This window comes from Bacillus sp. FSL M8-0077 (genome assembly GCF_038050255.1).
Taxonomy (GTDB): domain Bacteria; phylum Bacillota; class Bacilli; order Bacillales; family Bacillaceae; genus Bacillus; species Bacillus altitudinis.
Window position 1 is genome coordinate 2782386 of sequence record NZ_JBBPAF010000001.1, and the last position, 115343, is coordinate 2897728.

Consider the following 115343-nt stretch of genomic DNA (forward strand, 5'->3'; position numbering starts at 1 on the left):
GAAATTGGTGCACTACCCTTTTTAGCTGGTGTACCAGCTTGGCTCTCACTTCTTTTATTTACACTGGCCTTTTTTGGTATTACGTATTATCTTGCGCTAAATCCAACGAAAATTGTGGATCGTGTAGGGAAAGTGTTAACACCGATTAAATTTACGATTATTTTTATTATTATTGTTAAAGCCATTTTAACGCCGATGGGCGTCATTGGCACACCTGATGTATCCTATAGCAATGGATCATTTTTCAAAGGGTTTTTAGAAGGCTATAAAACCATGGACGCTCTTGCATCTATTGTGTTTGGGGTTGTTGTCATCAACGCCATTAAAGGACGCGGTGTGACAAGTAAAAAGGCACTGACATCTGCTTGTATCAAAGCAGGTCTGATTGCAGCATGTGGATTAACATTTGTTTATTTATCACTTGCTTATTTAGGCGCTTCAAGTACACACGCCATTGGTTTTGTTGGAGATGGCAGTAAAATCTTGGCTCAGTCCTCGCAATTCCTTTTTGGCAGTTTAGGAAATATTGTGCTAGGTGCTGCGATTACGGTTGCCTGTTTAACGACAAGTATCGGTCTCGTGACATCGTGCGGAGAGTATTTCTCAAATTTATTACCTAAACTTTCTTATAAAATGGTCGTTACACTCGTCACATTATTCAGTTTTATCATTTCAAATTTTGGACTTGCTCATATTATCGCTTTTTCAGTACCTGTGTTAACTGCGATTTATCCGTTAGCGATTGTGATTATTGTTTTATCACTTGCTGACAAATGGCTTGGTCATAGAAGACCTGTGTATGTCCTTACTTTGATTTTAACTGGCTGCGTCAGTCTGTTTGACGGTTTAGCAGCGGCGAAACTGCCGATTGGTCCTGTGAAAGATCTCTTTCAAACGATCTTGCCGCTATATGACCTTGGCATTGGCTGGATTATGCCTGCCATACTCGGAGTCGTGATTGGATTTGTGATCTCTCTTTTCACTTCTTCTGCTTCAGAAGAACGTCAAAAGCAAGCTTCATAACATGGAAAAAGCTGAAGTCCTAAAATGGACTTCAGCTTTTTTTATTGATGCTGATATTCTTTTTCTTGCTGAGTTAAAAGCTTCTGAACGGCTCCAGGTGATGCTTTTTCGACAGCTGCTGCTGCCACATCAAATGAATCGTTATAATCATAGGCATAAAATCTTCGTTCTGCCTCTTTTAATTGCTCTGAAAGAATGTGGTTTTGACTTCTAAACCGGTTGCCGTATTGTATAATCCGTTCAATTTGATCCACTTTACGAAGCATGTCATGTGTTTCATCAACCACATGTCTGACTGTTTCAGAGGCTTCTTTTAATTGCTGGTTCACTGCTGGCATATTCAGCGGCAAATTCTCTAGCTGCTCCTGCACTTGCTGAATCATCTCCTGCGCTTTTTCAGCACGGTCTTTGATGTCAGCAGGTACACCTGGAATGTTGCTTTTGTGCAACTGGCGCACTGTATCTGTCAGCATGGTTTTAAGTTCAGCCAATGTTTCTCTTGCCTGTAATTCTTCTTTTCGTAACGATTGAAGGTGTTCTTTAAACGCTTCATGAAGCGTTTTTGCATCCTCGATAAAGGTCTCAAGCTGGTTGATTTCATCCATTAATAATGTGTATGCGACATGGTCACGATCAAGCTTCTCTCGTATTTGCTTCATGAGCTTTTCAATTTCTTCTAATCGTTTTTCGAAGGCTTTCTGCTGATCCAGCTCTCCGGCTGTCAGCTTGTAGCTTTGTTTCACAAGAGCCGTTTCTGCCTTTGTCTGCGTGTGATCTTGTTCAAGTTTTTCAAATGCCTCGGTCAGCTCAGGCATTTTGCTCTTGATTTCTTGACCTGCTTCTACTTCTGCTTCCAGCTGATCATACAGCGTCTGAATCGCATCATCAATCATTTGCAGAATGCTTGATGCTTCATCTAAATTGAGTTCATCAATCAGCAGCTTCTCCGCCCGGCTCAGCTGTTTATTCAAGTTCTCCAGCTCTTTTGTGATCTGGATATGCTCTAGCTTGTAGCCTTTGTCTGTCATTTCTTTATAACCGTCTTTCAGCTTCGTCAGCTGACCTGGCACAGTTTGCTTGCAGTCAGCGATGAGCTTTGGTACATCATTGATATATAGTTGAAGCTGGTCGAGTCTGCGGTCTTGCTCAAGCAAAATTTTCCTTGCTGTCATGTAGTTTCCGTTTTCTGTCTCTTCTTCATACTGCTTGATCCCTTCCCAGGCCTCATCCAAGTCCTGCTCCATTTTGTCATAAAGGGTGCCGTATAAATGGCTGTACGCAAGCAGATTTTTTCGAACCGTTTGATATTGCTCTTTGACCTTCTCGATGTCTTTTCGGTTTTGCTCCTCACTTGTGACAAGGTCTGCAATCTCTTTTAAAATGTCTTCGATGTTTGAATCAGCAGCGGTAAGGAGATCTCCTATATGTGCAAGAACTTGCTTCGCTTTGGAGAATCGATATTTATCAGAATACTCCTCTGCATCATATAGTAGCTCCTCTACCTTTGGAAGATGGGCTGTGACGATATCGTCCCACTCTGCACGCCATCTTTCAAAAAACTGCTCTGTTTCTCCGGTCATTTTTAAATGTTTGATTTTTGAAATTTCTTCTACAATTGATCTGTTTAAAATTTCAATTTTCCATGCTTCCAATCGGTCAATCTCTTTATATATATTTTTTCTGAGGAAATAACCGACTGAAAACAAAGCAAGCAAAATGACAATTAAACCGATGATAAACTCCATAATGAGCCCCCTTGTTGTGATCTAAGTGATGTCAGGGTAGTGTCCCGAGTAGACCTGAGAACCCTTTCGTGTCCGCTTTGCATTTGTTTTTTTATAAGCAGGATTGTATATTTTCCCAATACGATCCATTCACGGTTTTATGTATGTTTTTTCAAGAAAGTCATTTAGGCTTTCTATCATTTGATCACATGCATTGATGTGACCTGCTTTTATGTATGCGGAAGCTGTCGTTTTCATTGTTATTATGATACCATGTAACCAACATTTTTGGTCATGATTTTTCATTATTTTCGCTGATAAACATGACGTTTTTCAAAATATCGACAAGAGGTGACGACATGTTGAAACAAGATGCACATTTACATACGCCATTTTGCCCGCACGGTACGCTTGATCCTTTTCAATCTTATATTGAAAAAGCGATGAAAAAGGGATTTGATTCCATCACCTTTACCGAGCATGCCCCGCTGCCTCCTTCGTTTCGAGATCCAACGCCTGAGCAGGATAGTGCCATGAAGCTTCAAGACCTTGAAGCCTATTTGACGAAGCTGGCACAGCTGAAACAGGAATATAAAGGACAGTTAATAGTAAAAACTGGGCTTGAGGTCGACTATATCAAAGAGTATGAAGAGGAAACAAGTGCCTTTTTAGACTACTACGGTCCTGAACTAGACGATAGCATTTTATCTGTTCACTTTCTTCCTGCTGGCGATGATTATATTTGTCTTGATTTTGATGAGCACGCCTTTAAGCAGCTGATCAGCATCTATGGCAGCACCGAACACGTCTATCAAAGCTACTATGACCAAATTCATTCTTCTATTCTATCATCTTTAGGTCCATATAAGCCAAAGAGAATCGGTCATATCACCCTTGTCCAGAAATTCAAACAGCTTTTTCCATATGAAATGTCGTCAAAACTATGTCAAAGGGTGACCCTTTGTCTTGAAGAAACGGCAAAAAAAGGCATGTCCTTAGATTTTAATACATCAGGTCTTCGTAAAACATATGCCAGAAGTATCTATTTAGATCAATGGATGATTGATCTTGCAAAACAGAAAAAAATTCCGCTCATATTCGGGTCTGATGCCCATCAAGCGGAAGATCTCGGGTATGCCTATGATCAATTTGAAGACATCATGAGTTTCAGGTGAGGATCAAGTGCGGGTTCATTTGGTTCTAACAAATGATGAAGTGACCGGCTCAGTTCCTTATAATACGTTTGATAAAAGTAAGTCTCGTTTGGGTTGATATAAAGCACCTCAGTTAAATATTGCGGCTGCAAATATGGCATCATTAGAAGTGATTTTAGCTGGATCATAAATGATGAGAGTGACAGCTGCTTACAAATCACATGGGTGCTTTTTCCTTTTTCAATGATGAGCTGAAACAAGTATTTTTCCTTTGTTAAATAGGTGGACATGATTTCCCTGATCAGCGTTGAATCAATGGTCACCTCTCGATAAACGAAACGGGTTAATTGACGATTTTCATGCTGATAAGATAAAATATCAAAAACCACATGAAGTAAACATTCTTTTGCATGACGGGTTTCCATGTGCTGGATGTGCGATTCAATCATCTGAATATAGCCTTCATAAAAATCGGATACAAGCTGCTCGAGCAGCCCTCCTTTTCCTTGAAAGTAATACGATATATGGGCAACGTTGACGTTTGCTTCCTTCGCAATCTCACGGACAGAGGTTCCAGAAAATCCTTTTTGGTTAAAAAGTCTGATGGCAGCTTCAATAATACGGTCTTTTGTTTGCACGGTTGTTGATGTTTTCATCCGCTCCCCCCTCTTCATGTGTACATACTTCAAGGTGAAGGCGGCAGTTCCTTTAATCATTGCTCGACAAATCCCACATGTGAAACGCAAGTTATGTATTTTTAAGATAGAAAGTAGGAGATTTTCATGTTTCATGTCGAAAAACAGTCTGGCGATCCATCGAAAGACTATCAATTACTCATCAAGCAAGTAGAAGCGATTACGGATGGTGAACCTGATCTCATTGCCAACCTAGCCAATGCTGCGGCGCTGCTTTATCACTCGCTTCCTGAAGTCAATTGGGCAGGATTTTATTTAGCAAAAGGCGGAGAGCTTGTGCTTGGTCCATTCAACGGACTGCCCGCATGTGTACGCATACCTTCTGGAAAAGGGGTTTGTGGTACAGCATTTGCGACAGGTGATGTACAGCGTATCGCTGATGTGCATGCATTCCCTGGTCATATTGCATGTGATGCCGCATCGCAATCTGAAATTGTGATCCCACTTAAAGTAAATGGACAAATCATTGGGGTACTCGATATTGATAGTCCAGTGAAAGATCGTTTCAATGAAATAGATGAAATGTACTTAGTTCAATTTACAGAGGTTGTCCAAAATGCGTTATCAGCATCTACTGATGCGTCATGATGCTTGAAAAGCAGACAATGTGTCTGCTTTTTTGTTTTGCTTTCTTCCCGGATGAATGCAGACCACGTTTGACATTCTCCTCTTTAAATAGGTTGACTTCTCCTACCTGGCGTCATATAATAGAGTTTGTGTGAAATATGGCAGCCTTTTTGTTCGGCTTTTTTGTATCATTTTGTTCCTTCTATATGGAGGTGCATCTTGTAACTCCCTGCTGCTGGAGCGAGGATGCATGAAAACATAATGACGGAAAAGACAAAGAACAGACGGTTTTTATTTTTCACAAATAAAAACAATAAGGAGGAGTCACATTATGGCTCGCTATACAGGTCCAAGTTGGAAGATTTCCCGCCGTTTAGGCATTTCATTAAGCGGAACAGGTAAGGAACTTGAAAAACGCCCTTACGCTCCAGGCCCACATGGTCCAGGACAACGCAAAAAACTATCTGAATACGGTTTACAATTACAAGAGAAGCAAAAGCTTCGTCACATGTACGGTGTCAACGAACGTCAATTCCGTACACTATTTGACAGAGCTGCTAAACTTCCTGGTAAACAAGGTGAAAACTTCATGATCCTTCTTGAAACTCGCCTTGACAACCTAGTATACCGTCTTGGCCTTGCTCGTACACGCCGCCAAGCTCGTCAGCTAGTAAACCATGGTCACATCCTTGTTGATGGAAGCCGTGTAGACATCCCATCTTTCTCTGTGAAGCCAGGTCAAACGATTGCTCTTCGTGAGAAATCTCAAAACCTTACAGTTGTGAAAGAATCAGTTGAAGTAAACAACTTCGTACCTGAATACCTTACTTTCGATGCTGAAAAGCTTGAAGGAACTTTCACTCGTCTTCCAGAGCGTTCTGAATTAGCGCCTGAAATCAGCGAACAATTAATCGTTGAGTTCTACTCTCGTTAATTTCATGACTCTCTCAGAGAGTGATCAAACAAACCCTAGAGACCTTGATTGTTCAAGGATTTCTAGGGTTTTTTGTTTGTGTTCCATCTTGTTCTAACACCTAACATGATAAGAGTGTATGTATGACAGTGTTTAATAAAATCCTTTTTATGTTATAATACAAATAGATGTAGCGTAAAATTAAAAGAAGCCAGGATGCTGTCACATCCTAGCAATGCACAAATGCTTGGCTCAAAGTGAGCTGGCTAGAAGGTACACAATAAATGGACCTACCCTACAAGTTGTCTAGGCTCAAAGGGTGGTCTATTTCTTTTTGTCTATATACGTCAACAAAGCAAGAATAAACATCCCAAACAAAAACATAAGGGACAATGCTTGAAAAGTTGACATAGGCGGCACCCCCTTTCAAGGGGATTTAGCCAAGACCACCTTTGAGTACGCCGTACATTTGTACGCTCTCTATTATACATGAAAACATTGGAAGTTACCTTCCATATTCAAAAACCTTTCTTCGCATCATAACCACCTTCACGCTTCATTACGTGATTGTCATTCCCACATGCAACTATAGGAAAAAAATATCATTTAGCTGCCGTTTGTCTATTGGTACAATGATGATAGAGATTTTTTTCTAACGCACTAAGCTGGAGGAATTCCATGTTTTTTACCATAGTCATGATTTTCGTTCTCTTTTTCTTGTCTATTTTCGCCTATTCTCTTTTAAGAAAAAAGCAGGTCATAGATGCACCACCAAACCTATTGGCTACGATATCGTTCATATTACTGCTTTATTTTTCTCTCTGCCTCGTGATCGCTGTTCCAAGTGCCATGCTGTGCATCGTTGCTTTAGGGATAAACTATCTTTTTGGAGATTACATCACATATGATTCATTTTTCTCTTTCATCTCGTTCTCTTTATTGGTGAGTGGAATCGTGGTTTTTTGGTCGCCTTTTCTTCTTTTCATAGGCAAAGGGCTGGCTTATTTACTCAAATTCCCTTCATGGCTGACTTTTGCTTTGGAGTGGATCAGTTCTTGGATCGTTTTACACCTCTCGATTAAGTATGTCCTTCACATGAAATTAGTAAATATCTCCATTTAGGAGCACGGTACACTCATTTTCTCTTTCTTCGTCAGCTTCTTATTTATTGGAATTGATCTCATATACTCAAGTATTGAACAACGAAAACAGCCGCTGGATGAACAGGCAAAAAGCTCCTAGAGATGATTCTAGGAGCTTTTGCTTGCCCAATTTGTGATCAGCTGCTCTGTTGTCAGGACAGTCGCAAATTCGTCATGCAGTGTTGCAAGTGAAAGGCGATGGATCGTTTCTGGGTCATAATATGTACCGGTTTGATCTGTGAGTCCAAAGGCGGCTGTTGCATCTGACATGAGGTATGTCTCAAAGCCTAGGTTTCCACTCATTCTTGTTGTGGTAGATACGCAGTGCGGTGTTGTTAATCCTGCGATCACAACAGTGTCGATCTTGTATGATCTTAGTTGTTCCTCTAAGTTTGTACCTATAAAGCTGCTGTTAACTTTCTTTTGTAACACCATTTCTTCATCTAGCGGTTTGGCGATCTCTTTGAAGGAGTGTCCTTCATTTGCTGGATGAAATAAGGAGTGCGGCTGATCCGATGTATGCTGAATATGAATGACTGTCCATCCTTTTTTTCTCCAAAACGTCAATAGACGACTGATGTTCTTCTCTGCATCTAGGTTATTCCGTTCTCCCCATTTTTCGTGCTCGAATGCTTTCTGTACATCAACCATAATCAAAGCCTTTTGATGATGTTGCACAAATACCCACCTCCAAAGATTCTCGTTCATTATATGTAGTGTAAGGAATGGTGGTTGATTTGTACATGTTTTTATTTGGCTATGTACGATGTTTTGTCTGTTTTTGCAGGAAAAAGACAAACCACACACTGGCTATTAAGTAATAGATACCAATGATGGATGTACAATTAGATATGACTTCTGCCCATTGCACTGATTTGACGATTGCCATCCAGATCATATAGATGATCAGAAATGAACATGGGAAATAGAGAAAGTAGCCCAAGAAAGCATATTTGAGTTTTTGCGTCATCTTTTATCCTCCTAAAAATCTTCTCCATCACCTAGCAGCACCCATATAACCATGACATCAAAAAAGACAGCACAAACCGCTGTCTTTTTGATTTTTTAATTCGTATTCTGTCCTCCGCCATTCAATCCTTCTTTCACATAGCCTTTGACTTGGCTTGAGGTTAATAGACCGATATGTCCAACGCCGTGGATGAGGACGTTTCTTGCGCCAATTAAGCGAGAGAGGCTGTTGACGACGATGAGATCGGCTGAGCTATAGACAGAAGTGTAAAGAATTTTTTGATTTGGATCGGTGCCTGGTAATGCTCTGAGTGAAACGAGTCCATTCGCTCCACCAAGTGTGACGACGTTTTCAATTTTGTCTCCGCCGTCTAGGTTTTTAATATAGTATAATGTGTTCGCACCGCCCATACTATGAGCCACAATATCTACTTTTTTGGCGCGCGTTTTGGCTAGTACATCTTTCACGAATCTAGAGAGCCTCGGGCCATTGTTCAGATTATTGCCTGTTTTGTCTATGAAATCGATTGCAAAAAGTTGGTTTTGATCCCATCCCTTTGATACTAAGTATCGTTTGATCGAAGCAAAGTTATAAGACGCACCACCCATGCCGTGTACCATTACAACCGGATTATGCTCAGCCGCTTTGGCCTCTTTCGGCTGGATGAAGGCTATTGATCCAACCACTAATGCAAGCGCAATCAGAATTTGCAAACTCCTTTTCTTTAAAACGATCATGTTCATTCCCCCTTATTTTTCTGATACGTCTCTATTTTAAACAAGAAAAATATGACAGAAAAGTGAACAAGGTAATATTTATCAGATGATTTTACAGCACAATTCATAATGAAAAAGCACCATGGCCTTTTTTCAATTAAAACAAAAAAGACTACGGGCCTCTCTATCTTTCATATATAATGTGAATAGACAAAAGGAGGCTCTACTAGATGCTATTTACTCAAACACCTGCACCACCTTACTATGCAGTCATTTTCACATCAAAACGAACGAATGTTGAGCAGAAAGAATACGCTGCTGCTGCTCAAAGAATGGAACAATTAGCGAAAGACCTAGACGGGTTTCTTGGAATAGAAAGTGTACGAGATGAGCATGGTGTTGGGATCACTGTATCTTATTGGGATTCATTAGCAGCAATCAAAGAATGGAAAGAACATACAGCGCATCAGCGTGTTCAAAAAAAGGGTCAAACAGATTGGTACGAATCCTATACAACCCGAATTTGTAAGGTGGAACATGATTACACAAACAAACATTCACTCCTTTAAAAAGAAGCAAATGAATGAGGCCATGCAAAATAGTGGGCCTCTTTTTTAACAGGCGCTTGAACTTGAAGCAGCATTCATCGTCATTCCTGCTTCTAAAAAAAGAAAAGCACCCCACATACGAACATTTGAGGTGCACTTCAATGATACTTGCTATTTATTTATACGTCACAAGGAAGTATTTCTTTTTCCCTCTTCGTAAGACCGTAAATTGGTTTTCAATTCGGTCATCTGCTGAAAGGACATAGTCTTTGTCGGTTTGTCTCTCTCCGTTGATGTAGACGGCACCGTTTGTGATATCTTCACGTGCTTGACGTTTTGATGGAGACAGTTTTGATTCGACAAGAACATCAACAAGTGTTAATTCTTCTGCACTGTCTTTCTCCATTGATGGCACATCTTTAAAGCCTACTTTCACTTCTTCTGCTGTAAGAGATTTGATCTCACCTTTAAATAGCGCATTTGAGATGTTGACAGCCTGTTCTAGTGATTCACGGCCATGCACAAGTGTTGTGACTTCTTCTGCCAAACGGCGCTGTGCTTCACGCTTTTCAGGGGCTGTTTGCACTTTTTCTTCGTACGATGCGATCTCTTCTTTTGATAGGAACGTAAAGTATTTTAAGTATTTCACGACATCACGGTCATCTGTGTTGATCCAGAATTGGTAGAATTCATATGGTGATGTTTTTTCTTTATCTAACCAGATGGCGCCGCCTTCTGTTTTCCCAAACTTTGTGCCGTCTGCTTTTGTGACAAGCGGCATTGTGAGACCAAATGCTTTTGCGCCTTCTGCTTCAGACTTACGGATCAACTCAAGTCCAGATGTGATATTTCCCCACTGGTCGCTTCCGCCGATTTGCAGTTTACAGTTTTCATTTCTGTAAAGGTTCAAGAAGTCTAACGATTGCAGAATCACATAGCTGAATTCTGTGTATGAAATCCCTGTTTCAATACGTGAACTGACGATATCTTTTGCCAGCATGAAGTTCACACCGAAGTTCTTTCCAATATCACGAAGGAACGTGATCACATTCATTTGGCTGATCCAGTCAAAGTTATTCACGATGACAGCTGGGTTGTCACCTGCTTCAAAATCAAGAAATTGAGAGAGTTGGCCTTTGATTTTATCAGACCACTGTTCGACGATTTCCGCTGGGTTTAGTGAACGTTCTGCTTTTTTGAAACTTGGGTCACCAATCAGTCCAGTTGCGCCGCCAACAAGTGCAATCGGGTGATGGCCTGCTTCTTGGAATCTGCGCAATGTTAAAATTGGCAGTAAGTGACCAATGTGCAAGCTGTCAGCTGTTGGATCAAAGCCGGAGTATAGCTTGATTTTTTCTTCTGCTAATAATTTTGTTAAACCTTCTTCATCTGTTTGTTGCTGAATTAATCCTCTGAACGATAATTCTTCCATCAATTGACTCATATCCAAATCTCCTTTTTTTACAATTCAACATAAAAAACGCCCCTTCGAATGAACGAAGGGACGATATATATCGCGGTACCACCCTGCTTAAAAGACAAAACAAACGTCTTTTCACTTACACTGATAACGGACAGATCCGTTCTTTCACTAATCAGGCAACATGCATGCTCCTTTTCGTAAAAGCGGTTCGTGAGGGTAATTCGAATATCTCTTTGTACTGACTCGCACCAGCCGTCAGCTCTCTTGGACAGGGAAAGATGATTCTACTGAATCTCAGTCAAAACCTTTTCATATTCAACTAATGTCATTTTTAACATACTTTTGATATCAAGTCAACTGACGGAAGTGATTAATCGTCCATTGTCGAGAGATCGCCTGCAGGTAAATTCAGTTCCCACGCTTTTAGCACACGTCTCATAATTTTACCGCTGCGTGTTTTTGGCAGTTTGTCTTTAAACTCAATTTCTCTCGGTGCTGCATGTGCAGCGAGTCCTTTTTTCACAAACGTACGAATCTCTTCTTTCAGCTCATCTGTCGGTTCGTATCCGCTTCTAAGCGCTATAAATGCTTTAATAATTTCACCGCGCACAGGATCTGGTTTTCCGATGACACCAGCCTCTGCAATGGCCGGATGTTCCACCAGTTTACTTTCTACCTCAAATGGACCGACCCGCTCTCCTGACGTCATAATGACATCGTCGACACGTCCCTGGAACCAGAAGTATCCATCTTCATCCATATAAGCTGAATCTCCTGAAACATACCAATCTCCCGGCATAAAGTAAGATTCATATTTTTCAGGATTGTTCCAGATCGTATGCATCATAGACGGCCAGCCCTTTTTGATGGCAAGGTTCCCCATCCGGTATGGCGGAAGTTCATTTCCGGCATTATCTACAATCGCAGCTTCAACGCCTGGAATTGGTTTCCCCATTGACCCTGGTTTGATATCCATGCATGGATAGTTACAAATCAGCTGTGCACCTGTTTCTGTCATCCACCAAGTGTCATGAATTCGTTTGCCAAATACAGCGTCTCCCCAGCGAATGACTTCTGGATTAAGAGGCTCTCCTACACTTAACACATGACGGAGTGAGCTGAGATCATATTTTTGAATGAGATCGTCTCCGGCTCCCATCAGCATTCTGAAGGCTGTCGGTGCACTGTACCAAACGGTCACACCAAGCGATTCGATGGTTTCGTACCACGTATCAGGATTGAACCTGCCGCCTAAAATGACATTCGTCGCTCCATTCAACCACGGAGAAAAAATACCGTACACCGTCCCTGTTACCCAGCCTGGATCAGCTGTGCACCAGTAGACATCTTCTTCTTTCAAATCAAGTACCCATTTACCCGTCTGGCCTTGCTGCACCATTGCACCATGAACATGGAGCACACCTTTTGGCGTACCAGTGGACCCTGAGGTGTAATGAAGCAGGTATCCATCTTTCTCATCCATCCACTCGATTTCAAGTTCCTTCGCTGCCTGTTCAAATGCTTCTTCAAAGTGAATCGTCCGCACACCACCTGCATCCTCTTTTTCACCGCCGACAATGATGACAGATTCAAGTTTTGGAAGTTCTGCAAATGGAATCCGCTCAAGCAGATCAGGCGTTGTCACAATCACCTTCGCCTCGCTATTTTCTAAACGATCTTTGACGGCACCTTCCATAAATGCCTCAAATAACGGACCAACGATCGCACCAATTTTAACAGCACCAAGCAGTAGAAAATAGAGCTCAGGTGATCTTGGCATAAAGATAAACACGCGATCCCCTTTTTGCACATGTGCCTGTTCTCTTAATAGATTTCCTGCTTTGTTTGTCTTGATTTTCATATCCCTGAACGTATACTTTTCATCCCGCTGTGAATCTTTGTAATGAAGCGCCACCTTGTTTTTACGAAACGAGTCCGCATGTCTGTCAATCGCTTCATAAGCTGCATTTACTTTTCCTGTTTCATACCAAGAGAAATTTTTTCTCGCTTCCTCCCATGAAAATTCTTTGTATGCTTGCTCATAATCATTTAAATGATAGTCCCCTTTTACTGATGGTAGCGTTTCCACTTTCATCAAACAGTCCCCCTTTGCATACGTTTACAATGACCATTATAGTATAGATGACTTTTTTTCTCAATTTTTAAAAAACTTATGATGAAACCGTTTTAATTATTGTCAGATTTAAGATAAAATAGAGACGACTCACTAGAATTTGAGGCGGTGGATACGTGGAGCATCCTAAAACTTATTATTCAAAAACAATTGAGAGAGAAACAGGCACCATCCTAATTGAAGGCCCGGTACCTGCATCAGAGCTGGCGAAATATACATTTCATGAAGGACTAACAGCATTTCGCACGCCTGAAGAACAAAAGCAAGCACTTGTTGAAATAGCAGATCTCCCTGAAGGACGTATTATCATTGCTAGGGTGGATGAGCTTGTCGTAGGCTATGTCACGTATTTGTACCCTGATCCGCTTGAACGCTGGTCAGAAGGCAACATGGACAATTTAATTGAGCTCGGTGCCATTGAAGTCGCTCCTCCATTCAGAGGCTGCTCACTTGGCAAGCATTTACTGGATGTGAGCATGATGGATGAGCAAATGGAGAATTACATCATCATTACAACCGAATATTACTGGCATTGGGATTTAAAAGGGACGAAGAAAAACGTGTGGGAGTACCGCAAAATGATGGAGAAAATGATGAACGCCGGCGGTCTGGTCTGGTTTGCAACAGATGAGCCAGAGATCAGCTCACATCCAGCCAATTGTTTAATGGCACGGATCGGTAAACATGTGAGTCCAGATTCAATCGAGCGTTTTGATCGTCTTCGCTTCCATCAGCGCTTTATGTATTAACGTTCAATTCGTTTTTTTGGCAAAGGGGATTGGTAAACATGATGATTGAACAAATTATGGAGCGTGATGTGATCACGCTGCGCAAAACCGATACGATCGAAGAAGCCATTCAAAAAATGAGTGCACATCACATTCGGCATATTCCCATCGTATCTGACCAGGGATCTGTCATTGGGATGGTGACAGATCGGGATATTAAGAATGCCAGTCCAAGTATTTTTGAAACAGAGAAAAGGCAGCTCTTTATTCAGCGGCCAGTTGAAGACATCATGGTGCTAGAAACGATTACCGCTCATCCGCTTGATTTCGTTGAGGAGATTTCGAGTGTCTTTTTTGAACACGGAATTGGCTGTCTTCCCGTTGTGAGACGCAGTAAGCTTGTAGGGATCATCACAAAGACAGATTTACTACGTACGTTTGTAAGACTAACTGGTGCAGATCAGCCGGGATCACATTTAGAGGTTGAAGTAGCGCAAGTGACAGAGGGGCTTGCAGACATTACGACTATTTTAAAAGAGCAGCATATTCAAATGCTGAGTGTACTCGTGTACCCTCATGCCAACGAAGCCTCTAAAGTGCTCGTCTTCCGCCTTCAAACGATGCATGCTGATTATGTGACGAAGCTGATTCGTGCAAAAGGCTATAAGGTGCTATGGCCTATGGAGCAGACGATCAAATGAAGGAAGCGACCTTTGTTTTTTCACCATCTTTTCAAACGTACCAGTTTCACCAAGATCATCCCTTCAATCAGCTTCGCGTCTACTTAACTTATGATCTCCTTCAAAAAATGAAGGCGTTAACGGATGATGAGATTGTCGCACCTCGGATGGCGACGCTGGAGGAGTTGAAGCTCGTCCATACAGCAGACTATATTCAAGCAGTACAGCGGGCAAGTGAAGGAAAACTGTCCACCGCAGAGGGTGAACGTTATGGTCTCGGCACTGAGGACACCCCGATGTTTGCGGGGATGCACGAGGCAGCTTCTCTCCTTGTTGGCGGGACATTAACAGCAGTTGATCAAGTGATGCTTGGACATTCACAGCATGCGCTCAATCTTGGCGGCGGGCTTCATCATGGATTTAAAGGGCGTGCTTCTGGCTTTTGTATTTATAATGACAGCTCTGTGGCCATTCAATATATTCAAAAGACATATGGCGCTAGAATTTTATATATTGATACGGATGCTCATCATGGCGATGGTGTCCAGTTTAGCTTCTATGATGATCCAGAGGTATGTACTGTTTCCATTCATGAAACAGGGCGCTATTTGTTCCCTGGAACTGGACAAGTACAGGAAAGGGGTCATGATAAAGGCTATGGCTATGCATATAATATCCCGCTTGACGCATTTACAGAAGACGAATCATTTTTAGAAGCCTATCGAACAGCAGTGACAGAGATTGCTGCTTTTTTTAAACCAGATGTCATTTTGACGCAAAATGGAGCAGATGCCCACTATTATGACCCTTTGACGCATTTATCTGCTACCATGAAAATATATGAAGAAATTCCTAGAATTGCCCATGAGCTGGCGCATCAATATTGTGATGGAAAATGGATCGCTGTGGGCGGAGGCGGCTATGATATTTGGCGTGTCGTCCCAAGAGCATGGAGCCGCATTTGGCTTGAGATGAAAGGCATCACACCACCAGATGCACTTCCTCAGGAATGGATTCAGGCATGGGAAAAACAATCGCCTGTTCCGCTTCCATCCACATGGCTAGATCCTGACGATCTATATCCACCGATTCCAAGAAGAGCAGAAATTACAGAAAAAAATGCACAAACGGTAGAAAAAGCACTCATGCCTGTTCGACGAGAAAAGAAAAAGGCATAAAAAAAGCAGGCGTCCACTGATCAAGTGAGCCTGCTTTCTTTTTTATTTCGTCGATTGTCTTTCTTCGATTCTATGTGGCAATTCAACAATTTGATCTTCTACTTGTTCTTTGTTCATGAGCTTTGTCAGCAGTCTCATCGCAACAGCGCCAATATCGTAAGTCGGCTGAACAACTGTTGTCAATTGAGGGCGCACCATGAGGGATAGTCTTGTGTTATCAAAACCAATCACTTCTAAATCTTCAGGAATTGATACGCCTCTGTCCTGCGCTCCATGAATGACACCTAGCGCCATTTCGTCAGTAGCTGCAATCACAGCCGTCGGCTTGTCAGATTGCTCAAGCAGATTAGCCAGCGCTTCAATACCAGAGTCATATGAGTAGTCTCCTTCAGCAACAAGCGCTTCGTCAAATACGATACCAGCTTCTTCAAGCGCACGCTTATAACCAGCAAGCTTTCTCATAGAGTTAATTGGTTCTGACATTGGTCCAGATACAAATGCAATTCGTTTATGTCCTTTTTCAACTAATAGCTGAACGGAATCATAAATGGCTTGTTCATAGTTAATGTTGACTGATGGTGTTTGTGCCTGCTCCTCAACAGATGCTGCAAGTACAATTGGTACAGGAGAGCGCTTAAATTCTTCCACATGCACATCTGTAATGTTCCCGCCCATAAAAACGATTCCATCTACTTGTTTGCCAAGCATTGTGTTTAACAAATGAAGTTCTTTATCAGTATTTTGGTCTGAGTTGCTCAAAATAATGTTGTACTTGTACATCGTCGCAATATCTTCAATTCCTCGTGCAAGCTCTGAATAGAAGATACTTGAAATATCAGGGATGATGACCCCAACTGTTGTGGTCTTTTTACTTGCAAGGCCTCGTGCGACTGCGTTCGGACGGTAGCCGAGACGATCAATTGCTTCAAGCACCTTTTTTCTTGTCGTTGGTTTTACGTTTGGATTACCATTAACAACGCGTGATACCGTTGCCATACTTACGTTTGCTTCTCTTGCTACATCATATATTGTAACATTATTCACATAAATCACTCCTTCAAATACACTTCATATCTATAGCATTCACCAATTGGATAGAGACATGTCAGATACGAGGAAAATAATATCCTATTTGTCATTAAAACGATGAAAAGAGACACATAATTTTTCAATCTACATCAAAATGACCTTCTTTTATGAAATTATACACGTTTTTTCATCATATGAAAACGTTCCCTTTCTTTTTATAACTAAATTAAACAAACTTTAATGAGCTTGTTACCTGTAAATTGAATCATATTTCACCAAAAATCGTCGTGAACGTCAGCTATGACAATGATCTTAGCAGATTCTATCAAATTTTAAAAATGAAAACATTGTGAACAAGCGTGTTTTAAGCTTGCAATGTGTTTTCTTCCTTTCATTACCAGTCTTATCGTATTTTTTCATGAAAAAACCGCCGGGCTGGGGACTGACCCCCGTTTTTGAGACAGGGATCAAAACACCTTTATGAAACAGCCAGTTGCCGAAACTCTTTTGGTGACTGGTTGTTTAATTTCAATTGAATTCGGATATTGTTATAGTAATCAATATACTCCCTGACTGTTTTTTCTACAATGGCTGTTGTAGTGTTTGTCAGGTGGTGGAGATAGAATCCTTCTGATTTTAAACTGGAGTGGAAGGATTCGATGGGGGCATTATCAGCGGGCATTCCCTTACGGGACATGCTCATGGTAATGCTTTTTTCCTTTATCTCCTTTTGATAAGCATAAGAAGTGTAGACCGAACCTTGATCACTATGAAGTACGCAGCCTTTAGGCAGTGCCTGTAGCTGATTCAATGTATCTAGAACAAGCGAAACATCCTGTTTATCACCAATCGTATAAGCCACAATCTCACTTGTATATAAATCTTTTATGCTAGATAGATAAAGTATTTTTTGACCAAATGGCAAATACGTTATATCTGTCACCAGTTTTTCAAGTGGCTTAGTCGCAGTAAAATCCTGTTTTAAGTGATTTTCTGCAATATAATAAGGTTGACCAGTCTGTTTACGCTTTTTTACTTTCACACGACACTGTAAACCGTAGGTTTGCATAATACGTTGTACGGTCTTATGGTTCATTTTCATTTCTTTTCGCAGTAGAGCCGTTATTTTACGATAACCATACGTATATTGGTGTGCCTCACAAAGAGACGATATGAGGTCGATTAACACTTGCTGTTTTGGCTGGAGATCTTGTTTTTTCCAACGATAAAATGTTGATCTTGCGACCTCAAACATCTGACAGAATGTACTTACACTTACTGTGTCTTTTACCGTATCGTAAATCGACACGAACGCTTCTTTTTTCACTTCCTTTCCCATTCCATGTACTTTTTTAATAGGTCAATTTGTTGTTTTAGAAAACGATTTTCTGTTTTTAACTTTTCGTTCTCATCTTGATATTCAGGTCCTTTACCATATGAATACTGTTTGCCTACCGGCTGTCTTAAACGATGAATGTCTCCAGATTTATACCATTTCATCCATGTTTTAAGTTGGGTCACATTCCGAATATTTAATTCCTCCAACACTTTTTTAACTGGTACTCCCGCCAATCGCATTTCAATTGCCTTCATCTTCACTTCAAATGGATAACTAACTCTTGAACCCATAGAAAAACACCTCCAAATTGTTTTCAGGTATTCTATACCCGATTTTCAACTTAAAGGTGTTTTTATCTGTCTCACTTTATGGGGTCAGTCCCCTGTCATCCGGCGGCTTTTCTATTTATGATTACGCGTGAATGTTGACAAGTGGTCTTAACGCATCTAACCATTTTTCGAATTGTGGAATGTCCATTTGCTGCGCTGAATCAGATAGGGCAACAGATGGATCTGGATGCACTTCTGCCATCACACCGTCTGCTCCAATCGCAAGAGCTGCTTTAGCCGTTGGAAGGAGTAGATCTCTACGTCCTGTTGAGTGTGTCACGTCAACAAAGACTGGTAAATGTGTCTCTTGTTTCAAGATTGGCACAGCCGAGATATCTAGTGTATTTCTTGTGGCTGTTTCGTATGTGCGGATGCCTCGCTCGCAAAGGATGATTTGGTCATTTCCTTGTGCGATGATGTATTCAGCTGCATTGATGAATTCTGAAATTGTTGCTGCTAGACCGCGTTTTAAAAGAACTGGTTTGTTCACAGATCCAGCTTCTTTTAAAAGTTCGAAGTTTTGCATGTTACGTGCTCCAATTTGGATGACATCGATATGCTCAATTGCTTCTTCAATATGAGCAGGGTTCACGATTTCACTAATAACAGCAAGACCGTATTCATCTGCTACACGTTTTAGAATTTTTAGACCGTCTACGCCAAGTCCTTGGAAGTCATATGGACTTGTGCGAGGCTTAAATGCACCGCCACGAAGAAGTTTTAGTCCTTGCTGTTTCGCTGCTGCCGCAACTTCTGCGACTTGCTCGTAGCTTTCAACGGCACATGGTCCAACGATGAAACGTTGTTTTCCGTCACCGATTGCTTCCCCATTGATATTCACAATTGTATTTTCAGGTTTTTTCTTACGAGAAACAAGAAGTGCTTTGCTGTGGTCATCTTCTTGAAGCTCTAAACCTGCTTTAAAAATTTCTTTGAAAATATGCTGAATCGTTGAATTTTCAAATGGGCCATCATTTTCTTCAAGAATTTGATTAAGCATTGTGCGCTCTCTGACAGGGTCATAACGGTTGACACCTTGCGCTTCTTTTGCCTTACCAATTTCTTTTACAATGTTTCCTCTTTCATTGATCAGTTTTAAGATTTGAAGATTTAGTTCATCTGCTTGCTGTCTCAATTGTTCCAATTCATTGTTGCTCATTTTTGTCATCCTTTCCTCTGCCCGCTCTCGCTTTTTATTTTGATCTCTTATAATAGGGTTTATTATAAACAAAGATTTCGGAATTGTCACGAAAAAATTCTTTATTACCCAAACGCTTTTAAGCGATAAAGTATTATGTGTAAGATTATAGCATACTTTTGATGCAAGTAAACCTTTTTTATAAAAAAACGTCAGCAATCGCTGACGTTTTTCTACATGTTATGTTCAAGCGCTTCTTTTGTAATGCTTGAGTGAGAAGCATGCCACTTTACTTTGCCACCACTAAAGATGAGTGCCTGCGGGCTTTCGTGCTTGATCCCTGACTTTTCAGTCACATAGGATGAAAGCTCTCTTGTGTTTTGAATTTGCAAGAAATAAGCAGGAACATCCTCGTGTTCTGACGCAAACGCTTCAAACTCTTGAAAAGCCGCTTGGCTGATAGGACATGTCAAACTGTGCTTAAAAAAGACAAAGGTTCCGTCTTGATTCGTTAGTTGATTAAACTGTTCTTCTGTTTCAATGAGTTGTTTTGACATGATGTGCTCCTTCCACACTTAAACAGTGAGTTAGCCTTTAGTAGATTGTTCTACTTTTTCTTTGACATCATTAATGCCTTCTTCAATGTCTGATTTTGCTTCTTGTGCTCTCACTTTTGCTTCGTCTGCTACATCTGCAGCTTCATCTGCTATATTTGCTGCAGCATCTTCTGCTTCGCTTTTTACTTGTTTAGCTTTTCCAGCTGTACGATCTTTTATGTCTTTTACTTTGTCTAAAATCTGGTTTGACTGCTCTGCTACGAGCTGAGACAATTCAGATGTTTTGTCTTTCGCAATCGTCACATATTCAGTGCCTTTTTCCTTTGCATCTGTTGTGAGACGATCTGTTTTTTCTTTTAGGGCATTCGCTTGGGTATTCAAATCATCGCGAAGCTCTTTCCCTGACTTTGGTGCTAAAAATAATGCCGTTGTTGCACCGATAATGCCACCGATAAGTGTTCCGATCAAAAAGTCTTTGCTATTGATTCCGTCTTTGCTCATGATTATTCCTCCTATGCGAAAATGGTTGGTTATTGTTGTTTACGCTGTTTCCATTTTTTATAGATTTCAAGTGCTGCGTTACTCCAGCTTACCACATCCGTGACTTTCTCCTGATTTCGTTCAACGGATGAAGAAACCGCACCAGCTGCCTGCTTTATGCTTGTATTAAATTGGTTGATCGAGCCACCAATTCCCTGCACCGCATCCACAACTGTGTTAAGTTTTGCCGATTTGTCTTGAATGTCTTCAGCAAGCTGATTGGTCTTATGTAGCAACTGTGCTGTCTCTGTGGTGATGCCTTGCATCTGTCCTTCAAGACCTTCTAAAGTTGATGCGACATTCTTTAATGTCAACTGTAAGGATTTCAATGTTTTGGACAAGTAGATGACAAGAATGAGGAAAGCGATTGCGATGAGTGCAACGCTTAAATAAAGAATAATAATCATCTGATACCTCCTTTGCTGCGGGCATATTCAATTCAATACCCTCTCGTTGTATCATTCAAACATCGCCTAGAATGACCGATTGAATAATAATTCTACACTTATTCGCCAATTCCTGTCCACAGCGAACGAAAAAAAGCGGCACATCTTGTCACATTTAGCCCCTTTGTCACATTTTATTCAAAATAAAAAAGCACCGATTGAATCGGCACTTTTTGACAGGCAATTATACTGCGACTTTCTCATAAGCACGAAGATACTTTTGAATATCTCCTGCTCCCATAAAGACCAAGATCGCATTTTCATGTACTTTCAGCACAGATGTCTCTTCTTCTTCAATCAATTGGGCTTGCGGAATTTTTTCCCGCAAATCTTCAATGCTTAGTTTCCCAATGTTTTCACGAGCTGAGCCGAAAATATCACAGAGGTATACATAGTCTGCTTTTTTCAGACTGTCCGCAAATTCACTTAAAAATTGCTGTGTACGAGTGAAAGTGTGCGGCTGAAAGACTGCTACAATATCACGGTCTGGATACTTCTGGCGGGCTGCTTCGATCGTGACTTCAATTTCAGTCGGATGGTGCGCATAGTCGTCAATTAAGACTTGTTCACCGACTACTTTTTCATTAAAGCGTCGTTTCACACCACCAAATGTCGTTAAAGCACCTTTGATGAGCTCTACATCAATGGCCTCATAGTGGCATAATGCAATGACCGCTAATGAGTTAAGGACATTGTGGTTTCCGTATGCAGGAATGTAGAAGGTATCATAAAACGTATTACGTACAAATACATCAAATGTCGTGCCTTCTGTGTTTTTCACAACATTTCGTGCTTGGAAATCATTTTCTTCATTGAATCCGTAGTACACAACAGGTACTTTTGCTTGGATCTTGAGAAGATGCTCGTCATCACCGCAAGCGATGATGGCTTTTTTCACTTGAAGTGCCATGTTTTGAAACGCATCAAACACGTCATTAATATCAGTGAAATAATCAGGGTGATCAAAATCAATATTGGTCATGATCGCATAGTCTGGATGGTAGCTGAGGAAATGTCTGCGATATTCGCACGCTTCAAATACAAAATACTCGCTGTTTTCTTTCCCCATTCCAGATCCATCACCGATTAAGTAAGAAGTTGGTTTTGCCGCTTGCATCACATGTGCAAGCAGACCTGTTGTCGATGTTTTACCATGAGCACCCGTAATTGCAACGTTTGTGAATGAATCCATGTATTCTCCAAGAAATTTATGATAACGAATGACAGGAATCCCTTCAGAAAGAGCACGCTCAATCTCAGGGTGTGTATCTGGGAATGCATTTCCTGCAATGACCGTCATCCCTGGCTGAATATTATCTGGGTCAAATGGAAGAATTTTAATATTTCGTTCTTCTAATGCTTTCTGTGTAAAGATATGTTTTTCGATATCCGATCCTTGGACAGTATACCCAGTATCATGAAGAATTTGGGCCAGTGGACTCATACCTGTCCCTTTTATTCCAACAAAATGATAAACAGTCATAATTGTACCTCCAACAAACGTCTATCTGACTTACAGTATATGACGCTCATTTCAATTTGCAACTTGTGATTTTTGTCTCTAGCTGATCACAAATCGCAGCTCCAAATAAAGATTTTTTTCCGATCTTCCTATTCTAATCAATATTAACTATGATTAGTATCCGACAACTTTCCCATTTCTAACACCTGCTTTCGCTCATTTTCGTTAAAAAGCGTTCAGACAGGCATGCGAAAAGCGTCCAATTCAAAAATTGCACCTATGTGCTATCATACCATGTTTATCAAAAAAATGAAGTGGTTTGTTTAGATCAATTGTTCTAAGTCACTCAGTGTCATGAGGACCTCTCTTGGCTTACTGCCTTTTGCCCCAGAGATCATTCCTTCACGTTCCATCATATCAATTAATCTTGCTGCTCGATTGTAGCCAATTCTAAATCTTCTTTGCAAACTGGATGTACTTGCACTATTTTGCTCGATGGCGAATCTGCATGCGTCCATAAACAATTCATCTTCGTCTGTAATGGCAGAGCCTTGGAGCATCAATTCTTCCTGTTCAAAAAGGAACACAGGTTTGCGCTGTTTTCTCACATGCGCTACCACTTCATCAATCTCTCGATCTGATACAAAGTTCCCTTGCAGCCTTGTCGGTTTGCCAGAGCCATTTTCTAAGAACAGCATGTCTCCTTTTCCAAGAAGCTTTTCAGCACCTGCCATATCAATAATGGTTCTTGAATCCACTTGGCTTGAAACAGAGAATGCAATTCTTGTTGGGATGTTTGCTTTAATGAGGCCTGTAATGACATCAACAGAAGGTCTTTGCGTCGCAATGAGTAAGTGAATACCGCATGCTCTTGCTTTTTGGGCAATTCGGCAAATGCTTTCTTCGACTTCATTTGGTGCGACCATCATTAAATCAGCCAGCTCATCAATGACAACGACGAGATATGGCAGTTTTTCACCCATTTGTTTTTCTTTCACCAGTTCGTTAAATCGTTTGATTTCTCTCACACCAGAGTGTGCAAACAGTTCATAGCGTCTTTCCATTTCATCTACTACCCATTTCAAAGCAGCTGTTGCTGTCTTGGCATCAGTAATAACTGGGCTCACAAGATGCGGAATGTGATTATACGGCGCCAGTTCGACCATTTTAGGGTCGATTAACAGCATTTTCACTTCATCAGGTGAGGCTTTAAACATGAGGCTCACAAGAATGGTATTAATACAGACACTTTTCCCTGAACCTGTTGCTCCGGCAATTAAGCCGTGTGGCATTTTTTGCAAATCAACCACAACGGGCTGACCGGAAATATCCAATCCGAGTGCCGCCGTTAATGGAGATAGATTGTCTCTGAAGGCACTGCTTCTGATCATTTCTCTCAAGAAAACCATTTTACTGTGAAGGTTCGGCACTTCGATTCCAATCGTGTTCTTCCCAGGAATCGGCGCTTCAATGCGAATATCTTTTGCAGACAAACTGAGTTTGATATCATCTGACAGATTTGTAATTTTGTTCACTTTCACGCCTGGTTCAGGATGTACTTCAAATCTTGTAACAGAAGGACCTTGCGTCACATGAACGACACTTGCTCTGACATTGAAATTTTTCAGTGTGGCATTAAGCAGTTCAGCCCGTTCTTTCACCCATGTTCCATCCTCTTCCCTTTGTGCTGGCGGAATGTCTAGAAGGGCTAGACTTGGAAAAACATACCCTTGTGCATCTGTCGTTTTGTTCTGTCCTTGCACGCGCTGATCACTTTTTAACATCATGACGTTAAAAGGAACGGTGGAGGTTTGACCGTTTGAGCGCTTTGGCTGTGGAGAAGACGGTTTTGGTTCTTCCTGTTTTGGTTCTTCCTGTTTTGGTTCTTCCTGTTTTGGTTCTTCCTGTTTTGGTTCTTCATGATTCGGTGCTACTCGTTTTACTTTAGGCGTTTCCTCAGGTGTTTCCTGAAACTGCTCTGTGGCGATCTCTGCTTGTCCAGGTTCAGCGAATCCTTCTGATACTGGCATGACTTCATCATCTACCATCTCTTCTTTCGGCAGAGAATCATTATCTTGCGAATCCTGTATAATCACCGATTCTGCTTGTTCAAATGCTACCGCTGACACGTCTGCTTGACTTTCTTCTATCCATGCAGCCTCTGCTCTTTCCTCCATAGCCTCTATGTTCTTCTCTTCCAGCACCGCAGTTTCTTCTACTGGGCTTTCTACCTCCATGTCGAGTGCTGGTGATGCGCTTTCAGCTGTTTCAAATGTAAAGCTCTCTTTTTTCTCAGCATCATCTTCAAGCGGAATCATCGGCTCTTCTTGTTCAACGGTGACTGCCTGTTCTTGCTCCATCTCTAGAAGCTCTTTAGAAGTTTCAGCTTGCTCCATATGTAAGAATGCTTCCGGATCGTCTTCGGTCTGTGACAAAGCTTGATCGTGATCCTCTGTCTCACTGAAAGGCTCGTCATATAAACGTTCCATCGTTGATTGAACGTGATCTTGATAAGCGAGTTCCTCTTGCAAAGTAAGCGGCGTCGTGACAGGTTGCTTCTCTACTTGTTCTTCTGTTTGGGCTGACATCATGTCTTCCATACGTTGTTCTTTTCGTATAGACGGGATGTTCATTTGCTGTCTTACATTCCGTTCACGCTCTGCTTCTTCTGATAACAGTGTGACACGCTGTGACGTTTCTTCTGCCGATTTCATTTTGACAGAAGATGTGTCTTCTTTGGCTGCCGCATGTTTTGGACGCATATCCTGGTGGTAGCCATAGATGGGTGAAGGAATTTGCTCTGGTTTAAAAGGCTTTTTATTGAGATCAGGCTGCACCGTTTGTTTTGGCTGATAGGTCGTCTGCTTTGCCTTTGGCTGACTTGGCCGCGTGCGCCTTCTTTCTTGTTGCTTTGTTGCCTCACGTGCAGGTTCATCTGGAACGAGAGGAAAGCGGAAATTGCCTTTTGGATATTCATAATACACTTTCGTATCTTCAACTTTTTTATATTCTTTATGCTGTTCAACAGCTGGCTGCTTTGGTGCAATCGGACCTGTTTCAGGCCTCTCAGCTTTTTCTTCTTTTTTTTCTTCTCCTAAAAATACACTAAAAAATTTATCTAACCAACTCATCATTTATCACTCACTTTAACTCCCCTTACGTTTTCTTGGGCGATTTTTAGTATACCATTGCTTTTTCATGCAGAAAAGCGAGAAAAGTGCTACGCTTTGCTGTTCATGCTGTCTGTAGATGAAAAAAAGTCACTAAGTACGTACTTAGTGACTTTTGGTATAACACATTCTTCGCTCATTTGTACCCGTTTATGGGAGGTTACGCTTCAAATGGTTCGCCAGCTTGGCGGCTTCCTTCTAGAACAAGGATTCCTTTTTCAGCAGGCGCATTCGGAAGATCTAATTCTTTTGCAGAACAAATCATTCCGCTTGAAGGAACACCTCTTAGTTCAGCATCTTTGATCACCAAACCGCTCGGCATCACAGCACCGACCTTTGCAACCACAACATATTGACCTTGATCAACGTTTGGTGCACCGCACACGATTTGTAAGGTTTCATCGCCAACATCTACTTGGCAAATGTTCAGTTTATCTGCATTTGGATGTTTTTCTTTTTCCTTCACATAACCGACCACAAACTTAGGTGATAGATCAACTGTTAATGTTTCACTGACACCGTTGCGGTTCAAAATTTCATTGATATCTTGAACAAGTGTTTCAGAAAGCGGTACAGATCCGTTGTCTTCAATTTTCATGTAAGTAGATGCATTGAAAATATTAAAACCTGTTGTTTCTTTTGTGTCTTGATTGAAGATTCTTACGACGTCTCCAAACGTTTCATGACCTACTTCTTCTCTTGTGACATCTTTCAATGAAATAAGGAGTGTGTCGCCGACACCTTCTGCATTATAAAAAACGTTCATTCTTCAAAATTCCCTTCTACTGCTGTTTTGGTCTGCTTTTTGCAAGAATAAAGATCGGTTCAAGCTTGCCTTCGTCATATAAAAATGACAAGGCCGTAATCGGAACCGTGCCGCTGGCGAAGAAGCTCATCGACATTTGCCCTAAAATATCATAGCCTGATTCATTGCGTACATCTGCAATGATGAACACATCTTGATGGGGAACGGAAATAGCCATTTGCCCCTCTACTTTTTGCGCGTATTCTTGTAAAATCGATTCATTTAATATTCTGCTTGCATCGTACCCGTCGTTTGCACGGAAGAAATAAAAACGGTTGCCCGCCACTTCATCCATTTTCACGACAGTCTTTAGTGAACGGACGTTAAAACTTGCGGTTTCTCTGATTCGTTCTTTTGTCCAGTTTTCCTTTTGCAGCATCTTCTCGTCAATTAATCTGTAGGTGCTTCCAAGGTCAAGTGCATAGTAGATTCTTGTCTCTGCTGTATGCTCATCAAAAACGAGCGGAATCTCATCACTTGATGTTTCTGGAAAGGACGTTGAACGAATGACCGGATAAATGTGCTTCTCTTTACCTGAGATGTGCTGCGCTTCACCTTTCATAGCGCTGAGCGCCTCTTTCACATAATAAACGATCTCATCCAGTGTTTCATCAGGCTTTACTTCCCACTTTGCAATAATCGGTGGGAGCTCAAGCGTGATACCCTTTTCTGTATGTTTATCTTCCACACGAAGCGTATCTTTTTCCCTGTCAAACTGGTGGGTCCAGCTGTCGTTCGTCAGACGGCTTTTCAATTGATTGGCAAGCTGTCTTGATGTCATTTTCGCCATGATAAGACCCTCCTTTCGTTATTTAGAAAGAGAATCTGTTAAAAATGCTTCAATCTCTTCCTTTGTCTTACGATCTTTGCTGACAAAACGGTTGATCTCTTGTCCGTTTTTAAAGACTAAAAAGCTTGGAATTCCGTAAATTTCCCACTCTGCACAAGTATCGATGAACTGATCTCTATCCACATAGAAGTATTCAAATTCTGGATAGTTTGCTTCAAGCTCTGGCAAAAACGGCTCAATAAATGTGCAGTCCGGGCACCAGTCAGCTGAAAATAGTAATACGGTTAAGTCTTCTTGAATCACTTTTTGTAATTCTTCGTTTGATTCAATTTTTTTCATGTTTGATTCCTCCAGTTTGTATACTTAAATCTCCGAATTGTATATAGCCTTTCTTTCTCATCCATTCTGATACTACCAAACTAATCACTGCCGGGCCAACGATATGCAAAAGAGCAATTGCGAGGAAAACGGATGGATGAAATCCCATGACTGTGAGTGTCATGAGCTGGCCGACAAGACCGCTCGTTCCCATACCCGCTCCTGCCGCATTATTGACCATCCCAAAGCCAATAATACCAATTGGCGCAAGAATCAGTCCTGCAATCGTCGGCGGAATGAGAATGAGCGGATTTTTCACAATGTTCGGCAGCTGTAGTTTTGATGTTCCAATGCCTACCGCAGCAAGACCGCCAAAACGATTTTCTCTAAATCCGGCAGCAGCAAAGCCGACCATTTGCGCGCAGCAGCCAATCGTTGCCGCACCAGCAGCAAGACCGCTTAAATCAAGCATCAGCGCAAGCGCAGCACTTGAAATCGGTGAACTAAGAGCAAGTCCAACAATGGTTGCAACCAGCATGCCCATGATGAGTGGACTTTGGTCAGTCCCCCATACGATCAGCCTGCCGAGCCCTGTCATCACCGCCTGAATCCCAGGGCCAATGAAAGCAGCGGTGAGAAAACCTGTGATAATAGTCACAAGCGGCGTTAAAATAATATCAATTCTTGTCTCGCCACTGATCAGTTTGCCTAGTTCCACACCAATGAGAGCAGCCACGAAGCTTCCAGCAGGTCCCCCAAGCTCTGCTCCAGCGGCACCTGAAACAACACTTGCGAAAATAATTAATGGAGATGCGTTTAAGCGATAAGCAACCGCTACGCCAATTGCTGGTCCCATCAGCCCCATAGCGAGCGTTCCCATTTCCACGATGAGAGGAAATGATAACAGGCCGCCTGCTGTTTTTAAAATCAGCCCTACCACTAATGTAGCAAATAGACCTAAAGCCATATAAGAGAGTGCATCAATAAAATACACCTTTGGCGAAAGGGAAATACCCTTTCTTTTTAAATAAGTCATCAACGTCGTCTTCCTGCTTTCTCATAGGAAAGACGAAGAGGCCTGTCCTTCCCATTATATGTAGTCTTCTTACGATGAAAAATAGTCTCTACCATGAATATCATAATCATATTTTTTTTGCTTTATCAAGCACTTCTTGTGTAACATGAAAAGAAACAGGGCAAACCTTTACTAAGTTTGTGCACAAGGAGGAGATTGTTATGCAATTAACGGTTTATTTAGCTGGAGAAATTCATAGCCAGTGGCGCGATGAAATTAAGGAAAAAAGCCAGTCTTTGAAACTACCAGTGACGTTTGTTGGTCCAATGGAGAATCATGACCGATCAGATAACGTCGGAGAAGATATTTTAGGCGGGCAGCCAAATGCCATCTTGAAAGACGATGCGGCTTCTGATTTGAACAATTTCCGCACCGAACTATTATTAAATAAGGCAGACGTTGTCATCGCCCGCTTTGGTGAGAAATATAAACAGTGGAACACGGCAATGGATGCTTCTTCTGCCATCGCCAAAGGAAAACCCCTTATTTTGATTCGTCCTAAAGAATTACATCATCCCCTAAAGGAACTATCAAACAAAGCAAATATCACTGTCGAAACAGTGAATCAAGCAATTAAGGCGTTGTCATACGTGTTTGAACAGGAATAAGAAAAAGGCTGTGCTCTTAATGAGGCAGCCTTTTTCTTATCGTTTACACTTGTTGATAAATCGAATCCACCGTGCTTTGATCGCAATTTTTCACAAGACGAACAATTAATTCTTTTGCCGCTGCATAATCATCCACATGCAAGACAGAGTGACTTGTATGAATGTAACGCGCACATACACCAATAACAGCAGACGGTACACCTTGATTTGAGATATGGACACGTCCAGCATCCGTACCGCCTGGCGATACGAAATATTGATATGGAATATTGTTTGTTTCGGCTGTATCGAGGACAAATTCTCTCATGCCTCGGTGCGTAATCATCGTGCGATCATAAATACGAAGAAGTGCACCTTTTCCAAGCTGGCCAAATTGTGATTTGTCTCCCGTCACATCATTTGCGGGACTCGCATCTAGAGCAAAGAACAGATCAGGCTGAATCATATTCGCAGCTACCTCAGCCCCTCTGAGCCCTACTTCCTCTTGGACGGTTGCGCCTGAATATAGCTGACATGAAAGAGCTTCGTCTTTTAATTCTTTCAATAATTCAATGGCAAGTCCGCACCCATAGCGGTTATCCCAAGCTTTGGCTAAAATCTTTTTTGGATTGGCCATTGGGGTAAAGACCGTTGCAGGAACGATTTGCTGCCCTGGGCGAACACCAAGCTCTTTTGCTTCTTCTTCACTGTCTGCACCAATATCAATCAGCATATCTGACGGTTTTACTGGTTTGCTTTTTTGTTCTGGTGTCAGAAGGTGAGGAGGTGTGCTCGATACAACGCCCGGAATTGGCCCGTGATCCGTATGAACATCCACACGCTGCGCAAGCATCACTTGACTCCACCAGCCGCCAAGTGTTTGAAAACGAATCATTCCATTTTTCGTAATGGATGACACCATAAAGCCGACTTCATCCATATGACCAGCCACCATAATCTTCGGCGCGTTCTCTGGGCCTTTGCGGACACCAAACACTCCGCCAAGACGATCCTGTATGAGTTCATCGGAATATTTCTCAAGTTCCTTTTTCATAAAAGCACGCACATGGTGCTCATTACCTGGAGTCCCTTGTAGTTCTGTTAAATTTCGGAAAAGCGACATTGTTTCTTCGTTCATTTGACAGTTACCCTCATTTCTATGTAATGACCATATAAATTCCTATAAAAATAACACTTACTTTATACTATAAGAATTCTTTCGGTTTTCCAAGTATCTCTCCAGAAATTTTGAATATGCTTTCAAGTATTCGGATTTCTTAACATCGCTGGACAAGTTTTGTATAATGGAAAAAACAGCAATACGGAGGTGCAGCACGTTGAAGTTAAAACATGTTCTGATTGGTGCGAGTATAGGCGTAGCCGCTGCAATTGTTGCAAAGAAAGTCTTTTTCCCGACGTATATCTCGTCTGAAAAAGCGTTAAAAATTGTGAAATCTGCTTTTAAACAGCGCGGCCCGATTGATGGCTCTTGGATTTATACTGTACCAGAACCGTATACCGTACATGGTGAAACGATTGATGTGTACAAATCTGGCATTACACGCTCCGCCTTTGGCGAGCTTGAACAGTATGAAGTCATGATTGATGCAAAAACAGGCATGATCGTTGATGTCATTGATTCTGTTGCTTAATAAGAAAGCTTCGCAAAGACAAGTCCTTGCGAAGCTTTTTTTAGATGGCTTTGATTTTTTTGTATACAGGGTGCCACATGGCGTCTTGCACAGCTTGAATGAGATCATCAGGGGTTTCTTCCGCAATTCCTTCGTCAATCGCTGCTTGTGCCACACGGACAGCCACTGTCGCTGAAACCGTTCGGAGCTGATCAACACTTGGAAGCATCGCAGCACCCGGTTTTCCGACATTAACCATGCTCGCAATCGCTTCAGCACTCGCAACAAACATGCTGTTTGTCATGAGGCGGGCTTTACACACAATTGTTCCAAGACCAAGCCCTGGAAACACGAGGGCATTATTTGCCTGCCCAATTTCATATGTCACGCCGCCATATTCAACTGGATCAAACGGACTTCCCGTTGTGACAAGCGCACGTCCTTCTGTCCACTCAATGAGATCTTCCGGCTTTGCCTCTGAAAGAGGTGTCGGGTTAGACATCGGTAAAATCGCTGGCCGCTCTACATGTGACGCCATTTCTTTCACTATTTCCTCTGTAAATGCCCCACCTACAGTTGAGGTACCAATTAAAATCGTCGGTTTCGCCTGCTTCACGACCTCTAACAAATCAATCGAATGCTTTGGACCATTACGTGCATAATCCTTCACTTCATCAGAACGCCTTGCATAAGGCTTTTGGAATGGCTGAATGTCGGGTGAATCATCTGTGAGCAATCCCGTTTTATCAATACACCAGAAATGATCATATGATTCCTCTTCTTTGACACCATCTCGCACGATGGCATCGCGAATTTGCTCTGCTATACCAACCCCTGCTGTACCTGCTCCAAAGATCACGATTCGGTGATCTTTCAGCGGAACCTTCGATGCTTTTGCACAAGCCAGAACGGCAGCAAGTGAGACGGCTCCAGTTCCTTGAATATCATCATTAAACGTACAAATACGGTCCTTATATTTTTCCAAAATGGCGCGCGCATTTTTTGTACCGAAGTCTTCCCAGTGAAGAAGTGCATTTGGAAAAGTCGCACGGGCAAGCTCAACATATTGATCAATAAACTGATCATAGCGCTCTCCTCGAACGCGGGAGTGCTGATTTCCTACATAAAGCGGATCATTTAAAAGACTTTCCTGATTGGTCCCAGCATCAAGTACCACTGCCAGCACACGGCTAGGATCAATACCTGCTGCGGCTGTATAAACAGCCAGTTTCCCGACTGAAATGGCGATTCCACCAACACCCCAGTCACCGATGCCTAAAATTCCTTCTGCATCTGTTGCGACAATGAGATCAATTGATTCATCCACTCCGTAAGATGCAAAAATGTCTTCCATTCCTTCTAGGTCATCAATGGATAAATAAATTCCTCTTGGCTTTCTATACTCGTGGCTGTAACGCTGAATCGCTGTTCCTACGGTCGGTGTGTAAACAATCGGTAGCATTTCTGCCAAATGCTCATTTAATAATTTATAAAAGAGCACTTCATTTCTATCATGAAGCGCAGTTAAATAGACATTTTTCCCAAGTGCGTCTGGCTGTGCTTTGAACTGCTCATATGCACGCTTTGCTTGATCTTCTAATGTTAACACCTTCGGCGGCAGAAATCCCTTTAATCCAAGCTCTTCCCGCTCTTCCTTTGTAAATGCGACCCCTTTGTTTAAATAAGGGACAGACATGACTTCCATCCCTCTTAACGGTGTCTCGATGACATCACCATGTACACGATAAAATTGATTCACCTGCACTCTTCCTTTCACAAGTTCATTTTGTCGTTATTTTGTGTGAAAGGCGAAAAAACATACAGATGATCTTTTATCTTCCGGTTTCTCTTTTGACCTCATGGGTCATTGCCCCGTCTTCATCCCACTTTACAGCACGGTAGATGGCATCATGATAAAACAAGTACCATGCATTGTTTTCTTCAGCGAATGCCTGCCATTTTTGCTTCGCTGGGATCGAGGTCATTGGATAATCGTCGTATGCCAAGACCCATAGCGGGTTTTTATGAGCGTGTGTCGGCATGATATCCGCTAAATGAATGGCCGTTTCTCCCTGACTTGTGAGCGATAAGATGCTATGCCCATCGCTATGTCCGCCTGTATGATGCAGGCAAATGCCTTCTATTACTTCGATGCTATCTTCAAATGTCATGACTTGATCGGCAACAGGCTCCCAGTTTTCTTTCCAATATGTATTTCTTGAGCGGATGTTCGGCGCTCTCATTTCGTCCCATTCAATTTTGGACGTGATGATTTTTGCCTGCTGAAAAACAGACACGAGCTCATCGCCTTCACGTTTTGTCAGCCCGCTTGCATGATCAAAATGCAAATGAGTCATTAAGACGTAATCTATATCAGATGGGCGCAAACCGAGAGCCTCAAGTGATTCTTCTATTTTCGTTTCCTCTGTGACGCCATAATTGCGTTTTTGTTTCTCTGTCAGCTTCCCTGACCCGATGCCGGAATCTACTAACAGATGAAGACCGTTCCACCGTATGAGCATTGGATCACACCGTAATTCAATTTGATTTCGATCATTCACAGGGTATTTTTTTGACCATAATGGCTTTGGCACCACGCCAAACATGGCACCGCCATCCATGTGTGTATCTCCCCCATTTAACCAGAACAGTTCCATTTCACCTATTTTTATTGTCTCCATTGCTGTCATCCCTCCTTTTTCTATCGTAGCAAATACAAAGAAAAATCGCATGTACTAATCTTTTCATGAAAAAAAGCTGACCGCAATCGTTCGTTGCAGCCAGCCTGGTTCGCTTATTATTCTGGGAATTTCACTTCTGACCGATAGATCGGTTGCCCCATCGAAGAGAATTTCTCTTCATACTCTGTCATGACATTTCCTTCGAGACCATCCTCATGTAAATCAAGGCTCACATACGTTAAAAGGAGTCCATAAGACGAAAAACTTTTCAAGGAATATTCAAATAGTCCGCGGTTATCCGTTTTGAAATGTAATTCACCGCCTGGACGGAGGATCTGTTCATATCGCTTTAAAAAGGCTTTAAATGTCAACCTCCGTTTTTCATGCCTTGATTTTGGCCACGGATCAGAGAAGTTTAAATACACCCGATCAATCTCATTTTCCGCAAAGACATCTGTCAGTGTCTCTGCGTTGATGTTTAGAAGCTTTACGTTTTCTACATCTGTTTCTTTGATTTTATCGACTGCCGTCACAATGACACTTTTAAATAATTCAATGCCGATATAGTTCATCTCAGGATGAAGCTTGCCCATTCCGGCAATAAAGCTCCCTTTTCCTGTACCGACTTCGATATGGATTGGATGATCATTTCCAAACAGCTCATGCCATTTCCCTTTGTATCGTTCAGGGTTGGCTAAAGCAATATGAGCATTTTCAGCTAAGTAATCATCCGCCCACGGTTTATGTCGCATTCTCAATTTGATACACCTCTATTTTCTTTACATTTTATCAAGATACCATGAAACATAAAGAGCCGCAAGACAGCATCTTATCCGCACATATGAAAAAGACCAGCTGCTATTTGGGCTGGTCTGCTTCATGTATAAAATCAAAGCTGAATGCACAGTTTAACCACATAAATGACACGCCTTGAAAGGAGCATACGTATGGGATTAAACCGCCAACATCAGCTTCAATTAATCAAAGATATTTTAACTGATCACCAGCTGGATTGCTGCGGGACTGTTGCAGAATATGAACAGGTGGGACGCGTGATTCAATTAATGCTGGCAAAAGAAGATTTGGATGCTGACGTTCGTCAGCTACTAACAGATATTTATGATTACAGCCAAAAAGGCACTTCTGTAAGTTCAATTGATGCACATATCGAAGCGCATCAATCGCATCTATCTGACTGGGTCGAGAACATTCCACTGTCTTAATGGATGTTTAACCGTTTTAAGAGTGCATGTAGCTCGGCTTGCACTTCTTTTTGCGCCTTTTCATTTCCTTTTCTTTTATGCCAAACGACAAACGAGACGGTTTCAGCCAGCACATACCATGCCATGCGTTTTCGCAAGTTGTCGGTCAGCGGAGCACCATACATAGAGAGCCAGCTTTCCCAGTTCTCTTCTTCAACATAATGGTATAAGAGCGGTCCAAGATCAATCGCTGGATCTGCAATCATTGCCCCGTCCCAATCAATTAAATAGAGCTGGTTTTCATCTGTCAGCAGCCAATTATTATGGTTGAGGTCACAATGGCATACGACCTTATCCTCGAAATGAACTGCCTCCACATGTTTCTCTAAATACTGGATGGCGCGCGTGATATCATGTGAGTCAATCTGCTCTTTTAAGATCGATGCCTTGAGATGCATCAAGATCGATGCCGGGTCAAGCGAGTGCTTTTCTAATCGTTTCAGCATATCGAGCAGCTCTTTTGATGTATGAATTTTTCTTAGCTGCTCCGCTACAGGACGGTCATTCATGTCCTTTGGTTTCAGCTCTCTGCCGCTCAGCCAGTGCTGCGCAGTAATGACATCCCCATTTTCCATCCGTTTTGTCCAGACAAGCTTCGGCACAATGCCTTCAGCTGACAAAACCGCAAGAAACGGTGACGTATTGCGTTTTAAAAATAGCTTTTGGTCATTGTGTGTTGCGAAGTACGCATCTCCCGTAGCGCCTCCAGCAGGAGAGATGTGCCATTCGCTACCTAATATTTGTCCCAACCAGTTCATATCAATTTTCAACCCATCATTTCTTAAAATATTTTAAATCATGCTTTTTTAGTCGACAAAATTCAGCCGATTGAGATCAATTGGCTGTTTATTTTTTATTTATATGATCATAAAAACAAAAAGGACAGCTATTGAGAATGAGATGCTAAACAATAGCCGTCCTATAGATTTTATCGCTACCTTCTTATACTCGTCAAGCAAAACTAGAAAAACAGGACAAGAACCTTATGAAAAAGGAAGTCTTTTTTCATGTTTCTTTTGCTCGTGCGCACACTGGCTGCTTCTTAGCCTCGTAATTTTAACGATCGCTCACTAGCCTTAACAAACACTGGAGTGGCGCCAATCACTTCTCCATCGGCGTGAAATAGGATTTTTTCATCTGCCTCCAAGTAGGCTTCTTCATGCTGAAAAAGGGTGACTCCCTCCATTACAAGGTGCTTTTTAAAAACCATTGCACTTAAAAATAAGAGAACTTTCAATGGATTCAAATCCGTGACAACGATCGTTTGAAATCCTGATTGCCTCGCACTCGCTTCGGGCGCTGCTTCCAGCCCGCCTCCATAATATGGGTGATTACATACGATCACAAACCACACTTGGCGAAAAACTTTTCTCTCATTTTCAATAAAAAGAGCAAGGTCAAACGGTTTGAATGACCATAACGAATGTAGAAAAGACAGCGGGTAGATGATAAACCCGAGTTTGAGTCGGTTGAGCCACTTTTTCCCTCTAAAATGTACCGTTCTCTTCAAGACATGCGCATCAAAACCAACACCAATATGATTGAGAAAAAGAACAGATTGCGGACTTTCTGCATGATCTTGAAAGGAGCCGAGAGAAAATGTTTTCGTCAGCATCCTCTTTTGTTTTCTCACTTCTTTGATCACATCATGGCGCTGGATGCCCAGTCCCTTCGCAGCATCATTCCAATGACCTGCTGGGACAAAGCTTAGCTGCACATGATCAATTTCTTTCAAACCATTCAGTACTTCATGAAAAGTGCCGTCACCACCAATGACGATCAACCGTTTCAATCTGTCGTCTTGCATAGCGCTAATCTGTCTTGCCAAAACTTCGGCATGTCCTTCATGCTGGGTAAGAAACGATCTGTAGGAGATCTCTACCTTTTGTAATTCTTTCTCTATGCTTCTCCAAGTGCGGAGTCCTTTTCCTTGTCCTGCTGCTGGATTGACGATAAAGTACCATTCATTCATATATTAGCTCCACTCAGGTCTCATTTTTTGGTGACCTTGATATGCCTTTAATCGAGCCATTCCTGCCTTCTTTTGCTGTCTGATTCACCATAAGCGAGCAATGCCTTTGTCGCTTTGAATTGCTGGTGCTTTGTCGGCGCCGTGTTTTTCCGCTGCTTGTCAAACCAATCCTCCGCTTTCTTCTTATCGACAACCTCCATCCCGAATGGAACTTCGGGCAAATCAATATATGAGGTGCGGCTGATGAGGATTTTTTTCACAGGAAGCTCTACACCACTTTGCTGTAAAATTTTTGACACAACGGTTCCAGAGCGCAGAAGGCTTGCACAAGGGTTTAAAACGGATTGAACAGCTTTTCCCGTCGCCCGCTTTTCCCAAAAACGTTCCTTCGATCCAATATATACGCTGTCTGGCTCTGCCTCTAAGAAGGATAAGCAGATGACTTCAAGCGGTGTAATGAGCACTGGACACAACTCCATCTCAGCTTTTTGAATGAGCAGCACCGGCTTGTACATCACAAAATAAGAATCTGGCAGCTGCCTTGCAAGCATCCGCAGCTTTTCATCATATCGAATGTGATGGGAGACAGTTGAAATATGAGAGATCGTCGAGCTGGCCCATTTTAACTGAACATCGTAAAGATGATCTTTAAAAAAGTGAACCAGCTTCGTTTCATCGGTAGGAACGTTTGTAAAAACACCTTGTTCTATATCTGTTGGCTCGTTAAAAAGACTTAGGTCCCGTTCCTTTTTCATATCGGCTTCTTTTTGCTTTCTCTTTAAAGAGAATTTCTTTCTCTTTTCTTCCTCTTGTTCAGGTGCTTGCTCGGTGGCTTGATCAGCCTGCTTTTGCACCTGCTCTTTGGAAGCCTTTTTTAACTCGTCCCATCTTTGTTTTTTCAATCGAATAAACTGATTGATGTAATGATGCGGGTCTTGTTCATATCGTGATATATAATCTTGAATTTTAATAATTTGCGCCATCTGCTCTCACTCCAACCTCTAGAATCATTTATGTAGTGTAAATTGTTTGATCGCGTGATAACGCGGGGTTTCTTTTAGACGAATTTCAAATAAAGCGATACTAGAAACCTCCATCGAATATGGCTCTTTCCGTAAGGGCGCTTGTTCTATATAGGACTGATCTCTATCCCATTTGCGCGCGATCGTCATATGTGGATGAAAGGGTCTCTTTTCGACAGGGTGACCTGCTGTCAAAACGGCTGTTTTCACTTTTTCTCTTAGATCCATCAAAGGCTTACTTTCATTAGGCTTTGCAAAAAAGACTCTCGGCCGCTCCTTTTGACCAAATATCCCTACTTCATTCAGCTTCATCGGGAAAGCAGACACCTCATGAGAGAGCTGTGCAAGCAGCTCAGATATCTTATTTAAGCGGTCCTCTGGAATCGCACCTAAAAACACAAGGGTGACATGATAATCAATGGGTGCTGTCCATTTTTGGAAGGACAGTCCGCTCCTCTTGTCTATATCCTCTTTTATTTGATGCGCAAGTTGTTCAGGGATTGGAATCCCGATAAAATAATGACGACTTCCGGTCATATCTTCACCTGTCCTTTTTAACAAACTTTACGAATCCCCATTGATGATAGTATAACTAAAGTAATGCGGAATGAGAAGAAAGGGTGTCACATGATGAAGGTTGCACAAAATATAGCTGAATTAATAGGCGATACACCACTTGTAAAATTACAGCGCCTTCAGCCAGATCATGGCGCTGCTGTTTATTTAAAACTGGAATCATTTAATCCTAGCGGAAGTGTAAAAGATCGGGCTGCTTACAATATGATCATTGAGGCAGAAAAACACGGAAAGCTCACAAAAGGGGCAACGATTATTGAACCAACGAGCGGGAATACAGGAATTGGCTTAGCGATGAACGCTGCAGCAAGAGGCTACAAAGCCATTCTGATCATGCCTGATACGATGACCCAAGAAAGAATCAATATTTTAAAGGCATACGGCGCACAGGTCGTCTTAACACCAGGGGAGGAAAAAATGCCAGGCTGTATTCGTAAGGCAGAAGAATTAGCTGCTCAAATTCCTAACAGCTTTATTCCCATGCAATTTGACAACGGTGCGAATCCCGATGCTCATAGAGGGACAACGGCTGTAGAAATTATCGATGCAGTGCAACAGATTGGGCAGCCGCTTGCCGCTTTTGTCGCAACAGCTGGAACGGGCGGAACTATTACAGGCACTGGAGAGGAACTAAAGAAAGCATTCCCAGAGTTGACGATACGTGTGGCAGAGCCAAAAGGATCTCCTGTTTTATCGGGCGGGAAACCTGGCAAACATAAACTTGTTGGCACAAGTCCAGGATTTATCCCACACATTTTAAACGAACAGGTGTATGATGAGATTGTGCAAGTGAGTGATGAAGATGCTTACGACATCACTCGAAAGCTCGCTCGTCTTGAAGGTATTTTAGTCGGTCCATCATCTGGCGCAGCATGCTATGCAGCCATTGAAGCAGCCAAGCAAATGCCAAAGGATCACATTGTCATTTGTATGACAGCAGACACGGGTGAACGTTATTTATCAAGTGATGTGTTTCAAGATTAAAAAAGGAACAGGGCATATGCTCCTGTTCCTCAGGCTGTCGAGAAAACCTCGACAGTTTTTTTGTAGTTTTAAATACACCGTATATTGAATAAATCCTAAATGAAAAACACCATATATCGTTTCTCGGACAGTTCAAAAGACAAAAATGAGGATTTTGTGGACATCTTGTCTTAAAAACCCTCACTTTCTCTTCACGCTGAGGAACAGGGCATATGCTCCTGTTCCTTTTTCTTCGTTTCATATGAACAACTCCTACAAGACCGTCTTGACCTCAGTCTGTTCGCCTGTCACAAGCAAAACTTGTTCATCAGTGAGCGGGCATAAAGAGAGCGTATTTTGATCTTTCTCTATGATATGCTGCGCGGCTTCACCTAAATAAGGATTGTTTATATGCGGTACCGGATAGCTGTTGATCTCATCGAATCCTTCAAAGGAGGATAACTCTAGTGCTTTCTCCTGATCATCCATCAGTGAGATGTATTCAATGCTTGGCGCCATGATAATACTCCCCGCGGATTCTCCGATATACAGCTTGCCTTTGCCGATCTCTTCTTTCAATACACGATCGAGTCCGTGCTTTCTTAATTCTTGCAGCAAATAAAAGGTATTGCCGCCAGATACATAAATAACATCATTCTTTCCAATGATCTGTGTGATCTCCTGAACCGTTTGCTCGGACATCTGAACAGCCTCTACACGCATTTCTAATCGGTGAAAGGCTTCTTTTGCTGCATCGACATAGTGCGTGACTTCTTCCACTTCACTCGCTGCCGGAATGAATGTCACACTTTTTCCTTTTAAGGTGTCATCTGCAAAGTCAGACAAGAGAGAATAGCTGTCTTTGAATGAAGAGCATAAGAACATTTTTTTCACGGTGAATCCCCTCTTCTCTTTTCTTTCTTATTTCGCCAATTCATACATGGCTTGTGCATATAGTGCAGTTGCTCTTAGTAAATCATCGATTTCGATATATTCATCCTTTTGATGTGCACAATCAGGTCTTCCTGGGAATAGAGGGCCAAAGGCAACGCCTGCTTCTAATGACCTTGCATACGTTCCTCCCCCAATCGCAATAAGATGGGCAGGATCTCCTGTTTGTTCTTCGTAGACACGCTGTAATGTTTTCACAAGTGGATGGTCTTTTGAGACGTGATGAGGAGGACTGTCATCAAATTTCTCAATAGCTGCCCCTTTTATTCGTTCAATCCCTTTTTTGACTTCCTCACCGTCCGCTGTCACGGGATAGCGGACATTCAGCCCAAGCTTCGCTTCTTCGTTTTGCGAATAGCGGATTGTACCAACATTCAAGGTCAAGTCACCACTAATATCATCTTTACAAGCGATGCCGAGTTTTTGTCCTCTTGTGTCTTGATCAAATAAAGCATTTATTTGTGATGTAAAAGCGAGCCCTCTTTCATCTAATTCATGCGCACATAAGAAATTCGCCATATGAATGCCCGCATTTGTGCCATTCGCCGGCTCCATTGCATGAACTGATACACCTTTTAATGTGAATGTCAGTCCATCTGCTGTATGATTTGTCTCACCGGTTAACTGATTTTCCGCAAGATAGGCTGCAAAAGCCGTTTTTAATGCTTCAGCATCGTGATTGTTTGCTGCTGCCACAATTGCGCGAGCCTCATCTGGAACCATATTGAGCCTCATGCCTGATGTGAATTGCTTGAGGATGTAACGCTTGTTTTCTTCCGATTGTTCGTATGTAAGGGATACGATGGCATCAATGATTCCTTTTTCAGCATGAATAATTGGAAAATCAGCGTCTGGCGCAAAGCCAATTTGCGGCATCGCCTCATGCTTGAAATAGTGATCGACGCAGCGCCAATCGCTTTCTTCATCTGTGCCAATGATGATTCGAATCTTTTTCGACAGCGGTAGACCGGTATCTTTTAACATTTTCAATGCATAAAAAGCCGCCATGGTCGGCCCTTTATCATCAATGGCTCCTCTTGCAAAGATTTTATTTTCTCTTATGTCCGCTGAAAATGGCGGGGTTGTCCAGTCGTCACCCGCAGGCACAACATCCACATGGCACAGCACACCGACGATGTCGTCGCCTTCTCCATATTCAATATGACCAGCATAGCCATCAACATTTTTCACTGTGAAGCCCTCGTCCTGCCCTTTTTTGAGCATATACTGAAGAGCCTCATCCACTTTTTCACCGAACGGTTTTCCTTCTGTGCCGCCTTCTTCATCCAAGACACTTTCAATTTGTAAAAAAGATTGTGTATCCTGAATCAAATCGTCTTTTTTTCGTATGACTTCTGCTTCCCAATTCATTTTTCCATTCCTCCTTGAAAAAAGGTTGCAATCCACCCTTAAAACGAATATTATATTAAGTGTTTTGTAATAATGTTCGTAAATGGAGGATTTTATGTTTCAGTTAAAAGAGAACCAAACCAACATAAAGAAAGAAATACTCGCTGGTATGACGACATTCTTTACGATGGTATATATTGTGGCCGTCAATCCAGGAATCCTTTCAGATGCAGGCATTCCTTTTGACCAAGTCTTTACTGCAACCATTATCGCTGCTGTTGTCGGTACCCTCTGGATGGCACTCTTTGCAAACTATCCGATTGCCATTGCACCAGGTATGGGGCTGAATGTCTATTTCACCGTCACTGTTGTCGGTGGCGGGGGTCTCAGCTATCAAACAGCATTTAGTGCGGTATTTGTTGCTGGAATACTCTTTATCATTTTATCGTTAACATCCCTTAGAAAACAACTCATTGAGGCGATTCCAGATAATTTAAAGTACGGGATTACAGCAGGTATCGGACTATTTATTGCTTTCATTGGGCTAAGACAGTCTGGGATCATCACTGCTGATCCACAAAATCTTGTGAAGCTTGGCAATTTAAGCTCACCTGTTGTCATTTTGACACTCGTTGGTTTAATGATTTCTGTCATATTAATGGTTCTTCAGGTGAATGGAGCGCTGTTTATCGGCATGTTAGCAACCACATTAATTGCACTTGCAACAGGTCAGCTTCATTTTCCTAAAGTGCTAGTGGATACCCCAGCACTGCCTGAAGGAATGCTGATTACAAATCCATTCGCTGCGTTTGGCGATGTATTTTCCCATCACTTGTATGCTGTTGTCTTCTCCTTTTTACTTGTGACGATTTTTGATACAACAGGAACAATGATCGGGGTTGCGGAACAAGCAGGTTTAATGAAAAATGGGCAGCTCCCAAAAGTACGCAGAGCCTTACTTGCTGACTCTGCTGCGACGACAATTGGCTCAATGTTTGGAACAAGCCCAACCACAGCTTACATTGAATCCTCATCAGGAGTTGCTGCTGGCGGAAGAACTGGACTGACCTCTTTAACCGTTGCTGCATTGTTTATTGTGGCTTTGTTTTTTGGTCCGCTCGTTCAAGCCATTTCGTCTTTGCCGTCCATCACTTCACCTGTCTTAATCATTGTCGGCTGTTTGATGATGAATTCAGTGTCACGTATTCGCTGGAATGAGCTTGACGAAGCATTTCCTGCTTTTCTTGTGATTCTTTCCATGCCGCTGACATCTAGCATCTCTACAGGAATTTCACTAGGATTTATTTCATATCCACTTGTGAAGCTGGCAAAAGGAAAATGGAAAGAAGTGCATATTCTTGTGCTCATTTTTGCCGTCTTATTTTTCGTGCAGCTCTTTTTCTTAGAAGGATAGCCAAAATAAAAAGACACATTTCTCATTTGAATGTGTCTTTTTTGTATGAATGATTTTTTATTTTGTAAATTTTCTGTGTTTATTTTTTGATCTTTCTTAAGTGGCAATTTTCTTATACGCCTTGTGTTTATTGGGTTGTAACCGGATTCAAATCATGATATATACCATAATTTCATTCATGAAGACAAGTTTAATAACACGTAAAGTTGACTTTTTGGTGGAACTAGATGCATAATAACGTGTATAATAGAATAAAACATTAAGAAACACGAACATTTACCATTGTTGCATGTCCTTATGTCGCAGTTTTAGTGTAGTAAGTTGTGGTTAGTCAAGTCCATCCGATCTTATTGATAGGGAGTGGTTTTTTGAAACCTTCAACAAACCGTATGATGACTCGAATAAAATCAGTTTATATGTTCATTCAAGAGAAAGGTCTTGTGACGACACAAGAGCTGGTTGATGAATTCGGGATCACACCTAGAACCATCCAAAGAGACTTAAACGTGCTTGCCTATAACGATCTTGTTCATAGTCCAAGCAGAGGCAAATGGGAAACAACAAGAAAAAAAGTAAAAATATCATCATAAGCGAATAATGAACTTCCATATAACAAAAAGAACCGGCGATATGCCAGTTCTTTTCATTTTGTTGACAAAGGGCTAAAATGAACTTGATTTTAGCCCTTTGTCTTCTTTTTATCAGCGTGATAGAAAACCTTTGCAGCCCTAGGAAGGACGAGTACTGGCGCGGAGCGAATGACTGACAAAGAATGCGAGGGTTTGTCTACACGCTGAAAGCACCGGCAATATGCCGGTGCTTTTCAATTTCTTTATATTAATCACGATTGATTAAGCTGTCTAACTCTTCCTCCGTCAATTCACGGTATTCTCCGGGCGCCAAATCTTCGTCTAATGAAACAGCTCCCATCGAGAGGCGTTTTAAAAAGATCACTTCATTGCCCACTGCTTGTGCCATCAGCTTCACTTGATGGTATTTCCCTTCAGTAATTGTTAAACGGATCCGTGTATCTGCCTCTTGGTTGGCATCTACTTCAACCTTCGCCGGCTTCGTTCGGTAGTCGTCTAAAATCACAACTCCCTCTTCAAGACGAGTGATGTCTTGATCTCCAAGCGGGTATTTTAGATGAACTTCATACGTTTTCGGGACATGCTTTTTCGGAGATAACAATTGATGAGCAAGCTGGCCGTCATTTGTAAGGAGGAGGAGACCGACTGTATCTTTATCCAGTCTCCCCACAGGGAATGGCTCCCTTGCGATATCCTCTGGCTCCAGTAGATCAACAACTGTCTCATCTCGCAGATCCTCTGTTGCTGAAATGACACCATCTGGCTTGTTCATCATGAGATAAATGAATTCTTTATACTCTACACGCTCTCCATGCACGAGCACTTCATCATTTGCTGGATCGACATGATCTTTCACCTGCTTCGCCACTTCTCCATTCACCGTGACAGCCCGGGCCTTGACCAGCTTCTTTACATCTTTCCTTGAACCAAAGCCGGTATTGGCCAGCAATTTATCAAGCCTCATGCTTCTCCACCTCTTCTTAACTCTTTTTTCTTAAAAATGATGGCATCCGGCTGCCAAGTACACGCTCTAACAATCCAACTTTATAAGATAAGAACATATACACACCGCCGCCAGTAATCATTGAAATCAAAATAACAATACCAGCTTGTACGATTCCACCTTCATATGAAATGACTTGACTCACAAGCTGACATGTCACATAAGCCACTACAGCCATGATTGCCGTTAAAATACCAATTAAAATAAACCGTTTGAAAATCCTGCGGAACGAATAGCCTGCATGGCGCTTGATCATGATGAACATATACAAAATCGAGGCACTGTAGCCTAATGCCGTTGCAAGCACAGAACCGTTTCCTTGCAGCCAGCTAATCAGCGGGATATTGAGAACCGTTTTAATGATGATCCCTAACAAAAGACTGACGATCGCAAATTTTTGTTTGTTAATCCCTTGTAAAATCGCTGCGTTAATGGTGAATAAAGAAAACAGTAACGCAACAGGTGCATACCAAAACAAAATAGAAGTCCCAATCTCAGGATGCACAGACGGATAGAAAAACCAATAAACTGGTCCAGCCAATGCCGAAATACCAAATGAAGCAGGCAGAACGAAGAATAGAACACCTTGCATCGTCTGGTCAATTTGTCTGTTTAATAATTTATAATTTCGTGATGTAAAAGATTCTGTGATAGTTGGAATTAATGTTAAACCAAATGCCGTCGCTAATGATACTGGAATCATTACAAGCTTAGGTAAATATAAAGTAACTATAGAAAGTACTGCAGTACTTATATCTTTAAAACCAGCATTAATCATTGCTTTATTAATAGTATTAGTATCAATGTAAGAGTATAGAGGAATAGCTAATCCAACAAAAACATAAGGAGCAGCATAACTAAATAACTCAATAAATATTTTTTTATATCCAAGACCTAGATTTGGTCCAGAATTAGGCTGCATCGCAAGTAATTTATCTTTCCGCTTGATCCAATATACATATAACGTGAATAAACCTCCAAAAGAACCAATAAGAGCAGCAAAAGTAGCATATCCTACTGCGATGACAAGACCCCCGTTAAGCACCTTTAAAATGACATAAGTTGCCGTCAACAAGAAGATAATTCGGACTATCTGTTCAACAACTTGTGAAACTGCTGTTGGTCCCATCATTTGATGCCCTTGAAAAAAACCACGTATAAGACCCATAATCGGGACAACTAAGAGAGCCAAACTCACCATTCTAATTACATATGTCACCTGGTCAACCGTTAGTCCACCAGTTTCGGTTGATCCGCCAAGCTGTATCTCAGCAAAAATTGGGGCTGATAAATATAAAATACTAAAAGCAATGATACCTGAAACAAGCATGACAGACATGCCGGCTCTAAACATTTTTCGTGTTGTCTCAAAGTCACCAATCGCGTTATATTTTGAAACAAATTTAGACACCGCTGCTGGAAAACCCAGAGTAGCAATGCTAATGAAAATTGTAAACTGATTGTATCCATATTGGAATAGCGCACCACCAGTCGCTCCGACCATTGCGCTAAATGGAATTAAGTAAATCATACCAAGAATACGAGAGAGATAAGTCCCTATCGTTAAAACCAACGTACCACGAAGCAGTTTATTAGACATGCGCTTAACCACCATTTTTCTAATGAATATTCAACTTAACTATTTTAACACATCATTTCATCGCACAGGTAACAAATCCAATACAGAAGTCACAAAACCAATCAATTCATATTTCAGCCTTCCCCAATCTTCGTTATAATAGAGAAATGACTGAAAGTAGAAAGAGGAATGTAACATGAAACATTATGATGTCATTGTCATTGGCGGTGGACCTTCTGGACTGATGGCCGCGATTGCATCGGCAGAACACGGTGCATCGGTTCTGTTAATAGACAAAGGAAACAAACTTGGCAGAAAGCTCGCCATTTCTGGCGGTGGACGCTGCAATGTGACCAATCGCCTTCCAGTAGAAGAAATCATCAAGCATATTCCCGGAAACGGCCGTTTTCTATATAGTGCATTTTCTGAGTTCAATAACGAGGATATTATTTCGTTCTTTGAAAATCTAGGTATTGAACTAAAAGAAGAAGACCATGGACGTATGTTCCCTGTCTCAAACAAAGCACAATCTGTTGTGGATGCCCTATTGGATAGGCTCCGCGCGCTCAATGTGACCATTCGAACGAATGAAAAGATTAAAACCGTTCTGTATCAAGACGGACAAGCAGCTGGAATTGTTACAAATAATGATGAAAAAATTTCAAGCCATGCCGTTGTCATTGCTGTTGGCGGGAAAAGTGTGCCGCATACAGGCTCTACTGGCGATGGCTATGCATGGGCAGAAGCCGCTGGTCATACCATTACAGAGCTCTTCCCAACAGAAGTACCCGTCACGTCAGACGAGCGTTTTATTAAGGACAAAGTGCTACAAGGTCTTTCATTAAGAAGTGTGGCTGTGAGTGTTTTAAATAAAAAAGGAAAACCCGTCGTCACTCATGTCATGGATATGATCTTTACACACTTTGGCTTATCAGGTCCTGCCGTTCTGAGATGCAGCGGATTTGTTGTGAAAGAACTGAAAAAGCAACAGGCCGTCCGTCTTCAAATTGACTTATACCCAAAGCTCAATGATGAGGAGCTTTTCCAAAAGCTTCATCGCGATCTAAAAGATGAACCCAAAAAAGCCATTAAAAATGTCCTGAAATCTTGGATGCAAGAGCGCTATTTATTGTTCCTTTTAGAACGAAATGGCATTGATTCGCAGGAGACATTTTCTGGTCTCGCTAAAGATAAACTGCGCGCTTTTGCGCATGATTGTAAACATTTCATCGTTCATGCAAATGGGACGCTTTCTTTAGATAAAGCCTTTGTTACAGGAGGCGGCGTTTCTGTCAAAGAAATTGAACCGAAGAAAATGGCATCGAAAAAAATGAACGGTCTTTATTTCTGCGGAGAAATTTTAGATATTCACGGGTACACAGGCGGTTACAATATTACGTCAGCACTTGTGACAGGCAGGTTAGCTGGCATGAATGCCGCACTAGAACTAAAGGAGAGATTTCAATGATTAGACGCGCACTTCCGATTGTCCTTGCAGTTGTCATTAGTTTGACAGCCGCTTTCTTTATGAAGCTGTCCATTACCCCGTTAAAAATCGCCATTGTTTTAGCGTTTACGATTTTCGCTGTTTGTTTAAAAGAATATGTCTACCGTCTGCGCAAACGAATTGAAGAAAAGTCATCTTCACATATCGATGGTTGATAAATGGAAGCAAAACATGTTACGGTAAAATAGAGGTCGAGTGAGAAACTCGCCTCTTTTTGTTTGAAAATAGTTGAGACAGGGGATATTAAATTAAATCCTCTGCTTAAACGTGTAGAACAACAGGAGAGTGAGATGGTGTGAAAAACGTATCAAGTGTATTTTGGATTGTGATTGCAATCACATTTATTGCCGTTCTATGGGGAGCCCTTTCTCCAGATACGCTACAAAATGTGACAGATCAAATTCAAACATACATTACAAATGACTTTGGCTGGTATTATTTATTAGTCGTATCGCTGCTAGTCGGCTTTTGTCTATTCTTTATCTTTAGCCCTATTGGAAAAATTACGTTAGGTAAGCCAGGTGAAGAGCCTGAATTTGGTCTATTTTCTTGGTTTGCGATGCTATTTAGTGCTGGAATGGGCATTGGGCTTGTTTTTTACGGAGCCGCTGAACCGATCAGCCACTTTGCCATTCAATCCCCAACAGGCGAGACGGAAAATGCACAAGCCTTCCGTGATTCCCTTCGTTATACCTTTTTCCACTGGGGACTTCATGCATGGGCCATTTATGCAATTGTCGCCCTTTGCATTGCATACTTTAAATTTAGAAAAGATGCACCTGGATTAATCAGTTCCACCTTATACCCAGTATTCGGAAACAGAATTCATGGATGGATTGGAAAAACCATTGATTGCATCGCAGTATTTGCAACGGTGGTCGGTGTAGCTACTAGTTTAGGACTAGGTGCCGCACAAATTAATGGCGGATTAAACTATTTATTTGGTATTCCAAATAACTTCCTAACTCAGCTCATCATTATTGCAATCGTCACGGTCCTGTTCCTTCTCTCTGCTTGGAGCGGTATTGGTAAAGGGATTAAATATTTAAGTAATTCAAATATGATCTTTGCTGCTTTGCTTATGATCTTTTTACTCATTGTTGGACCAACTGTGTATATTTTAAATTCATTTACTGATTCAATCGGACAATACTTATCAAATATTGTACAAATGAGCTTTAGATTATCACCAAATGATCCTGAAAAGAGAGAATGGATTAATGGATGGACCATCTTCTATTGGGCATGGTGGATCTCTTGGTCACCATTTGTCGGTATTTTTATTGCAAGGGTTTCACGTGGAAGAACCATTCGAGAATTTTTAATTGGTGTCTTAGTGGCTCCTTCCATCCTCGTGTTCCTTTGGTTCTCAATCTTTGGTGTATCTGCGATGGACTTACAACAGAACAATATCGTCGATGTTGCAAACATGTCTACTGAAACGATGCTGTTTGGTGTTTTAAATGAATACCCACTCGCCATGATTACATCCATTCTGGCACTGATTTTAATTGCGGTATTCTTTATCACATCAGCAGACTCAGCTACATTCGTTCTCGGAATGCAGACAACCTATGGATCATTAAATCCAGCGAATAGTGTAAAGATTAGCTGGGGTATTATCCAGTCAGCAGTAGCAGCAGTGCTCTTATTTTCAGGCGGTCTTGGGGCCTTGCAAAACACAGCCAAACTTGCTGCTTTACCGTTCTCGGTTGTCATCATTTTGATGATTGTATCCCTGTACAAGTCACTAAATGAAGAACGAAGAGCGATTAAACAAGCAAATAAGTACAATAAACCAAGAAGTCCAAGAGTAAAAAAAGCATAATCATCACAAAAGAAAAGTCGTTCATCCGAACGGCTTTTTTTCTCGTTGAAATAATTGAAGATTGTCATGACATCGTGTATTCCGATAAAATAGTGTTGAATCATCACTTTTCTACATAATGGAGGTTTATATGACGTTACCTACGTTCAAGTACAACCCAGACCCAGTTTCATTAAATGTGATTAAAAAAGAGCAGACGATATGCCCCGTTTGTGAGAAAGAACGAGATTATGTATATTATGGCCCTTTTTATTCTGTTGAAGACGTTTCTGGCATTTGTCCTTGGTGCATTAAAGATGGATCAGCTGCTCAAACATATAATGGAATGTTTCAAGACGATGTGAGTTGTGATGACGTCGATCATGAAGAATATATAGATGAACTGATCTTCAGAACGCCGGGTTACCGCGGATGGCAGCAGGAATATTGGTTAAGCCATTGCGGGGATTTTTGCGCGATTGTGCAGTATGTTGGTTGGAAAGAAATTGAGCATTTAGAGGAAGAACTCTCAGAGGATATTGAAGAGATTTGCAGTGGTGGACATTTCACAAAAGAGAACTTGAAACAATGGCTCGTGAACGGAGGAGACTTGCAAGGCTATCTCTTTCAATGCGTTCACTGCAAAAAGCATCGTTTACATATTGACGCTAGTTGATCATGGCAAAAGGACCTTTATTTTAGCCCTTTTTCTTCTTTTCAGCGTGATAGAAAACCTTTGCAGACTAGGAAGGACGAGTACTGGCGCGGAGCGAATTTCACATTCGTGAGCACCAGCACGCAGGACTGACAACGAATGCGAGGGTTTGTCTACACGCTGAAAGGACCTGTCAGCAGGTCCTTTTATTTTTTATATAAAATGAGCGCTGAAAAACAGTAGAGCTGCTCTCCTCCTTGCTCACAGATCACCGCCACATTGTATTTGATGTCAATAATTTGGTCGTCGTCCATTCCTTTTAAAAAAAGATTGATTTCGCTTTGCAAATCTTTCTCGTGTTCTTCATCAAATACAGCTACCTTCAGCACATATGCCACTCTCCCTTCTCTTGCTACTCTATTTTTATGCAAATAGAGACGGACATATGAACAAAAAAAGCCTTCCATCTTGTCGATGAAAGGACTTCTTTTTACAACTTCGATTTTGTTTCTCCTGTCCATGCAAGCATGCCGCCAACGACATTGGTTGCTTGATAGCCTTGGTCTTCTAAGAAATAGCAGACATTCTCACTGCGTTTACCAGAACGGCAAATAATATAATACTCTTGCGTCTTATCAAACGCATCTAGCTTCTCAGGAATATCACCCATTCGAATATGGACTGCCTCTGGAATCATGCCTTCTGCTACCTCTTCATCCTCACGCACATCGACGAGCTGAATGGCTTCTTCTTGCTCTAGTTTTTGCTTTAATTCTTCTATTGAAATTTCTTTTACTGACACGACTCTCATCTCTCCTTTTAATCACGGTGACACCATTATAGCAAATCATACACATCACTGCGTATTCACCCGCTTGGATTGAAGGAAAGACGGGAATCGTTTCTTCACATCAACTGCCAGCTGCTCGCTTTCAAACTCTATCTTTTTAAACACTTGATAGGCTAGCCACATGTGGCCATATGCGAGAATGCTGATACTAAAAAACGGCACGATCCCTGGCAAATAAGCAAATAGGATAAAGAGAATAGCCGAGAAAACGAGCATAGAGAGCGTATATTGCAAATACGAGATGCCAAGCAGAAGGGAAAATTTCAAATAAAGACGTTTTTTCCAATCATAATGAGCCAGCAGCGGAAAGATATAAAACAAGCTGACAATAAACAGAAAACCAAAGATATAGATCGCAAAGCGAAGCACGTGTAAAAACCAGCTTGTTGGATAAATATAAGCAAGGTCTACATAAATAATTGTCCCGATGATGACGAGCACTGCTCCAATAATATTAGAGCGTACAAATTCTTCGCGGTATACTTTCCAAAAGATTTGAAAGACGCTCATTTGCTCATGCCCTTGTATCCACTTTCTCATCACAGAAAATAACGCTGTTGTAGCAGGCATGAAGCCAAAAATGCCAAGCCCAAGTAATGTGAACAAAAGCCATAACAAATTCGTATACGCAAGTCTCATCACCCACTCACACATGCGCAGCATTCTGCTCATTGATCCATCATGATCCATCTCTCTTCCCTCCTCTCTTTCTCGTTACACCATCTCTTTTTGAAACAATTCTTCTATTTCAATCGGGCGTTTTTCTGTAACTGATCGCCACATGCCTTCACCAAGTGCAATGGAATAAGCACCCGCCTCTGCTCCTGCCGAAATGTCATAAGGTATGAGCGGATCTTTTCCTAAAAATAAATCTGCTAATAATAGCGGATCTCCGCCTCCATGACCGCCTAATTGCTTCACAACTTCAATCGTTTCTTTTCCCCCAAACATCGGGTAGTATGCAATTGTCTGTTCAGGGAATTGAAAAGGGATTCTCGATGGCACATGAAACTCATTTGTTTCAATCCGTCCCTTCGTCCCGTTAATCGCAAGCCGGTAGCCTTCATATGGCGCTGAAAATTGAATCGAGTAACTTAACAAAGCCCCCTGATCATAAGCCACTGACGCCACATACGTATCCTCAATATCAATTTCTTGATCAAAAATACAGGCATCCGGGCGATAATTCGAGTATTGCTTTGACTGCTGCTCACCTGATTCTATATGGTCATCCTCCACCTTTGAGCGCTCTACCCGCGGATTCCACCTTGCTTCATAATGACAGATATCTCTTACATGACAGGTTCCGCAATATCGATTCCCTTCACCCTGCAAAGGATTCCAAGGACTTTCATTCCCATAATAATTCAGTGCGCCATAGGCAAATACTTGCTTCGGCTTTTGATTAATCCACCAGTTGACCAAGTCAAAATGATGGGTCGATTTATGAATAGATAGTCCGCCTGAATATTGACGGGAGCGGTTCCACCTTTTGAAATAACTCGCTCCATGATACGTATCAATGAGCCAGCTTAACTCAACAGACGTGACCCTTCCAATCTTTCCATCTAAAATGAGCTCTTTTATCTTTCTGTGGAATGGATTGTAGCGATAATTAAAGGTGACGGTGACCTTCCCTTTGCTTTCTGCCTCTTTTTCCATCACCTGTTTGGCGTCTTTTGCTGTTGTGACCATCGGCTTTTCCGTTATGACATCCAGATCATGATCCAGTGCCTGCAGGATATATGTGACATGTGTATCATCTCGCCCCGCCACAATGACGATATCTGGTCTTGCTTCCTTCACCATCTGATCAAATGCATCCTCATGAAAAAATGAGACGCCCCTTAGTGATGGAAAACGCTCCTGACACAGTGTATACCGCTTCTCATCTACATCTAAGAGCCCTGTAATCCTGTAATGCTCGTTGAAATCCTCGGTGAGCGGTTTGATAAACATATTGAAAGCGCGGTGACTGAGCCCGCAAACAGCGACCCTTTTCATATTCCCCCACCCCTTTTTCTATTGGTTTTCACGAAGCTGTTTCATGAGAGATAATGCCTCTTTAGATTTCTCCGCATACACAGGAATAAAGGCGACCATATCTCGGTGTAATCGAAAGGTATAGCCATTTAGCTGCTTCGTTCCTTTCTTGATTTGGACCGCATAATCAATTGTATTTCCCGTCTTTGCATCTTCCACCGTATATGGTCCTGCCCCTTGGCCATCTATCCCCATCTCTTCAAGCAGCTGAAAGCTTTCAGGATCATCATATGTTCTAAACATTTCTTCTGGGACAAACATCACGTCCCCCTCTTTTGCAGTTATTTCAACAAGAAGTTTTTCAGGAATTGCAGGGAAGATGTGAACGTCGTATGTCTCTTGATTTGGTTGAAATGCTTTCTCCACTAATTGGTCTTTCATTGCTTTTGTCATGTCAGAAAAAATAAGGACATCAATCCCCTCTGTTTTCCCCTGGCAGGCGGACAAATAAAAGGCAGCGATGAAGCTTAAGAGCCATGCCGCAGCCCTTTGATGCCGCCTCATGCCTTTTGAAACACAGATAGCTTTTCTAGTTCAGTTAACGCCATAATAAAAGCGCCTGCTCCATGCAAATCATTCGTGCTCCGCTCTCTGCCAACGTAATAATCATAAAATCCCGCAGATGTTCCAATACAAATATCGTTCACCGTAAAATCGCCGTTGTCTTTTTCCTCCGTTTTATACTGAATCAACCCTTGATACGCTTTGACCACGTGATCAACATATCGAAGACTGACATATCCTTCATTCATGGCTTTTGCCATCGCATATATGAATAGACATGACCCTGAGCTTTCAAGCCAATTGTCGCTATGACTTCCTTTATCAATGATTTGATGCCATAGACCTGTTTCGTCGTCCTGGTACTTTGCTACACTTTCCAGCATATTTGTCAGTGTGTCCTTCCACACTTTTCGTCCTTCATGTCCTTCTGGTAAATCTTCGATCATATCGGCTAACGCAAGGACATACCAGCCAAAGGATCTTGCCCAAAATTCTGGGGAACAGCCCGTCTGTTGATCAGCCCATGGCATCACTTTCCGTTCATCCCATGCGTGATAGTAAAGGCCCGTTTTTTCATCTTTTGTATGCTTTCTCATGAGATGCTCTTGATGGATGACCATGTCCACCAGCTCCGATTCTCCTGTCAACTGGGCATACTTTAAAGCAAAAGGTCCACCCATATAAAGACCATCTAGCCACATTTGATAGGCATAATTGTCTTTATGCCAAAATCCGCCCTCAGACGTGCGATTCAGCGTCAGGTAAAGCCCCCGCAGCTTTTCTGCTGCCTTCACATACCGCTTCTCTCCCGTTCTTTCAATCAGCGGGAATAAAATGAGCCCTGCTTGAATCGCATCAAGCTCATCTCTGCGGAATAACAGATTCCCATGGTCATCAATGAGTGAGTCTGCATAATTTTTCACATAATCAAAGTACGCCTCGTTTTCTGTTGCTTCGTAAAGCTTCATCACTCCGCAAAGGAAAACCCCTTGATGATAGTGCCACCTTCCAGCTGGCGGAAGTTCAATCGGTGTATGCGCTTTCATTATTGTTTGTGCTAATTTCTCTGCATGCTCAAGCGGTGATCCCTTTTCAATCGATAATGTCATTGGTCTTCATCTCCCCTTTTAATAAATCCCTTCTTCTCCAAACTTCTTCGCTAAACGGTTTGCCATCATGACCAAAATAAGTCCAACGGCTGCTTTAAATAAACCAACAGCGGTACTATAGCTGAATTGTCCTTGCTTCAGACCAGCTGTATACACATACGTATCAAAAATCTCTGCGACTTCCCTGTTGGTTGCATTGAGTAATAAATAGACATGTTCAAATCCAAGCTCTAACGTATCGCCGATTTTTAAAATGAGCAGAACAACAATGACACTTTTAATCGCAGGAAGGGTGATGTGCCACATTTGTCTGAGTCTGCCGGCTCCATCCATTTTCGCTGCTTCGTATAGCTGCGGATCTACTGCTGTAATCGCCGCAAGATAAATAATGGTTGACCAACCCGCTTCTCTCCAGATTACCTGCAAAATGTACATGGGTCTAAACCATTCTTGACTAAGAAGGAAGTTAATCTTTTCTCCTCCAAAGAAAGCAATCAATTCATTGATTAACCCGCCATCTACCGTTAACAAAACAAAAGATAAGGACACGACAATCACCCATGACATGAAGTGAGGAATATAAATCATTGTCTGAACAAATTTCTTAAACAATGCCAATCTGACCTCGTTTAAAAGAAGAGCTAATAAGATCGGAATCGGAAAGAAAATCACAACATTCATAGCAAATAAAATGAGCGTATTTTTTAATAAGATGAAAAATGTTGGTTCTGTAAATAAGCGAATAAAGTGTTTGAAGCCAACCCACTCACTGCCAAGAATTCCGAGAAACGGCTGGTAATCTTGAAAGGCAATGATCAGCCCCCACATAGGGACATATTTAAAGACAAGAAAATAAAGGAGCCCTGGCAAAATCATTAAATACAGAAATTTTTGACTAAGCAATTGATTAAGTAAGCGCTTTCTCTTTTCTTTTTTCAAAGCTGCCGCAGGCACACCCTTGGCAGTGACATCCTGTGTTTTCACAGATAAAGCCTCCCCTCATGCTGATGCATGTGTTAACTGTATCTTAAGGATGAAAAATCCGTCTACAATCATATCATCAGATCATATTTACTCAGGGGAAGCTACTCAAAACGTTACATAAAACATAAGAAAATGATCCTAATCTCAGAAAATGATTATTGACAAACCTACCAGATTTTTGGATTAATAAACTAAGGGGAAAAGATTGTTTCGTTTGAAATGGGGGGTTTTATGAAAAGAAAGCAGTATAAATTTTATTACAAGCTGGTGACGTTTTTTTTCGTGCTTAGTACGATTCCTGTTATTATTGTCGGTATTTTTTCTTATCAGCATTCGCAAAAAACTGCACTCGAAAATATTTCAAATGAAAAGCTGGACAGCGTCAAACAAACGCAATCCAATATTGAGCATATTCTAAAGACAGTAGATCATTCTCTCACTCACTATGTCAGTTCGCCGCCTCTCCTTCAAACACTGGCAGAACCTTTAAATCCAGACCAATTCCAACTTTATAATCAAGTCCAACAAGAACTGAATTACCTGCAAACCTTCGACACCGATCTCTCCAATATTACACTTGTTAGTAAAATGGAAGATTGGTATATGAACAATTCTGGTCTTTATCATGTCTCGAACGGGGATCAAGAGAAAGCGTTAACCTCTTACCTCAATATTCCGAGTCATTCCAGCTGGGCACTTGAAGAAAATAATCCACTTGTCTCAACAAAAGAAGGAAAGACATCCTTTTGCAAATACAATGTGAATTTAATCAAGCAGCTTCCGATGAATAGTGTCCAAAAGAAGGGGATCGCCGTCGCCAGCATTCCAAGCTGCGTGATTGCTGACAACATGCCTGACTTCTCTCAATCTGATAGTATGTTTGTCATTGATACAAACGGAAAAGTGCTGCTACATAATCGAAAAGAACAAATTGGTGACTCGTTAAAAAATCAAGATTTCGTCAAACATGTCCTGTCACTTGAAGAACGATCCGGACAATTTGATATGAAAATCGATGAACTAAACTATCAAGTTACGTTTCAAAAATCAGATTATAACGAATGGACATACTTATCCTTTGTCTCCATTCCCGAACTAAAGCAACAAACGAAATCAATCGGGTGGATCACCTTTATTATTTGCTTTATTTTGTTAGCGCTTTCATTGTTATTTTCATGGTTTGGCTCTAGACACTTTTATAAACCGATTCGCTTATTATACGAATCCTTTGCACGTAATGAGTCGTTTTTGCATAAACAGCCTTTCCAAAATGAATTTGAGCTCATCGAATCGAGCATTAAACAAATGAAAGATCAAAACAATGATCTAGAGGAACGAATTGAACAGCAAGTGACACACTTACAGCAATACTTTATGGTGCGGCTGCTGCTTGGCAAGCTGACGGAAGAAGAGATTCACAACCGATTTCAAAGTCTAGGCTTTCCTCGTGACTGGTCCCATTTGTCCATGCTTGTGACCCAAATCGATACACTAAAAGGAACGCCGTATGAAAAAAAGGATGCAGACTTGCTTTTATTTGCGATAAATGGACTGATTGAGCAGATTATTCCGCTAGAGGAGCATCTTCAGCCAACCGTTGTCAATCAGCATCAAACGACGATTGTCCTCAATCAATCGAAGTCAGAAGAGGAATTTACTGAATATTTAAATCAATTAGCCGAAACAATTCAGCAGCGAATTGAGGAAGAGCTGGGCTTGTCGATCAGCATTGGAATCAGTCGCTCATTTAAAGAGCTCTCTATGGCCAAACATGCTTATATTGAGGGAAAAGAAGCCTTAAAATACAGGCTCAAAGCAGAGAAAAAATCCATTCTTTTATACGAGCATATTCAGCAAGGAAAGACGTTTAAGACTCACTTCCCAAAACAGCTGCAGCAAGATTTATTTGATGCCATTAAAGCAGGCGATCAAGGCAAGGCAGATCACTATTTACATGTACTCCTGCAATCCATTTTCTCTAAAAATGCTGGACCACATGAGTACCAGATCGCCCTCGCTCGTTTTTTAAACAATCTCATCGAGCTGATGCATTTGCTAGGCATTGAATTGTTTGAAGTCGAAGATAACAAAATGCTCTATGATACGATCTTTGAGTTTAAAACGTTTGAAGATACAGAAGCGTGGCTGAAACATGAGATCATTCGCCCCATCATTGATCAGCTCGGCGCACGTGAAGACTCTCAATATAAAAATATCTCAGAGAAAATCATTCATATCATTCATCAAGAATTTGACTCAGATCTGACATTGGACGAAATCGCTACACGCCTGCACTACAATCCAAATTATTTAAGTAGTATTTTTAGAAAAGAAATGGATATCTCCTTTAGTGAATATCTCTCGTCTTACAGACATCATGTCGCCAAAAACTGGTTGGTGGAGACGGATATGTCGGTGAAAGAAATTTCGGAAAAGCTAAAATACAAAAATCCGCAAAATTTCATCCGCTCCTTCAAAAAGCTGGAAGGCACGACACCTGGAAAATACCGTGATCAGAAAAAAGGCATATAAAGCAAAGTCCCGCTCTCACAAGAAGCGGGACTTTTTTATTTAAACTGTTCATTTAGAATACTGTCTTCCAGCACTGAAAGCGGCTCGCCATACACTCGTTCAATATGGGCTGCCCCCCAATCACATAACGCATTCAAAATTCGCTCAAGTGACTGTCCGTATTCACTTAATTCATACTCCACTTTAGGCGGCACTTGTTCATATACAATGCGGTTAATCACACCGTCATTTTCAAGCTCTCTCAGCTGCTGTGTGAGCATTTTTTGCGTGATATTTGGCATGAGGCGCTTCAGTTCACTCGTCCGCTTTTTCCCATGTGTTAAATGACATAAAATGACACACTTCCATTTCCCACCGATCACTTCAAGCGTTGCCTCCACAGAGATATTATATTTCTTCTTTTCCAACGTCGCTTCACTCCTTTTGATACTGAACAGGCACTTTTTAGTACCTATATTACAAAAAAGTACGTACTTTTTTTTCTGTCATCTATGTTAGATAATAACTCTTGCCGATCGGCTTCGTCTATCAAAATGTCATGAAAGAAGGATGTGAATCACGATGCAAAACAAACAAAATCACTTTGCCCTTCTCGCACTAGCGATTAGTGCATTTGCTATAGGTACAACTGAATTTATCTCTGTAGGTCTTCTGCCGATGATCTCAGAGGACTTTGGCGTGAGTGTCAGCCAGGCCGGCTGGACCGTTTCTTTATATGCGCTCGGTGTTACCTTTGGCGCACCAATTCTAACCTCACTTACGTCAACGATGAAAAAAAAGACATTGCTTTTGCTCATTATGCTCGTCTTTTTGATCGGAAATACACTCGCCACGATTGCCCCGACTTTTTCTGTGCTCTTAATCGGACGAGTGATTTCAGCCCTATCACATGGCGTATTTATGTCGATTGGCTCGACCATTGCCGCAAGCCTTGTGGTGAAAGAAAAGCGGGCAAGCGCTATTGCCTTTATGTTCACTGGTTTAACAGTCGCTACTGTGACCGGTGTGCCATTCGGTACGTTTCTTGGTCATGAGCTCGGCTGGCGGACGTCATTTGGTGTGATTGTCATGATTGGCCTAATCGCACTGATTTCTAACTATTTCCTTGTTCCGTCTCAATTGAAACAGGGCGTGAAAACAACGTTTAAGGATCAAGCAGCCTTATTAAAGTCGAAAAGAATGTTGCTTTTATTTGTCATTACTGCTACAGGGTATGGAGGAACCTTTGTCGTCTTCACCTATTTATCCCCTCTCTTACAGCATGTGACAGGTCTTGCGCCTGGAACAGTTGCCTTGATCCTGCTGTTATACGGGATGACCATCGCCGCTGGGAATGTCATTGGCGGAAAAGCAGCGAATAAACAGCCAATGAAAGCACTGATTTATATGTTTATCATTCAAAGTCTCATCTTGTTTATCCTTAGCTTTACTGCTGGATTTATGGCACTCGGGATTGGAACTGTAATGCTGATGGGACTGTTTGCTTTCATGAATGTACCCGGCCTTCAAGTTGCCGTCGTTGATTTTGCGGAAAGGTATACACCCGGAGCTGTCGATGTTGCTTCCGCTCTGAATATCGCTGCCTTTAATGCAGGTATCGCCATTGGTTCATTTTTAGGCGGCATCGTGACAGATACCCTTGGGCTTGTGCATACCGGCTGGGTTGGCGGCATCATGGTGCTCATGGCTGCCTTACTCACAATGGTGAGTCATCAAATCGAACAAAAAGAATACAAACAAACCATGTAAAGGAGTCTTTCATATGAACAATTTACAAAGTACAAAAACATTAAACAACGGGGTCCGCATGCCAGGATTTGGTCTTGGGGTCTTTCAGGTTGAAGAGGGAACGGAATTAATTGAAGCTGTTAAAACAGCCATTCAATTAGGATATCGCAGTATTGATACAGCTTCTATTTACGGCAATGAAGAAGGTGTTGGACGAGGCATACAACTTGGTCTAGCAGAAACAGGCCTTCGCCGCGAAGATATCTTTGTGACATCCAAAGTGTGGAATGCCGATTTAGGATATGAAGCGACACTAAAAGCATACGAAGACAGCCTGAAAAAACTTCAGCTTGATTACCTTGATCTGTATTTAATTCACTGGCCAGTTGAAGGGAAATACAAGGAAGCATGGCGCGCACTTGAAACGCTGTACCGTGAAGGAAAAGCCAGAGCCATCGGTGTGAGTAACTTCCAGCCGCATCATCTTGATGAATTATTGAAAGATGCGGACATCATTCCAGCAATTAATCAAGTCGAGTTTCATCCAAAACTCACGCAGGAAACGCTGTTTACGTATTTGAAAACACATGGCATCCAAATGGAAGCCTGGTCACCACTTATGCAGGGAGAGCTGCTGCACCACCCGCTGATCACGGAGCTTGCGGGCACATACAACAAAACACCTGCTCAAATTATTTTGCGCTGGGATGTGCAAAAAGGCGTCATTACGATTCCTAAATCAACGAAAGCCCATCGTTTAAAAGAAAATGCCGATATTTTTGATTTTGTCCTATCTGATGAGGATATGAAGCGCCTGTCTGACTTAAATGAAAATAAACGAATTGGTCCTGATCCAGACAACTTCGATTTTTAATGAAAACACCCCCGCTTTTTACTAAGCGGGGGTCTTCATGTTCATCATTTTGATTTTTTAAAGGAAGCTTCATATTCTTCTATGATTTTATTTCCACCATTTGATTTCCACTTCTCTACATCTTTCTTAAATTGTTCTTCGTTGATATCACCAAGAATGAACTTATAGGTCGCATCATCGATGATTTTCTTCAATTCATTTCCTCGCTCTGATGCTGTTTCTGAATACAGACTTTCAGCAGGGTTAGCGACAATGATGTTTTTATTGTCTTCTTCTAGCTCTTCGTATTTTGTACGAACTGCATCGCCTTTATTTTTCAAGTAACGTTTATCAATCCCTACGAGGCTGACAAGCGGCTGTACATCTGTCTGCCAGCTTTTCACTTGGCTTTCTTCCCTCACAAATGTATTTCCATCTTGTTTGTTATAATGCTTTCCATCAATCCCGTATGTCATGAGACCATACACGTCTTCTTCTGCAATTCGGTCAAAGAAAGCCAAAATTCTCTTTAACTCTGCTTCTGATTTGACGCTTGTTTTCGGGAAGGCGAAGATGCCATTATGGCCGCCTGATGCCCATACACGTTCTTTGCCATCTGGGCCTTTGATTCGGTTGATAATATCCACTTCCATGTTCTTATCTGTTGCATCATCTCTTAAGTTCACTGCATCTACCATATTTCCAACATAGATACCCGCTTTTCCTTGTGAGAACAATTCTTGCTGTTGCGTTTTGCTTGTGACTGGGAAGTCTTTGTTTATATAGCCGTTGTCACGCAGCTTTTTCATATATTTCATTGTATTCATATACTCATCCGTCATAAAGTCTGGCGTAAATTTGCCGTTTTCTTCTTTCCAATCTGTTGGCATTCCTTCATAAGAACCAAGCGTTTTAAATGCACCGTAAATCAAATCGTTACGGTCTGTAAAACCAATTGTATCGTCCTTGCCATTTTTGTTCGGATCTTTTTCAGTAAATGCCTTGGCTACTTCATAAAGGTCATCCAGCGTTTTTGGTGTATCCAAATTTAAATTTTCAAGCCAATCCTTTCGAATGACAATCCCTTGTCTTGAAAGTGGTCTCTCTCTATAAATGCCATAAAGCTTCCCATCGATAGAGGCATTTTTATTAATCAGTTCGTTCATCTTACTTAAATTTGGATAATCCTTTAAGTATGGACCGATTTCCCAGAACATGCCTGATCTAAACGCATTGATAGCAGATGAATTCTTAATGTCTTGAATCGTCACAATTTGCGGGAGGTTCCCTGCGGCAAGTGCTGAATTTAAACGGTCTTCTTTCACCGCATCAGGCACCCACGTAATATCAAGCTCTGTACTTGTGAGCTTCTCAATCTCTTCTAACACTGAATCTTTTGGCGGCTGCTGATGATACAAAATCGCCATCCATGTCAGTTTCACCTTTTTGTCTAAATCAACCTTTTCATCTGATGAGCTTGCTCCTTTACTTGAACAAGCTGACAGAATACCGCTTGCGGCAAATAACAAAACAAAGGCAATCAGCCATAATTTCTTTCTCCCCATAAGATCCCTCCGTTATTCCATCTTTTTAACCCTTTACAGAACCTAGTAATGCCCCTTTGTTGAAATGCTTTTGAATAAATGGATAGACAAGCAGAACGGGAATGGTCGCCACGACGATGACCGCCATTTTAATGGTTTGGTCTGGCGGCGGTGTTGATGAGCCCATATCTGACATATCTCCTTGCATACCGCTTGATACAATGACGATTTGTCTTAACAGGACCTGAATCGGCCATTTCACTGAATCGTTTAAATATAAAATGGCTGTCATGTACGTATTCCAATACGTCACGGCATAAAAAAGTGAAATCGTCGCAATAGCTGGCAAAGAAAGTGGCAACACGATTTTAAAGAAGATCCCTAAGTCGTTACAGCCGTCCATCTTCGCTGATTCTTCAAGGCTTGCCGGAATGTTTTGAAAGAAGTTTTTCAAAATGATCAAATTGAATGCATTGATGGCCACTGGCAGAATGAGTGACCAGTAAGTATCAAGCAGCCCAAGTGTTTTCACGACAATAAACGTCGGAATCATCCCTCCGCTAAACAGCATCGTGAAGACAACGAGAAACATGAGGGTTCTTCGGCCCTTTAGCTCCTGACGAGACAGCCCATACGCCATGAGTGAGGATAAAAACATGCTGACCGCTGTTCCAACGAGTGTCACAAGAATGGATACAATCAGGCTGCGATACACAATATCTGTAGAAAAGATATAGCGATAGGCCTCTAAAGAAAACGTCGTTGGAAACAAAATAAACTTCTTTGAGATGACCTCTTCTACTGTCGCAAAAGAGGCGGCAATGACATGGATGAACGGGAGCACACATATTAATGCGAACATGAGTAGAAAAGAGTAATTAAATACATTGAACAATCGGCCTTTAATAGAACGATCTATGTTCATCACGCCCTTTCTTTGTAAGCGTTATCATTTCGTCTGAACATAAGCTGCAGCCTTTGACGATATCGTGATTAAAATGTAACAAACGGGGGAAGAAAGCGTCTATAATCATCATGACAGACCACAGAGATGATCATGCCATTCGTGCTTTTAGCCTCATCAATGAAAAGAAAAAGATCATCAGCTAATGTCATGATTATGCCTTATGCCTGATCATTTTCTTTCAGAATTTCTGCCGTATTGACATCTGGCCTGTAGCCTAACTCCTGCTTCGTTTTCTCATTAGACCAAGGTTTTCCTTCGTTTTCTGATACGGCATAATAAGTCCCGAATGGAACGTCCGTTTCGATGGCAGCCTTGATCATGCCGAAAAGGTCTTCATGTGAAAGAAGCGTTCGTTTCGTTCTTTTTTTGGTGTGCAATCCTTCCATCTCATCTGTCACGACGGTTCCAATTCTCAAATTGATGACAGACATACCTGTTTGATCGTGAAACAAACGCCCAAGCTGTTCGGAAGCAAATTTTAAAATGCCATACACATTTTTCGTTGCTGGTACATCATCAGTCGTAATTTCTCGCCCTAGTAAGGAGTGCCCATCTTTTTCATAGCGATCTGTCACATGATTACTGCTTGCAAAAATGACTTTTGGAATGCTTAACCTGGCCGCTGAACGAAACATATTATACGTGCTTATCCAAAACACGTCATTCATTTTTGCAAACTCCTTTTCATTCATCACATCATGCGTCATGTCTATGTTTAAAAGATGAATGATCACATCTGTATCTCTTGGGATGGCTTGAAACAAATTCTCTTCAATTGCCGCATCTGCCATGATGACTTCTTCTACACACCTTGTTTGATCAATGATGGTCAGGTCATACTCCGAAGAGAGCTCTTTAGTTAATAAACGTCCGATAACACCACATCCGCCAATCATGGTGATTTTTTTCATCTGTTTCCTCCTTCATCTTCTATCGGAGTAGTATGTCCATGCCGTCTATTGATTACAGCCACTTTTTCAAAAAACGTGTAGCCTCGTGGCGCATAGCAGCCGTTTCAAAATGACCTGCATGTAAACCTACAAGCTGATAACGTTCCTTTAAGGAAGCAGCTTGATAGGCTTGACTTAATGTCTGTTGAATTCGTCCAACACCTTCAGCAGGTGTAAGCTGATCATGCTTTCCAACTAAGCTTAAATGCGGTCTCGGGAAAATCATTTCTTGGATGTCAGCTGCTGTAAAGTGCTTAGCTAAGCTCGGTACATAATAGTAAAAACCGTGTCTATCTAAATGATTTGTTTCAATCAATGTGTGATGATCAACCTGTGCGCAAAGATCCACACACACACTGACCCTCTCATCAAGTGCTGCCGTCCACCATGAAAGAAGACCGCCCATTGACATCCCAAAAACAGCTAAACGCTCTGGGAGCACATCAGAGCGGGACAGCAAATAATCAATTGCACACATGCTCTCATACAGCATCATGCCCCACATCACTTTTCCTGTTAACAGCATTTCTTTGAAAATTTCACTTTCTGTTCTGCCCCTTCTTTCACCAAATCCCGCGTGGTCAATCGCCAACACACTATAGCCTTTTGAAGTGAATTCTTTTGCGTATGAAGGCGCTTGCAAATAATGAGCCCCCTTCAATAACTCTTCTTTCCCATCCACATAATTCCCACCATGAGAATGCTGGAACAAGACAACAGGCCTTTTTTTCACTGTATCTTTCGGCTTCACAAAATAAGCCGGAACTTCCTCCACCCCATGAATAGAGAGAATGAGTGTTTCTACTAAGTACGATTCACGTTCCTCAATCTTTAACGTATACGCCTCCACACGATGGCGCTCTGGCATTTCCCCTAATAAGCTGAGCAGTTGTTCACGTTTGCTTTCCTTTTCCATTGACGTCACTCCTCATTTTCTTGATCAACTTGTTAAATACGAGATTGATGGAGAAATCACCTTGTTTTCGACAAAATTATGTCCCGGGAAATAAACAACACCCATCGGTATCAACCGATGGGTGCGTTCATTAGTTCGCGACAATATTGACAAGTTTTCCAGGAACCGCAATCACTTTACGGATTGTTTTCCCTTCAAGCTGTTCTTTTATCCGTGCATCATTTTTCGCAAGCTCTTCTAGCTGCTCTTTTGTTGCATCAGCAGGAACCGTTAATTTTGCTTTCACTTTTCCATTTAGCTGTACGACAATTTCCACTTCATCATCGACAAGTTTTGACTCATCATATTGCGGCCATGCTTCATAAGAAATAGACCCTTCATGACCAAGTTTGTTCCAAAGTTCTTCCGCTACATGCGGTGCAATTGGAGAAAGAAGTTTCACAAAGCCTTCTGCATATTCTTTCGGCAGTGTGTCAGCCTTGTATGCATCGTTGATGAACACCATTAATTGTGAAATCCCAGTATTGAAACGTAAGCCTTCATAATGATCCGTTACCTTCATGACGGTTTCATGGTAGCTGCGCTCTAATGCGCCGCCAGATTGCTCTGTCACTTTATCACTGATGGAGCCATCTTCATTTGTAAACAGACGCCATACACGATCTAGGAAACGACGAGCACCATCAAGACCTGTTTCAGACCAAGCAATCGACGCATCTAAAGGTCCCATGAACATTTCATACAGTCTTAATGTATCTGCACCATGAGATTCTACGATATCATCTGGATTGACAACATTCCCTTTTGATTTACTCATTTTTTCATTATTTTCACCAAGAATCATTCCTTGGTTGAACAATTTCATGAACGGTTCTTTTGTTGGAACAACACCAATATCATACAAGAATTTATGCCAGAATCGTGCATATAGCAGATGAAGCACAGCATGTTCTGCTCCACCAATATACACATCAACCGGAAGCCATTTCTTCAGCTTTTCAGGCGATGCAAGCTCTTCTGAGTTATGTGGATCAATATAACGTAAGAAGTACCAGCAGCTACCTGCCCATTGCGGCATTGTATTCGTTTCACGGCGTCCTTTTTTACCTGTCACTGGATCGACGACCTCTACCCAATCTTTAATATTCGCTAAAGGTGATTCACCTGTTCCGCTTGGCTTAATCTCAGTCGTCTTAGGCAAAATTAGTGGAAGCTCTTCCTCTGAAACAGCTGAAGATGTTCCGTCCTCCCAATGAATAATTGGAATTGGCTCTCCCCAGTAACGCTGACGGCTGAACAGCCAGTCTCTTAAACGATAAGTGACTTTCTTTTCACCTTTTTGATGTTCTTCCAGCCATGCAATCGCTTTTTCAATTGCTTCTTCTTTCCCTAAGCCGTTTAAGAAATCAGAGTTGATGTGCTTTCCATCACCTGTGTAGGCTTCTTTGTCAATGTCTCCGCCTTCGACAACCTCTTTGATTGGAAGATCGAATGTTTTGGCGAATTCATAATCACGCTCATCATGAGCAGGAACTGCCATAATCGCCCCTGTTCCATACGTAGCCAGCACGTAATCTGCAATCCAGATCGGCATTTTTTCACCATTTAATGGATTGATGGCATAAGCACCTGTGAAAATGCCTGTTTTCGTTTTAGCAAGATCTGTCCGCTCTAAGTCACTTTTAGATTGAATTTCTTTGATATATGCTTCAACTGCTTCTTTTTGAGCAGCTGTTGTAATTTTTTCAACTAGTGCATGCTCTGGTGCAAGAACGGCATATGTTGCACCAAATAGTGTATCAGGACGTGTTGTAAACACCGTAAACTGTTCGTCATGTCCTTCTACTTCGAAGTGAACATGTGCACCTTCAGAACGTCCAATCCAGTTGCGCTGCATGTCTTTGATGCTTTCAGGCCAATCAATGTCTTCTAAATCTTCTAACAGCCTGTCCGCATATGCTGTAATTTTTAGCATCCATTGCTTCATTGGACGTCTTTCAACAGGATGCCCTCCGCGCTCACTTTTCCCATCAATGACTTCTTCATTTGCAAGGACTGTGCCAAGTGCCGGACACCAGTTCACTGGTACTTCATCGATATACGCCAATCCTTTTTCGTACAATTTCAAGAAAATCCACTGTGTCCATTTATAATAATTCGGATCTGTCGTGTTAATTTCTCGATCCCAATCATACGAGAAGCCCAATGATTGAATTTGGCGGCGGAAATTATTAATGTTCTCTTCTGTAAATGCAGCTGGATCATTTCCTGTATCCAGCGCATATTGTTCCGCTGGAAGACCAAATGCGTCCCATCCCATTGGATGAAGAACATCGTATCCCTGCATACGTTTCATACGTGATAAAATATCCGTTGCTGTGTATCCTTCAGGATGCCCTACATGAAGCCCTGCTCCTGATGGATAAGGAAACATATCTAGCGCATAAAACTTTGGTTTATCTTCCGAGTCAGATGTGGCGAATGTTTTATGTGTCAGCCAATAATCCTGCCACTTCTTTTCAATTTCCCGATGCTGAAAACTCAATGTGAAAACCTCCTTTAATATGTACGGCTTTATCTGCTCAGATGACCACTGCAAGAATTCAGATTTTTCTAAAATCAACAAAAAACCCTCATCCCTGGAAAGGGACGAGAGATTTTTTGGTTCCCGCGGTACCACCCTTGTTAGCGTCATGAACTGTTCATACGCTCACTTAATATCTTTAACGCAGACATGCGACAGAAGCTTTAACGCAACTGCAACTCTGAGGCGAGTTCAGAAGCAGATTTGATTGACTTTCACCAGCCGTCAATTCTCTAAAGACAAATACTGCTTTCCTACTACTCCTCTTCACTGTTCTTATCGTAACCGTCATCTAAGTAGTATTTTATAGAATTATGATCATAAGTGCAAGCAGGTTTGTATACAATGGGAATGTACCCTAGACTAGGGTAAAGTGAGGATATTATTCGTGTGGAGATCGGTTATGACGGTTGGAGCCTGCATCCTGTGAACGTTCTTCTCTCACAAAATCGAAGCTTCGCAGAACTGCTTCTCCTCCGTAACCTGAAATAATGGATAAGATGATCAAGTGCAGACTAGATTCGGGATTTGAGGATAAGACAAGCAGTGTAGCAGCAATCATCCCAACGAGCCAATCTTCAATAAACCCTAGATAAATAAACTTCTTTGTCATTCTGGGCTTCTCTAGCCTGCCTTTTTTCTTTACGTGACCGAGAATGCCCATGACCCCTCCAATGGCGCAAGCAATAATGACTTGTTGCAGCATTTTCATCACCTTCCTAAAGCCCTTAGAATAGTAAAGCGACTTCAGGCTGTCCAGCCCCCTGTAATGCCATTCTGCTGTTCCGTCATAATCCATGTAAAAGGTCTATTCTCTCTAACGAAGAAAAAAAGCTTGTTTCTTCCATTATATGTGAATGACCCAAAAACAATCTTGATGCATTGGAATCATTTTCACCTAATCCATATTAACTATTTTTGTCATTTTATGCATTATTCTCAAACGATTCCTTCTTTTTCTAATGGAAAGTCTCCTTACTTACTCTATTCTAATGGAGGACAAACTATGATGACAAATTTAACAAAGCGATTGCAATCATTGAAACAGAACATATGTTATGTTACGTTTAAAAGGAATTCATTTGGTTTTAAAAAAACCATTTTAAATGTCTGATAGTAGCAGCAAAGGAGGGTAATATGGTCAGCTCGAACATCTTCGGCTTGCAAAAACAGCTTGAACTCATAAAAAAAGCGCTGGATCATGCGCGGATTGGTGTTGTCATTACAGACCCTTCTTTAGTGGATAACCCTATCGTTTATGTGAATCATGGCTTTACACAAATGACTGGATACAAACCGGATGAGATTCTTGGACGTAATTGTCGATTCCTCCAAGGAAAAGACACCAATCAAGAGCAACTTGCCTTAATACGTCACGGAATCCAAAACAAAACACCTATTACCACACAGCTCAAAAATTATAAAAAAGACGGTACTTTTTTTTGGAATGAACTCAATATAGATCCTCTATACATTGAACAAGATGACAAAACATTTTTTATTGGCTTTCAAAAGGATATTACAAAGCAGAAAGAATATGAACAGCTCCTAGAAGATTCCTTACAGGAAGTCACCTCTCTGTCGACGCCAATTGTCCCAATCAAAAATGGTGTTTCCGCTCTTCCACTCATCGGAAAATTATCAGAAGAACGCTTTGATGCCATCGTCGCGAAGTTAACTTGTATATTAGAAGATTCAAAGGATGATTATTTAATTGTCGATCTTTCTGGTTTAATTGATGTCAATGATTCCGTTGCAGCGCGAATTTTCAAGCTGCATCACCTGCTGAACTTAACTGGAACTGAACTCATCATCACTGGGATCAAACCACAGCTTGCGATGAAAATGAAAGACTTAGATACAGACTTCCAGAATACGATCACTTATTTAACGGTAAAAGAAGCAATCAAAGGATTGCCATTAGCTGAAAACCCTGTATAAACAGGGTTACAGATTGTTGACAAAGGGCTAAAATGAACTTTATTTTAGCCCTTTGTCTTCTTTTCAGCGTGATAGAAAACCTTTGCAGCCCTAGGAAGGACGAGTACCGGAGCGGAGCGAATTTGACATTCGTGAGCACCGAAGCGCAGGACTGACAACGAATGCGAGGGTTTGTCTACACGCTGAAAACCCTGTATAAACAGGGGTTTTTTAATTGAACCGCTCCCTAAAATGGAAAAATGCGGTATGATAGGTGTAAATAGCGATTTAGGGGGGCAGCTCATGATGATGTTACTCATCATAGGTCTTTTATGTATTTGTTTCGCCATAGGATATGCCGTCAATTTCTTATTACTTAAACACCAAAATCAACAAATCTTTTCAAAAAAACTCTTCTATCCTTTTTTGACCATTGGTCTTGTTTTTTCTATTATGTCATTACCGTATGCCAGCACAGGTGCTACGAAAGCACAAGCGGATCCATCTTCTGAACAGCTGCTCAAAGAGCAAAAACAATTAGCATCTGACATTTCTCGTCTAAAGGAAGATAAAAAAACGCTGACGGCCTCTTTAGAATACGTGACCAAAGAAAAAGAAAAGCTAGCCAAGAAATTAGAGAACATCACCTCCGAAAAGAAAACAGTCAAACAGCAAGAAAAAAACATCCATAAGCTTGAAGAAAAAATAGACAAGCTAACCTCTACAAACGAAACACTCAAAAAAGAAAACCAGAAAGTGAGCAAAGACACCCCTTCCTCGGCCCAGCGATCTGCTCCTAAAGATGATGGGTCGAATACTGGCGGTCATGAGTCACAAAAAGAAACAAAAAAAGAATCGGCCGCCTGTAATATTAAAGGAAGTGTCAACGGCATATATCACACACCGAGCAGCAGATACTACTCACGGACAAAAAACGTGACCAAAATGTTCTGCTCCGTAGAAGAAGCTGAGCGTGCAGGGTACCGGGCACCAAAACAATAGACATCTTTTGACGATAAAAAAACCTCCTGTCACCCCACTATAGGGACAGGAGGTTCTTCTTTAAATTTCTCTTCTTAATGCTGTTAATACATTCGTTTTCGTCGCCTTACGTGCTGGGTTGAGTCCAGAAATAATAGCGACTCCTGCACTAATCACTGTTGCAGTGACCACAAGGCTTAGCGGAATATAGGAGAAGGTGATCGAGAATTGATCGCTTGATCCTCCCTCAGACATGGAAGACAAAATCGCTGGAATGATTAAATTCACTGCAAAACTAATGATGTACGAGATGATGATCCCGATGATCGATCCAATCACCCCAATATAAGCACTTTCCATGAGGAACATTCGCTTAATAATGGAAGGATTCGCACCAATGGCTTTCATGATCCCAATCTCTTGTGTCCGCTCTGTTACGGCCATTGTCATCGTATTGAAAATGCCAATTGCCGAAATAATGACCGCAATACATCCGACAAAGATGAGTCCAATTTTAAAGACTGTAAAGAACAGATCCATTCCTTCAAGCTGATTCGTCACAGAGATGACTTGATAGCCGTCATCTGTCAGCTTATCCGTGAGCGCACCGACATTGTCGAACTTATCAGCATAGACAGACGTCATTTTTTCGACATTTCCTGCATCAGGAGACAGATCGAGCACTTGACCAAATTCTTTTTCATAAGCATTCGGAATAAGAATTTTATGATCATGCTGCCACTCCAAATTCGGTTTCTTCAACACGCCGACGACACGGAAATCGAACGTCTTTTCTTTCACCACTTCATTTTCTTCATTCAGTTTTGGTACCTTAATTTGAATGACTTTGTTTAAAATTTCCTTCGTATAGCCTTTTGGCTCTTCGGGTGTATCTTCACCATTTGATGTCTGATTCATTTCTTTTTCATAGTCTTTTCGTTCTTTTTCCGTCCAAAGTTGTTCTGCCATATGATACCCAACCACAATTTCATTCGCCGATGTTGGGACTTTTCCACGGTCTAGTTCAAGGCCTGCCTCTTTTTCTTCTTTCATATCTGTCAGTACAGCCTGCGTATCACTTGAGCGATTATCGAGCTCGACGTGAACCGATGGAATGATTGACGTTCTTGCAACGACAGATTTCGCATGATCATATTTCTTTAGATCGTCGACCTTGACGTCACCTTTTTCCTTGCCTAACACTTTAATTTCTGTGATAATTTGTTGTTTCATGATTTCATCTTGAGCCGATTTTTGCAGACCAAAACCAACTGACGCTAGAACGATTAAGAAAGAGCATGCCATTGTCGTTGCAAGTATGGTCATAAACACACGCAATCTATTTTTCTTCATATTTCTTCTGATGAATTTGACCTGATCTCTAAATTTCAATGGACTGATCCCCTTTCTTTAATACACCATCATGAAGCTGGAACGTTGTGTCTGCGATTGAAGCGACTTCATCGTCATGTGTAATGATGACAAATGTAATTCCTTTTTCACGATTAAGTTGCTGGATAAAGGCTAGAATTTCTCCTTCAGTTTCTGAATCCAGACTGCCTGTTGGTTCATCCGCTAAAATAATAGACGGATTAAGGATCAAGGCTCTTGCAATACTCACACGCTGCTGCTGTCCACCTGACAGTTCATTAGGATAATGTCCTGCGTGATGTTCAAGACCAACTCGTTTCAGCATTTCCTTTACTTTCACTTTTCGTTCAGACGGCTTCACCCCTTTTAAAGTGAGCGGAAGTTCAACGTTCTCATATGTTGTTAAACTCCCGATCAATTGAAAGCTTTGAAAGATAAAGCCAAAATGATCTAACCGAAAGTCTGCCCATTCTTTCTCATTAAAGCCGGTCACATTGGTGCCATCAACGATAATTTGTCCGCTTGTTGGCGTAATATATCCCGATATTAGATTCAGTAAAGTTGATTTCCCCGAACCGCTTCGTCCGACGATACATGCAATATCGCCTCTATTAATAGACAAGTCAATGTCTTTGAGCACAGGAATCTCGTTCTCCCTGCCCTTTTTCCCAATTTTAAACACATGATCTAACGATTGAATTTGAATCATCTCTACTCCCCTGCTCTCTGTTTATCTTTTTCGATAGATTAAGAAATAACTCGTCAGTGCACCTACAGCTCCACCGATGCACATGCCAGCGATATAACCAAAAATGGAGTTGTCTGAAGAAAATCCAACCCAGCCAAATCCTAGAACACCGAAGGCAATGACCAATATCTGAATGGGCCTATCCATTTTGGGGTAAACAAAGAATCGTCCATTTCGTTCAACTGGATGTTTAATAAAACTGAACAAACCAATGAGATAAAATACGATTAGCATCACAATTGGCACGATAAATTCTACACCTGTAAACCAAATTGGATTTTCAACTAAATTTCGAAATTGAAAACGGTCTGTTATATAAGTAATTGGAGCTATGGGCATAATAAAGTAGTCATAACTGATATCAACCCAACTTCTATCCGTTTTTAATAAATAGTCTAAATGAAACATCGGTAGCCAAATTAATAAATAAGGTAAAATTGATGTACTGAATGTAACAATGGCTTGACTAATTGCGCTTCCTGTTAAAGCACCTGCTGCAAGACACAAACTATAAAACATTAAGGTGGACACAAGTGCAATCAAATAACCACTGTTAAACGCAATCGTATATTGTGGTTGAATGCATAAAATGAGTATATAAGTAAAGACATATGACAATACATGAACGAGCGTGATAATTCCGGCACCTAGGAAAAACTTTGTGTGATAAATGGTCGTTCTGCTAAACGGCAAAGATAAAGTAAAATCAATTTGCCCTTTATTTCTTTCAAAACCCAACTGGGTAATTGCAAAAACTAAACTCATCGTCCATGAAAAGGTGATAAACATATCAGAACCGAAATCATAATAAAAGTAATTATCGAGTGGTGTACAAGTCGGATCGTTTAAACAAGTTTGAAAGGATGAGTATTCCATTAAAAAGGATAATGGCGTCGCAAATACTGAGGCAAGCATCACTAAAATGAAAGTCAGCTCAGACTGCTTCCATTCCTTATATAACAATTGCCGCTTTACCATCTGCGTTTCCCTCCAAACTTCGCAATGAATACTTCTTCTAAATTTACAGGCAGTTCATGCCAGACTTTTGGTTCAAGCGATTTCAAATACTCTTTTGCTTCTTCATCTGTTTTGAGTACAAGTGCTGTATAGAACACACCCGCTTGATCTAAAATCGCAACGCCTTTTCTTCTAATACTTAAGTTCATATCCTCTTCAAATGCCATCTGGATTTTAACGTAGTCATTCTTTAACTCATCTAAATCCATAACACTTGTGAGCTGATTTCCTTCCAAAAACCCGATTCGATTACACATGCGCTCAATGTCCTCTAAGCGGTGAGATGTAATTAAAATCGTTGTTTGTCGTTCTGCCACCTCGTCAATCATCAGCTGAAGAACGTCATTTCTTGTGACCGCATCAATCCCGTCTGTCGGCTCATCTAACAAAATGACCGCTGGTTTGATGGCAAAACTTAAAATGAGGGACAGCTGTTTCTTTAAACCTGTCGACAATTCACGGTATTTCACTTTTTCCGGAATCTCATACCGGTTCACAAGCTCATTGGCATATGTCACGTCAAACTTTGGATACAGTTGTTTTAACAGCTTCACAAGCTGTCCATAATTGTACCGGTCAAAGTAGGGATTTACGACTGGCATATACACAATATTTTGCTTCACTAACGGGTGGTCTTTTACGAGTACATCTTTAAAATAAATCTCTCCTTCATCTGGAAGAAGAATTTGCTGAATCAAGCGAAGAAGTGTTGTTTTACCAGAGCCATTCCGGCCAAGCAGACCAAAGATCTCTCCTTCGCCTATCTTGAAGGAAACGTTGCTGAGTACTTCGCGTCCATTTAATTTCTTTGATACATTTCTGACCTCAATCAACTTGGTTTCCTCCTTTTAGACTTGAGCCGATCTCCTCCAGCCACTCTTTGAGTTGATGAATATCAATACCGGCATAATGGGCTTCAATAATGAGCTGCCTTAATTGCTCCTTCATCTCTAACACCTTCCCTTCATTCAGCTTTAACTGTGCACCTTCTGTCACATACGTTCCACGGCCTCTTAATGTTTCAATAATTCCTTCCCGTTCAAGCTCTTTATATGCTTTGCTGACGGTGTTTGGATTCGCAATAATAATGGTGGCAAGCTCTCTCACAGAGGGCAGTTTGTCACCTGGTTTCATCACGCCTTTTAAGCACAAAATTTTTAACTGCTCAATGATTTGTTCATAAATTGGTGCAGCGCTTCTTGGATCTATTTGAATCATGATGGCTCCCTCTTTTCTCATTCATGCTTTTGCAGTCCTATCGCTTGATCATGTCCTTGCATTAAAGGGACCGAATTTGGAATAAAATCTTTTTGAACTTCAAAACCAATGAAAACGAGAACGAAAAAAAATGTACATGCTAACGCAACAGCCAGCACCATCCACTTTAAATTGATTGGTTTTTTTTCATTTTTCATGGTTAAACACCTTTCTTCACGTTTAAGTGTCTGTAGTGTATTAGTTGATGTAGTACACTTAATACAATATAGACACTTGATTGAAAAGTCAAGGGACTTTAGAAAAAATAAAAACAGACCCTTAAAAGAAGGATCTGTTCATCATTCGTTATCGTATGAAATACCTAAAATCATTTGGTTTTGCAGACTTTGAATTTGTACACGCGTTCTGTCTAAACGTTCTCTTTGCTGATCATTGGCGACATCTTTTAACTTTTCTAATTCATTCACTGCGTCCTCTAGCATGAGCTGCGCTTTTGAAAATTCTTCTTCGTTATAATGTTCTTGGCGAGAGCTCAAATCAAACTGTTCGCTTGCAAATTCGAGAGTCTCAGTGCTTTTTTGGACAAATTCATCGATTGATTTTCTTGTTGCCATCTTGCCATTCCTCCATTTCATCATCGTTCTCGCCTATTTTGCCCACGTAAAGCTTTTTCACTAAAGAAAATGTTGGACAGATTCAATTGTCCTCTTTCGTGATTTTTGTTAAACTTTAAGGATGCCTATTATTATGCAAGGAGGTTACTGACTTGGATCAGCATAACCCTTTTTTATATTCAAACAGCGAAAAACGTTATCACACATGGAATTATCATTTGCGTGAGCACTTTGGTCATAAAGTATTTAAAGTAGCCTTAGATGGTGGCTTTGATTGTCCAAACCGTGATGGTACTGTCGCACACGGAGGCTGCACATTTTGCAGCGCAGCAGGATCTGGTGATTTTGCAGGGAACCGGGCGGATGATCTCATCACTCAATTTAATGAAATCAAGGATCGGATGCATACAAAATGGAAAGACGGAAAATACATGGCGTATTTTCAGGCCTATACAAACACACATGCCCCGCTCCCTGTTTTAAAAGAAAAGTACGAAACCGTCATGAATTTAGATGGAGTGGTTGGTTTATCGATTGCCACAAGGCCGGATTGTCTTCCAGATGACGTGGTGGAATATTTAGCCGAGTTAAACGAACGGACGTATCTATGGGTTGAACTTGGCCTACAAACTGTACATGAGCGGACAGCGATGCTCATCAACCGTGCCCATGATTATGAATGCTACGTAGAAGGTGTAGAAAAACTGCGAAAACATGGCATTCGGGTCTGCTCACATATCATCAACGGTCTTCCTCTTGAAAACCGAGATATGATGATGGAAACAGCAAAAGCTGTCGCTGATTTAGATGTGCAAGGAATTAAAATTCATCTGCTGCACCTATTAAAAGGAACACCGATGGTCAAGCAATATGAGAAAGGCAAACTAGAGTTTCTCAGCCAAGAAGAATATGTCCAGCTTGTCTGTGACCAACTGGAGATCCTGCCCCCAGAAATGATTATTCATCGTATTACAGGCGATGGTCCGATTGAATTAATGGTTGGTCCAATGTGGAGTGTAAACAAGTGGGAAGTATTAAATGCCATTAATGCTGAGCTTGAAAGACGTAACAGCTACCAGGGCAAACGATTCGTCAGATTGGAAGAAGCGACAAAATGATTTTAAAGCGGATGCTCCCTTTTAGTAAAGAACTGGTAGAACGTGCATGTCAAAAAGGCGATATTGTCATTGATGCAACGATGGGGAATGGTCATGATACACGCTATTTAGCTGACCTTGTCGGAAAAGATGGACAAGTTTTCGCATTCGATGTACAGAAGGAAGCCATCGAGCAAACAAGCAAAAGACTTGGTGAGCACTACCCTTACGTTCACCTGATCCATGACGGACATGAACAACTTGCTGAGCATCTGCCAGCCGAAGCTTATGGTCACATATCTGGTGCAGTGTTCAATCTTGGGTACTTACCAGGAGGCGATAAAACCGTCACGACTCAGGCCCATACGACCATTGAAGCGATCAAACAACTCATGGATTGGCTTAAGCCTGGAGGTCTGATCGTTCTTGTGATTTACCACGGTCATCCCGAAGGAAAAAAAGAGAAGGACATCCTTCTTGATTATTGCAAAACACTCCATCACGAAGAAGTACAGGTGATCTCTTATCAATACATGAATATTCAAAACGATCCGCCCTTTGTGGTAGCCATCGAAAAAAAACTCAAATCCTCTTAATGGATTTGAGTCAGGCTGTCGAGAAAACCTCGACAGCTTTATTTTTCCCTTAAATTTTCCACCATCCCATTTTATAATAGAGAAAAGCATACTAAAGGAAGGTGTTTTTCTCATGTTCCACACTAGAAATTCTTCTCAGCACGAAGCCGAATTTGTATTGCTAGATCAACTGGTCGAAGAGGATCACCTGCTTCGTAAAATTGATCAATACATTGATTTTTCATTTATCATAGACAAAGTAAAACCATATTATAGTGAGAATAAAGGTCGTCCCTCACTTGATCCACTTATTCTGTTTAAAATGATGTTTATTGGATACCTGTATGGTATCCGTTCTGAAAGGCAACTTGAAAAAGAAATCTACTATAACATGGCGTATAGATGGTTCTTAGGATTAAACATCAATGACCCCGTTCCCCATCACTCGACCATTAGCTGGAATCGTCGTACTCGATTTAAAGATACAACCATTTTTCAAGATATTTTCGATGAAATTGTTCTTCAAGCCATCAATCACGATATGGTTGGAGGGCGCGTTCTTTTTACTGACTCCACTCATCTTAAAGCCAATGCCAATAAACATAAATATACGAGAAAAACGATTGAACAAGATACCCAGAACTATATAAATGAATTAGAAGAAGCGATCCAAGAAGATCGGGTGGCACACGGAAAAAAGCCCTTAAAGGTAAAAGAGGAGGTGAAAACGGAAAAAGACATTCGTCAAAGTACGACTGATCCTGAAAGTGGATATCTTTATCGTGAAAACAAACCGGAAGGCTTTTTCTACCTAGACCACCGTACAACGGATATGAAGTACAATATCATCACAGATGCCCATGTCACGCCTGGTAATGTCCATGATTCCGTTCCGTATCTTGAACGATTGGATCACCAAATCGCACGATTTGGTTTCCAAGTAGACGCAGTTGCCCTTGATTCTGGTTATTTGACCACCCCAATCTGTAAAGGTTTATCTGATCGCCATATTTTTGGTGTCATCGCACATAGACGTTTTCATCCAACAAGAGGATTATTCGAGAAGTGGAAATTCCAGTATGATTCTGAACACGATCAATACATATGCCCGAATGGTGAAAAGCTTTTATATACCACCACTGATCGAAAAGGTTATAGGTTCTACAAATCAGATCCTAAAAAATGTACATCGTGTCCTTTCCTTGAAAACTGCACAAGATCTAAAAATCATCAAAAGCTCATCTCAAGACATGTGTGGGAGGAACATAAAGAAAAGATCAGGCAAAATCGTCTGTCTGCCGCTGGAAAAGAGCTATATAAAAAAAGAAAAGAAAAAATAGAGCGAAGCTTTGCAGATTCAAAACAACTGCATGGGCTTCGCTACTGCCGGTTAAGGGGAAAACAAAATGTAAGTGAGCAAGTGCTTCTAACAGCTGCCTGTCAGAACATGAAGAAGATTGCCACACACCTAGCAAAGCTAGGCTAGGTGTGTGGGAGGCCTTTTTCATGTTTTTCCTTCAATCTCATCTATCATAATGATGGTGAAAATAAAAAAGATTGTAGAAAAACATGAGTTTCTCTACAATCTGACTCAAATCCTCTTAATGGATTTGAGTTTTATTATTTAATAAGCGTATTGGTCAATGATTTCTTCAAGCACTACTTCCAGCTCTTCTGCATCTGCAAGCTCTGATTGAGTAAAACGGACACGTACAAGCTGTTCTCCGTCATTATACATTTCTTCCAGCCAGCCACGCAGCCCTCTTGCTCTACGGTCGACTTCAAAAATGATATCTAGCCCCTCTTCATCAATGAAGAAAATCACCTCTAACTCATCAAGCATTTGACGATAATAGTCGGAAGTCGGTATGAACTCAAATTCTTGAACAAAGGGAAGGCGGCGCCTGAAATAAGGTGCTTCTTCGCAGTCTGCTTCATGAAGGTGAAAGCCTAAGTTTCCAACAGCTTCAAGCACACGATTCACCCAAGGGTGCGCGCTTACGAATATGCGGTCATGATCAAATTTATCAATACCACCTTGAATATCAAGGTCTGTCACAACAGCCACCTCTACTTTACCTACAGTCATTGGTGTATCAAGAGGAAGATGAAACGAGAATGTAAACTGCTGGGCTTCCGCAGGCTGAATCGTGAATGATTCAGTCACTCGGACAGAATGGATGGTTGTGTGTTTTCGCTGCTCTTCATCATCTTTTACAATGGTGTACCATGTTTTCAACTTTAAATCAATATAGCGAATATCTTGAGGCACTTTTCCGCCCTTCACATGGACTGTTCCCTTTACTTCTTCTCCCGGTTTATACGCATCTTTCTCCAAAATTGTATCCACTTTTGCTGCACCGATTCCTACACTTGCTGCAAACTTTTTAAAAAACGACATATTCAACCTTCCCCTTTTTTAAATTTTCAACAAATATACGTCATAAGGAGGAGATGCGATTCGTTCAACTAATACTTTCCTCCTATTTTTCGTACACTAAGAATAATATCGGCAGCAAATCAGAGGATTGTAATCATAAAAGGACTGTACAGTACATAGCCCAAAGCGAAACAGTAGAAAACAAAAAAGCTTGTAGAAAACCATTTTGTTTTCTACAAGCTGATGCGCTTATTTTATTCGTTAAGAAGATTTCATCCAAGGCATTTTCTGATAGGTGCGATAGGCTCTGCCATTGATATAGAAAAAGAACGATGTTTTCCCGCTTGATTTGATCAGCCGCTTTGCCAGCTTGTTCATCTCTTTTTGGGCTGTCACTTTTTCATCAGACAAATAGACCGCAAGTAACCCTCTATTGATTAGTTTGTGAAAATTCTCGTGTGGAATGCCTTTCAACTGTTCATCCGCTTTCTCAATAAAATGCTGAAGTCTATCCATCATCTCATGATGAGAGTTGTAGTACGAGCAAAAATTCAAATCGCCTTCCAGCCTGTCCTCTTCTTGGTCGATTAAATAGTCCAGTAAGATGTGCAAACCTTGAATATAAGGGAAATAGCTTTCGTAAATTTGCTTCGCCTGCTTCTCTGTAAAATCAGGCTGCAGTGCATAAGCCACAAGACAGAAAATGCCCAGCGTTGATCCTGCACATGCGGAAAACTCATACCACTCCATCTTCGGTAAATCCTTTTCATACTGGCGGAACCATGACTCTAATCGAGGTTCACGCTCATGAGGAACCACATGCTTATGTACTTGTAAATCACTATAATAATCACACAGCGTATGTAAATAGGGCTGAATGATCGGATAATGCGCTAGACGTGATAACACATTTTGGCATGTCCTAACAAGCGCATGCAGATATCCATGATCCTCTTGATCATCACGGAATTGATAATACGGCTTAACCTCCGCATGAATATCGAGTGCATCTCTCATCGCCTGATGCAGCATATGAAAATCCTTTGGATCAAGTGATGTACTGCGGTCACACAAGTTATCTAAGTAATCGCTAATTGTTTGGTACGCCACAATGAATTCAATACACGTTTCCTTCGCTTCACCTGCAAGAAGAGATAAAATTCCCCCGCCTTCACAGTGAAAGGTTTTACTGGATATGCTCGCTAGTGCCTGCGTTCTCAGTTCTTCATTTTCAATCATTTCTGCATGAGCCCGCCACTTTTTTAGCTCCTGATGAACTAGCGGAAAAATATCTTTATACACCTTCGTCATCAGTGCAAAAGGACGTTCTGGTACTGACAAATCAATCCACCCCCAACTTAAGCTCACAATCAAATATATTGATCAGTAAAGGCTCTTGCCGCCTTAAACACATCTTCCCGTTCGGGCTCATTAAAAATTTCATGATAAAGCCCTTCCCATTCACGGTATGATTTATTGGTTGATTCAATGCCATTGAACCATTTCATGACTCTTGTTTTATCTACAATCTTGTCATCGCCTGCCTGCATGAGCAGGAGCGGAATCGACCGAAAGACATTCGTAGGCTGCATCGCCGCATCGATATTTTTCACCAGTTCTCGATACCAGCGAACCGACACCTTCGTCACATAAAGCGAATCATTCGAATCTGCCTCAATTACATCTTGATTCCGTGTGGCAAGTTCGATTGACAGCCCGGATTCGACTTTAAAAGACGGCGCCAGCACATTTAGCCCTTTTGACGCAAAATCCATCAGCTTCTTCGGTTTAAATTGCAGACCTAAACAAGGTGATGATAAAATAAGGCCATCAATCTTCGTATGGGTATACTGCTTGAACCATTCAATCGAAATCAGTCCCCCCATACTATGTCCAAGTAAAAATGTCGGAAGTCTGAACGACTTCGCATGTTCAATCCATTCATCGACTGTATCAATGTATTCTTGAAAAGAACGAATGTGGCCTCTCGCACGTGTTGATGTCCCTTGCCCAGGCAGGTCACCCATGACGACGTGATAGCCTGCATTTCGCCACATTTCGATCAGCCATTTATATCGGCCATGATATTCACTAGCACCATGTACAATTACAATTGTACCAACCGGTCTTTCAGCATGCCAAGTCCACAAAGTAAACACCTCACAAATGTTGTATTAAGAAAGGAAGTCGAAAAAGTGATTTATCCATATCATCAGTTTACACCTGAGATTCATGAATCGGTCTTTGTTGCAGAAAACGCCACCATTACAGGTGATGTCACAATTGGAGAATATTCAAGCGTTTGGTTCCAAACGGTCATTAGAGGCGATGTAGCTCCTGTCAGAATTGGAAAAAACGTCAACATTCAAGACTTATCCTGTCTGCATCAAAGTCCTGGAAAAACACTTCTTATTGAAGATGGTGCTACCATTGGACACCAAGTCACATTACATAGCTCTATCATTCGAAAAAATGCACTCATCGGCATGGGATCCATCATTCTCGATGGGGCGGAAATTGGTGAAGGCGCCTTTATTGGTGCAGGCAGCCTTGTCCCACAAGGAAAAGTCATCCCAAAAGGCTCCCTCGCTTTTGGCCGTCCAGCCAAGGTCGTTCGCCAGTTAACAGATGAAGATATTCAAGACATGGATCGTATCCGCAGAGAATATGTAGGAAAAGGACAATACTATCGTTCCCTTTTATCGCGTTAACATCATACGTGTATCTTCACTTTATCATGTTTTTTTCAGGATATTAAGCAATAACTGTGTACCGCTTGTTATTTTACCCTTATCCACCACTTTCTATCATGACAAAAAAGGTTTTCAGCACAAAGCTGAAAACCTTTTTCATTAGCTAAAAATAACTTCTTTCGGCTGGTGATTCAACTGCTCTGGATCAATGCTGCGCTCTACATAGATGCTATGCCAGATCATAAAGATCAGGACAGTCCAAATCTTACGGCTATGATCGGCTTTTCCAGCACAATGATCATTTAATAAATCAAGAACATATGCCTTGTTAATGTATTCATCTGTCTGACTGTTTTTAATGATATCTTTCGCCCAAGCGTTCATCTCATTTTTCAGCCAATGACGAATTGGAACAGGGAAACCTAGTTTTTTACGGTTTAACACATGGTCCGGTACAATGCCTTCTGCTGCTTTACGCAATAAATATTTCGTTGTGCCGTCTTTCGTTTTCAGCTCTTCTGGAATTTTAGAAGCTGCTTCAAATACGACCTTATCAAGGAATGGAACACGAAGCTCAAGAGAATTCGCCATTGTCATCTTATCTGCTTTAAGCAGGATATCCCCGCGCATCCACGTATGGATATCAACATATTGCATTTTGTTAATATCACTGTAGCCTGCACTTTCCTCGAAGTATGTTTTCGTCACGTCACGATACGTGATGTTCGGATCATACTGCTTTAAGAGATTTTTCTTCACTGGCTCTTCAAAGATTTTCGCATTGCCGATATAACGTTCCTCTAATGGCGTACAGCCGCGAACGATAAAGCTCTTCCCTTTCATTCCTTCTGGCATTAATCGAGCCAGACGAAGAAGAAGCTTTTTCAGCATGGATGGTACAGATTCAAAAGGCTTTAGAGACAGCGGCTCACGGTAAATATTATATCCACCGAACAGCTCGTCTGCTCCCTCACCTGAAAGAACAACTGTGACTTGTTTTTTTGCTTCTTTTGCCACGAAATACAATGGAATCGCCGCTGGATCAGCCAAAGGATCATCTAAATGCCAGACGATCTTTGGAAGCTCATTCATATATTCCTCAGGAGAAATCACAGCACTAAAGTTTTGCAATCCCAGCTTATCAGCTGTTTCTTTTGCTACATCTACCTCACTGAATCCATCCTGCTGGAAGCCAACAGAGAATGTTTTCAGTTCAGGGTGAAATTCCTTTGCGACCGACACGATGAAAGAAGAATCGATCCCGCCTGATAGGAATGAACCAACAGGCACATCACTTCTCATGTGGACTTTTACAGAATCATAGATAGCATCACGTACTTCTTCTACTAATTTCTGCTCTTGTGTTTGTTCAGGTTTGAATTGAACTTTCCAGTAAGTCTTAAATGCAATGTCTTGGCCTGGACGCAGTGTAAACTGATGACCTGGCTCGACTTTGTGCACTTTTTGATCAAGTGTATTTGGCTCAGGAACGAACTGAAAAGACATGTACTGCTGCAAAGCAGTCTCATCAAATAAAATGTTCTCATTCACAGCCATTAAGCTTTTGCGTTCAGAAGCAAAGTACACTTGGTCATCCATTTGTGTAAAATAGAGCGGTTTAATGCCGAAAGGATCTCTTGCGCCATATAATAACTGCGCTTCTTTATCCCAAATTAAAAAAGAAAACATGCCGCGAAGCTTCGATGCCGCTTCTTCTTTATAGTGACCATATGTGGCAAGAAGGACTTCCGTATCAGAATCTGTGCTGAACGTATAGCCTTTTTTCACAAGCTCTTCTTTCAGCTCCACATAGTTATAAATTTCCCCGTTGAAAATAATCCAATATTTTTCATCTTCATAAGAAAGCGGCTGCTTTCCGTGTTCAACATCTATAATACTTAAACGTCTAAATCCAAATCCTACATGCTCATCATGAAAGTACCCCTCATCATCCGGACCTCGATGAACGATGAGACGATTCATTTGCTTAATTAACTCTTCCTGCTCAGTAGTTTCGGACAATGGACGGTGATTAAATACACCAACAAACCCACACATATTATTGCCTCCACGTTATGTTATTTCTTAAAAGTAGACCTATAATTAGACCGTATTTTGTCCAATTTTGTTTCACATTTTTATGCTTTTTGTAGAATTTTTTTTAATCAAAAGGAAAACCGCTTAAAATAAGCGGTTTTGTATGTTGTTATTGTCCTAATGCTTCCTTGCGAAGCGTGTCGGCTTTATCGGTTTTTTCCCATGGAAGATCTAAGTCATGACGTCCAAAGTGTCCGTATGCAGCGGTTTGTTTATAGATCGGACGACGTAAGTCAAGCATTTTAATAATGCCGGCTGGACGAAGATCAAAGTTTGCACGTACCACTTCAATTAATTTCTCTTCAGATGCTTTTCCTGTTCCAAATGTATCAATTGAAATAGAGACGGGCTGTGCAACACCAATTGCATAAGCAAGCTGTACTTCACAAGAATCTGCAAGACCAGCTGCTACGATGTTTTTCGCTACATAGCGAGCCGCATATGCTGCAGAACGGTCAACCTTCGTTGCATCCTTACCAGAGAAAGCACCGCCGCCGTGACGAGCATACCCGCCATAAGTGTCAACGATGATTTTACGTCCAGTTAAACCAGCATCCCCTTGAGGTCCACCGATGACAAAGCGGCCTGTTGGGTTGATGAAGTATTTGGTTTCCTCATCGATCAGTTCACTTGGAACGACAGGGCGGATGACATGCTCTTTTAAGTCGCTTTGAATTTGTTCAAGCGTCACTTCTGGTGCATGCTGTGTAGAAATAACCACCGTATCAATACGAACTGGTTTGTTTTGTTCATCATATTCAACTGTTACTTGAGTTTTTCCGTCTGGACGAAGATATGCAAGTGTTTCATTCTTGCGTACTTCTGTTAAACGGCGAGATAATTTATGCGCAAGAGAAATCGGCAGCGGCATAAGCTCTTCAGTTTCGTTGTTTGCAAAACCAAACATAAGACCTTGGTCACCTGCACCGATCGCATCAATTTCTTCTTCAGTCATTGTTCCTTCACGTGCTTCAAGCGCTTTGTCTACACCTTGCGCAATATCGGCAGACTGTTCATCAATTGATGTAAGAACCGCACATGTTTCCGCATCAAAACCATATTTCGCACGTGTGTAGCCAATTTCCTTAATCGTGTCACGCACCGTCTTTGGAATGTCGACATAAGTAGACGTTGTAATCTCACCGCTTACTAATACGAGACCGGTTGTTACAGAAGTTTCACAGGCAACACGTGCATTTGGATCTTTCTTTAAAATTTCATCCAAAATGCTGTCTGAAATTTGATCACAGATTTTATCTGGATGTCCTTCGGTCACTGATTCTGAAGTAAATAAACGACGATTTTGACTCATAATGGCTATTTCCTCCTGTACAAGACCACATCATCCCAAGATGAGGCCTCCAATATGATACGGAACTCGTTCCCTCTTATATTTCAATATGTTTATATTAGAGATGTTATTGGCAATTTGTTCATATGATATCCCAAAAATAAAAAAACCATTTCCTTCATTGCGAGGAAAGGGTCTGAGATCGCATGCCTTTCACTCTTATCGCTCAAGGTGTTCTTGTACCTTGCATCAGGTTAGCACCTTGGTTTCTCAGCATATTCATGCCTTTTTCATAAGAAACCGGTTGCTGGGCTTCATCGGGCCTGTCCCTCCACCAACTCGGGATAAGAGTATCCGTTCAATAAGATATCTTATCTTAAATCCTTGCGTCATGTCAATGGTTCATAGGAATTATCTCCCCTCTTTTTTCACCTCATCATTAGCATCACCAAAAAGCATATTTTCATAGCAGAAATGAAAAAACACACACAAAAATACTTAAATAGTATAGACTATTATTATCAATGTGTTATACTAATCAAAACAAACAAATTCAACGGTAAAGGAAGGGTTTTTTATGAACTCAGTGGATTTAAAAGAAGATTTGCAGTCATTGCTCTCATTAGAAAATACGCACCAAAATTTATCTGTTCCGAAACTTGTTGAAAAGATTTTGGCACGTAATGAAGGCGTTTTAACTTCAACTGGTGCTGTTCGCGCCACAACGGGTGCCTACACTGGACGTTCGCCTAAAGATAAATTCATCGTAAAAGAAGAAAACTCTGAACATCAAATTGATTGGGGTCAAGTCAATCAGCCGATCTCAAAAGAGGCATTTGATCGTTTATATACAAAGGTTGTGTCATACTTAAAAGAACGTGATGAACTATTTGTCTTTGATGGTTTTGCAGGTGCTGACGAAAAATACCGTATGCCAATTAAAGTTGTAAATGAATTCGCTTGGCACAATCTCTTTGCAAAGCAGCTATTCATCAGACCTGATGGATCAACACCATCATCAAACGAAAAACCTTTCACCATCTTATCTGCACCTCACTTTAAAGCAGATCCTGAAACAGATGGCACAAACTCTGAAACGTTTATTATCGTTTCTTTTGAAAAACGTACGATTCTGATCGGTGGAACAGAATATGCAGGAGAGATGAAAAAATCCATTTTCTCTGTCATGAACTACCTGCTTCCTGAACAAGATATTTTATCTATGCACTGCTCTGCTAACGTCGGTCAAGAAGGCGATGTTGCTTTATTTTTCGGCCTTTCAGGTACTGGAAAAACAACCCTTTCTGCAAGTGCAAGCCGCAAGCTGATTGGAGACGATGAGCACGGCTGGTCTAACACGGGTGTCTTCAATATTGAAGGTGGATGCTATGCAAAATGTGTGAACTTAAGTGAAGAAAAAGAACCACAAATTTACAAAGCCATCAGCTTCGGATCAGTGCTTGAAAATGTAGTACTTGATGAAGAAACACGTGAAGCAGATTATGATGACACATTCTTTACTGAAAATACACGTGCCGCTTACCCAATCGAAATGATTGATAACATCGTGAAACCAAGTATTGCAGGTCACCCATCTGCTATCGTCTTTTTAACAGCTGATGCATTCGGCGTTTTACCTCCTATCAGCCGTTTAACGAAAGAACAGGCCATGTACCACTTCTTGAGCGGTTACACAAGTAAATTAGCTGGAACTGAGCGTGGTGTGACGTCACCAGAAACAACATTCTCTACTTGCTTCGGTTCACCATTCTTGCCACTTCCTGCTCATGTCTATGCTGAAATGCTTGGTAAAAAAATCGATGAGCACGGCGCAAAAGTATTCCTTGTGAATACAGGCTGGACTGGCGGCGGCTACGGTACGGGCAAACGAATGAATCTTGCTCATACAAGAGCAATGGTGCAGGCGGCGATCGAAGGTGATCTTGATAACGCTGAAATGATCACGGACGACATCTTCGGATTACACATCCCACTTCATATTCCAGGAGTGCCAGATGAAGTGCTTCAGCCTGCTAAAACATGGGACGATCAAGAGGCTTACAAAGAAAAAGCAAACTTCCTTGCAAATGAATTTAAAAAGAACTTCAAAAAATTCAGCCATGCAGCAAGTGATATTGAAGCAAAAGGCGGACCACTCGTCTAATCAAAAGGAAAAGCTGAGGGAATGAATCCCTCAGCTTTTTTAGTTCGTTGAATGCAATGACACAAGACGGTATGTCACCTTCGTGATATTGTCTGTGAGCTCCAGCTTTTCAACATGTGCTGTTCCTGTTTTTTCTCCGTCTTTCGTTTTACGCACCTCAAGCGGAATATTTAATGGATAAATGCGGTACCCTTCCTTCATGAGCTCAAACACATTTTCTTCAATTCTTGTCTCTTTTCCTTTTGTGACAATCATTGTATTAAATTCAACAGGCATTCCCATAATGAAAATCCCCCTACTTTCTATATGTCTTTCTACCGTTTATTTTACCACATTTCCGCCTTTTCGGCTGTGCATCCATGTCGTCAGCCGTCTGACAATCTCCCGGTTATGCTGTGGCGGGAAATAATGATGATATCCGTGAAAGTACCACGTTTCCACAGACTTGCCATGCTGACGCAGTGCATCTTCTAATAAATACGCATGCTCAATGGATACATTCTCATCCAGCTCCCCATGAATGATTAAGACAGGTGCTTCAATTTGATGCACATCATTCAAAGGCGTTCTAGCCTCATATGCCTCTGGTACCTTATGCGGAGGACCTCCTATCACACGCTTCATCATTCTTCTCATATCCACACGTTCTTCATAGGTGAGCTTCATATCACTTACGCCTCCCCATGTCACAAAGGAAGCGGCCTCATGCTTCATTTCAACAGCGGTCCATATGCCCATAATTCCGCCGCGTGAAAAACCAAAGATATGAATACGGTCCTGCTTCACCTTTTGATGATGTTTCAACAGTTGAAATGCAGCAAATGCATCTTTCCGATCTTCTCCGGCAAAATCCTCGTTCCCTTCGCCTCCTTGATTCCCTCTGTAGAAGGGCGCAAAGACGACAAACCCTTGCGCAGCAAATTGCACAATTCGGCCAGGTCTAACCATTCCCACATTTTTAATGCCGCCGCGTAAATATAAAAAACCGTCATAGAGACCTTCTCCGGCCGGTTCAGCGAGCAGCCCTTTCATCCGAAGTCCATCGGCCTCATATGTCACTGTATATAAGTGAATATGCGGATGGGGCGACGGGAACCTTCTCTTTTCCACAATCACTTGAATTCTCTCCTTTTCATTCGGTGTTACGTCAAATGCTTGATGATGGCTTCTGCGACGAGCTGTCCTGATTTTGTCACCATCGGAGTGCCGCCGCCTGGATGACTTGTGCCACCAACAAACCAAAGCCCTTCAATATCCTTTGATTGATTATTGATGCGAAAAAATGCCTGCTTGAATGAGTTTGACGACATGCCATAAATGGCCCCATGATACGCTCCCGTTTTTTGCTGCAAATCAAGCGGGGTTTGTACCGCTTCAAATTCTACAAGCTGGTCAAGATCAAAGAGACCTTTTTCCATTAGTTTTGTTTTCATATGCTGGCTATACGTCTCCTTTAGCATGTCCCAATTTTGCTCTTTTGTCACATATGGTGCATTGGCTAATACAAACAAGTTGCTTCTTCCCAGCCCTCCGCTTAAGGCTGGCTCTGAATGGCCTGAATAACAGATGTAAAGCGTCGGATCATGAGGCAACTGTTTTTTCTGAAAAATATCCTTAAATTCTTGTTCATAATTCTCGGGAAAAAAGACGTTGTGATGCGACAGTTGTTCATAGACTTTAGGGACGCCCAACAAAAGAACAAAACCCGATAACGACGGCTCAATGTTTGCCAATTTTTGATTTCCAAAGCTCGGGCGGTCTTCTTCATCAATTAAATGGCGAGAAACTGTCAGTGCATCTGCCCCCGCAATGACTTGATCTGCCTCATATATCTGCTGATCCGTTTCAACTCCTTGAATTCGCTTATTCTTTATATGAATCTTTTTGACTCGTTCATTGAGATGAATTTGGACACCCAATTCCTTTGCCAGTGTTTCAAATGCCTCAACTAAACGATACGTACCACCCTTAATACCATAAATGCCTTTTTCTCCTTCTAAATAAGCCATCATATTAAAAATAGCAGGTGCCTCGTATGGAGAAGAGCCAATGTAAGTCGCATACCGGCCAAACATCGCCAATGTATGAGGATGGCGAAAATATTGACGCAGCAAACGCTGAACAGATGTAAAAGGTTTGACAGCAAGAAGGGCTTTCATTAGCTTGACATCCGCTTTATCCTTCCAAGTCAATAATAAACGATTTAAAAACTGATCCTCTGCCATTTGAAAAAGCTTCTTCGATTCCTGTAAAAATGCTCGGTATTGCTGTGCATCCTCTGGACTAAAGACTGCAATTTGTGATTCCATTTGCTCAATATCTGGCGTAAACTCGACCGTATGTCCATCTGAAAAAACGTTTTTAGTAAGGGGAGAAATCGGATAAAACGTCACATAATCCTCCATTCGTCTATGGCAGGAGGTAAATACTTCCTCAAAATACGCCTTCATTGTAATGGTACTCGGCCCTAAATCAAAAGAGTAGCCGGCCGCTTGATGGCGTTGTAATTTCCCGCCTAAAGAAGCTTCTTTTTCTAAAATGGTGACCTGGAACCCGCGTGACTGTAAGCGAATCGCAGCCGATAACCCGCCAAGTCCGCCGCCAATAATGATCACTTTTTTCATTCGTACCTTCTTCCTTTCCATTCATAGCCTTCTTTTTTCAGCCCAATTTTCATAGAAGCAAAACCAATGGCAATCAGGCTTATGATACTGACCGGCAATAAAAAGGCCATCGTAGACGTTCTTCCATTTTCGATATCAATGACCGCTTTAATGGATACACCCAGCCCGTAGCAAAGAAGGGCTAAACAGAGATTGACCACATCAACATGAATCAGTGCGATCATAAAGCAAATAACAGGAACTACATAAAGGACGGAGTATACACAAAAGACACTGCTTAACAAAGCAATGCTTCGATTCACTCCCGGGAACAAATTTTTCCGATATCCTTCCCATACTTCCTGTCCACTCTCATACATTCTCATATAGACAAAAGAATGAATACTTGCCAGTGTGAACGGAAAGCCCTTCGCTTTCACTCGTTTAGCCAAAGCCATATCATCCACGAGCGAATCCTTGATCGCTTCATGACCACCTATTTCGTGATAACAGTTCTTTTCAATGGCAATAAAGCCGCCATGTGCTGCGGCAAAAGCAGGATGCTGAGATGTTCTGACCCACTTCACTGGCAGATGACAGCCAATCGTAAACATCATCATAGGAACGACAAGATGCTCAAAAGGCGTTCCCGTTTTTTGCTCTGGGAAACCTGAGAGCATGCCCGTTTTTTGTATGCATAACTGCTTGTACACCGCTTCAATAGCTCCTTGTTTTAAGCGGACATCTGCATCTAAAAATAACAGCCAATCAGAAGATGCTGCCTCAGCAAGCTGGGAACAAGCATATGATTTTCCAAGCCATCCTCGTTTCAGTACTTGACCTGACTGCACGCGAATCCATGGATATGTCTCTGCGAAGCCCTCTGCAATCATTCTCGTCTGATCTGTCGAGTGATCATCCAGCACGATCAACTCTTTCGGATGGAGACTCTGATCAACAATCGACTGAAGGCAGGCTTCCAGCCGTTTTTCTTCATTTCTCGCTGGAATGAGGATCGATAATGAAATGGGTTCATCAGGTGAAAGAGATGCCGGCTTGAGTACAGGAAATTGCTTCATATTCCAAATCGTAAACATCAATTGGCAGAGCAGCAAAACACTGATGACAATTAAGAAGACCGCCATGTTTTCACCCACTTTTTAAAGGAATCAAACGCATCACTAGTTGACCGGCTTGTCCTTGTCACCTGCCTAAATTGTTCGTTTGTTGAAAAATCTGGATCAGTAATAACCTGTGCTTGATGTGCGTTTAACTGTGTTTCAAGCAGGTCTCCGAGTAAACTTGTTACTTCCTTACTGCGAAGTGATCCACCAGCTACTAGGACATCTTCTCCAAATTCAACCGATACCGTCGGTTTTTGAAATTGATTAAATGTATAATGCAGCGTCACAGGTTTGATGACGACCTGCTCAAATTGCCTGACTAAAAAAGAAGCTCCGCCTTCTAGTTCAAGCGGCCTTATGTCTTGGTGCATAATTTTCCCCTGCGGGAAGAGCCACACAGCCCCGCCAGCCTCCATCTTCTCCTTTGCGGTCATTAATGCCTGCTTGACACTTTTCAGCTTCTCTTTATGAACTGGAAATGCACCAAGTTTTTGAAAAAAAGCATATTGCTTCAACTGCTTCTCTTCCATCATCATGGCATGATCTAGCTCAGACATTTGTTCTATTAAAAGAAAAATGATCAGTCCATCCCACCATGAACTGTGATTAGCAAGATAAAGAACAGGATGCTTCTCCTTTGGGTCAACCGTACCTTTCATCATGACACAGCGAAAATGTTTGTTCAGTAAATATCGTTCAAGATAAAAATAAAAGAGTCGTCTAAACGATCGGTTTTTGTCGCTTTCTTTCAAATCGAACCCTTCCTTCACACAAGATGACAATGATCAGTGCTAAATAAAAAATGACATCCAGCCCGCCCTTTAATGCTAAAAGACCAAAGAAGAACACCATGGCCTGATAAATACGCCCATTCCAGCGCAATGCCTGCTGATCAATGGAGACGAGCGGGAACAGAAATGAAAGTCCTGCTCCAATGATACCCCAGCTGACAAAATTCTCAAAAGGGATACCAAAGAAACCTCCACCGTCATACCACACCCAAAACTTCCGTTCAGCCGCTACCGGATCTAATATGAGATCAAGCAGCACAATCCATATACCCGTTTCGACGGCTCGTTTCCACTTCGATTGTTGTCTTGATAAAAAAAGACTATTTAAAAACACACCAACCCATGCAAAAGCGATCGTCAAAGGCACTCCCGCCACAAGAAATCCAAGCGTCGGATAATAATCATAGGCCCCAAATGGAAAATCAGTTGTGATCCCCACCCATTCAACCGTAAACGTCAGCACACCCACAATGGCTGCTCTTACGATCACAAAGCTCCATGCCCCGTAAATATTTCGGCCAATCTCAATGACGCAGCAGGCGTAAAGCACAAGAAAGATACCATTCGCAAACTGAAGCCATGCCGGCACTTCAAAAAAGACCATTAAAATAAGACCTACTACATACCATCCAACAAATACCCAACTTAATCTATACACGAAACCGCTCCTTTATTTCTACCAAATTCAAGAAAGCATTCATGCTTCTAGTATAGAAAAAAAGACACGTTCTATAAATAAACAATGCGCTTCTTATTTCATCTAGGCACTCACCAAAAATTCCTTTTGACATACTTTAATTAGTGATCTAGAACAAAGGAGGCGAATTACTCTTGAATCGTTCCATTAAAGTCAGACTGGCATTCATATTCGTTGTCCTGCTCTTTATTCCATTTGTCGCCTGTAAAAAAGACCAAGAGCAGACCGTACAAGTAGCCGAGGTAACCCATTCGGTCTTTTATGCACCGCTTTATGTCGCCCTATCCGAAGGATTTTTCAAAGATGAAGGCTTAGAGGTTGAATTAAAGACCACTTGGGGCGGCGATAAAACAATGACAGCTCTTTTATCCGGCGGCGCTGATATCGCTCTAACCGGATCTGAATCTTCTATTTATGTGGAAGCACAAGACACGAAAGACTCTGTCATGAACTTTGCACAGCTGACACAAACAGACGGTACATTTCTTGTTTCAAGAGAAAAAATCAATCAATTCTCTTGGGATCAATTGAAAGGAAAGGACTTTCTCGGACAACGGAAAGGCGGCATGCCGCAAATGGTCGGTGAATATGTCCTGAAAAAAGAAGGCATTGATTTGAAACAGGATCTTCGCATGATTCAAAATATTGATTTTGCCAACATTTCAGGTGCTTTTTCCTCTGGAACTGGCGATTTTGTGCAGTTATTCGAACCGACAGCTTCCTTAATTGAAAAAGAAGGCAAAGGGTACATTACCGCCTCCTTTGGTGAGGCTTCCGGCAAGGTGCCTTATACCACCTTTATGGCAAAGAAGAGTTACTTAGAGGAAAACAAAGAGACAGCTGAAGCCTTTACTCGTGCCATTTACAAAGCGCAAAAATGGGTCAAAGCAAAGAGTCCAGAGGAGATTGCCAAGACAATCCAATCTCAATTTCCTGATACTGACCTTGATGTCTTATCGACAGCTATCAAACGCTACAAGCAGCAGAACTCCTATGCAACAGATCCCCTTCTAAATGAAGAGGAATGGAACAAATTACAGGAAATCATGAAGGCAAGTGGTGAACTGCCAGAATTTATCCCGTACAAACAACTTGTCGATTCATCCATTGCAAGGAAGGTCACAGATCACAAATAGAATAGGAGGTAGCACATGTCTTTCCTTCAAATTGACCATGTGACCCACACGTACTTCTCTTTAAAAGAAAAAACAACAGCCATACAGCACATCAATATGGAGATCACTCAAGGTGAATTCATCTCATTTATTGGTCCCAGCGGCTGCGGGAAAACAACCTTGCTGTCCATCATCGCAGGCATTACGCCACCTTCTGAAGGTCGAATTTTAATCGAAGGAAAAGAACCGAATCAACAGGAGCATCAAATCGGGTATATGCTCCAGCAAGATTACTTGTTCCCATGGAAAACGATCAAGGAAAATGTCATTCTCGGGTTAAAAATTGCAAAGCAAGATTCACATGAAGCCACCTCAGCTGCCCTTAGCTTACTGCCAAAGCTTGGACTCAATGATGTCGAAGATAAATACCCGAAGGAGCTGTCAGGCGGGATGAGGCAGCGTGCGGCTCTCGCCCGAACGCTTGCAGTGGATCCCGGCCTGCTTCTGCTTGATGAGCCATTTTCAGCACTAGATTACCAGACGAAACTGACATTAGAAGACCTCGTCTTTCACACATTAAAAAACTATCAAAAAACGGCTGTTCTTGTCACGCATGACATCGGCGAAGCCATTGCGATGAGTGATCGCATTTTCTTATTCTCAAAGCATCCCGGCTCTATCCAGCGAATGTTTACCGTTCCAGATGATCTGAGGACGCTCTCTCCTTTTGAAGCGAGACAGACAGCAAGTTTCCAAGAGCTCTTTCAAACGATTTGGAAGGAGCTGAAGACAGTTGAAACACAGTGATCTTTTACATGAAGCCTATCGAAAAAAAGTTCGAATGGAAAAACGCATGACGCGAGTCTACCAGTTGATCATTTTCGCCAGTTTCTTTTCGCTTTGGGAGCTTGCGAGCCATTTCAGATTGATTGACCCGCTCATTTTCAGTTCACCATCTGCCGTCTGCCAATTGTTTGTACAAAAATTATCAGATGGTTCATTAATCAATCATATGAGCATTACGCTATTTGAAACAGTGCTCGGCTTTCTACTTGGTACTTTTTGCGGCATTTTATTAGCCGCCGCCTTATGGTGGTCCACCCGTCTTGCAAATGTTCTTGATCCTTATTTGGTTATTTTAAATGCGATGCCGAAAGTTGCTCTCGCCCCCATTTTAATTGTTGCCCTTGGACCAGGCATGATCAGCATTGTCGCGATGGGTGCCATTATCAGTGTGATCATTACCACCATCGTCATTTATACAGCCTTTCAAGAAGTAGATGAGAATTATTTAAAAGTCATGAAAACCTTTGGCGCAAAAAAAAGAACGGTCTTCCGTGAGGTCATTTTGCCAGCAAGTATTCCAACGATGATCTCTGCCATTAAGGTCAATGTTGGTCTTTCTTGGGTTGGGGTCATTGTGGGAGAATTCCTTGTTTCCTCAAAAGGACTCGGCTATATGATCATCTATGGCTTTCAAGTCTTCAACTTTACACTCGTGTTCTTAAGTCTTTTCATTATCGCCGTCTTCGCCACCATCATGTATCAGTTTGTTGAATGGCTGGAGCGCCGTTTTCTGCAAAAATAAAAAGCACAGGGTCGTTTGGGACTGACCCCATAAAGTGAGACAGATAAAAAACACCTTTAAGTTGAAAATCGGGTATAGAATACCTGAAAACAATTTGGAGGTGTTTTTCTATGGGCTCAAGATCAAGAGTTAGTTATCCATTTGAAGTGAAGATGAAGGCAATTGAAATGCGATTGGCGGGAGTACCAGTTAAAAAAGTGTTGGAGGAATTAAATATTCGGAATGTGACCCAACTTAAAACATGGATGAAATGGTATAAATCTGGAGACATTCATCGTTTAAGACAGCCGGTAGGCAAACAGTATTCATATGGTAAAGGACCTGAATATCAAGATGAGAACGAAAAGTTAAAAACAGAAAATCGTTTTCTAAAACAACAAATTGACCTATTAAAAAAGTACATGGAATGGGAAAGGAAGTGAAAAAAGAAGCGTTCGTGTCGATTTACGATACGGTAAAAGACACAGTAAGTGTAAGTACATTCTGTCAGATGTTTGAGGTCGCAAGATCAACATTTTATCGTTGGAAAAAACAAGATCTCCAGCCAAAACAGCAAGTGTTAATCGACCTCATATCGTCTCTTTGTGAGGCACACCAATATACGTATGGTTATCGTAAAATAACGGCTCTACTGCGAAAAGAAATGAAAATGAACCATAAGACCGTACAACGTATTATGCAAACCTACGGTTTACAGTGTCGTGTGAAAGTAAAAAAGCGTAAACAGACTGGTCAACCTTATTATATTGCAGAAAATCACTTAAAACAGGATTTTACTGCGACTAAGCCACTTGAAAAACTGGTGACAGATATAACGTATTTGCCATTTGGTCAAAAAATACTTTATCTATCTAGCATAAAAGATTTATATACAAGTGAGATTGTGGCTTATACGATTGGTGATAAACAGGATGTTTCGCTTGTTCTAGATACATTGAATCAGCTACAGGCACTGCCTAAAGGCTGCGTACTTCATAGTGATCAAGGTTCGGTCTACACTTCTTATGCTTATCAAAAGGAGATAAAGGAAAAAAGCATTACCATGAGCATGTCCCGTAAGGGAATGCCCGCTGATAATGCCCCCATCGAATCCTTCCACTCCAGTTTAAAATCAGAAGGATTCTATCTCCACCACCTGACAAACACTACAACAGCCATTGTAGAAAAAACAGTCAGGGAGTATATAGATTATTATAACAATATCCGAATTCAATTGAAATTAAACAACCAGTCACCAAAAGAGTTTCGGCAACTGGCTGTTTCATAAAGGTGTTTTGATCCCTGTCTCAAAAACGGGGGTCAGTCCCCGTTTCCCTGCGCTTTTTTTAACGAATCAAACCGTTCTTTTCTAAATAAGCAAGACTTTGTCTTAAAACATCATCTTTCATAATAAAACTGAAATTTTTATTTTTGGCGATGGATCTTGGTAAGTCTGCGAAAAGAACGGGTCCTTTCGTTTCAAAATACGTGTCCTGCTTGACGAGCCTTTCAATATCAGCGAAATAAATATTTTTGACAATGACTTTCTCTCTGCCAAGCACCTGATATTGACCAATATACGTTAATTCACGAACAACAGCACCCGTCTCTTCGTGAATCTCTCGTATAGCGGCTTGATCTGCTTCTTCATTTGGCTCTACTTTCCCTCCTGGAAATTCGTAGCCACGATCCTCATGTTCAGTAAGCAGCCATTTTCCTTGATAGCGGCAAATGGCCCAAACATGCTTAGGATGACTTGAAAAAGGCTGCTCTTCAAAAGAGAGCTTGACCGTATTATGATAATAGTCTTTAAATACATGCATGTGAAATCCCTCATATCCTGTCCTTGCTTCTTGTAAAACATCATACCACAGATCACATTTCTCTGAAGAATTTTTATGAAAAGTGAAACAAACGAGTGCTTCTCTCTCGTCTGTATGTAAAATAAGTATTCTTGCTAAAACCTTTTTATCATCTCCATCCTCATCCCATTTTAATCATGAAACCTTTTACCCATGATGACGTAAATCAATAAGTGTGTGTCCTACACAGACGAGGAGGAAACCAGCATGAGCATCACAAATGGATCAAAACAAGAAAATAATAAAGCATGGCCGATGAAGCAACATGAGAAAGAAGACGCTTCTCATGGGGCAGTGAAGAAACACCTCATGAAAGGACAGAATTTAGATTTAACAAAAGACAATCCAAACATAGATCAAATTCATATCGGACTTGGCTGGGACTTATCTGGTCAGCCAATTGATTTAGATACGCAAGTGTTTCTCTTAAATGAAGAGGACAAGCTTCTGTCTCCAAAACACCTGATCTATTATCATCAGCAGCAAAGCTTAGATGGAGCTGTTCGCCATTTAGGTGATCATCAGATCGGCGGAGGCCATCGGGACAATGAGATCATCATTATGCAACTGAGCAGAGTCTCACCCGATATTCATAAAATTGTCGTAACAGCCACCATACATGATGCACACGAGCGGGCACATCATTTCGGACAGGTGACCAATGCCTACTTGCGTCTTTCAGATCAAATCACACAACAGGAGATTTGTACCTTTCAGTTAACAGAGAATTATTCATTTTGTACATCCATCATTTGCGTTGAACTAACGAGAGTTGAGGACGAATGGAAAATCACCGCTACCGGACAAGGTACGACACTTGATTTAAACGACTTATGCCGCATCTACGGATTCACATCTTGACGAAGGAAAGGAGCTGGCACAAATGGGATTTCATTTCAACACGATCGAAGAACTGACTTTACAAGCAGAAGGCAGCGGGATCTTTTTTGCCAAAAAAGGCGCTATGATTGCCGATCAAGGCACATTTCAATACCGTAAACGATTACTTGGGACGAATAAAGGTAATATGGTCAGCCAAGTATTTAATCATATGAGCAGAAAATTAACAGGTGAAAATCTTGAAATGATGGAAGTGAGTGGACAAGGTACATGCTACTTGGCTGATTCCAGCGAGCACGTGACCGTCATCAATCTTGAGCCGAACGGTCCTTGGCAGCATGTTAGCGTGGAAAGTGAAGATTTACTTGCCTTTACTGAAGAATGTCACTATGGTGTGACACCAGTAGGCGTTGGGATTTTATCACAGAAAGGGCTATTTACTTCAAAGCTCTCGTATCAAGGTCACGGGGCGCAGGTTGCCATCAAAACAAATGGAAACCCGCTGATTTTAAAAGCACCTTGCCGTGTAGATCCTGACGCTATAGTCGCTTGGACGGGCAAAGCACCGAAAGTCAAATTAGATGTGAACTGGAAAACGTTCATTGGACAAACATCGGGCGAATCCTACTTGTTTGAATTTCATGAGCAGGACCAAATTGTGATTATTCAGCCATCTGAGCGTACATCTGGAATGCGAGTAGGGATAGATGATAACCGGTACAAACCACAGAGTCAGAGCACCTCACACGAAATCACCAACTCACAGCAAGAAAATAGAGGCGGAATCAGTGATTTGATCGGCGGCATCTTACAGCCTCGAAAATAAAAGCATGTAGAATGTCTCTACATGCTTTCAGATCGTTGACAAAAGGCTAAAATGAACTTCATTTTAGCCCTTTGTCTTCGTTTCAGCGTGATAGAAAACCTTTGCAGTCTAGGAAGGACGAGTACTGGCGCGGAACGAATGTCACATTCGTGAGCACCAGCACGAAGGACTGCGGGCGAATGCGAGGGTTTGTCTACACGCTGAGCATGTAGAATGTCTCTACATACTTTTTCAATTCATCAGTCCATTGGTCTCAATAAAGTTCTTTGTCTCTTCGTTACCGAGATCATGGATCATGGCGTAAATCTCTTTTCTTTTCCTATCCATTTCGTCATTTGGACTATCATAATGATATTCCAGAAATGGAACATGCGCCCGAAAGAAACCTTTCCAATCTGTCATATACTGTTCATCAAAATACTCTCTTAACTGCAAAATTTGGTCATCATCTGCTTCTATCTGAAATTGCCAAGCAGCCGCGTCTCTGTGCTGTGAGATCGATCCGTCTTGAACGGATACATAGTATGTGTGTCTCGCCATCTGATTCATCCTTTTTTCCTTTAGTATGACCAGATATGAAGAAATTACGGCTTTTTGCGCAATTTATTTTTAATCATGTCTAACACATCAATAAACAACTGCGGAATGGGAATTCCGAGAGCTTTGGCTGTTGAGACAATCTGGTACGATTCATAAGTAATATAAAAGATGAGCGCTAAATCCTTAATTGTCCCCCCAGTCTTCAGCATGACATCGAAGAAGTGTGCCATGGATATTAAAGAGATCGTCACAACCTTTCGAACAAGCCGTGTCAAAAAACGCTTCATCGTAAGCTGTCCAGTCACAATTTCTCTTAGGCTTGAACAAATTAATTCAATCGCCATGAATGTCACTAATATCATCAGTAAATATCCTGCTCCACCAAACAGAAAGCCCATTGCCGACAAACTGACTGTAAACAACGAAAAGATGCCTAAATCCTTGCTCACTTGGCATCAACATCCTTTCATAGTGGAACTTCTTACCTCAATAGTATATGCCGCATTTGATGAATAGCTTGGACGACAAAAAATAAAGGCATGGTCAGCTGCTCAAAAAACTCGTGAAGCGTATAAAAAGAGCCGCCTGTGATGGCGGCTTTCTTGGTTAAACTCTGACATCAATAAACGTAGCATCTGAATCTTTGGGCTGAACAGCTTGAGGCTGCTGCTGCACTTGATCGAGCATCACCATGGCTTGGGCTGTGTTCGTGGCAAGCTGTGAATTCAATAAACTGATATTAAGTGTTTTTTGAATACTCGCCACTTGCTGGCTCATCATTCCTGCAATTGAGGACATCTTCTCCCCTCCCTTCCCTTTTCTCTTCGGCTGAAAGCCCCATCAATTCAATGGGCTGTCTGTAACAAATCCACAAAAAAAGAATGCCGATCTGTTTGATGATCGACATTCCTTTCACATTCGCTTATCCTAAGTATGCTTTGAGCATCCAGTTGTGTTTTTCAATGGACTGATGAATCGCAAGCAGCATATCACCTGTTGTTTCATCGCCAACTTCTCCAGCCAGCTCCATGCCTTTCTTAAGTTCTTCTGCAATGTTAGAGAAATCATCATACAGATTCTTCACCATTTGCTCGGCTGATTCATTGCCTTCTGCTTCTTGAATGCTAGAAATTTCTAAGCACTCTTTCATTGTCGCAACAGGTTGTCCATTTAATGCGAGCATACGCTCAGCCAAATCATCGATGTAAGTGGCTGTTTCTGTATATAATTCCTCGAATTTTTCATGGAGTGTAAAGAAATCTTTTCCCTTTACATACCAGTGATAGTTATGTAATTTTACGTAAAGCACAGTCCAATCTGCTACTTGTTTATTGACGACGTTTAATAATTTTTCAGACATGTTGATTCCTCCTTATGTAGTTGCGGTTAGTATAGGATTACCCTTTTTTTATTATACTGAAACCTGCCATCATTTTCTTCTATTTTGACCGCATGAAATATATGTTAATATGGAAATAAGGAGGGAGTTAGATGCTGTTACTTGGGATTATCAGCTTTATCATTATCTCAATCGTTGTCTTTTTATCACTGTGGACGACATCAAAGGCTTATGATTACAAGCATAAAGTCGATTCACCACAGGATACTGAACCAAACCAACGTCCTAACCCAAAATAAAACCGCTTTCAATGATGTGAGGTATCTTCTTCTTCAGTAGATGAACTCTCTTTTTTCACATCACCTACATGGATGTTTGTCTTCGGCATATTATGCTGCTGTTTAGCTGTCACATGGACTTGTATGATATAAAGGCCATCTTGTTTGAAGGCTGTATGCAATTCATATACACCTTTCTCCTTTTTATTTGGCTGAATCATCTTGCTGTTATCCTTGTCGCCATCTTTCCACACTTCAAATTCAACATCATCTGCATCATCAACAGGCATATCACCATATGTGACAGCTGCTTTTACGATAACGTTTTCATTTTTCTCCACTTGCTCCGGCCCTGTTAGTTTGACTTCTAATAGCTCAGGCACTTCTCCCTTGTCATTGCTCGCTGCCGAGTTTCCACATGCACTAAGTAATGCGAGCATCAGAATGATTCCTACCATTTTCCGCATTCATGTATCCCCCTTTTTTACTGACATGTCCATTTTAACAAATATCCCCTATTTTAACAGCTCCCGTTTTGTTTCATATAAAAAACCGGACATCTGAGATGTCCGGTTCATCATCTTGCTGATTAACCAAATACTTTTAATAGCTCTTCTTGGTCCTGAGACAGCCAGAAACGCATTAAACGTTTTGCTCCTTCAAGATCATGAAGCTTCGCTTGTCCGCACTGTTCTTCATTTGCAGCAGGAATTTCTGTTACTTCCACTGCATCTTTGAATGTTGCATCAAGTAGTTCAACGATCTCTCTTGGTGTCGGTGCACCGCTGACAACTAAATAGTAGCCAGTCTGGCAGCCCATTGGAGAAATATCAATGATATCAAAGTGATCATATTTCTCTGAATGTGTTCTAATATTAAACGCAAGTAAATGCTCTAGTGTATGAATCGTATCAGGTTTCATTGCCTGCTTATTCGGCTGACAAAAACGAATATCAAATTTGTTCACTTCACCATCTGATCCCACTTTATGAACGCCGCAATGACGAACGTAAGGCGCTTTTACAGCATTATGGTCAAGCTCAAAGCTTTCAACTGAAGGCATTAATCACCACTCCTATAATTGCAATTTCCTATATTATAACATATTGCTCCGACCAGTTTAGTTTATAAAACTTCCCTTCCTTGTCCTTTTTTCTTATACTGTGAAAAGACAGACAAGGAGGAACCTCTATGAAACAAATTTTTATCGGCATCATTCGTTTTTATCAAAAATGTATTTCCCCTCTGACACCGCCGAGCTGCAGGTTTTATCCCACCTGTTCAAACTATGGGCTAGAGGCGATCAAAACGCATGGCGCTTTAAAAGGCGGCTGGCTCACGATTAAGCGAATTTTAAAATGTCACCCGCTGCATCCTGGAGGCATGGATCCAGTCCCACCTAAAAAGGAAAAATAACTTACTTTTCTTCATAACCGTTGACAACTAAGTCAAGCTTACCTGTCCCAGGATCAATCACTAGACCATGTACAGGCACATTAGATGGAAGTAGCGGATGATTTTTAACGACAGATACACTGTCCTTCACACTTTCTTCAACTGAGCTAAAGCTTTTGAGCCACTGTTCAAAATCGATTCCTGAGTATTCCAGTACTTCAATTCGTTTTTCTGGAATACCGCGCTCAACGGCTTTATTTAAAAGGGTTTTGCTGTCTATTTTACTCATCCCGCAATCATGATGCCCGATGACGTATACCTCGTCAGCATTCAATTCATAAACAGCCACTAAAAGGCTTCGCATAATACTTCCAAATGGGTGAGAAACAAGAGCGCCAGCACTTTTGACAATTTTAATATCGCCATTTTTCATGTTCATGGCGCGTGGAAGTAGCTCAACAAGTCTTGTATCCATACATGATAGAATGACAGCTTTTTTCTGTGGAAACTTCGTTGTTGTAAACTCTTCATATCGCTTCTCTTCAATAAACTGTTGGTTATATTCGATGATTTCGTCTAAAAGTTTCATAAGTTTGTCCATTCCTTTTTCTTTTTTTAAAAATAAATATAGCACAATGTTTTAAATTTCGTCACGTTTTGACGTCTATTTTTTTTAGAGGAAACATCTTCTGAAGAAAATTTTTTGTTTTCCTCTTTTCAAATCGTAATTATTACGATACAATAACTCAGGACATTAAATCGTAATCATTTCTATCTAATAGGTTGAGAGGAGACATTCTTAGATGAAAAAAATCTTTTTTATTTTAACAGCTGCTTTATTAGCGGTCAGTCTTGCCGCTTGCTCAAGCAGTGCGGGGACAAATGCTTCAAAAGGAAAAGCAGACGGGAAATTAACTATTTACACGACGATCTTCCCTATTCAAGATTTCACTGAAAAAATTGGCGGCTCTCACGTGAACGCTCAAAGTGTGTACCCTGCCAATGCGGATGCACACAGCTTTGAACCAAGTTCAAAAACGATGGTTGAAATGGCTGAAGGAGATGCCTTTATTTACAGCGGAACAGGCGCTGAAGCATTTGCTGATAAAACGGCTTCTACGTTAAAAGACCAAGGCGTGAAAACAGTGAAAGCAGCCGAAGGCATCAAGCTATTATCAACACAAGAAGAACATGCTCATGAAGAAGGTGAGGATCATGATCACGATCATGAAGGAGAAGATCATGACCATGATGGACACGACCATGGAGATAAAGATCCCCATGCATGGCTAGACCCTGTTTATGCACAGCAAATGGCAAAAAACATTAAAGACACACTCGTTTCACTAGATCCAGATCATAAAGACGAATACACAAAAAACTATGAATCACTAAAAAAAGAATTACAATCATTAGATCAGGAATTCAAAACAACGTTATCTAAAGCAAAACATAAAGAAATTCTCGTTTCTCACGCTGCATACGGCTACTGGGAAAAACGCTATGGCATTGAGCAAATCAGTGTACTAGGACTCTCTGCTTCTGAAGAGCCTTCCCAAAAACAGCTTGAAAATATTGTACAACAGGCAGAAAAGCATCACATCAAGTATGTCATTTTTGAAAATAACGTCAGCAGTAAAGTATCAGATACGATTCGCAGTGAAATTGGGGCAAAAAGCCTTACACTGAAAAATCTAGAATCCATTACAGAAGATGATGCTAAAAATGGCGAAAGCTATGTCAGCTTAATGAAACAAAATTTAAACACATTAAAAACAGCTTTAAATGTTGAATGAATTCATGAACCCCGTGCGATCAGCCGGGGTTTTTTACTGCACAAAAAAACACACCATGATCGGGACTGCCCCCATAAGATGAGACAAATAAAAAACACCTTCAAGTTTGAAAACGGATCGTTGTGATCCGAAATAAAACATGGAGGTGTTTTTTCTATGGGGACAAGAGTGAGTTATCCGGTTGAAGTCAAACAGAAGGCTGTAGAAATGAGATTGGCAGGCGTACCTATGAAAGAGATCATGCAGAAATTGAATATCAAGAATAAGACGCAGGTTCAGACATGGGTGAGGTGGCATAAGGCTGGGGATACACACCGGTTCGAACAGCCTGTTGGAAAACAATATACCTATGGAAAGGGTCCCGAGTACTCTTCCGAATTAGAGAGACTGCAGGCAGAAAATCGCTATTTGAGTCAACAGAATGAAGTTTTAAAAAAGTACAACGAATTGGAAAGGAAGTTGATAAGGAAACGTCAATCAAACTGGTAGAAGAATTGTGCAAAACGATGACAGTACAGGACATCTGTGTCCATTTAGGCATCTCACGCACTTCGTACTATAGATGGAAAAAGGATCTGACTCAGAATCATTCTAAAAGACAACTAGAGAAACAAATCGGCACGTTGTGCCGAAAGCACAAATATCGATATGGTTATCGAAAAATCACAGCCATACTAAAAAGGAGAATGCGTATTAACCATAAAACTGTTCAACGTATCATGCAGAAAAACCAGTGGCAATGCCGGGTTAAAATGAAAAAGCGTAAGAAGAATGGGCAGCCCTATGCCGTGGCCGGTAATATACTGGATCGGAACTTTCAGTCTGATCGCCCTCTTGAAAAACTAGTAACGGACATCACGTATTTGCCTTATGGACAGAAACAATTGTACCTTTCCAGTATATTGGATTTATATAATGGAGAAGTGATTGCTTTTACGATTGGTGATAAGCAGGACACAGACTTTATCTTAAACACACTTAATCAGCTCCCAGCACTGCCTGAGAATTGCGTGTTACATAGCGATCAAGGTTCTGTGTATACATCTTACGAGTATCAGAAAGCTGTTCATATAAAAGGCATTACCATGAGCATGTCCCGTAAAGGGACGCCCGCTGATAATGCCTCCATCGAATCGTTTCATTCCTCACTAAAGTCTGAAACGTTCTATCTTAACAGGATTGACCGCACTACGACCAACATCGTAGAACGCACTGTCAAAGAATACATTTATTATTATAACAACATTCGTATTCAAACGAAACTAAACAACCAATCACCGATAAACTATCGGCAATTGGCTGTATAAAGGTGTTTTGATCCCTGTCTCAAAAACGGGGGTCAGTCCCATCAGGTGTGTTTCTTTGTTTACATTTGATATTTTTTCTTAAACTGCTCCGCTCTGCCGCCTTTTTCTCCGAATTTCTGGCGTCCTGTATAAAATGGATGCGTATCAGAGCTTGTCTCTACTTTAATGACAGGATAAGTCTTCCCATCTTCCCACTCTATGGTCTCATGTGATGTCTTTGTTGATCTACTTAAGAAGCGGTAACCGCTGTTTACGTCCATAAATACAACTTCATGTGAGGTTGGATGAATATCTCTTTTCAATGTCAAAACTCCCTTCATCATTAAAACGTAACGATTACGTTTTATAATTATATTCTACTCCCTCTTTTACAACTTGTCAAAAAACAAGCTTTCTTAGTCAGGAAGAATAATCTAAAAATGGTGGAGAATAATAAACACCATAAAAAGAGATGCGATAAGAAAGGCGGAGAAAAAATTGACTGATCTCGTTTTAGCTAGAAGTCTGTTCGGCACAACAATGGGCTTCCATATTATTTATGCCTCGCTTGGCGTAGGCATCCCGCTAATGATTTTGTTAGCTGAACTCATCTTTCAAAAAACGAAGGACCCGCATTATGCCATCATGGCCAAACGATGGACAAAAGCGCAGGCTGTTCTGTTAGGGGTCGCCATTCCAACCGGTACCATTGCTGGTACGCAGCTTGCCCTTCTATGGCCTGGTTTTATGGAGGTCATCGGAAAGGTCATGTCACTGCCATTTCAAATAGAAATTTATGCTTTCTTTATTGAAGCATTATTTATGTCTATTTATGTGTACGCAGCAGATCGTTTATCACCAGCCATGCGCATCATTACCGTTATTTTCGTTGTCATTGGTGCAGCAGCTTCAGCGATTCTCATTACAAACGTACATGCTTTTGAAGGAACACCCGCTGGCTTTCAAATGGTCAATGGAGAAATAACGAATATCGAACCTTGGAAGGCCTTTTTCAATCCAAGTTTTGTTGTCACTGCTACACATGTAGTACTGTCTGCTTTTACAACAGGCGCTTTTGTCATTGCTTCTGTCGCTGCATTTAAAATGTTGAAAACAAGAAAAAACGAAAAGCTCTATACCTTTCATCGAAAAGCCCTTTTTCTTGGACTGATTGTAGGCGGACTTTTCTCTTTTCTCACAGCCTTAAACGGTCACGAATCAGCTCAGCTTCTGTATGAATATCAGCCTGAAAAATTAGCGGGTGCTGAAGGTTTATTTGAAACGCAATCGCATGCGCCTCTGGCCATTGGCGGTTTTACTGATGCCAATACGCAAGAAATCAAAGGAGCTATCGAAATCCCTTGGGCGCTTAGTTTTCTTGCAGGAAATAGCTTTGATACTGTGGTTAAAGGGTTAAATGATTTTCCTAGGGACGAGTGGCCGCCTTTATTTATTCACACATTATTTAACGGAATGGTCATTATCGGCTCATTGCTCATTTTCTTTGCTGTGTTAGCATTGTTTTACCGCAAAATTTTAAAACGCGAACATTATCCAAAATGGCTGCTTGTCCTTTATTTATTTGGCGGGCCCCTTAGTCTCTTGGCGATTGAATTTGGCTGGATCTTTGCCTGTACAGGCCGTCAGCCATGGGTGATTTATCGAATGCTCAAAACCTCTGAAGTCGTCACATCATCAGGATCTATCGGTACACTTTTCATCCTTTTTGCCATTGTCTATCTCATTTTAGGCATCGCAACTGTGATTGTACTGACGTACTACTTTAGAAAACATTCAATTGAAGAAGACTTACGGTTAACAGAATCTTAAAAAGGGAGCGATCTTGATGCAAATGGATGTAACAACTGATGCACTCATTGCAATCACCATCTTATGGGGATTCGTGTTTATCTATGCAGTGATGGCATCAATGGATTTCGGTGCAGGATTTTGGTCAATGATTTACATGAACAAAGAGCAGACAAAGGCCGCAAATATCGCAAATAAGTATCTTTCTCCAACTTGGGAAGTAACAAACGTGTTCATTGTAGCCATCGTCGTTGCCTTGTTTAGCCTGTTTCCAGGTGCAACATTTGTGCTAGGCACTGTTCTATTAATACCTGGCAGCATTATTTTATTGCTTCTTGCACTGCGAAGCGGATTTCTCGTCTTCTCTCATTCACTGCCTAAAAAATATAGAAAGGCCGTTACATATATTTCAGGAATTAGCGGCTTTATTATTCCGTCCATTCTCATCATGGTTCTCCCCATTACACATGGTGGATTCATCTTTCAGAAGAATAATGTCTACTCATTAGATTTAGGATTGGTCTTTACAAGCGCAAATGTCTATTCTTTCGTAGGTTTTGCGATTTTCAGTACCCTTTTCCTCTCATCTTTGCTGTTAGCTGATTTTTCTAATGTTGCAAACGAAGATGAGGCTTATAACATTTATAGAAGAGGAGCACTGATTACGGGTCCACTTTCTCTCATGATGGCTTTCTTTATCATGCTCACACTGCGAAGTGAGGCCAATTGGCTGTTCACAAAAATGATGCAGAACATCCCGATCCTTCTTGTTTCTCTACTCATGTTTTTGCTTGCAGGTTTGTCTCTATTTTTACCAAACAGTCGCTTTAAGCATCGGAAAGGGAGACCACGTTTAGCGGTTATCGCCATTACAATTCAATATTTCTTAGCAAGCTATGTGTATGGACATGCGCATTTGCCCTATATGGCCTATCCGGATATTACCATCATGTCTGGGTTTACAGATCCCGTCACATTTAGGGCATTATTTATTACGTATATTGTAGGGTTTATCATCCTATTCCCTGGATTTTACTTCTTCTGGAAATTGTTTATGAAGGATAAGCGTTATATTCGTCAAGAAGATTAACATGAATGAACGACCCGTTCTTCGGTTACATTAATAGATGAAAGACATACTCAAAAGGAGGTCATCTGTATGAGTCAAAAAATCCTTTGTGAAGTAAACAACTGTTCCTACTGGAATGCTGGAAATCGTTGTGGTGCAGATGCAATTTATGTCGTCAGCCATACAGGAAATACGGCTGAGAAAAGTGAAGAAACTGACTGTAAAACGTTTAAACCTCAAGATCTTTAAGTCTCATTACAGGAGGCGCTTCGCTTTGAAAAACGATCGGCTTGCTCAAACGTTTCTTGAAGAAATTCAGGACGCGGACGAGGCTGCATTTTATCAAGCAGCTCACTCCTTTTTAAACCTTTGGGATTATGAATACGGACATGTTTCCGACATGCCCAATGACATGCACCAGTATATTGGACAGCTTGCTTACGACAGCGGGCTTGTAGAAGAGTAAAGAAAGAGCGGATGACCGCTCTTTCTTTTTGTTCAGACAGGAAGGAAAAACTTTCCTCAACTATACAGTGGTTCTATTGACGGTGCAAATAACTATTCGTTCGTTTTCATTTCACAAAATCATGTTTTGTGAACACATCAATTTTATCTGAGAAAGAACGAAGCGCTTGATAATCAACTTCTACGCCCATACCTGGAGAACGAGGCACCTCAATAAACCCATTTTCAACTTTGATTTCAGGAAAAATGATATCCTGCTCCCAATATTTTGACGACGCTGAAATATCCCCCGGAATCGTAAATTGCGGAAGTGATGCAAGTGCCACATTCTGCGCGCGGGAAATACCTGTTTCAATCATTCCTCCACACCATAACAGAATCTGACGCTCCTTACAGAACGCATGAATTTTAAGTGCTTCTGTCAGCCCTCCAACTCGTGAAGGCTTCACATTAATAATCTGACAGCTTCCAAGTTCTACAGCTTTTCTCGCATCGTCTAAAGAACAAATACTTTCATCCAAACAGATCGGTGTTTTTAAATGCTTTTGCAAATGCCGATGATCGACAATGTCATCTGCGGCTAAAGGCTGTTCAATCATTAATAAACGAATGTCGTCGAGCTGCTTCAGTTTGCTAATATCCTTTAATTCATAAGCAGAGTTTGCGTCCGCCATTAACGGAAGGTGAGGGAAAGACTCTCTTATCTTTTGCAGAAGTCCAATATCTTGTCCCGGCTTAATCTTCACCTTCACACGCTGATAGCCTTGATCAACAAACTGCTCGATTTGCTGAATCATGTCATCAATTGGTCCTAACCCCGCAACAACACCAGATGGAATTCGATCTCTAGTACCACCTAAGACGTCACGTAAGGACTTATTTTCTCGCTTCGCATAAATATCCCAAACCGCTGCTTCAATTCCCGCCTTGGCCATTCTATTACCTTTAAAATGATACAAGCTGTCTGGTATGTCCGAAGGATGTGTAAAAGATCGAGTCAGCACATTCGGGATAAAGAAAGCCCTCAGCATGTGATAGCAGGTCTCGATGGTTTCTTCTGTATACCACGGAGAAGAGAAAGCAGATACCTCTCCCCAACCAGTTAATCCCGTTTGATCTTTGACCTCGACAATAATAAACTCACGCTCTGAAATGGTCCCAAGGCTCGTTGTAAACGGCTGTTTGAGTTTCATCGTGACATGATATAAGATCACACGTTCAATTTGAATCATCTAAAAACCCCTTTGATTTGAGTCTGTGCCTCTGCAATTTATTCGACGCATTCCTTGGCAGCTCATCCACAAAGTGAAAAGCGGCGGGCCATTTATACTTGGCTAATTGCGACTGACATAAAGCATAGAGCTCATTCTCTGGTATTTGGTCATCTGTCACTAGGAAGGCAGCAGGCACCTCTCCCCATTTTTCATCATACTTACCCGTCACTCCGGCTTCCTTTACATTTGGATGTGTTAAAAGAACTGCTTCAATTTCTGCTGGATAAATATTCTCTCCGCCAGAAATAATTAAGTCTGACCGCCGATCAAGCACAAATAAGAATCCGTCCTCATCTACATAGCCAATATCCCCCGTTTTCAGCCAGCCCTGCTCAAATGCAGCAGCGGTTGCCTCTTGACGATAAAGGTAGCCTTTCATGACATTTGCACCTTTTACCATGATTTCACCATGCTCAAAAGGACGACACGGGCGTTCCCCATGTTGAATCTTTAGTTCACACCCAAATAGAGGTTTTCCCGCTGATCCAAGCTTTTCCATACTAAATTCGGGCGCAAGTGTCACAATTTGTGAGCAAGTCTCCGTCATACCGTACGATTGAAACACAGGAAATCCTTTCTCCTTACTCTCTTGAAGCATCGCATAAGGCGCAGGACCTCCCCCTAACAGCAGGCAACGCAAAGATGATGGACATTCTTCAAGTCCACTTAATAAACGGGACAGCATGGTTTGAACAACTGACAACATCGTCACTCGATGCTGTTCAATAGCATTCTTGACTTCATCGACATCAAACTTTTGATGAAGCACGACAGTCATACCGTATATGACAGATTTAAATATAGCGGATAAACCGCTTATATGAAAAAGAGGCAAGGCAATGAGCCAGCGGTCGTCCTCCCTGATCCCTAAGTTCAATGCCGAGGAAACAGCACTATGAAAATGATTGCCAAACGTTTGCTCCACCCCTTTAGGGCGTCCTGTCGTTCCAGATGTATACATAATAGTCGCCGTCTCATTTAAATCAATATCATGTACGACCTTCTTTTCCATATCATGAACTGCATCAGGTAAAGTCTCTATTGTATAAACAGGTAAATCACCATGATGCTCATTTTCATATGCAGGCTCTGTTAATAAAGCCATGACTTTCGCATCTTCCAGCTGAAAACGTCTCTCTGCTTTTGTTAACTTATTGTTCAATAACACAATCTTGAAGCCTAATAAAAAACAAGCGTGAACAAGCATGACCATGTGAGGATGGTTATTCATTAAAATCGCAACCGTATCCCCTTTTTTAAAAGATGCACGTGTCAGTCGATTTGCAAGTTGGTCTACATCTTTCGCTAAATCACGAAATGTCCACTCGTTGTCTTGATAAATGAGTGCGACCCGGTCTGGCGTTAAATACGCACGGTGCAGCAGCCAATTCGGTTGCTTCATCATGACACCTCCTTTTCATAAAAGAAAACAGCTCAGTCTGATGCACTAAGCTGTTTTCATCCATATCATTGAATCAAGGGAAACGAGGGAACTGACCGAAGTCTGGCTTCCGTTTTTCCTTAAAGGAATCGCGTCCTTCTTTTGCTTCATCTGTTGTGTAATAAAGAAGGGTCGCATCTCCTGCAAATTGCTGAATACCAGCTAATCCATCTGTGTCAGCATTAAATGCAGCTTTCAAGAATCGTAAAGCAGTCGGGCTCTTTTCTAGCATTTCCTCACACCACTTCACTGTTTCTTCTTCCAGCTGTTCTAATGGTACAACTGTGTTGACAAGTCCCATATCAAGCGCTTCTTGTGCATTGTATTGACGGCATAAGTACCAGATTTCTCTTGCTTTCTTATGACCCACAATACGTGCAAGATAGCCAGATCCATAACCAGCGTCAAAGCTGCCCACTTTTGGTCCTGTTTGTCCAAAAATCGCATTGTCTGCTGCAATGGTGAGGTCACACACGATATGAAGCACATGTCCGCCGCCAATCGCATAGCCCGCCACCATCGCAATAACTGGTTTTGGAATGACACGAATTAAACGCTGTAAGTCTAGAACGTTTAGACGCGGAATTTGATCGTCTCCTACATAGCCGCCATGACCGCGTACTTTTTGGTCTCCACCTGAACAGAATGCTTTTCCTCCAGCACCTGCAAGGACAATGACACCAACATCTGAATTGTCACGAGCACGTGAGAATGCATCAATTAATTCACTTACGGTCTTTGGTGTAAATGCATTATGTACATGCGGACGATTAATGGTGATTTTTGCAATTCCATTATACGTTTCATATAAAATTTCGTCATACTGACGCTCAGTTTGCCATTCAATAGCCATCAATATTTCCTCCTCTAATCTTGCGATAAAATAAACTCACTTACTATTTTACCAAAAAAATGTGGTTGTTCCACATGAACTGTATGCCCGGCATGCTCTGCTACTGTGAATTGACTGTATTCAAGCGCCTGCTGCATACGTTTGGCGATGTGACAGAACTTTTTATCAAGTGTTCCGCAAATGAGTAAAACGGGCTGTTTTATCTGTTCTAATGCTTCCCACATAGACGGCTGTGAACCGGTTCCTATACCTTCTAAGCTGCGAGCTAGTCCGTTAGGATCGGCTTTTAGCCTGCCCTCTCTCAGTTGCGTTAGCCTGTCCGCTGGCAAGGATTTCTGTGAAGCAAACAGCGGAATGTTCTCCCAAAAATCCACAAACTGAGCTAATCCTTCATGTCTGATCTTTTGAGCAAGCTGATGATCATGATTCAGCCTGGCCATCCGCTCTTTGAAAGAGTTCAGCCCTGGAGATGTACTCTCAAGAATCAGCTTGTTTACACGTTCTGGATAACGGGAGGCAAATGATAAAGCAATACGCCCTCCCATAGAATATCCGAGAATGTTCACTTTGTGAAGCTTTAATTGATCTAAAATCTCAGCAAGATCTGCCAGCTGCTGGGACATTGCATATCTTCTTATACTCTTTGGTGAGTCTGTGTGGCCATGTCCAAGCAAGCTGACTTGAATCAATCTCGTATGTTTATCTGTATAAGTATTCAAAAAAGCCCAAGAAGCTGCACTCCCTGTAAAGCCATGTAAACATAACGTGGCATTTTCAGCAGATGGGTTATGGTCTAGCACCTCATACGCCACACCATCATGCATTCGTATTATGAGTGAAGGCATTCTTTTTTCACTTCCCTCAATATCTCGTCCATCATTTGGCGATGTTTGCCTACGCGAGAATGCCGGTCAGTTTCAATTTCAATTAAATGAAGCCCAGGTTCTTGAATATGTGCCAAGTACACATTTTTTAACTCTTCTTTCGTTGTCGGCTTCGAATAGGTTCCCCCATATAGCTTTGATGCATACTCAAAATTCAACCCAGTCGGCGTACCAAAGAGTTTTTCATAATACGGTTCATCGGATGCCTGCGGAAGGAAAGAAAAGATTCCTCCTCCATCATTGTTTAACAACACAACCGTGAGCGGAATGTCCATTAGCTTAGCTGCAAGAAGACCGTTCATATCATGGTAAAAAGACAAATCACCGATGACCAAGGTAATGGGTTGTTTCAAGGCTGCATATGTTCCAAGAGCTGTGGACACAACACCATCAATGCCATTTGCTCCACGATTCGCCATCATTCGAAACGGTTTTGACTGCGTTTCAAAAAATGTATCGACATCTCGAATAGGCATACTATTTCCGATAAAGAGCACACTCTCTTTGGGCAAAAGGTGCTGCAGCTGACGATACACATTTCCCTCAAATGTCAGGTCCTCATCATTGTATTGATTTGCATGCATTCTAAAAGAAGAATTAACACTCTGCCAGCGTCGTAAGTAAGATGTATCTTGACGCTTTTCCGCTCTATTCAAGACTTCTTCTACAAAAGAGGCTGCATGACTTTCAATCATGTATGATGCGCTTAAACCAGGATCTCGATAACCACCCGCAGCATCGACGACAATCTGCTTCACTTCCGCATGCTTTTCCAGCCACTTAAATAAAGGCTTAGACACAGGCATCGGTCCAAAACGAATGACCATTTCAGGCAAGAGGTGCTCCTGCAATGCCTTATCTTTTAACAAAGAATCGTATGCATCTATGATGTATTCTTCACTTTCATGTCCATTTCGCAAAAGAGAAAGTGGGTCAGCTAAAATTGGCAGATGCAAAGCTTTTGCAAGACGTAACACTGACGCCTGCTCTTCCGGCGAGTGAAGTTCACCAGCAACAATGATTCCTTTTGCCGCTTTGTTCATGATAGACACTAATTCTGACATAACCCAATCATCCGGACGAGCTTGACCTGCTGCTAATACTTTATTTGCGGCTCCTTCTTCTCTATCAAAAGGATCAATAGACAAGTCAGGTAACAACGGTTCTCTCAGCGGCACATTCACTTGAACTGGTCCCTTTGGCTCCTGCATTGACACATGACTTGCCCTAGCAGCAGCAGTTTGAACATATCGAAGCATCGTTTGGCTTTCTTCTGGCAAGGCCAAGTCTGTGAACCATTTAACAAACTTACCGAATAAGAATTGCTGATCAATCGCTTGAGGTGCCCCAACCTCCCTCAATTCGTGCGGCCGATCAGCAGTTAAAACAATCAGTGGTACCCGGGAATAATGTGCCTCGACAACGGCTGGATAAAAGTTAGCAGCTGCCGTACCTGATGTACAAATGAGTAGCACTGGTGTTTGGCTCGCTTTCGCAAGACCCAGTGCATAAAAAGCAGCAGACCGTTCATCCACTAACACATGGACATTGATTTCTTGATGGGCAAGAGCCAGCATCGCAAGCGGTGTTGAACGGGAGCCAGGACAAACAACTGC

The 115343-nt window shown here is 41.4% G+C and carries 121 protein-coding genes, 1 riboswitch and 2 other annotated features (2 of these 124 cut by a window edge); of the genes, 43 read left to right on the forward strand and 78 right to left on the reverse strand.

All coding sequences use genetic code 11. The features are described 5' to 3' along the window. A protein-coding gene (gene brnQ / locus NST57_RS14390; RefSeq protein WP_148943419.1) for a branched-chain amino acid transport system II carrier protein crosses the window boundary here: on the forward strand, positions 1-1023 show its 3' portion. The gene continues 321 nt to the left of window position 1, outside the view; the window shows 1023 of its 1344 coding nt (coding positions 322-1344); the start codon falls outside the window, past its left edge; its stop codon occupies positions 1021-1023. A 41-nt stretch (positions 1024-1064) separates the two neighbouring features. On the opposite strand, the gene ezrA is transcribed toward brnQ, so the two are convergent. Then, positions 1065-2768 (reverse strand): septation ring formation regulator EzrA, encoded by a 1704-nt coding sequence (gene ezrA, locus NST57_RS14395; protein WP_341298747.1) that lies wholly within the window; start codon positions 2766-2768, stop codon positions 1065-1067. A gap of 338 nt (positions 2769-3106) precedes the next feature. On the opposite strand from ezrA, the gene hisJ reads away from it, so the two are divergent. Beyond that, positions 3107-3922 carry a histidinol-phosphatase HisJ gene (gene hisJ, locus NST57_RS14400; RefSeq protein WP_341298748.1) on the forward strand — a complete coding sequence of 272 codons (816 nt, stop codon included), beginning with the start codon at positions 3107-3109 and terminating at the stop codon, positions 3920-3922. On the opposite strand, the gene refZ is transcribed toward hisJ, so the two are convergent. Further along, positions 3892-4557, reverse strand: a complete 666-nt coding sequence (gene refZ, locus NST57_RS14405; RefSeq protein WP_142155747.1) for a forespore capture DNA-binding protein RefZ — start codon at positions 4555-4557, stop codon at positions 3892-3894. The genes hisJ and refZ overlap by 31 nt on opposite strands. Before the next feature lie 126 nt (positions 4558-4683). Between refZ and NST57_RS14410 the strand changes: the two genes are divergently transcribed. Together NST57_RS14410 and rpsD are read left to right on the forward strand one after the other, a co-directional pair. Continuing rightward, positions 4684-5184 (forward strand): GAF domain-containing protein, encoded by a 501-nt coding sequence (locus NST57_RS14410; protein WP_341298749.1) that lies wholly within the window; start codon positions 4684-4686, stop codon positions 5182-5184. Between the two features lie 310 nt (positions 5185-5494). Continuing rightward, positions 5495-6097: a 30S ribosomal protein S4 gene (gene rpsD / locus NST57_RS14415; protein WP_142155749.1), complete on the forward strand. Its 603-nt coding sequence runs from the start codon at positions 5495-5497 to the stop codon at positions 6095-6097. A gap of 303 nt (positions 6098-6400) precedes the next feature. On the opposite strand, the gene NST57_RS14420 is transcribed toward rpsD, so the two are convergent. After that, entirely contained in the window at positions 6401-6487 is an 87-nt protein-coding gene (locus NST57_RS14420; protein WP_017358303.1) for a putative holin-like toxin, read from the reverse strand. A gap of 267 nt (positions 6488-6754) precedes the next feature. Between NST57_RS14420 and NST57_RS14425 the strand changes: the two genes are divergently transcribed. Next, positions 6755-7198 carry a hypothetical protein gene (locus tag NST57_RS14425; protein ID WP_341298750.1) on the forward strand — a complete coding sequence of 148 codons (444 nt, stop codon included), beginning with the start codon at positions 6755-6757 and terminating at the stop codon, positions 7196-7198. Between the two features lie 128 nt (positions 7199-7326). On the opposite strand, the gene NST57_RS14430 is transcribed toward NST57_RS14425, so the two are convergent. The 3 genes from NST57_RS14430 to NST57_RS14440 form a co-directional block, all read right to left on the reverse strand. Next, positions 7327-7896 carry an isochorismatase family protein gene (locus NST57_RS14430; protein WP_142155750.1) on the reverse strand — a complete coding sequence of 190 codons (570 nt, stop codon included), beginning with the start codon at positions 7894-7896 and terminating at the stop codon, positions 7327-7329. Between the two features lie 79 nt (positions 7897-7975). After that, positions 7976-8188: a hypothetical protein gene (locus NST57_RS14435; protein ID WP_142155751.1), complete on the reverse strand. Its 213-nt coding sequence runs from the start codon at positions 8186-8188 to the stop codon at positions 7976-7978. Between the two features lie 95 nt (positions 8189-8283). Beyond that, positions 8284-8925 carry an alpha/beta fold hydrolase gene (locus tag NST57_RS14440; protein WP_142155752.1) on the reverse strand — a complete coding sequence of 214 codons (642 nt, stop codon included), beginning with the start codon at positions 8923-8925 and terminating at the stop codon, positions 8284-8286. A 209-nt stretch (positions 8926-9134) separates the two neighbouring features. Here NST57_RS14440 and NST57_RS14445 point away from each other — a divergent pair, with 209 nt between their 5' ends. Then, the gene (locus NST57_RS14445) at positions 9135-9473 is read left to right on the forward strand and encodes an antibiotic biosynthesis monooxygenase (RefSeq protein WP_142155753.1); all 339 of its coding nucleotides are present in this window, start codon (positions 9135-9137) and stop codon (positions 9471-9473) included. A gap of 154 nt (positions 9474-9627) precedes the next feature. Here NST57_RS14445 and tyrS read toward each other — a convergent pair whose 3' ends face one another. After that, the gene (tyrS, locus tag NST57_RS14450) at positions 9628-10896 is read right to left on the reverse strand and encodes a tyrosine--tRNA ligase (RefSeq protein ID WP_341298751.1); all 1269 of its coding nucleotides are present in this window, start codon (positions 10894-10896) and stop codon (positions 9628-9630) included. Between the two features lie 53 nt (positions 10897-10949). Next, positions 10950-11186 (reverse strand) — a binding site (T-box leader). A gap of 59 nt (positions 11187-11245) precedes the next feature. Then, a complete protein-coding gene (gene acsA, locus NST57_RS14455) occupies positions 11246-12970 on the reverse strand; it encodes an acetate--CoA ligase (protein WP_341298752.1) in 1725 nt (574 codons plus the stop codon). Between the two features lie 155 nt (positions 12971-13125). Here acsA and NST57_RS14460 point away from each other — a divergent pair, with 155 nt between their 5' ends. From NST57_RS14460 to NST57_RS14470, 3 genes are read left to right on the forward strand one after another with little or no spacing between them, the layout of a single operon-like run. Further along, positions 13126-13758 carry a GNAT family N-acetyltransferase gene (locus NST57_RS14460; protein WP_272511799.1) on the forward strand — a complete coding sequence of 211 codons (633 nt, stop codon included), beginning with the start codon at positions 13126-13128 and terminating at the stop codon, positions 13756-13758. Positions 13759-13796: 38 nt separating this feature from the next. After that, entirely contained in the window at positions 13797-14438 is a 642-nt protein-coding gene (locus tag NST57_RS14465) for a CBS and ACT domain-containing protein (RefSeq protein ID WP_341298753.1), read from the forward strand. Next, positions 14435-15595, forward strand: coding sequence for an acetoin utilization protein AcuC (locus NST57_RS14470; protein WP_142155758.1), 1161 nt, complete (start codon positions 14435-14437; stop codon positions 15593-15595). The genes NST57_RS14465 and NST57_RS14470 overlap by 4 nt, the downstream gene beginning before the upstream one ends. A gap of 42 nt (positions 15596-15637) precedes the next feature. Here the strand turns inward: NST57_RS14470 and ccpA are convergent, their stop codons facing one another. The 12 genes from ccpA to NST57_RS14530 all read right to left on the reverse strand — a co-directional run bounded on the left by ccpA (position 15638) and on the right by NST57_RS14530 (position 28554). Next, entirely contained in the window at positions 15638-16639 is a 1002-nt protein-coding gene (gene ccpA, locus NST57_RS14475; protein ID WP_017358314.1) for a catabolite control protein A, read from the reverse strand. Between the two features lie 463 nt (positions 16640-17102). Continuing rightward, a protein-coding gene (locus NST57_RS14480; protein WP_142155484.1) for an IS3 family transposase occupies positions 17103-18253 on the reverse strand; the annotation gives its coding sequence in 2 pieces (ribosomal slippage) (positions 17103-17983 and positions 17983-18253; 1152 coding nt in all). Between the two features lie 121 nt (positions 18254-18374). Then, positions 18375-19451 (reverse strand): bifunctional 3-deoxy-7-phosphoheptulonate synthase/chorismate mutase, encoded by a 1077-nt coding sequence (locus NST57_RS14485; protein WP_017358315.1) that lies wholly within the window; start codon positions 19449-19451, stop codon positions 18375-18377. 212 nt (positions 19452-19663) lie between these two features. Continuing rightward, complete coding sequence (gene ytxJ, locus NST57_RS14490; protein ID WP_341298754.1) at positions 19664-19987, reverse strand: bacillithiol system redox-active protein YtxJ; 324 nt, start codon at positions 19985-19987, stop codon at positions 19664-19666. Between the two features lie 30 nt (positions 19988-20017). Next, a complete protein-coding gene (locus NST57_RS14495; protein ID WP_341298755.1) occupies positions 20018-20488 on the reverse strand; it encodes a YtxH domain-containing protein in 471 nt (156 codons plus the stop codon). Positions 20489-20517: 29 nt separating this feature from the next. Continuing rightward, entirely contained in the window at positions 20518-20934 is a 417-nt protein-coding gene (locus NST57_RS14500; RefSeq protein WP_017367864.1) for a DUF948 domain-containing protein, read from the reverse strand. Positions 20935-21157: 223 nt separating this feature from the next. Next, positions 21158-22456, reverse strand: a complete 1299-nt coding sequence (gene murC, locus NST57_RS14505) for a UDP-N-acetylmuramate--L-alanine ligase (RefSeq protein ID WP_341298756.1) — start codon at positions 22454-22456, stop codon at positions 21158-21160. 302 nt (positions 22457-22758) lie between these two features. Then, positions 22759-25569, reverse strand: coding sequence for a DNA translocase FtsK (locus NST57_RS14510; protein ID WP_341298757.1), 2811 nt, complete (start codon positions 25567-25569; stop codon positions 22759-22761). Between the two features lie 196 nt (positions 25570-25765). Beyond that, positions 25766-26371, reverse strand: a complete 606-nt coding sequence (ytpR, locus tag NST57_RS14515; RefSeq protein ID WP_142155761.1) for a YtpR family tRNA-binding protein — start codon at positions 26369-26371, stop codon at positions 25766-25768. 16 nt (positions 26372-26387) lie between these two features. After that, the gene (locus NST57_RS14520; protein WP_341298758.1) at positions 26388-27200 is read right to left on the reverse strand and encodes a DUF1444 domain-containing protein; all 813 of its coding nucleotides are present in this window, start codon (positions 27198-27200) and stop codon (positions 26388-26390) included. An 18-nt stretch (positions 27201-27218) separates the two neighbouring features. Beyond that, complete coding sequence (locus tag NST57_RS14525; RefSeq protein ID WP_003217665.1) at positions 27219-27539, reverse strand: thioredoxin family protein; 321 nt, start codon at positions 27537-27539, stop codon at positions 27219-27221. Next, complete coding sequence (locus tag NST57_RS14530; protein ID WP_019743715.1) at positions 27526-28554, reverse strand: PTS transporter subunit IIC; 1029 nt, start codon at positions 28552-28554, stop codon at positions 27526-27528. Before NST57_RS14530 ends, NST57_RS14525 begins: the two co-directional genes overlap by 14 nt. Before the next feature lie 200 nt (positions 28555-28754). Here NST57_RS14530 and NST57_RS14535 point away from each other — a divergent pair, with 200 nt between their 5' ends. Continuing rightward, positions 28755-29201 (forward strand): YtoQ family protein, encoded by a 447-nt coding sequence (locus NST57_RS14535; RefSeq protein ID WP_142155764.1) that lies wholly within the window; start codon positions 28755-28757, stop codon positions 29199-29201. A 43-nt stretch (positions 29202-29244) separates the two neighbouring features. Here the strand turns inward: NST57_RS14535 and NST57_RS14540 are convergent, their stop codons facing one another. After that, entirely contained in the window at positions 29245-30318 is a 1074-nt protein-coding gene (locus NST57_RS14540) for a M42 family metallopeptidase (RefSeq protein ID WP_017358321.1), read from the reverse strand. A gap of 199 nt (positions 30319-30517) precedes the next feature. Here NST57_RS14540 and NST57_RS14545 point away from each other — a divergent pair, with 199 nt between their 5' ends. Next, positions 30518-30832: a PepSY domain-containing protein gene (locus NST57_RS14545; protein WP_142155766.1), complete on the forward strand. Its 315-nt coding sequence runs from the start codon at positions 30518-30520 to the stop codon at positions 30830-30832. A 40-nt stretch (positions 30833-30872) separates the two neighbouring features. Here the strand turns inward: NST57_RS14545 and NST57_RS14550 are convergent, their stop codons facing one another. The 3 genes from NST57_RS14550 to trmB form a co-directional block, all read right to left on the reverse strand. Continuing rightward, positions 30873-32570 (reverse strand): oxaloacetate-decarboxylating malate dehydrogenase, encoded by a 1698-nt coding sequence (locus NST57_RS14550; RefSeq protein ID WP_142155767.1) that lies wholly within the window; start codon positions 32568-32570, stop codon positions 30873-30875. Positions 32571-32643: 73 nt separating this feature from the next. Next, entirely contained in the window at positions 32644-33492 is an 849-nt protein-coding gene (locus NST57_RS14555) for a YtnP family quorum-quenching lactonase (protein ID WP_142155768.1), read from the reverse strand. A 116-nt stretch (positions 33493-33608) separates the two neighbouring features. After that, positions 33609-34250 carry a tRNA (guanosine(46)-N7)-methyltransferase TrmB gene (gene trmB, locus NST57_RS14560; RefSeq protein ID WP_142155769.1) on the reverse strand — a complete coding sequence of 214 codons (642 nt, stop codon included), beginning with the start codon at positions 34248-34250 and terminating at the stop codon, positions 33609-33611. A gap of 189 nt (positions 34251-34439) precedes the next feature. Here trmB and NST57_RS14565 point away from each other — a divergent pair, with 189 nt between their 5' ends. Beyond that, positions 34440-34715, forward strand: a complete 276-nt coding sequence (locus NST57_RS14565) for a YtzH-like family protein (RefSeq protein WP_024719286.1) — start codon at positions 34440-34442, stop codon at positions 34713-34715. On the opposite strand, the gene NST57_RS14570 is transcribed toward NST57_RS14565, so the two are convergent. The 4 genes from NST57_RS14570 to thpR all read right to left on the reverse strand — a co-directional run bounded on the left by NST57_RS14570 (position 34712) and on the right by thpR (position 38309). After that, positions 34712-35512 (reverse strand): phosphotransferase family protein, encoded by an 801-nt coding sequence (locus NST57_RS14570; protein WP_025207816.1) that lies wholly within the window; start codon positions 35510-35512, stop codon positions 34712-34714. The genes NST57_RS14565 and NST57_RS14570 overlap by 4 nt on opposite strands. Positions 35513-35796: 284 nt before the next feature. Next, a complete protein-coding gene (locus tag NST57_RS14575) occupies positions 35797-36726 on the reverse strand; it encodes a YegS/Rv2252/BmrU family lipid kinase (RefSeq protein WP_007501831.1) in 930 nt (309 codons plus the stop codon). Between the two features lie 47 nt (positions 36727-36773). Further along, positions 36774-37709, reverse strand: a complete 936-nt coding sequence (locus tag NST57_RS14580) for a hypothetical protein (protein WP_142155772.1) — start codon at positions 37707-37709, stop codon at positions 36774-36776. A gap of 24 nt (positions 37710-37733) precedes the next feature. Further along, positions 37734-38309: an RNA 2',3'-cyclic phosphodiesterase gene (thpR, locus tag NST57_RS14585; protein WP_341298759.1), complete on the reverse strand. Its 576-nt coding sequence runs from the start codon at positions 38307-38309 to the stop codon at positions 37734-37736. 69 nt (positions 38310-38378) lie between these two features. Between thpR and cysK the strand changes: the two genes are divergently transcribed. Next, entirely contained in the window at positions 38379-39308 is a 930-nt protein-coding gene (cysK, locus tag NST57_RS14590; protein WP_445818795.1) for a cysteine synthase A, read from the forward strand. A gap of 252 nt (positions 39309-39560) precedes the next feature. Here the strand turns inward: cysK and NST57_RS14595 are convergent, their stop codons facing one another. Continuing rightward, positions 39561-40181, reverse strand: a complete 621-nt coding sequence (locus NST57_RS14595; protein ID WP_341298761.1) for a Type 1 glutamine amidotransferase-like domain-containing protein — start codon at positions 40179-40181, stop codon at positions 39561-39563. 27 nt (positions 40182-40208) lie between these two features. Further along, positions 40209-41609, reverse strand: a complete 1401-nt coding sequence (pepV, locus tag NST57_RS14600; RefSeq protein WP_341298762.1) for a dipeptidase PepV — start codon at positions 41607-41609, stop codon at positions 40209-40211. Between the two features lie 94 nt (positions 41610-41703). On the opposite strand from pepV, the gene NST57_RS14605 reads away from it, so the two are divergent. Both NST57_RS14605 and NST57_RS14610 read left to right on the forward strand, forming a co-directional pair. Next, positions 41704-43002 carry a solute carrier family 23 protein gene (locus NST57_RS14605; RefSeq protein ID WP_142155776.1) on the forward strand — a complete coding sequence of 433 codons (1299 nt, stop codon included), beginning with the start codon at positions 41704-41706 and terminating at the stop codon, positions 43000-43002. A gap of 368 nt (positions 43003-43370) precedes the next feature. After that, positions 43371-43592, forward strand: a complete 222-nt coding sequence (locus NST57_RS14610; protein WP_008356419.1) for a DeoR family transcriptional regulator — start codon at positions 43371-43373, stop codon at positions 43590-43592. 247 nt (positions 43593-43839) lie between these two features. On the opposite strand, the gene NST57_RS14615 is transcribed toward NST57_RS14610, so the two are convergent. Next, positions 43840-44556 (reverse strand): pseudouridine synthase, encoded by a 717-nt coding sequence (locus NST57_RS14615; protein ID WP_341298763.1) that lies wholly within the window; start codon positions 44554-44556, stop codon positions 43840-43842. 16 nt (positions 44557-44572) lie between these two features. Then, entirely contained in the window at positions 44573-46195 is a 1623-nt protein-coding gene (locus NST57_RS14620; RefSeq protein WP_341298764.1) for a putative polysaccharide biosynthesis protein, read from the reverse strand. Positions 46196-46370: 175 nt separating this feature from the next. Here NST57_RS14620 and NST57_RS14625 point away from each other — a divergent pair, with 175 nt between their 5' ends. The 4 genes from NST57_RS14625 (at position 46371) to NST57_RS14640 (ending at position 50164) form a co-directional block, all read left to right on the forward strand. Continuing rightward, positions 46371-47642, forward strand: coding sequence for a BaiN/RdsA family NAD(P)/FAD-dependent oxidoreductase (locus tag NST57_RS14625; protein WP_341298765.1), 1272 nt, complete (start codon positions 46371-46373; stop codon positions 47640-47642). After that, complete coding sequence (locus NST57_RS14630) at positions 47639-47836, forward strand: hypothetical protein (RefSeq protein WP_073415768.1); 198 nt, start codon at positions 47639-47641, stop codon at positions 47834-47836. The genes NST57_RS14625 and NST57_RS14630 overlap by 4 nt, the downstream gene beginning before the upstream one ends. 140 nt (positions 47837-47976) lie before the next feature. Beyond that, the gene (opuD, locus tag NST57_RS14635; protein ID WP_341298766.1) at positions 47977-49509 is read left to right on the forward strand and encodes a glycine betaine transporter OpuD; all 1533 of its coding nucleotides are present in this window, start codon (positions 47977-47979) and stop codon (positions 49507-49509) included. Positions 49510-49639: 130 nt separating this feature from the next. Continuing rightward, positions 49640-50164 carry a CbrC family protein gene (locus NST57_RS14640; protein ID WP_341298767.1) on the forward strand — a complete coding sequence of 175 codons (525 nt, stop codon included), beginning with the start codon at positions 49640-49642 and terminating at the stop codon, positions 50162-50164. Positions 50165-50349: 185 nt separating this feature from the next. Here the strand turns inward: NST57_RS14640 and NST57_RS14645 are convergent, their stop codons facing one another. The 7 genes from NST57_RS14645 to NST57_RS14675 form a co-directional block, all read right to left on the reverse strand. Beyond that, positions 50350-50532 (reverse strand): sporulation protein Cse60, encoded by a 183-nt coding sequence (locus NST57_RS14645; RefSeq protein ID WP_003217582.1) that lies wholly within the window; start codon positions 50530-50532, stop codon positions 50350-50352. A gap of 101 nt (positions 50533-50633) precedes the next feature. After that, positions 50634-50945, reverse strand: coding sequence for a rhodanese-like domain-containing protein (locus NST57_RS14650; protein WP_341298768.1), 312 nt, complete (start codon positions 50943-50945; stop codon positions 50634-50636). A gap of 54 nt (positions 50946-50999) precedes the next feature. Further along, a complete protein-coding gene (locus NST57_RS14655; protein WP_341298769.1) occupies positions 51000-51683 on the reverse strand; it encodes a YesL family protein in 684 nt (227 codons plus the stop codon). 24 nt (positions 51684-51707) lie between these two features. Beyond that, entirely contained in the window at positions 51708-52997 is a 1290-nt protein-coding gene (locus NST57_RS14660) for a Gfo/Idh/MocA family protein (RefSeq protein ID WP_341298770.1), read from the reverse strand. 18 nt (positions 52998-53015) lie between these two features. Continuing rightward, positions 53016-53540, reverse strand: coding sequence for a lipoprotein YteS (locus NST57_RS14665; protein ID WP_341298771.1), 525 nt, complete (start codon positions 53538-53540; stop codon positions 53016-53018). Further along, complete coding sequence (locus NST57_RS14670) at positions 53537-54649, reverse strand: glycoside hydrolase family 88/105 protein (protein ID WP_341298772.1); 1113 nt, start codon at positions 54647-54649, stop codon at positions 53537-53539. Before NST57_RS14670 ends, NST57_RS14665 begins: the two co-directional genes overlap by 4 nt. A gap of 18 nt (positions 54650-54667) precedes the next feature. Beyond that, positions 54668-55633 carry an ABC transporter permease gene (locus NST57_RS14675; RefSeq protein WP_008343019.1) on the reverse strand — a complete coding sequence of 322 codons (966 nt, stop codon included), beginning with the start codon at positions 55631-55633 and terminating at the stop codon, positions 54668-54670. Between the two features lie 231 nt (positions 55634-55864). On the opposite strand from NST57_RS14675, the gene NST57_RS14680 reads away from it, so the two are divergent. Next, on the forward strand, positions 55865-58165 hold the full coding sequence (locus NST57_RS14680; protein WP_341298773.1) for a helix-turn-helix domain-containing protein: 2301 nt from the start codon (positions 55865-55867) through the stop codon (positions 58163-58165). Between the two features lie 35 nt (positions 58166-58200). Here NST57_RS14680 and NST57_RS14685 read toward each other — a convergent pair whose 3' ends face one another. Next, the gene (locus NST57_RS14685; protein ID WP_008343017.1) at positions 58201-58572 is read right to left on the reverse strand and encodes a winged helix-turn-helix transcriptional regulator; all 372 of its coding nucleotides are present in this window, start codon (positions 58570-58572) and stop codon (positions 58201-58203) included. A 154-nt stretch (positions 58573-58726) separates the two neighbouring features. Here NST57_RS14685 and NST57_RS14690 point away from each other — a divergent pair, with 154 nt between their 5' ends. Beyond that, positions 58727-59914 (forward strand): MFS transporter, encoded by a 1188-nt coding sequence (locus tag NST57_RS14690; RefSeq protein WP_341298774.1) that lies wholly within the window; start codon positions 58727-58729, stop codon positions 59912-59914. Between the two features lie 13 nt (positions 59915-59927). Further along, complete coding sequence (locus NST57_RS14695) at positions 59928-60767, forward strand: aldo/keto reductase (RefSeq protein WP_142155787.1); 840 nt, start codon at positions 59928-59930, stop codon at positions 60765-60767. 44 nt (positions 60768-60811) lie between these two features. On the opposite strand, the gene NST57_RS14700 is transcribed toward NST57_RS14695, so the two are convergent. The 6 genes from NST57_RS14700 to NST57_RS14725 all read right to left on the reverse strand — a co-directional run bounded on the left by NST57_RS14700 (position 60812) and on the right by NST57_RS14725 (position 68419). Beyond that, positions 60812-62311 carry an extracellular solute-binding protein gene (locus NST57_RS14700; protein ID WP_142155788.1) on the reverse strand — a complete coding sequence of 500 codons (1500 nt, stop codon included), beginning with the start codon at positions 62309-62311 and terminating at the stop codon, positions 60812-60814. A gap of 25 nt (positions 62312-62336) precedes the next feature. Further along, complete coding sequence (locus tag NST57_RS14705) at positions 62337-63197, reverse strand: carbohydrate ABC transporter permease (protein ID WP_098680761.1); 861 nt, start codon at positions 63195-63197, stop codon at positions 62337-62339. 218 nt (positions 63198-63415) lie between these two features. Then, positions 63416-64168 (reverse strand): NAD-dependent epimerase/dehydratase family protein, encoded by a 753-nt coding sequence (locus tag NST57_RS14710; RefSeq protein ID WP_142155789.1) that lies wholly within the window; start codon positions 64166-64168, stop codon positions 63416-63418. 52 nt (positions 64169-64220) lie between these two features. Next, positions 64221-65123: a dienelactone hydrolase family protein gene (locus NST57_RS14715; protein WP_017367887.1), complete on the reverse strand. Its 903-nt coding sequence runs from the start codon at positions 65121-65123 to the stop codon at positions 64221-64223. Between the two features lie 130 nt (positions 65124-65253). Beyond that, entirely contained in the window at positions 65254-67668 is a 2415-nt protein-coding gene (leuS, locus tag NST57_RS14720) for a leucine--tRNA ligase (protein WP_050827595.1), read from the reverse strand. Positions 67669-67765: 97 nt separating this feature from the next. Continuing rightward, positions 67766-67987: a binding site (T-box leader), on the reverse strand. Between the two features lie 102 nt (positions 67988-68089). After that, positions 68090-68419, reverse strand: coding sequence for a DUF4257 domain-containing protein (locus NST57_RS14725; RefSeq protein ID WP_008343006.1), 330 nt, complete (start codon positions 68417-68419; stop codon positions 68090-68092). Positions 68420-68844: 425 nt separating this feature from the next. On the opposite strand from NST57_RS14725, the gene NST57_RS14730 reads away from it, so the two are divergent. Continuing rightward, entirely contained in the window at positions 68845-69648 is an 804-nt protein-coding gene (locus tag NST57_RS14730) for a PAS domain-containing protein (protein WP_142155790.1), read from the forward strand. A 282-nt stretch (positions 69649-69930) separates the two neighbouring features. Beyond that, entirely contained in the window at positions 69931-70629 is a 699-nt protein-coding gene (locus tag NST57_RS14735; RefSeq protein ID WP_142155791.1) for a sunset domain-containing protein, read from the forward strand. 60 nt (positions 70630-70689) lie between these two features. Here NST57_RS14735 and NST57_RS14740 read toward each other — a convergent pair whose 3' ends face one another. The 7 genes from NST57_RS14740 to NST57_RS14770 form a co-directional block, all read right to left on the reverse strand. Beyond that, complete coding sequence (locus NST57_RS14740) at positions 70690-72000, reverse strand: ABC transporter permease (protein WP_341298775.1); 1311 nt, start codon at positions 71998-72000, stop codon at positions 70690-70692. Next, entirely contained in the window at positions 71990-72688 is a 699-nt protein-coding gene (locus NST57_RS14745) for an ABC transporter ATP-binding protein (protein ID WP_019743693.1), read from the reverse strand. Before NST57_RS14745 ends, NST57_RS14740 begins: the two co-directional genes overlap by 11 nt. Positions 72689-72709: 21 nt before the next feature. Next, positions 72710-73705, reverse strand: coding sequence for an ABC transporter ATP-binding protein (locus NST57_RS14750; RefSeq protein ID WP_142155793.1), 996 nt, complete (start codon positions 73703-73705; stop codon positions 72710-72712). Further along, positions 73699-74577, reverse strand: a complete 879-nt coding sequence (locus tag NST57_RS14755; protein WP_142155794.1) for an ATP-binding cassette domain-containing protein — start codon at positions 74575-74577, stop codon at positions 73699-73701. The genes NST57_RS14750 and NST57_RS14755 overlap by 7 nt, the downstream gene beginning before the upstream one ends. After that, the gene (locus NST57_RS14760; RefSeq protein WP_017358353.1) at positions 74570-74962 is read right to left on the reverse strand and encodes a GntR family transcriptional regulator; all 393 of its coding nucleotides are present in this window, start codon (positions 74960-74962) and stop codon (positions 74570-74572) included. The genes NST57_RS14755 and NST57_RS14760 overlap by 8 nt, the downstream gene beginning before the upstream one ends. A gap of 17 nt (positions 74963-74979) precedes the next feature. Further along, positions 74980-75159 carry a hypothetical protein gene (locus NST57_RS14765; protein WP_142155795.1) on the reverse strand — a complete coding sequence of 60 codons (180 nt, stop codon included), beginning with the start codon at positions 75157-75159 and terminating at the stop codon, positions 74980-74982. A 141-nt stretch (positions 75160-75300) separates the two neighbouring features. Next, positions 75301-75576: a YtzC family protein gene (locus NST57_RS14770; RefSeq protein WP_008361717.1), complete on the reverse strand. Its 276-nt coding sequence runs from the start codon at positions 75574-75576 to the stop codon at positions 75301-75303. A gap of 152 nt (positions 75577-75728) precedes the next feature. Here NST57_RS14770 and NST57_RS14775 point away from each other — a divergent pair, with 152 nt between their 5' ends. The 3 genes from NST57_RS14775 (at position 75729) to NST57_RS14785 (ending at position 78734) form a co-directional block, all read left to right on the forward strand. Beyond that, positions 75729-76694, forward strand: a complete 966-nt coding sequence (locus NST57_RS14775; RefSeq protein WP_341298776.1) for a TIGR01212 family radical SAM protein — start codon at positions 75729-75731, stop codon at positions 76692-76694. Next, a complete protein-coding gene (locus NST57_RS14780; RefSeq protein ID WP_341298777.1) occupies positions 76691-77269 on the forward strand; it encodes a tRNA (mnm(5)s(2)U34)-methyltransferase in 579 nt (192 codons plus the stop codon). The genes NST57_RS14775 and NST57_RS14780 overlap by 4 nt, the downstream gene beginning before the upstream one ends. A 112-nt stretch (positions 77270-77381) precedes the next feature. Then, positions 77382-78734 (forward strand): IS1182 family transposase, encoded by a 1353-nt coding sequence (locus tag NST57_RS14785; protein ID WP_341297885.1) that lies wholly within the window; start codon positions 77382-77384, stop codon positions 78732-78734. A gap of 138 nt (positions 78735-78872) precedes the next feature. Here the strand turns inward: NST57_RS14785 and NST57_RS14790 are convergent, their stop codons facing one another. The 3 genes from NST57_RS14790 to NST57_RS14800 all read right to left on the reverse strand — a co-directional run bounded on the left by NST57_RS14790 (position 78873) and on the right by NST57_RS14800 (position 81778). After that, the gene (locus tag NST57_RS14790) at positions 78873-79649 is read right to left on the reverse strand and encodes a sporulation protein (protein WP_142155797.1); all 777 of its coding nucleotides are present in this window, start codon (positions 79647-79649) and stop codon (positions 78873-78875) included. Between the two features lie 240 nt (positions 79650-79889). Then, on the reverse strand, positions 79890-80969 hold the full coding sequence (locus NST57_RS14795) for a DUF2600 family protein (protein ID WP_142155798.1): 1080 nt from the start codon (positions 80967-80969) through the stop codon (positions 79890-79892). Positions 80970-80998: 29 nt separating this feature from the next. Continuing rightward, positions 80999-81778 carry an alpha/beta hydrolase gene (locus NST57_RS14800; RefSeq protein WP_019743683.1) on the reverse strand — a complete coding sequence of 260 codons (780 nt, stop codon included), beginning with the start codon at positions 81776-81778 and terminating at the stop codon, positions 80999-81001. Positions 81779-81823: 45 nt separating this feature from the next. Here NST57_RS14800 and NST57_RS14805 point away from each other — a divergent pair, with 45 nt between their 5' ends. After that, positions 81824-82339 (forward strand): gamma carbonic anhydrase, encoded by a 516-nt coding sequence (locus tag NST57_RS14805; protein ID WP_341298778.1) that lies wholly within the window; start codon positions 81824-81826, stop codon positions 82337-82339. 141 nt (positions 82340-82480) lie between these two features. Here NST57_RS14805 and asnB read toward each other — a convergent pair whose 3' ends face one another. Together asnB and metK are read right to left on the reverse strand one after the other, a co-directional pair. Beyond that, the gene (gene asnB, locus NST57_RS14810) at positions 82481-84379 is read right to left on the reverse strand and encodes an asparagine synthase (glutamine-hydrolyzing) (protein ID WP_341298779.1); all 1899 of its coding nucleotides are present in this window, start codon (positions 84377-84379) and stop codon (positions 82481-82483) included. A gap of 148 nt (positions 84380-84527) precedes the next feature. Further along, positions 84528-85730 carry a methionine adenosyltransferase gene (metK, locus tag NST57_RS14815; protein ID WP_007501907.1) on the reverse strand — a complete coding sequence of 401 codons (1203 nt, stop codon included), beginning with the start codon at positions 85728-85730 and terminating at the stop codon, positions 84528-84530. Between the two features lie 195 nt (positions 85731-85925). Further along, positions 85926-86060: riboswitch (SAM riboswitch) on the reverse strand. A 226-nt stretch (positions 86061-86286) separates the two neighbouring features. Between metK and pckA the strand changes: the two genes are divergently transcribed. Beyond that, positions 86287-87873, forward strand: a complete 1587-nt coding sequence (pckA, locus tag NST57_RS14820; RefSeq protein ID WP_142155801.1) for a phosphoenolpyruvate carboxykinase (ATP) — start codon at positions 86287-86289, stop codon at positions 87871-87873. A gap of 39 nt (positions 87874-87912) precedes the next feature. Here pckA and NST57_RS14825 read toward each other — a convergent pair whose 3' ends face one another. The 6 genes from NST57_RS14825 to NST57_RS14850 are packed head-to-tail and all read right to left on the reverse strand — an operon-like array spanning position 87913 to position 93049. Then, positions 87913-88155, reverse strand: a complete 243-nt coding sequence (locus tag NST57_RS14825) for a DUF2584 domain-containing protein (protein ID WP_017358362.1) — start codon at positions 88153-88155, stop codon at positions 87913-87915. 39 nt (positions 88156-88194) lie between these two features. Next, a complete protein-coding gene (locus tag NST57_RS14830; RefSeq protein WP_142155802.1) occupies positions 88195-88989 on the reverse strand; it encodes a prolyl oligopeptidase family serine peptidase in 795 nt (264 codons plus the stop codon). 26 nt (positions 88990-89015) lie between these two features. Next, positions 89016-90497 carry a phytoene desaturase family protein gene (locus NST57_RS14835; protein WP_341298780.1) on the reverse strand — a complete coding sequence of 494 codons (1482 nt, stop codon included), beginning with the start codon at positions 90495-90497 and terminating at the stop codon, positions 89016-89018. Then, the gene (locus tag NST57_RS14840; protein WP_142155804.1) at positions 90494-91621 is read right to left on the reverse strand and encodes a glycosyltransferase; all 1128 of its coding nucleotides are present in this window, start codon (positions 91619-91621) and stop codon (positions 90494-90496) included. The genes NST57_RS14835 and NST57_RS14840 overlap by 4 nt, the downstream gene beginning before the upstream one ends. Then, on the reverse strand, positions 91606-92352 hold the full coding sequence (locus tag NST57_RS14845; RefSeq protein WP_249855636.1) for a lysophospholipid acyltransferase family protein: 747 nt from the start codon (positions 92350-92352) through the stop codon (positions 91606-91608). The genes NST57_RS14840 and NST57_RS14845 overlap by 16 nt, the downstream gene beginning before the upstream one ends. After that, positions 92321-93049, reverse strand: coding sequence for a carotenoid biosynthesis protein (locus tag NST57_RS14850; protein WP_017358367.1), 729 nt, complete (start codon positions 93047-93049; stop codon positions 92321-92323). Before NST57_RS14850 ends, NST57_RS14845 begins: the two co-directional genes overlap by 32 nt. Before the next feature lie 173 nt (positions 93050-93222). On the opposite strand from NST57_RS14850, the gene NST57_RS14855 reads away from it, so the two are divergent. The 4 genes from NST57_RS14855 to NST57_RS14870 all read left to right on the forward strand — a co-directional run bounded on the left by NST57_RS14855 (position 93223) and on the right by NST57_RS14870 (position 97058). Then, positions 93223-94224 (forward strand): ABC transporter substrate-binding protein, encoded by a 1002-nt coding sequence (locus tag NST57_RS14855; RefSeq protein WP_007501920.1) that lies wholly within the window; start codon positions 93223-93225, stop codon positions 94222-94224. 15 nt (positions 94225-94239) lie between these two features. After that, a complete protein-coding gene (locus NST57_RS14860; RefSeq protein WP_048001453.1) occupies positions 94240-95010 on the forward strand; it encodes an ABC transporter ATP-binding protein in 771 nt (256 codons plus the stop codon). Between the two features lie 34 nt (positions 95011-95044). Beyond that, positions 95045-95791, forward strand: coding sequence for an ABC transporter permease (locus tag NST57_RS14865; protein ID WP_412055095.1), 747 nt, complete (start codon positions 95045-95047; stop codon positions 95789-95791). Positions 95792-95901: 110 nt separating this feature from the next. Further along, positions 95902-97058, forward strand: a protein-coding gene (locus tag NST57_RS14870; RefSeq protein ID WP_341298781.1) for an IS3 family transposase whose coding sequence is annotated in 2 segments (ribosomal slippage) — positions 95902-96178 and positions 96178-97058 — 1158 coding nt in all. Because the reading frame shifts where the segments join, the coding sequence is not laid out codon by codon here. A gap of 58 nt (positions 97059-97116) precedes the next feature. Here NST57_RS14870 and ytkD read toward each other — a convergent pair. Then, entirely contained in the window at positions 97117-97593 is a 477-nt protein-coding gene (gene ytkD / locus NST57_RS14875; RefSeq protein ID WP_008342951.1) for an RNA deprotection pyrophosphohydrolase, read from the reverse strand. 246 nt (positions 97594-97839) lie between these two features. Here ytkD and NST57_RS14880 point away from each other — a divergent pair, with 246 nt between their 5' ends. Further along, positions 97840-98493, forward strand: coding sequence for a TerD family protein (locus NST57_RS14880; RefSeq protein WP_142155808.1), 654 nt, complete (start codon positions 97840-97842; stop codon positions 98491-98493). A 22-nt stretch (positions 98494-98515) separates the two neighbouring features. After that, positions 98516-99298: an AIM24 family protein gene (locus tag NST57_RS14885; RefSeq protein ID WP_142155809.1), complete on the forward strand. Its 783-nt coding sequence runs from the start codon at positions 98516-98518 to the stop codon at positions 99296-99298. A gap of 231 nt (positions 99299-99529) precedes the next feature. On the opposite strand, the gene NST57_RS14890 is transcribed toward NST57_RS14885, so the two are convergent. From NST57_RS14890 to NST57_RS14905, 4 genes are all read right to left on the reverse strand, one after another. Continuing rightward, positions 99530-99838 (reverse strand): hydrolase, encoded by a 309-nt coding sequence (locus tag NST57_RS14890; protein WP_142155810.1) that lies wholly within the window; start codon positions 99836-99838, stop codon positions 99530-99532. 44 nt (positions 99839-99882) lie between these two features. After that, positions 99883-100287: a phage holin family protein gene (locus NST57_RS14895; protein ID WP_142155811.1), complete on the reverse strand. Its 405-nt coding sequence runs from the start codon at positions 100285-100287 to the stop codon at positions 99883-99885. A gap of 157 nt (positions 100288-100444) precedes the next feature. Then, positions 100445-100636 (reverse strand): hypothetical protein, encoded by a 192-nt coding sequence (locus NST57_RS14900; RefSeq protein WP_008342942.1) that lies wholly within the window; start codon positions 100634-100636, stop codon positions 100445-100447. Positions 100637-100760: 124 nt separating this feature from the next. Continuing rightward, a complete protein-coding gene (locus tag NST57_RS14905) occupies positions 100761-101198 on the reverse strand; it encodes a Dps family protein (protein WP_142155812.1) in 438 nt (145 codons plus the stop codon). Positions 101199-101329: 131 nt separating this feature from the next. Between NST57_RS14905 and ytzI the strand changes: the two genes are divergently transcribed. Continuing rightward, a complete protein-coding gene (gene ytzI, locus NST57_RS14910; RefSeq protein WP_142155813.1) occupies positions 101330-101476 on the forward strand; it encodes a YtzI protein in 147 nt (48 codons plus the stop codon). 8 nt (positions 101477-101484) lie between these two features. Here ytzI and NST57_RS14915 read toward each other — a convergent pair whose 3' ends face one another. Next, the gene (locus tag NST57_RS14915; RefSeq protein WP_142155814.1) at positions 101485-101922 is read right to left on the reverse strand and encodes a FixH family protein; all 438 of its coding nucleotides are present in this window, start codon (positions 101920-101922) and stop codon (positions 101485-101487) included. Positions 101923-102044: 122 nt separating this feature from the next. Further along, complete coding sequence (locus NST57_RS14920) at positions 102045-102518, reverse strand: S-ribosylhomocysteine lyase (RefSeq protein ID WP_008342935.1); 474 nt, start codon at positions 102516-102518, stop codon at positions 102045-102047. Between the two features lie 128 nt (positions 102519-102646). Between NST57_RS14920 and yidD the strand changes: the two genes are divergently transcribed. Then, complete coding sequence (yidD, locus tag NST57_RS14925; protein ID WP_008342933.1) at positions 102647-102871, forward strand: membrane protein insertion efficiency factor YidD; 225 nt, start codon at positions 102647-102649, stop codon at positions 102869-102871. A gap of 1 nt (position 102872) precedes the next feature. Here the strand turns inward: yidD and NST57_RS14930 are convergent, their stop codons facing one another. Continuing rightward, positions 102873-103439, reverse strand: coding sequence for a carbonic anhydrase (locus NST57_RS14930; protein ID WP_142155815.1), 567 nt, complete (start codon positions 103437-103439; stop codon positions 102873-102875). A 214-nt stretch (positions 103440-103653) separates the two neighbouring features. On the opposite strand from NST57_RS14930, the gene NST57_RS14935 reads away from it, so the two are divergent. Beyond that, on the forward strand, positions 103654-104646 hold the full coding sequence (locus NST57_RS14935; RefSeq protein WP_341298782.1) for a metal ABC transporter solute-binding protein, Zn/Mn family: 993 nt from the start codon (positions 103654-103656) through the stop codon (positions 104644-104646). Between the two features lie 156 nt (positions 104647-104802). After that, positions 104803-105953, forward strand: a protein-coding gene (locus tag NST57_RS14940) for an IS3 family transposase (protein WP_142152928.1) whose coding sequence is annotated in 2 segments (ribosomal slippage) — positions 104803-105076 and positions 105076-105953 — 1152 coding nt in all. Because the reading frame shifts where the segments join, the coding sequence is not laid out codon by codon here. A gap of 59 nt (positions 105954-106012) precedes the next feature. On the opposite strand, the gene NST57_RS14945 is transcribed toward NST57_RS14940, so the two are convergent. Further along, complete coding sequence (locus NST57_RS14945) at positions 106013-106255, reverse strand: type B 50S ribosomal protein L31 (protein WP_008342927.1); 243 nt, start codon at positions 106253-106255, stop codon at positions 106013-106015. A 175-nt stretch (positions 106256-106430) separates the two neighbouring features. Between NST57_RS14945 and NST57_RS14950 the strand changes: the two genes are divergently transcribed. From NST57_RS14950 to NST57_RS14965, 4 genes are all read left to right on the forward strand, one after another. Beyond that, positions 106431-107762 (forward strand): cytochrome ubiquinol oxidase subunit I, encoded by a 1332-nt coding sequence (locus NST57_RS14950; protein ID WP_035391038.1) that lies wholly within the window; start codon positions 106431-106433, stop codon positions 107760-107762. A gap of 22 nt (positions 107763-107784) precedes the next feature. Further along, positions 107785-108831 carry a cytochrome d ubiquinol oxidase subunit II gene (locus NST57_RS14955; protein ID WP_341299229.1) on the forward strand — a complete coding sequence of 349 codons (1047 nt, stop codon included), beginning with the start codon at positions 107785-107787 and terminating at the stop codon, positions 108829-108831. Between the two features lie 69 nt (positions 108832-108900). After that, the gene (locus tag NST57_RS14960; protein ID WP_008360682.1) at positions 108901-109059 is read left to right on the forward strand and encodes a DUF1540 domain-containing protein; all 159 of its coding nucleotides are present in this window, start codon (positions 108901-108903) and stop codon (positions 109057-109059) included. Between the two features lie 25 nt (positions 109060-109084). After that, positions 109085-109276 carry a hypothetical protein gene (locus NST57_RS14965; RefSeq protein WP_017358376.1) on the forward strand — a complete coding sequence of 64 codons (192 nt, stop codon included), beginning with the start codon at positions 109085-109087 and terminating at the stop codon, positions 109274-109276. A 106-nt stretch (positions 109277-109382) separates the two neighbouring features. On the opposite strand, the gene menC is transcribed toward NST57_RS14965, so the two are convergent. The 5 genes from menC to menD all read right to left on the reverse strand — a co-directional run. Continuing rightward, a complete protein-coding gene (gene menC / locus NST57_RS14970) occupies positions 109383-110507 on the reverse strand; it encodes an o-succinylbenzoate synthase (RefSeq protein ID WP_142155818.1) in 1125 nt (374 codons plus the stop codon). Then, the gene (locus NST57_RS14975) at positions 110494-111954 is read right to left on the reverse strand and encodes an o-succinylbenzoate--CoA ligase (RefSeq protein ID WP_341298783.1); all 1461 of its coding nucleotides are present in this window, start codon (positions 111952-111954) and stop codon (positions 110494-110496) included. Before NST57_RS14975 ends, menC begins: the two co-directional genes overlap by 14 nt. 70 nt (positions 111955-112024) lie before the next feature. Continuing rightward, the gene (gene menB / locus NST57_RS14980) at positions 112025-112843 is read right to left on the reverse strand and encodes a 1,4-dihydroxy-2-naphthoyl-CoA synthase (protein WP_142155820.1); all 819 of its coding nucleotides are present in this window, start codon (positions 112841-112843) and stop codon (positions 112025-112027) included. A 14-nt stretch (positions 112844-112857) separates the two neighbouring features. After that, positions 112858-113688, reverse strand: a complete 831-nt coding sequence (menH, locus tag NST57_RS14985; protein WP_142155821.1) for a 2-succinyl-6-hydroxy-2,4-cyclohexadiene-1-carboxylate synthase — start codon at positions 113686-113688, stop codon at positions 112858-112860. After that, positions 113673-115343, reverse strand: the 3' portion of a protein-coding gene (menD, locus tag NST57_RS14990) for a 2-succinyl-5-enolpyruvyl-6-hydroxy-3-cyclohexene-1-carboxylic-acid synthase (RefSeq protein ID WP_341298784.1). 72 nt of this gene lie beyond the right edge of the window; only the last 1671 of its 1743 coding nucleotides appear in the window; the start codon falls outside the window, past its right edge — the gene reads right to left on this strand; its stop codon occupies positions 113673-113675. Before menD ends, menH begins: the two co-directional genes overlap by 16 nt.

Coding starts and splice junctions, on each gene's coding strand:
- ezrA (WP_341298747.1), bottom strand. CDS start 2,768: ATGGAGTTTATCATCGGTTTAATTGTCATTTTGCTTGCTTTGTTTTCA.
- hisJ (WP_341298748.1), top strand. CDS start 3,107: ATGTTGAAACAAGATGCACATTTACATACGCCATTTTGCCCGCACGGT.
- refZ (WP_142155747.1), bottom strand. CDS start 4,557: ATGAAAACATCAACAACCGTGCAAACAAAAGACCGTATTATTGAAGCT.
- NST57_RS14410 (WP_341298749.1), top strand. CDS start 4,684: ATGTTTCATGTCGAAAAACAGTCTGGCGATCCATCGAAAGACTATCAA.
- rpsD (WP_142155749.1), top strand. CDS start 5,495: ATGGCTCGCTATACAGGTCCAAGTTGGAAGATTTCCCGCCGTTTAGGC.
- NST57_RS14420 (WP_017358303.1), bottom strand. CDS start 6,487: ATGTCAACTTTTCAAGCATTGTCCCTTATGTTTTTGTTTGGGATGTTT.
- NST57_RS14425 (WP_341298750.1), top strand. CDS start 6,755: ATGTTTTTTACCATAGTCATGATTTTCGTTCTCTTTTTCTTGTCTATT.
- NST57_RS14435 (WP_142155751.1), bottom strand. CDS start 8,188: ATGACGCAAAAACTCAAATATGCTTTCTTGGGCTACTTTCTCTATTTC.
- NST57_RS14440 (WP_142155752.1), bottom strand. CDS start 8,925: ATGATCGTTTTAAAGAAAAGGAGTTTGCAAATTCTGATTGCGCTTGCA.
- NST57_RS14445 (WP_142155753.1), top strand. CDS start 9,135: ATGCTATTTACTCAAACACCTGCACCACCTTACTATGCAGTCATTTTC.
- tyrS (WP_341298751.1), bottom strand. CDS start 10,896: ATGAGTCAATTGATGGAAGAATTATCGTTCAGAGGATTAATTCAGCAA.
- acsA (WP_341298752.1), bottom strand. CDS start 12,970: ATGAAAGTGGAAACGCTACCATCAGTAAAAGGGGACTATCATTTAAAT.
- NST57_RS14465 (WP_341298753.1), top strand. CDS start 13,797: ATGATGATTGAACAAATTATGGAGCGTGATGTGATCACGCTGCGCAAA.
- NST57_RS14470 (WP_142155758.1), top strand. CDS start 14,435: ATGAAGGAAGCGACCTTTGTTTTTTCACCATCTTTTCAAACGTACCAG.
- NST57_RS14485 (WP_017358315.1), bottom strand. CDS start 19,451: ATGAGCAACAATGAATTGGAACAATTGAGACAGCAAGCAGATGAACTA.
- ytxJ (WP_341298754.1), bottom strand. CDS start 19,987: ATGTCAAAACAACTCATTGAAACAGAAGAACAGTTTAATCAACTAACG.
- NST57_RS14495 (WP_341298755.1), bottom strand. CDS start 20,488: ATGAGCAAAGACGGAATCAATAGCAAAGACTTTTTGATCGGAACACTT.
- NST57_RS14500 (WP_017367864.1), bottom strand. CDS start 20,934: ATGATTATTATTCTTTATTTAAGCGTTGCACTCATCGCAATCGCTTTC.
- murC (WP_341298756.1), bottom strand. CDS start 22,456: ATGACTGTTTATCATTTTGTTGGAATAAAAGGGACAGGTATGAGTCCA.
- NST57_RS14510 (WP_341298757.1), bottom strand. CDS start 25,569: ATGATGAGTTGGTTAGATAAATTTTTTAGTGTATTTTTAGGAGAAGAA.
- ytpR (WP_142155761.1), bottom strand. CDS start 26,371: ATGAACGTTTTTTATAATGCAGAAGGTGTCGGCGACACACTCCTTATT.
- NST57_RS14520 (WP_341298758.1), bottom strand. CDS start 27,200: ATGGCGAAAATGACATCAAGACAGCTTGCCAATCAATTGAAAAGCCGT.
- NST57_RS14525 (WP_003217665.1), bottom strand. CDS start 27,539: ATGAAAAAAATTGAATCAAACGAAGAATTACAAAAAGTGATTCAAGAA.
- NST57_RS14530 (WP_019743715.1), bottom strand. CDS start 28,554: ATGACTTATTTAAAAAGAAAGGGTATTTCCCTTTCGCCAAAGGTGTAT.
- NST57_RS14535 (WP_142155764.1), top strand. CDS start 28,755: ATGCAATTAACGGTTTATTTAGCTGGAGAAATTCATAGCCAGTGGCGC.
- NST57_RS14540 (WP_017358321.1), bottom strand. CDS start 30,318: ATGAACGAAGAAACAATGTCGCTTTTCCGAAATTTAACAGAACTACAA.
- NST57_RS14555 (WP_142155768.1), bottom strand. CDS start 33,492: ATGGAGACAATAAAAATAGGTGAAATGGAACTGTTCTGGTTAAATGGG.
- NST57_RS14565 (WP_024719286.1), top strand. CDS start 34,440: ATGGGATTAAACCGCCAACATCAGCTTCAATTAATCAAAGATATTTTA.
- NST57_RS14570 (WP_025207816.1), bottom strand. CDS start 35,512: ATGAACTGGTTGGGACAAATATTAGGTAGCGAATGGCACATCTCTCCT.
- NST57_RS14575 (WP_007501831.1), bottom strand. CDS start 36,726: ATGAATGAATGGTACTTTATCGTCAATCCAGCAGCAGGACAAGGAAAA.
- NST57_RS14580 (WP_142155772.1), bottom strand. CDS start 37,709: ATGGCGCAAATTATTAAAATTCAAGATTATATATCACGATATGAACAA.
- cysK (WP_445818795.1), top strand. CDS start 38,379: ATGAAGGTTGCACAAAATATAGCTGAATTAATAGGCGATACACCACTT.
- pepV (WP_341298762.1), bottom strand. CDS start 41,609: ATGAATTGGGAAGCAGAAGTCATACGAAAAAAAGACGATTTGATTCAG.
- NST57_RS14605 (WP_142155776.1), top strand. CDS start 41,704: ATGTTTCAGTTAAAAGAGAACCAAACCAACATAAAGAAAGAAATACTC.
- NST57_RS14615 (WP_341298763.1), bottom strand. CDS start 44,556: ATGAGGCTTGATAAATTGCTGGCCAATACCGGCTTTGGTTCAAGGAAA.
- NST57_RS14620 (WP_341298764.1), bottom strand. CDS start 46,195: ATGTCTAATAAACTGCTTCGTGGTACGTTGGTTTTAACGATAGGGACT.
- NST57_RS14625 (WP_341298765.1), top strand. CDS start 46,371: ATGAAACATTATGATGTCATTGTCATTGGCGGTGGACCTTCTGGACTG.
- NST57_RS14630 (WP_073415768.1), top strand. CDS start 47,639: ATGATTAGACGCGCACTTCCGATTGTCCTTGCAGTTGTCATTAGTTTG.
- NST57_RS14640 (WP_341298767.1), top strand. CDS start 49,640: ATGACGTTACCTACGTTCAAGTACAACCCAGACCCAGTTTCATTAAAT.
- NST57_RS14655 (WP_341298769.1), bottom strand. CDS start 51,683: ATGGATCATGATGGATCAATGAGCAGAATGCTGCGCATGTGTGAGTGG.
- NST57_RS14660 (WP_341298770.1), bottom strand. CDS start 52,997: ATGAAAAGGGTCGCTGTTTGCGGGCTCAGTCACCGCGCTTTCAATATG.
- NST57_RS14665 (WP_341298771.1), bottom strand. CDS start 53,540: ATGAGGCGGCATCAAAGGGCTGCGGCATGGCTCTTAAGCTTCATCGCT.
- NST57_RS14670 (WP_341298772.1), bottom strand. CDS start 54,649: ATGACATTATCGATTGAAAAGGGATCACCGCTTGAGCATGCAGAGAAA.
- NST57_RS14680 (WP_341298773.1), top strand. CDS start 55,865: ATGAAAAGAAAGCAGTATAAATTTTATTACAAGCTGGTGACGTTTTTT.
- NST57_RS14690 (WP_341298774.1), top strand. CDS start 58,727: ATGCAAAACAAACAAAATCACTTTGCCCTTCTCGCACTAGCGATTAGT.
- NST57_RS14695 (WP_142155787.1), top strand. CDS start 59,928: ATGAACAATTTACAAAGTACAAAAACATTAAACAACGGGGTCCGCATG.
- NST57_RS14700 (WP_142155788.1), bottom strand. CDS start 62,311: ATGGGGAGAAAGAAATTATGGCTGATTGCCTTTGTTTTGTTATTTGCC.
- NST57_RS14710 (WP_142155789.1), bottom strand. CDS start 64,168: ATGAAAAAAATCACCATGATTGGCGGATGTGGTGTTATCGGACGTTTA.
- NST57_RS14715 (WP_017367887.1), bottom strand. CDS start 65,123: ATGGAAAAGGAAAGCAAACGTGAACAACTGCTCAGCTTATTAGGGGAA.
- NST57_RS14725 (WP_008343006.1), bottom strand. CDS start 68,419: ATGAAAATGCTGCAACAAGTCATTATTGCTTGCGCCATTGGAGGGGTC.
- NST57_RS14730 (WP_142155790.1), top strand. CDS start 68,845: ATGGTCAGCTCGAACATCTTCGGCTTGCAAAAACAGCTTGAACTCATA.
- NST57_RS14735 (WP_142155791.1), top strand. CDS start 69,931: ATGATGATGTTACTCATCATAGGTCTTTTATGTATTTGTTTCGCCATA.
- NST57_RS14745 (WP_019743693.1), bottom strand. CDS start 72,688: ATGATTCAAATTCAATCGTTAGATCATGTGTTTAAAATTGGGAAAAAG.
- NST57_RS14750 (WP_142155793.1), bottom strand. CDS start 73,705: ATGGTAAAGCGGCAATTGTTATATAAGGAATGGAAGCAGTCTGAGCTG.
- NST57_RS14760 (WP_017358353.1), bottom strand. CDS start 74,962: ATGATTCAAATAGATCCAAGAAGCGCTGCACCAATTTATGAACAAATC.
- NST57_RS14765 (WP_142155795.1), bottom strand. CDS start 75,159: ATGAAAAATGAAAAAAAACCAATCAATTTAAAGTGGATGGTGCTGGCT.
- NST57_RS14770 (WP_008361717.1), bottom strand. CDS start 75,576: ATGGCAACAAGAAAATCAATCGATGAATTTGTCCAAAAAAGCACTGAG.
- NST57_RS14780 (WP_341298777.1), top strand. CDS start 76,691: ATGATTTTAAAGCGGATGCTCCCTTTTAGTAAAGAACTGGTAGAACGT.
- NST57_RS14785 (WP_341297885.1), top strand. CDS start 77,382: ATGTTCCACACTAGAAATTCTTCTCAGCACGAAGCCGAATTTGTATTG.
- NST57_RS14790 (WP_142155797.1), bottom strand. CDS start 79,649: ATGTCGTTTTTTAAAAAGTTTGCAGCAAGTGTAGGAATCGGTGCAGCA.
- asnB (WP_341298779.1), bottom strand. CDS start 84,379: ATGTGTGGGTTTGTTGGTGTATTTAATCACCGTCCATTGTCCGAAACT.
- metK (WP_007501907.1), bottom strand. CDS start 85,730: ATGAGTCAAAATCGTCGTTTATTTACTTCAGAATCAGTGACCGAAGGA.
- pckA (WP_142155801.1), top strand. CDS start 86,287: ATGAACTCAGTGGATTTAAAAGAAGATTTGCAGTCATTGCTCTCATTA.
- NST57_RS14825 (WP_017358362.1), bottom strand. CDS start 88,155: ATGGGAATGCCTGTTGAATTTAATACAATGATTGTCACAAAAGGAAAA.
- NST57_RS14835 (WP_341298780.1), bottom strand. CDS start 90,497: ATGAAAAAAGTGATCATTATTGGCGGCGGACTTGGCGGGTTATCGGCT.
- NST57_RS14840 (WP_142155804.1), bottom strand. CDS start 91,621: ATGGCGGTCTTCTTAATTGTCATCAGTGTTTTGCTGCTCTGCCAATTG.
- NST57_RS14860 (WP_048001453.1), top strand. CDS start 94,240: ATGTCTTTCCTTCAAATTGACCATGTGACCCACACGTACTTCTCTTTA.
- NST57_RS14865 (WP_412055095.1), top strand. CDS start 95,045: ATGGAAAAACGCATGACGCGAGTCTACCAGTTGATCATTTTCGCCAGT.
- ytkD (WP_008342951.1), bottom strand. CDS start 97,593: ATGCATGTATTTAAAGACTATTATCATAATACGGTCAAGCTCTCTTTT.
- NST57_RS14880 (WP_142155808.1), top strand. CDS start 97,840: ATGAGCATCACAAATGGATCAAAACAAGAAAATAATAAAGCATGGCCG.
- NST57_RS14885 (WP_142155809.1), top strand. CDS start 98,516: ATGGGATTTCATTTCAACACGATCGAAGAACTGACTTTACAAGCAGAA.
- NST57_RS14890 (WP_142155810.1), bottom strand. CDS start 99,838: ATGGCGAGACACACATACTATGTATCCGTTCAAGACGGATCGATCTCA.
- NST57_RS14900 (WP_008342942.1), bottom strand. CDS start 100,636: ATGTCCTCAATTGCAGGAATGATGAGCCAGCAAGTGGCGAGTATTCAA.
- NST57_RS14905 (WP_142155812.1), bottom strand. CDS start 101,198: ATGTCTGAAAAATTATTAAACGTCGTCAATAAACAAGTAGCAGATTGG.
- ytzI (WP_142155813.1), top strand. CDS start 101,330: ATGCTGTTACTTGGGATTATCAGCTTTATCATTATCTCAATCGTTGTC.
- NST57_RS14915 (WP_142155814.1), bottom strand. CDS start 101,922: ATGCGGAAAATGGTAGGAATCATTCTGATGCTCGCATTACTTAGTGCA.
- NST57_RS14920 (WP_008342935.1), bottom strand. CDS start 102,518: ATGCCTTCAGTTGAAAGCTTTGAGCTTGACCATAATGCTGTAAAAGCG.
- yidD (WP_008342933.1), top strand. CDS start 102,647: ATGAAACAAATTTTTATCGGCATCATTCGTTTTTATCAAAAATGTATT.
- NST57_RS14930 (WP_142155815.1), bottom strand. CDS start 103,439: ATGAAACTTTTAGACGAAATCATCGAATATAACCAACAGTTTATTGAA.
- NST57_RS14935 (WP_341298782.1), top strand. CDS start 103,654: ATGAAAAAAATCTTTTTTATTTTAACAGCTGCTTTATTAGCGGTCAGT.
- NST57_RS14955 (WP_341299229.1), top strand. CDS start 107,785: ATGGATGTAACAACTGATGCACTCATTGCAATCACCATCTTATGGGGA.
- NST57_RS14960 (WP_008360682.1), top strand. CDS start 108,901: ATGAGTCAAAAAATCCTTTGTGAAGTAAACAACTGTTCCTACTGGAAT.
- menC (WP_142155818.1), bottom strand. CDS start 110,507: ATGATTCAAATTGAACGTGTGATCTTATATCATGTCACGATGAAACTC.
- NST57_RS14975 (WP_341298783.1), bottom strand. CDS start 111,954: ATGATGAAGCAACCGAATTGGCTGCTGCACCGTGCGTATTTAACGCCA.
- menB (WP_142155820.1), bottom strand. CDS start 112,843: ATGGCTATTGAATGGCAAACTGAGCGTCAGTATGACGAAATTTTATAT.
- menH (WP_142155821.1), bottom strand. CDS start 113,688: ATGCCTTCACTCATAATACGAATGCATGATGGTGTGGCGTATGAGGTG.